Annotated in this window: 85 protein-coding genes; 72 read left to right on the top strand and 13 right to left on the bottom strand. The window is 53.4% G+C overall.

Translation table 11 applies throughout. The features are described from left to right. The first annotated feature begins 338 nt into the window (after positions 1-338). Positions 339-848 (top strand): Crp/Fnr family transcriptional regulator, encoded by a 510-nt coding sequence (locus LBW89_RS23345; RefSeq protein WP_148451744.1) that lies wholly within the window; start codon positions 339-341, stop codon positions 846-848. A 63-nt stretch (positions 849-911) separates the two neighbouring features. Here the strand turns inward: LBW89_RS23345 and hmpA are convergent, their stop codons facing one another. After that, positions 912-2,129: an NO-inducible flavohemoprotein gene (gene hmpA / locus LBW89_RS23340; protein WP_148451745.1), complete on the bottom strand. Its 1,218-nt coding sequence runs from the start codon at positions 2,127-2,129 to the stop codon at positions 912-914. 446 nt (positions 2,130-2,575) lie between these two features. On the opposite strand from hmpA, the gene LBW89_RS23335 reads away from it, so the two are divergent. Then, positions 2,576-3,238 (top strand): YitT family protein, encoded by a 663-nt coding sequence (locus LBW89_RS23335; RefSeq protein WP_225040564.1) that lies wholly within the window; start codon positions 2,576-2,578, stop codon positions 3,236-3,238. Between the two features lie 49 nt (positions 3,239-3,287). On the opposite strand, the gene LBW89_RS23330 is transcribed toward LBW89_RS23335, so the two are convergent. Both LBW89_RS23330 and LBW89_RS23325 read right to left on the bottom strand, forming a co-directional pair. Next, positions 3,288-3,470, bottom strand: coding sequence for a hypothetical protein (locus LBW89_RS23330; protein ID WP_148451746.1), 183 nt, complete (start codon positions 3,468-3,470; stop codon positions 3,288-3,290). Positions 3,471-3,541: 71 nt separating this feature from the next. Then, a complete protein-coding gene (locus LBW89_RS23325; protein WP_225040562.1) occupies positions 3,542-4,036 on the bottom strand; it encodes a DinB family protein in 495 nt (164 codons plus the stop codon). A 130-nt stretch (positions 4,037-4,166) separates the two neighbouring features. On the opposite strand from LBW89_RS23325, the gene LBW89_RS23320 reads away from it, so the two are divergent. Then, the gene (locus LBW89_RS23320) at positions 4,167-4,718 is read left to right on the top strand and encodes a CGNR zinc finger domain-containing protein (protein WP_225040560.1); all 552 of its coding nucleotides are present in this window, start codon (positions 4,167-4,169) and stop codon (positions 4,716-4,718) included. Between the two features lie 86 nt (positions 4,719-4,804). Here LBW89_RS23320 and LBW89_RS23315 read toward each other — a convergent pair whose 3' ends face one another. The 3 genes from LBW89_RS23315 to LBW89_RS23305 are packed head-to-tail and all read right to left on the bottom strand — an operon-like array spanning position 4,805 to position 7,212. Beyond that, on the bottom strand, positions 4,805-5,536 hold the full coding sequence (locus LBW89_RS23315) for an ABC transporter permease (RefSeq protein WP_225040558.1): 732 nt from the start codon (positions 5,534-5,536) through the stop codon (positions 4,805-4,807). Between the two features lie 12 nt (positions 5,537-5,548). Beyond that, positions 5,549-6,298 (bottom strand): ABC transporter permease, encoded by a 750-nt coding sequence (locus LBW89_RS23310; RefSeq protein WP_225040556.1) that lies wholly within the window; start codon positions 6,296-6,298, stop codon positions 5,549-5,551. Then, positions 6,295-7,212, bottom strand: coding sequence for an ATP-binding cassette domain-containing protein (locus tag LBW89_RS23305; protein WP_148451751.1), 918 nt, complete (start codon positions 7,210-7,212; stop codon positions 6,295-6,297). The genes LBW89_RS23310 and LBW89_RS23305 overlap by 4 nt, the downstream gene beginning before the upstream one ends. A 170-nt stretch (positions 7,213-7,382) precedes the next feature. Here LBW89_RS23305 and LBW89_RS23300 point away from each other — a divergent pair, with 170 nt between their 5' ends. Both LBW89_RS23300 and LBW89_RS23295 read left to right on the top strand, forming a co-directional pair. Continuing rightward, positions 7,383-8,096 carry a response regulator transcription factor gene (locus LBW89_RS23300; protein ID WP_148451752.1) on the top strand — a complete coding sequence of 238 codons (714 nt, stop codon included), beginning with the start codon at positions 7,383-7,385 and terminating at the stop codon, positions 8,094-8,096. 1 nt (position 8,097) lies between these two features. Beyond that, positions 8,098-9,483, top strand: coding sequence for a sensor histidine kinase (locus LBW89_RS23295; RefSeq protein WP_225040554.1), 1,386 nt, complete (start codon positions 8,098-8,100; stop codon positions 9,481-9,483). Positions 9,484-9,591: 108 nt separating this feature from the next. Here LBW89_RS23295 and msrB read toward each other — a convergent pair whose 3' ends face one another. Continuing rightward, positions 9,592-10,578: a peptide-methionine (R)-S-oxide reductase MsrB gene (gene msrB / locus LBW89_RS23290; RefSeq protein ID WP_148451754.1), complete on the bottom strand. Its 987-nt coding sequence runs from the start codon at positions 10,576-10,578 to the stop codon at positions 9,592-9,594. 106 nt (positions 10,579-10,684) lie between these two features. Beyond that, complete coding sequence (locus tag LBW89_RS23285) at positions 10,685-11,290, bottom strand: TVP38/TMEM64 family protein (protein WP_213504702.1); 606 nt, start codon at positions 11,288-11,290, stop codon at positions 10,685-10,687. A 344-nt stretch (positions 11,291-11,634) separates the two neighbouring features. On the opposite strand from LBW89_RS23285, the gene LBW89_RS23280 reads away from it, so the two are divergent. Continuing rightward, positions 11,635-12,342, top strand: a complete 708-nt coding sequence (locus LBW89_RS23280; protein ID WP_225040552.1) for a TerC family protein — start codon at positions 11,635-11,637, stop codon at positions 12,340-12,342. 70 nt (positions 12,343-12,412) lie between these two features. On the opposite strand, the gene LBW89_RS23275 is transcribed toward LBW89_RS23280, so the two are convergent. Further along, the gene (locus LBW89_RS23275) at positions 12,413-13,243 is read right to left on the bottom strand and encodes an AraC family transcriptional regulator (protein WP_148451757.1); all 831 of its coding nucleotides are present in this window, start codon (positions 13,241-13,243) and stop codon (positions 12,413-12,415) included. Positions 13,244-13,390: 147 nt separating this feature from the next. Between LBW89_RS23275 and LBW89_RS23270 the strand changes: the two genes are divergently transcribed. From LBW89_RS23270 to LBW89_RS23230, 9 genes are all read left to right on the top strand, one after another. After that, the gene (locus LBW89_RS23270; RefSeq protein WP_225040550.1) at positions 13,391-14,464 is read left to right on the top strand and encodes a Gfo/Idh/MocA family protein; all 1,074 of its coding nucleotides are present in this window, start codon (positions 13,391-13,393) and stop codon (positions 14,462-14,464) included. A 53-nt stretch (positions 14,465-14,517) separates the two neighbouring features. Further along, positions 14,518-15,288 (top strand): sugar phosphate isomerase/epimerase family protein, encoded by a 771-nt coding sequence (locus LBW89_RS23265; RefSeq protein ID WP_225040548.1) that lies wholly within the window; start codon positions 14,518-14,520, stop codon positions 15,286-15,288. After that, positions 15,281-16,363, top strand: coding sequence for a Gfo/Idh/MocA family protein (locus LBW89_RS23260; protein ID WP_148451760.1), 1,083 nt, complete (start codon positions 15,281-15,283; stop codon positions 16,361-16,363). The genes LBW89_RS23265 and LBW89_RS23260 overlap by 8 nt, the downstream gene beginning before the upstream one ends. A 45-nt stretch (positions 16,364-16,408) precedes the next feature. Beyond that, the gene (locus LBW89_RS23255; RefSeq protein ID WP_213504698.1) at positions 16,409-17,377 is read left to right on the top strand and encodes a sugar phosphate isomerase/epimerase family protein; all 969 of its coding nucleotides are present in this window, start codon (positions 16,409-16,411) and stop codon (positions 17,375-17,377) included. A 188-nt stretch (positions 17,378-17,565) separates the two neighbouring features. Continuing rightward, positions 17,566-17,883 carry a winged helix-turn-helix transcriptional regulator gene (locus tag LBW89_RS23250; protein WP_148451762.1) on the top strand — a complete coding sequence of 106 codons (318 nt, stop codon included), beginning with the start codon at positions 17,566-17,568 and terminating at the stop codon, positions 17,881-17,883. A 60-nt stretch (positions 17,884-17,943) separates the two neighbouring features. Next, positions 17,944-18,513 carry an NAD(P)/FAD-dependent oxidoreductase gene (locus LBW89_RS23245; protein ID WP_148451763.1) on the top strand — a complete coding sequence of 190 codons (570 nt, stop codon included), beginning with the start codon at positions 17,944-17,946 and terminating at the stop codon, positions 18,511-18,513. 353 nt (positions 18,514-18,866) lie between these two features. Next, positions 18,867-21,302 (top strand): nitrite reductase large subunit NirB, encoded by a 2,436-nt coding sequence (gene nirB, locus LBW89_RS23240; RefSeq protein ID WP_225040546.1) that lies wholly within the window; start codon positions 18,867-18,869, stop codon positions 21,300-21,302. A gap of 32 nt (positions 21,303-21,334) precedes the next feature. After that, complete coding sequence (gene nirD, locus LBW89_RS23235) at positions 21,335-21,673, top strand: nitrite reductase small subunit NirD (protein WP_148451765.1); 339 nt, start codon at positions 21,335-21,337, stop codon at positions 21,671-21,673. A 43-nt stretch (positions 21,674-21,716) separates the two neighbouring features. After that, positions 21,717-22,496 carry a formate/nitrite transporter family protein gene (locus LBW89_RS23230; RefSeq protein ID WP_148451766.1) on the top strand — a complete coding sequence of 260 codons (780 nt, stop codon included), beginning with the start codon at positions 21,717-21,719 and terminating at the stop codon, positions 22,494-22,496. Positions 22,497-22,933: 437 nt separating this feature from the next. Here LBW89_RS23230 and LBW89_RS23225 read toward each other — a convergent pair whose 3' ends face one another. Beyond that, positions 22,934-23,650, bottom strand: a complete 717-nt coding sequence (locus LBW89_RS23225; RefSeq protein WP_148451767.1) for a Crp/Fnr family transcriptional regulator — start codon at positions 23,648-23,650, stop codon at positions 22,934-22,936. A 459-nt stretch (positions 23,651-24,109) separates the two neighbouring features. Here LBW89_RS23225 and adhE point away from each other — a divergent pair, with 459 nt between their 5' ends. From adhE to LBW89_RS23125, 20 genes are all read left to right on the top strand, one after another. Next, positions 24,110-26,725 carry a bifunctional acetaldehyde-CoA/alcohol dehydrogenase gene (gene adhE, locus LBW89_RS23220; protein ID WP_148451768.1) on the top strand — a complete coding sequence of 872 codons (2,616 nt, stop codon included), beginning with the start codon at positions 24,110-24,112 and terminating at the stop codon, positions 26,723-26,725. A gap of 254 nt (positions 26,726-26,979) precedes the next feature. After that, a complete protein-coding gene (pflB, locus tag LBW89_RS23215; RefSeq protein ID WP_148451769.1) occupies positions 26,980-29,250 on the top strand; it encodes a formate C-acetyltransferase in 2,271 nt (756 codons plus the stop codon). A 71-nt stretch (positions 29,251-29,321) separates the two neighbouring features. Then, positions 29,322-30,065: a pyruvate formate-lyase-activating protein gene (gene pflA, locus LBW89_RS23210; protein WP_148451770.1), complete on the top strand. Its 744-nt coding sequence runs from the start codon at positions 29,322-29,324 to the stop codon at positions 30,063-30,065. Positions 30,066-30,271: 206 nt separating this feature from the next. After that, on the top strand, positions 30,272-31,657 hold the full coding sequence (locus tag LBW89_RS23205; protein ID WP_148451771.1) for an ABC transporter substrate-binding protein: 1,386 nt from the start codon (positions 30,272-30,274) through the stop codon (positions 31,655-31,657). A 100-nt stretch (positions 31,658-31,757) separates the two neighbouring features. Continuing rightward, complete coding sequence (locus LBW89_RS23200) at positions 31,758-32,642, top strand: carbohydrate ABC transporter permease (RefSeq protein ID WP_225040544.1); 885 nt, start codon at positions 31,758-31,760, stop codon at positions 32,640-32,642. After that, positions 32,642-33,469: a carbohydrate ABC transporter permease gene (locus LBW89_RS23195; RefSeq protein ID WP_213504695.1), complete on the top strand. Its 828-nt coding sequence runs from the start codon at positions 32,642-32,644 to the stop codon at positions 33,467-33,469. The genes LBW89_RS23200 and LBW89_RS23195 overlap by 1 nt, the downstream gene beginning before the upstream one ends. A gap of 71 nt (positions 33,470-33,540) precedes the next feature. Continuing rightward, positions 33,541-35,382, top strand: coding sequence for a sensor histidine kinase (locus LBW89_RS23190; RefSeq protein ID WP_225040542.1), 1,842 nt, complete (start codon positions 33,541-33,543; stop codon positions 35,380-35,382). Next, positions 35,354-37,018, top strand: coding sequence for a helix-turn-helix domain-containing protein (locus LBW89_RS23185; protein WP_225040540.1), 1,665 nt, complete (start codon positions 35,354-35,356; stop codon positions 37,016-37,018). Before LBW89_RS23190 ends, LBW89_RS23185 begins: the two co-directional genes overlap by 29 nt. A gap of 18 nt (positions 37,019-37,036) precedes the next feature. Continuing rightward, positions 37,037-38,671 carry a beta-N-acetylhexosaminidase gene (gene nagZ / locus LBW89_RS23180; protein ID WP_225040538.1) on the top strand — a complete coding sequence of 545 codons (1,635 nt, stop codon included), beginning with the start codon at positions 37,037-37,039 and terminating at the stop codon, positions 38,669-38,671. 163 nt (positions 38,672-38,834) lie between these two features. Then, positions 38,835-41,123 (top strand): stalk domain-containing protein, encoded by a 2,289-nt coding sequence (locus LBW89_RS23175; RefSeq protein WP_225040536.1) that lies wholly within the window; start codon positions 38,835-38,837, stop codon positions 41,121-41,123. Between the two features lie 140 nt (positions 41,124-41,263). Next, entirely contained in the window at positions 41,264-41,722 is a 459-nt protein-coding gene (locus LBW89_RS23170; RefSeq protein ID WP_225040534.1) for a Fur family transcriptional regulator, read from the top strand. Positions 41,723-41,745: 23 nt separating this feature from the next. Then, positions 41,746-42,012 (top strand): membrane protein insertion efficiency factor YidD, encoded by a 267-nt coding sequence (gene yidD / locus LBW89_RS23165; protein WP_148451779.1) that lies wholly within the window; start codon positions 41,746-41,748, stop codon positions 42,010-42,012. Between the two features lie 378 nt (positions 42,013-42,390). Next, on the top strand, positions 42,391-44,379 hold the full coding sequence (gene metG, locus LBW89_RS23160; protein ID WP_225040532.1) for a methionine--tRNA ligase: 1,989 nt from the start codon (positions 42,391-42,393) through the stop codon (positions 44,377-44,379). 166 nt (positions 44,380-44,545) lie between these two features. After that, entirely contained in the window at positions 44,546-45,571 is a 1,026-nt protein-coding gene (locus LBW89_RS23155; RefSeq protein WP_225040530.1) for a metal ABC transporter substrate-binding protein, read from the top strand. A gap of 37 nt (positions 45,572-45,608) precedes the next feature. Further along, positions 45,609-46,367, top strand: a complete 759-nt coding sequence (locus LBW89_RS23150; protein ID WP_148451782.1) for a metal ABC transporter ATP-binding protein — start codon at positions 45,609-45,611, stop codon at positions 46,365-46,367. Positions 46,368-46,402: 35 nt separating this feature from the next. After that, positions 46,403-47,206 carry a metal ABC transporter permease gene (locus LBW89_RS23145; protein WP_148451783.1) on the top strand — a complete coding sequence of 268 codons (804 nt, stop codon included), beginning with the start codon at positions 46,403-46,405 and terminating at the stop codon, positions 47,204-47,206. A gap of 19 nt (positions 47,207-47,225) precedes the next feature. Next, positions 47,226-47,939 carry a cytochrome c biogenesis CcdA family protein gene (locus LBW89_RS23140; protein WP_148451784.1) on the top strand — a complete coding sequence of 238 codons (714 nt, stop codon included), beginning with the start codon at positions 47,226-47,228 and terminating at the stop codon, positions 47,937-47,939. Positions 47,940-48,081: 142 nt separating this feature from the next. Next, on the top strand, positions 48,082-48,507 hold the full coding sequence (gene mntR / locus LBW89_RS23135; RefSeq protein ID WP_148451785.1) for a transcriptional regulator MntR: 426 nt from the start codon (positions 48,082-48,084) through the stop codon (positions 48,505-48,507). 193 nt (positions 48,508-48,700) lie between these two features. Beyond that, positions 48,701-50,338 carry a family 10 glycosylhydrolase gene (locus tag LBW89_RS23130; RefSeq protein ID WP_225040528.1) on the top strand — a complete coding sequence of 546 codons (1,638 nt, stop codon included), beginning with the start codon at positions 48,701-48,703 and terminating at the stop codon, positions 50,336-50,338. 65 nt (positions 50,339-50,403) lie between these two features. Continuing rightward, positions 50,404-51,375: a patatin-like phospholipase family protein gene (locus tag LBW89_RS23125; protein WP_148451787.1), complete on the top strand. Its 972-nt coding sequence runs from the start codon at positions 50,404-50,406 to the stop codon at positions 51,373-51,375. On the opposite strand, the gene LBW89_RS23120 is transcribed toward LBW89_RS23125, so the two are convergent. Beyond that, complete coding sequence (locus LBW89_RS23120) at positions 51,372-51,692, bottom strand: hypothetical protein (protein WP_148451788.1); 321 nt, start codon at positions 51,690-51,692, stop codon at positions 51,372-51,374. The genes LBW89_RS23125 and LBW89_RS23120 overlap by 4 nt on opposite strands. 7 nt (positions 51,693-51,699) lie before the next feature. Next, complete coding sequence (locus LBW89_RS23115; protein WP_148451789.1) at positions 51,700-52,701, bottom strand: DUF1385 domain-containing protein; 1,002 nt, start codon at positions 52,699-52,701, stop codon at positions 51,700-51,702. Between the two features lie 156 nt (positions 52,702-52,857). Between LBW89_RS23115 and LBW89_RS23110 the strand changes: the two genes are divergently transcribed. From LBW89_RS23110 to LBW89_RS22950, 33 genes are all read left to right on the top strand, one after another. Continuing rightward, on the top strand, positions 52,858-53,352 hold the full coding sequence (locus LBW89_RS23110) for a YqhR family membrane protein (RefSeq protein WP_148451790.1): 495 nt from the start codon (positions 52,858-52,860) through the stop codon (positions 53,350-53,352). Positions 53,353-53,478: 126 nt separating this feature from the next. Continuing rightward, a complete protein-coding gene (aroQ, locus tag LBW89_RS23105; protein WP_225040526.1) occupies positions 53,479-53,922 on the top strand; it encodes a type II 3-dehydroquinate dehydratase in 444 nt (147 codons plus the stop codon). A gap of 64 nt (positions 53,923-53,986) precedes the next feature. Next, the gene (locus LBW89_RS23100) at positions 53,987-55,060 is read left to right on the top strand and encodes a M24 family metallopeptidase (RefSeq protein ID WP_148451792.1); all 1,074 of its coding nucleotides are present in this window, start codon (positions 53,987-53,989) and stop codon (positions 55,058-55,060) included. 78 nt (positions 55,061-55,138) lie between these two features. Continuing rightward, positions 55,139-55,696 carry an elongation factor P gene (efp, locus tag LBW89_RS23095; protein WP_148451793.1) on the top strand — a complete coding sequence of 186 codons (558 nt, stop codon included), beginning with the start codon at positions 55,139-55,141 and terminating at the stop codon, positions 55,694-55,696. 246 nt (positions 55,697-55,942) lie between these two features. Beyond that, entirely contained in the window at positions 55,943-57,196 is a 1,254-nt protein-coding gene (locus LBW89_RS23090) for an aspartate kinase (RefSeq protein ID WP_148451794.1), read from the top strand. A gap of 169 nt (positions 57,197-57,365) precedes the next feature. Then, entirely contained in the window at positions 57,366-57,632 is a 267-nt protein-coding gene (locus LBW89_RS23085; RefSeq protein WP_148451795.1) for a YqhV family protein, read from the top strand. Positions 57,633-57,738: 106 nt separating this feature from the next. Continuing rightward, on the top strand, positions 57,739-58,737 hold the full coding sequence (gene spoIIIAA / locus LBW89_RS23080; RefSeq protein ID WP_148451796.1) for a stage III sporulation protein AA: 999 nt from the start codon (positions 57,739-57,741) through the stop codon (positions 58,735-58,737). After that, on the top strand, positions 58,730-59,248 hold the full coding sequence (gene spoIIIAB, locus LBW89_RS23075) for a stage III sporulation protein SpoIIIAB (RefSeq protein WP_148451797.1): 519 nt from the start codon (positions 58,730-58,732) through the stop codon (positions 59,246-59,248). Before spoIIIAA ends, spoIIIAB begins: the two co-directional genes overlap by 8 nt. Before the next feature lie 60 nt (positions 59,249-59,308). After that, positions 59,309-59,512 carry a stage III sporulation protein AC gene (gene spoIIIAC / locus LBW89_RS23070; RefSeq protein WP_009225775.1) on the top strand — a complete coding sequence of 68 codons (204 nt, stop codon included), beginning with the start codon at positions 59,309-59,311 and terminating at the stop codon, positions 59,510-59,512. 12 nt (positions 59,513-59,524) lie between these two features. Then, positions 59,525-59,914: a stage III sporulation protein AD gene (gene spoIIIAD / locus LBW89_RS23065; protein ID WP_225040524.1), complete on the top strand. Its 390-nt coding sequence runs from the start codon at positions 59,525-59,527 to the stop codon at positions 59,912-59,914. A 17-nt stretch (positions 59,915-59,931) separates the two neighbouring features. Next, positions 59,932-61,131 (top strand): stage III sporulation protein AE, encoded by a 1,200-nt coding sequence (gene spoIIIAE / locus LBW89_RS23060; RefSeq protein ID WP_225040522.1) that lies wholly within the window; start codon positions 59,932-59,934, stop codon positions 61,129-61,131. A 28-nt stretch (positions 61,132-61,159) separates the two neighbouring features. Then, positions 61,160-61,900, top strand: a complete 741-nt coding sequence (spoIIIAF, locus tag LBW89_RS23055) for a stage III sporulation protein AF (protein ID WP_148451800.1) — start codon at positions 61,160-61,162, stop codon at positions 61,898-61,900. Between the two features lie 13 nt (positions 61,901-61,913). Continuing rightward, positions 61,914-62,561 carry a stage III sporulation protein AG gene (gene spoIIIAG / locus LBW89_RS23050; RefSeq protein ID WP_148451801.1) on the top strand — a complete coding sequence of 216 codons (648 nt, stop codon included), beginning with the start codon at positions 61,914-61,916 and terminating at the stop codon, positions 62,559-62,561. A gap of 30 nt (positions 62,562-62,591) precedes the next feature. Next, positions 62,592-63,452 (top strand): SpoIIIAH-like family protein, encoded by an 861-nt coding sequence (locus LBW89_RS23045; RefSeq protein WP_225040520.1) that lies wholly within the window; start codon positions 62,592-62,594, stop codon positions 63,450-63,452. A 200-nt stretch (positions 63,453-63,652) separates the two neighbouring features. Next, positions 63,653-64,129: an acetyl-CoA carboxylase biotin carboxyl carrier protein gene (gene accB / locus LBW89_RS23040; protein ID WP_148451803.1), complete on the top strand. Its 477-nt coding sequence runs from the start codon at positions 63,653-63,655 to the stop codon at positions 64,127-64,129. 55 nt (positions 64,130-64,184) lie between these two features. Then, positions 64,185-65,528: an acetyl-CoA carboxylase biotin carboxylase subunit gene (gene accC / locus LBW89_RS23035; protein WP_148451804.1), complete on the top strand. Its 1,344-nt coding sequence runs from the start codon at positions 64,185-64,187 to the stop codon at positions 65,526-65,528. Positions 65,529-65,635: 107 nt separating this feature from the next. Further along, the gene (locus LBW89_RS23030; RefSeq protein WP_148451805.1) at positions 65,636-66,043 is read left to right on the top strand and encodes an Asp23/Gls24 family envelope stress response protein; all 408 of its coding nucleotides are present in this window, start codon (positions 65,636-65,638) and stop codon (positions 66,041-66,043) included. Between the two features lie 81 nt (positions 66,044-66,124). Continuing rightward, complete coding sequence (gene amaP / locus LBW89_RS23025; RefSeq protein ID WP_148451806.1) at positions 66,125-66,664, top strand: alkaline shock response membrane anchor protein AmaP; 540 nt, start codon at positions 66,125-66,127, stop codon at positions 66,662-66,664. Positions 66,665-66,672: 8 nt separating this feature from the next. After that, positions 66,673-66,909, top strand: a complete 237-nt coding sequence (locus LBW89_RS23020; RefSeq protein WP_263639281.1) for a DUF2273 domain-containing protein — start codon at positions 66,673-66,675, stop codon at positions 66,907-66,909. Between the two features lie 201 nt (positions 66,910-67,110). Further along, positions 67,111-67,560, top strand: a complete 450-nt coding sequence (gene nusB, locus LBW89_RS23015) for a transcription antitermination factor NusB (RefSeq protein WP_148451808.1) — start codon at positions 67,111-67,113, stop codon at positions 67,558-67,560. 67 nt (positions 67,561-67,627) lie between these two features. Continuing rightward, positions 67,628-68,485: a bifunctional methylenetetrahydrofolate dehydrogenase/methenyltetrahydrofolate cyclohydrolase FolD gene (gene folD, locus LBW89_RS23010; RefSeq protein WP_148451809.1), complete on the top strand. Its 858-nt coding sequence runs from the start codon at positions 67,628-67,630 to the stop codon at positions 68,483-68,485. 85 nt (positions 68,486-68,570) lie between these two features. Beyond that, a complete protein-coding gene (xseA, locus tag LBW89_RS23005; protein WP_412067025.1) occupies positions 68,571-69,926 on the top strand; it encodes an exodeoxyribonuclease VII large subunit in 1,356 nt (451 codons plus the stop codon). Further along, positions 69,877-70,158, top strand: coding sequence for an exodeoxyribonuclease VII small subunit (gene xseB, locus LBW89_RS23000; protein WP_213504674.1), 282 nt, complete (start codon positions 69,877-69,879; stop codon positions 70,156-70,158). The genes xseA and xseB overlap by 50 nt, the downstream gene beginning before the upstream one ends. Further along, on the top strand, positions 70,151-71,053 hold the full coding sequence (locus LBW89_RS22995) for a polyprenyl synthetase family protein (protein ID WP_412067024.1): 903 nt from the start codon (positions 70,151-70,153) through the stop codon (positions 71,051-71,053). The genes xseB and LBW89_RS22995 overlap by 8 nt, the downstream gene beginning before the upstream one ends. Positions 71,054-71,193: 140 nt before the next feature. Continuing rightward, on the top strand, positions 71,194-73,092 hold the full coding sequence (gene dxs, locus LBW89_RS22990) for a 1-deoxy-D-xylulose-5-phosphate synthase (RefSeq protein WP_225040516.1): 1,899 nt from the start codon (positions 71,194-71,196) through the stop codon (positions 73,090-73,092). Positions 73,093-73,174: 82 nt separating this feature from the next. Beyond that, positions 73,175-74,023 (top strand): TlyA family RNA methyltransferase, encoded by an 849-nt coding sequence (locus LBW89_RS22985; RefSeq protein WP_213504671.1) that lies wholly within the window; start codon positions 73,175-73,177, stop codon positions 74,021-74,023. A gap of 167 nt (positions 74,024-74,190) precedes the next feature. Then, a complete protein-coding gene (locus LBW89_RS22980; RefSeq protein WP_225040514.1) occupies positions 74,191-74,634 on the top strand; it encodes a hypothetical protein in 444 nt (147 codons plus the stop codon). Positions 74,635-74,669: 35 nt separating this feature from the next. Then, positions 74,670-75,119 (top strand): transcriptional regulator AhrC/ArgR, encoded by a 450-nt coding sequence (ahrC, locus tag LBW89_RS22975; RefSeq protein ID WP_148451816.1) that lies wholly within the window; start codon positions 74,670-74,672, stop codon positions 75,117-75,119. Positions 75,120-75,155: 36 nt separating this feature from the next. After that, entirely contained in the window at positions 75,156-76,880 is a 1,725-nt protein-coding gene (gene recN / locus LBW89_RS22970; protein ID WP_225040512.1) for a DNA repair protein RecN, read from the top strand. Between the two features lie 188 nt (positions 76,881-77,068). Then, on the top strand, positions 77,069-78,391 hold the full coding sequence (gene spoIVB / locus LBW89_RS22965; protein WP_148451818.1) for a SpoIVB peptidase: 1,323 nt from the start codon (positions 77,069-77,071) through the stop codon (positions 78,389-78,391). A 224-nt stretch (positions 78,392-78,615) separates the two neighbouring features. Next, complete coding sequence (gene spo0A / locus LBW89_RS22960; protein ID WP_148451819.1) at positions 78,616-79,416, top strand: sporulation transcription factor Spo0A; 801 nt, start codon at positions 78,616-78,618, stop codon at positions 79,414-79,416. 598 nt (positions 79,417-80,014) lie between these two features. After that, entirely contained in the window at positions 80,015-81,055 is a 1,041-nt protein-coding gene (locus tag LBW89_RS22955; RefSeq protein ID WP_148451820.1) for a Cfr family 23S rRNA (adenine(2503)-C(8))-methyltransferase, read from the top strand. A gap of 152 nt (positions 81,056-81,207) precedes the next feature. Next, positions 81,208-81,429 (top strand): hypothetical protein, encoded by a 222-nt coding sequence (locus LBW89_RS22950; RefSeq protein ID WP_225040510.1) that lies wholly within the window; start codon positions 81,208-81,210, stop codon positions 81,427-81,429. 69 nt (positions 81,430-81,498) lie between these two features. Here the strand turns inward: LBW89_RS22950 and LBW89_RS22945 are convergent, their stop codons facing one another. Next, positions 81,499-81,795: a DUF2627 domain-containing protein gene (locus LBW89_RS22945; protein WP_148451821.1), complete on the bottom strand. Its 297-nt coding sequence runs from the start codon at positions 81,793-81,795 to the stop codon at positions 81,499-81,501. 155 nt (positions 81,796-81,950) lie between these two features. On the opposite strand from LBW89_RS22945, the gene lpdA reads away from it, so the two are divergent. The 4 genes from lpdA to LBW89_RS22925 all read left to right on the top strand — a co-directional run. Continuing rightward, positions 81,951-83,372, top strand: a complete 1,422-nt coding sequence (gene lpdA / locus LBW89_RS22940; protein ID WP_225040508.1) for a dihydrolipoyl dehydrogenase — start codon at positions 81,951-81,953, stop codon at positions 83,370-83,372. 117 nt (positions 83,373-83,489) lie between these two features. Beyond that, positions 83,490-84,512, top strand: coding sequence for a thiamine pyrophosphate-dependent dehydrogenase E1 component subunit alpha (locus LBW89_RS22935; protein ID WP_225040507.1), 1,023 nt, complete (start codon positions 83,490-83,492; stop codon positions 84,510-84,512). A gap of 3 nt (positions 84,513-84,515) precedes the next feature. Continuing rightward, complete coding sequence (locus LBW89_RS22930) at positions 84,516-85,502, top strand: alpha-ketoacid dehydrogenase subunit beta (protein ID WP_148451824.1); 987 nt, start codon at positions 84,516-84,518, stop codon at positions 85,500-85,502. Between the two features lie 21 nt (positions 85,503-85,523). Further along, positions 85,524-86,138, top strand: a 615-nt coding sequence (locus LBW89_RS22925) for a biotin/lipoyl-containing protein (protein ID WP_225040505.1), incomplete at its 3' end; no start/stop codon positions are given.

The following is an 86,138-nucleotide window of genomic DNA, read 5'->3' as shown; positions in this document are numbered from 1 at the left end:
GCTTGCGATAGACCGGTTGAACCGTTCTCTTCGAACGACTGTAAAGACTATCTGATTTTTTAAAATTGACGATTTTGTTTTTGGTGTCATCTTGCCTATGGCGACAATTTAATTATGAAATTAACTTCATATGCAGGAATTCTATGTTATCAAGGTTATCTGAGGGGGGGCTAGTAATAATCGCACCCCTTCAGGGGTAGGCAAAAGCGGCAACGGCCTAGTAGCTTGAACGTAGTAAAAGCTAGCGCCTTTAGACGCGAGCCGGTAATAAGGGCGAAGAGTTTGATATTTTTTGCTATAATGAAAGCAATAGTGTCTATGGGGAATGGAGCGATGGCATGATTTTGCATAAAGGAGAAATTTTATTCCGCCAGGGGGATGAAGGGCTGTTTTTGTACCATATCAAGAGCGGTCTGTTTAAAGTAACCCGGCTGCACGAGAACGGCAATATGGTTCTGTTTAATATTTTATATCCCGGTGAAACGGTTCCCCATCATTCTTTGATTTCGCCAAAAGAGACGCACGGAACGGCTATTGCGCTGATGCGCAGCGAGGTGGAGGCCATTCCGGCGCAGGAGTGGTACCGGGAATTGCAGGAGGATCCGAAGAAGCCGTTGGAAATCGCGCGGCTGCTTCAGGAGAAAGTCCGGTTCATGCAGGAACGGTTGGATCACCTGACCGTCGGTACCCCGGCGGAGCGTTTGGAATTGCTGACCAAATGGCTCGGACAGCACGCCCATGGCGTGCCGCTGACGGAATATTTGACCCAGGAGGAGATCGGCCAATTGATCGGCGTCCGCCGCGAAACCGTGAACCGTCTGCTGCGTCAGCACGCGGCCTCCGAATAAAACAACCCCGGCAAAGACCGTATCTTGCGGATCTTTGCCGGGGTTGTTTTTGCATTTCAAGGCTTAATTCATTTCGTTTTCCAAGCTGTCCGCCGGTCCGAAGAATTCGAAATGAATCCGTTCCTGCGGTACGCCCCATTCCTTGAGCGCACGGTTGATCGCCCGCATAAAGGGAACGGGACCGCAGAAATAGAAGTCCGCTTCGGGGCTCGCGACCGATTGCAGCCAGGGCAAGTCAATGTAGCCGGTTTTGTCGCAGCTTTCGCCCGGGGCCGGCGTTTCATAAATATGATAGGCGGTGAGCCGGTCCGCATGCCGGCTTGCCAGCTGGTCGATATGCTCCTTCATCGCGTGGTGGCTGCCGCAGCGGGCGGCGTGGATGTAAGTTGCTTTGCGGCTGCCGCCTTGCCGGAGCATCGTTTCCAGCATGCTGACCATCGGCGTCAAGCCGACCCCGCCGCTCAGCAGCACAACCGGCAGGGTCTTGCTTTGGTCCAGCATGAAGTCTCCGGCCGGAGCGCTGATCTCCAGCACATCGCCCTCCTGGATCCGGTTGTGCAGATAGGTGGATACAATCCCGGCGGGCTTGTCGCCGATAGCATCTTCGCGCTTGACCGAGATTCTGTAGTATGGTTGCCCGGGAGCGGCCGATAAACTATAGTGGCGGAGATGCGTGAACTCCTGACCCTCTGGTTTGACGCGAACGGTGATGTACTGACCGGGTTCATAGTCGGCGATCTCTTTCCCGTCCTCGGGTTTCAGGTAGAAGGAGGTGATGACGTCGCTCTCCTTGACTTTGCGGTCCACCACAAAGCGGCGCCAGCCCCGCCAGCCGCCTTTTTTCAGCTCGGCTTCCTTGTACATTTCCGCTTCGACGCTGATAAATACATCCGCGATAACGCCGTAGGCTTTGGCCCAGGCAGCGATAATTTCATCCGTCGCGGCGTCGCCGAGCACGGTCTTGATCGCCGCCAGCAGATTTTCGCCGACGATCGGATAATGCTCCGGCTGGATGCCCAATGCGCGGTGTTTTTGGGCGATCCCGCGGACGACCGGAAGAATTTCCTCCAGCCGATCGATATGGGCGGCCGCCGCGTAAACGGCGTTGGCCAAAGCCGTAGGCTGCTTACCCTGACGCTGATTGGCGTGGTTAAAAATATTAAGCAGTTCGGGGTGGTTTTTGAACATCATTTGATAGAATTGTTTGGTAATGGTCTGTCCGTGGACTTCAAGCACCGGAACGGTGGACTTGATTACTTCAATCGTTTTGGTATCTAACACGATCAAACCTTCTTTCTGTTGGCTTATTCCTTTACATAACAAGTATAGACAGCCCGATTGCGGCGGAATTGTGAGTTTGGTCACATCAAAAATTTCTGAAATGTGAATTTGAAGAAAATGCAATGAAAATTATCACACTTCCGGGATAATTTAATGTTTCCCTGGGGCAAGCTGTTTAGTCATCATGAAGACTGTGTTATAATAAGAATAGATAAAAAACAGAAAGGATCAGGATACCATGTGTTCCCGAAGGACGAATTCCCCAAGGACGATTTGGAAACGTTATGATCTCTCTTATACTTAGCTTCTTTCGTGGAGCGTCGGTTTACGGCCAACAACCCTACGAAAGAAGCGTGTGATGATGCGAAGGATGAAGTCCTCAAGGACCTTCTTTGGCGTAGGGGATGGCCGTAAGGTCAACAAATCTACGATAAGAGGGATTCCGAATGAGGAAATGGACAGATTGGAAGATTGACGGCAAGTCATGGATGACGATGATGTTCGGAACGTTTGTATTGGCATTTACGTATTATCATATTAATTTTCAGAACGGCTTGTCCGAAGGCGGTTTTGTCGGCTTGGCTCTGTTGGGCAAGTATTTGCTTGATGTGCCTCCGGCGCTTTCGATGATCCTGATGGACATTCCGATTTTTATTGCGGCGTTCTTTTTGCGAGGCAGAAAGTTTATCGTAAATACGCTGATAGCCTCGATGGCCTTTTCGGTGCTCTATGATCTTTGCGAGCGGTTTTCGCCGCTGCATATCGATCTCGGGGCCAATTTACCGCTGGCGGCTCTTTTGTCGGGCCTGTTGACCGGTTTCGGGGCGGGGCTCGTCATACGAAGCGGCGGCGCCACGGGCGGGGATGATATTTTGTCCCTGTTGATCAGCCAGTGGTCCGGCATCAAGATCGGAACGGTGTTTATTCTGCTCGACGCCGTCGTTCTTACGATTTCGTTGCTGTATTTACCGTTTAGAGAAACGATGTATACTGTGATGGCCGTTTTGATCGCCGGCAAGATGATCACTTGGACCGTTCATTATGGAAGAAGAGAGGTCGCGCCGCGGCCAGTTCCTTATGGCATGAAAAAGAAAACAGCTCGAGCCTAAAGCCCGAGCTGTTTTTTTGCGCATTTTTTTAAGATGACGCTTCTTGATTCTATTTCTCCTCCGCGGGATGGTTCTTGTCCCATTCCTCCGCTTTGGCGGTGCCGATGGCGATGGCGCGCCCTTCCTCATAGCCTTCATCAAGCAGGGCATTGGCGATTTCAACCGCTTTGTTTCGCACCCGGGGGCTGAGATTCTTCATGGACGGCGGATAATCCTGCTTATTCCACGGCATGGCGATCTCCTCCTTCTCCTTGTCTCTTCAGTATCTCATTACCCCTCAGGCGGATGCGGAAAACTTGGGAGTTAAGTTCGCCAGGAGCCCTGCTGCTTGCGGATCAGTACAATCTGGCCGGCATGGTACGCATCGTGGAGCAGCCAGCGTGCGATCTCTTCGCCGAGCGGCACGTGGCTTGCCTTACTGGAGTATGGGGCCTGCAGGTCACTTTCCTGCAGGGCGGCAAGAGCCTCGCGAAGAGCGGCTGCGGTCCGCTCCGTCTCGGTGACGAGGGCGCTCCATCCTTCCGCGCCCGAGGGATGCTCCAAATCGCCGAACGTTTCTTCGTTGGTTTGAACCCCGGGCGCATTGGCGATGTTCCGGAGACGGTTGAGAATTCGTTTGTTGAAATACTGGATATGGTTGAGTGTTTCGCGGATGGAATTGCCGCCGCCCGGCGGCTTCCATTCCGCTTGCTCCGGCGTCAGGCCCCGCAGGGCAACCGACAGCGGAACGACCCATTCCTCGTGGTCCCAGGTATTGTCCTTCTGCAAAACGAGTAAGTCAACAGCATTCGTGCTCATTGTCCCATCTCCTTTTCAATGTAACTGGTGAAGTGGCAATTAAGGGGTTACAATGAGATTGTAGCATACTAAAGATTGGATGTAACTACTTAAATTAATATTAGATAGTTACAGGGAAGGCGGGACTGATTTGGAAACGCTGTGGAGCGATTTTATAAATAGCGAATGGCATGATTGGAAAGGAAGCGGGCGTTCCGAGGACCGGCTGGGGCAAGAAAAATGGCAGCGCTATTTTCTAACGCAATGGCAGTTGCCGGCGCCTGTTCCGGCGGACGAAGATACGGTCGCGGCGATGAGAAGCTTCCGTGAACGGCTTCATGGGATGTCCGTACGGTTAGCCGCGGGGAAGACGCTGGCGGAGGAGGATTTCGCTTACCTTAATTCCATCCTGGATAAGGGGGCGGTTAAGCGGAGGATAGAACCGGAGAGCGGCTCGGTTCGCATGCGTTTGCTCGGGGTCGGCGAGAACTGGGAACAAGTCATGGCCGAGGTGGCCGCGAGCTTCGCCGAGACGTTGATCCGGGGGGAAGGCGCGCGAATCCGGGTTTGCGAGAATCCCGACTGCCGCTGGATTTTCTATGATGATACCCGGAACCGGACCAAGAAGTACTGCGATCATAAAATGTGCGGGAACCTTATGAAGGTCCGCCGGTTCCGCGCCAAGCGGAGGGAAGAAGGGTGAAGTTGACGACCTGCGCATGACGGCAACTTCACCGGGTTCCCGGGAATGATCCGCTTTTCAAACAAAACCGACTTCGGGTAAGGCCATCAGGAGGTGGCGATATCCCGCTTTTTCAAACGTCGGATAGACGCGGAACAAAAAATGAGCATATAGGCCAGATTCACCGTCCAAAACAATAAGTTTTGAGCGTCCGTCAACTCATTTTGATTCAGCGCGCCCATCCCGATCGTGAGGAGGGAAAACGGAAAGAACAGGCCCAGTTTGGCGACATACATCCCCAAACCGAGCATGACCGCGCAAAGACTGATGCCAATGGGCGTAGCGAAGCTGCGGATTCGCAGCGATAACGAAAGCTGCAGTGCCACGACGGATAAGGAAGCGTACCAGCCCCGCAGCATCCAGCCAACCGTTTCCATGGGGAACGGCCCGGGGAGGGAAAAAAGCGTGCCCGCAAGCCAATAGAACCCCATAAACAGCACCTGGGCAAGCAGAACCAATAGGCCGACGACGATCCATTTGGCCAATACCACGCTGGCGATCGAGACGGGAGCGGTTAATGTGACGTTCCAGTTTCGGTTCAGGTGCTCCAGCCTACACACGTAGGAACAGCAAATGGCAATCAGGATAGGCAGGAAGAACTCTCCGTAAAACAGGCCGACCTGCGTCCACAGACTATACCAGCCGTTATTCAGGACGCCTTGGTTGAAATAAAAATTGGCGCATCCGATCAGCAGGCTTAGGATCGGCAGGGCGGCGAGCGCGAAGCCGATCCGGGAATGCCGCAATTTGAGCCATTCAGCGGAAATACTCCTTAACATCAAGTTTCCTCCTTAGATTTCCTGCCGGGTAACGTGAAGATTTCCGGCGGTATAAAGCAGGAGCGCTATTATAAATGCGGCCGCACTCCATCCATAGTCGAGCGGCTGTGACACATAGACGCCCGATGCGTCGGCGTAACGGTAAGTAACGGGGCTGAGATCCAGGTAGTAGGACCATAGCAAAACATGTCTGACCGCGGCGGGAAAAAGCCCGGACGTCATGCCGATCAGCCCGCCCAACATACCGAGAGACAACGCGAAAGTTTGATTTTTGACGGCGAGGGAAATCCACTGCTGCAGCGCCGTAACCGCAAAAGTCGTCAGCGTGGCGCCTGCAAGAAACCGGGCCAGCATACCGACCGGCGGAGCGTCGGACATATTCATGACAAGGCCGAATACGGTCATGAGCAGAGCCTGCCCAAGAAGGCCGAAGAAGAGCAGGCTGTTGGCGCAGATATACTTTGCCGCATAAAGACGGCTGCGGCTCACATTGGTGGCCGCCAGCATTTTCCACGTGTTCCCTTTGTGTTCCATGTCGCAGACGCGGGAGACCACGATGGCCGATAGAATGGGCATAAAGAGCCCGTTCATGGAGGCGATCGTAAAGAGGACGGACTCCCATACGGCATGATCGGGATTGCGGGCGATGGAACGGCTGACGGACATGAAGGTCCACAGCAGCTCCACGGCGAGAAACAGGAGAATCATGATCCCTATTTTTTTGCGGCGAATTTTGAAGTATTCCAATCCCAACAGGTTCACAAGCTTCGCCCCTTTCCCGTCAGCTCCAGGAAAATATCCTCCAAACTTTTGCTCTGCTCCTCGATTCGGATAACGGGAATGTCCTGCGCGACAAGCAGTCTGTTGATTCCCGCCACCTGCGCATCGTCAAGATCGCCAAGCTCAAGACGGCCGTTGTTCTGGACCGGATGGTAGCCTTGGGTAAGCAGCAAGCGTTCCGCGCCGGCGTTGTTTCCCGTTTTGAGCGTGATGGAAGTGCTGCTCTTTCTCCGCAGGCTATCCATAGTGCCCTGAAACAACAAGTTGCCTTCGTTGATAATGCCCACTGTGGTGGCGATTTGTTCGACTTCCGACAGCAGGTGGCTGGAGAGGAGTACCGTCATCCCGTAACGCCCGGGCAAAGACTTGATAAGCTCGCGGATTTCGCCGATGCCGGCGGGGTCCAGGCCGTTCGTCGGTTCGTCGAGAATCAGCAGTTTGGGAAAAGAGAGAAGGGCCATGGCGAGCCCTAGCCTTTGCTTCATGCCGAGCGAGTACTGTTCGGTTTTTTTGTCTTTTTGATTCTCCAGCCGTACGATCCGGAGCGCCTCATCGACGTTGCGGTCGGGCGCGTTTCGCAGGCGTTGGATGATCCTCAAATTTTCCAATCCCGTCAAATGTCCGTAGTAGGAGGGGGATTCGATTAGCGACCCGGTGCGCTTTAGAATAAAAGGGCGCTGTTTGCTCAAGCTTTGCCCAAAGAGCCGCAAACTCCCTTCCGTAGGCTTGATAAGCCCGAGCAACATTTTTAGTGTGGTGGTTTTACCGGCTCCGTTCGGGCCCAAAAAACCATAGATTTCTCCCTCCCCGACCACAAGATCGACTTTATTGACGCGGTGGATGCCCGCATAAGTTTTGGTCAGGCTTTGCGTTTGTACGATAGCCGAAGCGCTCATATGTACCGTCAACTCCATTCCGGTGATATTAGTTTAGGATATCTCCTTAGGTTCACTTTATAGGGCCCGGCTTTCCCGATGCTGAAGAGAACCTTACATCAACCTTAAATGAAGGGCATCGGCTCGGATTGTCCGCATGTTCATGTATAATGAAAGTCGGGTGATACAGGATGGAGAATATGAGAGACAAAAAAATATTAATTGTCGATGACGAACCGGAAATCAGGATGATGATTGAAAGATTTTTGAGAAAAGAGGGCTTTTTTCGCATTTATTCGGCGGCGGATTGCGCTTCGGGCTTATCGGTATGCCGAGCGAACAAACCGGATATCGCGATCCTCGATATCATGCTGCCCGATGGCGACGGATTCTCGCTGCTTTCTTCCATTCGCCAGTTCTCCAGTATGCCGGTCCTCTTTCTATCCGCCCGGGGCGAAGATGAAGACCGGTTGCTGGGGCTGGGGTTGGGGGCCGACGATTACCTCGTGAAGCCGTTTTTGCCGCGCGAGTTGGTTCTGCGGTTGATGGCGATCTTAAAACGGGTATATTCCCCTGCCCGGGAAGAAAGTCTCCCGGTTTTCCGGTTGGGCGGCCTGACCGTCGACTTGGAAGGAGCCGTCATCCTCGGAGGGAGTACGGACATGCCGCTAACCGCCAAGGAACACGGCATCCTTGTCAAGCTGTATGAAAACCGCGATCGGATCGTGACGAACGATGCGCTCTGCCAGGCCGTTTGGGGGGACGACAGCTACGGCTACGAAAATACGCTGATGGTCCATATTCGACGCATCCGCGAGAAAATCGAGCCGGATCCCTCCAGCCCGATATACCTCCTAACCGTAAGAGGACTGGGCTATAAGCTGCTGGTAAAGGAGAAGCATTAAAGTGGAAGCGATTCTTCGGATTTTACGCCGGTTCGTCGCCACGACCATTCTCGTTTCGATCGGTGTGCTTATTTTTAACTTCGTGTTGCTTGGCGTTTTGGTGTTTAAGGAAATCAGTCAAGCTCCCTCTCCCGAAGGCGTAGTCAAAAAAGTCGCCCAAGGCTTGGGCAAGCGGGACGGCGGGTATCGGTTGGACGAGCGCGCGGCCGAACTGCTTACGCAACATCGGGCCTGGGCCATGCTGCTCGGAGAAGAGGGAAAGGTGGAGTGGGACTATCAACTGCCGTCCGATGTGCCGCGGAGCTATAATCTGATCGAGGTAAGCCAATTTTCGCGCTATTATTTAATGGAATACCCGGTCTACATCTGGAAGCACGGTGACGGCCTGGTTGTGGTGGGATACCCGAAGAAAAGCCATTGGAAATATCAATTGGATTTTCTGCCCGAATGGGTTAGATCCTTGCCGCTGCGACTCCTGACGCTGCTACTGCTCAACGTGACGCTTGCTCTGCTGGTCTCTGTTCTGATCGGCACGCGGCTGATCCGGAGGATACGTCCTCTTGTGGAGGGGGTGCTGCGGCTTCCGAGGGAAGAAACGGTCGAGCTCGACTCCAAAGGGATATTCGGGGATTTGGCCCGGAGCATTAATTCCGTATCGGACATGCTTCAGAAAAAGACAGCGTCGTTGAAGGCAAGGGATGAAGCGCGTTCCAACTGGATTGCCGGGATTTCCCATGATATCCGGACGCCGTTGTCGATGATTCTCGGTTACGCGAGCGAGATGGAGGACAGTCCGGACCTGCCGCAGGAGCAGAGGCACCAGGCGGGAATTATCCGGCGTCAGGGCGAAAGGCTGCGCTCGCTTGTAAGCGACCTGAATTTGGTCTCGATGCTCGAATATGAAATGCAGCCCTTGCATATGAAGCCCGTGAGACTGGCGGTGCTGGCGAGACAGGTGGTTGCGGATCTTTTGAACAACGGGCTGGACGAGCGTTACGACATAGAATTGCAACTGGCCGACGAGGCGGTTCAGATCAACGGGGACGAGAAGTTGCTGCTTCGGGCTATTGAAAATCTGGTGCAAAACAGCGTGCGCCACAACCCGCAAGGCTGCAGGATCGTAATACGAAGTTCTCTGTCCGAGGACCGCTCACGGTACCGTCTGATCGTAACGGACGATGGGAAGGGGATCCCGCAGGAGCAGCTGGCTGAAATTACCGAGCTGCCGTATTCCTCAAAAAGGAAGAAGCCCGTTCAGCAAGGCCATGGGTTAGGGGTGCCGATGGTCGCGAGGATCGTGCAGGCGCACCGGGGCGAGCTTACGCTCGAAAGCGGCGGGGAGCGAAGCGGGCTTCAAGCTGTCATGGAGTTTCCTTCACTCCTGTGAAGCCGGACTTCGTCTATTGGGCCTATCGATACGAAAAAAGCGGCAGCCGGCGGGAATGGGTTCTTCCCGCCGGCTGCCGCTTTGTCTTCCTGCGAAGCGATAACTTCGTTATTCGTTCTCGGAAGGAGAGTCGAACAAATAGAGATATTCTCCGTAGCCTTCCTTCTCCAAATCCTCTTTCGGGATAAAGCGGAGAGCCGCGGAATTGATGCAGTACCTCAGTCCCGTCGGTTCGGGTCCGTCTTCGAACACATGTCCCAAATGGGAGTCGCCTTGCCGGCTGCGGACCTCCGTCCGAATCATAAAGTGGCTCGTGTCGGTCTTTTCCTTGATGCTGTACTCGCGCAGTGGCCGCGTAAAGCTCGGCCAGCCGCAGCCCGCATCGTATTTATCGCGCGAGCTGAACAGCGGCTCGCCCGAAACGATATCCACATAGATGCCGTCTTCCGTATGATCCCAATATTCTCCGGTAAACGGACGTTCCGTGGCGTTGTTTTGCGTTACTTCGAACTGAATCGGGGTTAGCCGTTTCTTGAGCTCCTCGGGGTCGGCCGGACCTGACCAATGGCGCTCGATGAAATCCTCGCGTCCCGATCCCTTGCGGTAACGCTTGTAGTGCCCCGGATTCTTCTTGTGGTAATTTTGATGGTATTCCTCGGCCGGGTAGAACGGAGCGGCGGGCAGGATTTGCGTAGCGATCGGTTTGCTGAACCGGCCGCTTGCGGCTAGCTCGCGCTTCGACTGCTCGGCTTCTTCACGCTGCCGTTCATTATGATAAAAAATCGCTGTCCGGTAAGATTCGCCGCGATCATGGAATTGCCCGCCCTCATCGGTGGGGTCGATTTGCTGCCAGTAAAGCTCTAGGAGCTTGCGGTAAGGAAAGATAGCCGGGTCAAATTTGATCTGTACGGCTTCATAGTGACCGGTTTGTTCGGAGCACACTTCTTCATAAGTCGGATTCTCCGTCCTGCCTCCGGTATACCCCGAAATGATGCCATGGATGCCCGGGAGTTCCTCAAAGGGCGAAACCATGCACCAAAAACACCCTCCGGCAAAAGTGGCCAGCTCCAGTTTGGAAGCCTGCGATGGATTCAAGCTGATCCCTCCGTTTCGATTTGGCGATTAGTTAAGGTCATGAGTCGGGGGTGATTCCGGCTTCCATTATAGCGTGTTTTGGCAGAAATCCCAAACCGCCCGGTGGTCAGGTTTTCCATAATTTCCGGTACACCGTTAAAATAGCGAGAACAAACAGCATGTAAACGGCAATGGCTCCGGCGGCAAGCCAGGGGCGATCGAACAGGGAAGCGCCCAAATAAGCATAGAAGAACATGCTGGGCAGTTTGCCGATAACCGATGCGGCGAGATAGACGGAGAACCGGATTCCGTAAGCGCCGGCATAAACATTCACGGCCGTTTGCGGCAGAACCGGGATCAGCTTGCAGACGACGATCGCTGTAAAAGGACGCCGATCGATCGCCGCCGTTATGCGTTCGAGCGGCTTGAACCGGCCGCTCCATCCGCGGGCGGCATGGCCGAAACCGTAGGCGGCTCCCCAGTAATACGCCGCGCCCGCCAAGGTGGAGCCGATCAGCGTGATGAAGCCGCCCCAGAAAGCTCCCGCCGCAAAGCCCGCCGCCGCGATGACCAGCCGATAAGGCATGACGGGAAAGACGGCCAGCAGCGTGGACAGGGCGAGAAGCATCCAAAGCGGCGGCCCCGCGGTCAGCCAGCGGGAGAGCTCATGCCGGCAAGCGAAAGCCAGAACAAAGGCGGCGGCATAAACCGCCAGCGCCATCCAATTTTTCATGAAGACTCCTCTCAACCTCATTCTATCTAAATACTATATCAGTTCATGTATCTCTCAAACTTGTCGACGGAAAAATCTAGCGCTTTTATCATCGCCATGCTATAATAATCTCAATTTAACATGCATGGTTCCCAAAGGGGAGTAGCTGTTACAATAAAGTCGTCATTACGGGTTGTAAGCCCCGGCTTTATTGGCAACCTTTCGTTGTTAGCGAGACCTTTGCCCGGTGCGAGTATTGGGTAAAGGTCTTTTTGATGCGTATATGCGTCGTGCCCAATACAAGCACGGCGTATTTTTTTTGCGCCGGAAGCCAGCGTATGGATAGGACAGAAAGGGGAGAGAGCATGGATTTTTTGAGTGTAGATTTTTGGACCGCCCTATTTTCCATCATCCTGATCGACCTTGTACTGGCCGGTGACAATGCCATTGTAATCGGACTTGCGGCGAGAAACGTTCAGAAGGCGGACCAGAAGAAAGTCATTTTGTGGGGAACCCTCGGTGCGATCATCGTTCGTGTTATCATGACGGTCCTGGTGCTGCAACTGCTCAATATTCCGGGACTTCGTCTTGTCGGGGGGCTTGCGTTGCTATGGATCGCTTACAAGCTGCTGGTAGAAGAGAAGAGCCACGAGATTAACGCCGGCAACCAAATGTGGGCGGCCATCCGCACGATTATCATCGCCGATACGATGATGGGCCTGGACAACGTGTTGGCCGTCGCGGGCGCCGCACACGGCGATTACACGCTCGTCATTGTCGGACTGGCCGTATCGGTGCCGATCATGGTATGGGGCAGTACGATCATCCTCCGGCTGACGGAGCGTTATCCGGTCGTCATTACGATCGGGGCGGCCGTTCTGGCTTGGACAGCCGCGAAAATGCTGGTCGAAGAGCCGTTGATTCATGACTGGTTCGCGATGGCATGGGTCAAGTACGGTTTTGAAGTCATCGCCATCATCCTGGTCGTCGGCATCGGACTCATGATGAAGAAGAAGAAAGAGCGCTTGAACCAAATCGATCAAAAGCTAAAACAGGGCAACCTGCCGACCTAAGGCCGGATAACCCCGCTGAACCTAAACGCCGCCGTCGACTTCCGCCAGGAAGGGACGGCGGCGTTTGCTTTCAGTTCGGTTCGGCGCCGGTATTCCGGGCGGTTTGGCGGTACTGCTTCGGCGACATGCCGAAACGTTTGCGAAACACCTTGTGAAAGTAGTTATAGCTCGGAAATCCAGAGCTTTCGGCCACATGCTCCAAAGTCAGCGGGCTGAAAATGATCCGCTCGCGGGCCATGTTCAGCCGGACCTCGAGCGTGTACTGGATGATGCTCGTGTTGAACGTTTCCTTGAACAGGTGGACGGCACGGGAAACGCTGATTCCCACATGAGCGGCGGCGTCCTCCAACTTGAATGGAATGGCGGCGTTTTCCTCGATATAATTTTTGATCCTGTGGGCAAGGTAGGTCGGATAAGTGGTGGGCAGCGGCTGCTGCAGCAAATTCCGGTCGATATCCATGCACAGAATCTTTAGGTAATATTCGGCGATTTCGGGAGAAGGATTGGAAATCCGCCGCTGCTCCAGCATAATCTGCCGGAAAACCCCGAGAATCCCTTCGGAGAGAGGGACCTTGACTTTTCTCGGGCGGTCCGTTTTAGTCCACCAGGATTCCACCCATTCCCCGGCCAGAAATATATGATAATCCCCGCTGTTTACCACAGGCTCCCCAAGCGCCGTCTCCTCGGCGTCGATCCGCAGCTCATAGGGCTGGCCGGGGGCGACGAGCAGAAGATCCCCCGGTTCCAGCAGCTCCAGGTTGCCGGACAGGCGGGTGCGGCAGCGGCCGGAAGCCTGCAGCCGAATCAGGTAACTTTCTAAACCTTCCGGCTGGAAAATGTGGAAAGGCTTGCTGTGAAGCGAATAACCGGCTAGCAATATCTGCAGGTTTTTGTGATCCATAAATGGCTTTCCCCTGTACTTTTAAAAAAATAATGACCAGATCGTTCATGTTTTAATCATATTATTCATTTTACAATAAGACAATTTGAAATACCATGTAGGTGAGTCTAATGACACCACGATCGCTTCCTGGGAGGAGTGATGAGAATGACAAAAATGAAAGTCGGGATGATCGGCTGCGGGAACATCAGCCCTGCCTATTTAACGTATCTCGCCCGGAGCGAAGTCGTTGAGGTGCATGCCTTGGCCGATCTGCTACCCGAAAAGGCTCATGAGCGGGGAGCCGAGTTCGGCATTGCAAACGTATGCACAGTGGAGGAATTGCTGAATCATCCGGAAATCGAACTGATCCTGAATTTGACGGTCCCTTCGTCGCATGCTTCGGTTAATATGAATGCGCTTCAAAAAGGGAAGCACGTTTATGTGGAGAAGCCTTTATCCGTCTCGCTCGAGGAGGCGAAAGCGACGCTGGAGTTGGCCGAAGCCAAGGGGCTGCGCGTCGGCTGCGCTCCCGATACTTTTCTCGGGGCGGGTATCGAAACGAGCCGGCGAGCCATCCAGGATGGCTTGATCGGCAAGCCTGTAGCGGCCACCGCGTTTATGATGGGCGGCGGTCCGGAAAATTGGCATCCGAATCCGGCGTTTTTCTATGCCGAGGGCGGCGGTCCGATGTTTGACATGGGGCCCTACTATTTGACCGCGCTCGTGCAATTGCTGGGGCCGATTTCGCGCATTAGCGCGATCGTCTCCCCCCCGGGTCCCGAGCGAAGTATTCAAACGGGACCCCGGGCGGGCGAGAGCATCCCGGTACGGACGCCCACGCATTACAGCGGGAGGCTGGGTTTCGCCTCAGGGGCGGTGGGCACCTTGGTGACCAGCTTCGATATCCCCGGCGGAAGCGCGCTTCCTTCCATGGAGATTTACGGTACGAAAGGAACGCTGAGCGTGCCCGATCCGAATTATTTCAACGGCGAGGTCAAGGTGCGGCTTCACGGCGACGAGGAGTGGCGTCCGGTGCCGCCGGCGTTTGAGAGCGGACCGAATGAGCGGGGGCGTGGCCTGGAGGATATGGCGAGGGCGATTGCGTCGGGCGAAGGGCATCGGGCCAGCGGGGCCGCGGCCTACCATGTACTTGAGGCGATGCACGCATATGAGCGTTCATCCCGAGAGGGCCGCCATATCGAGCTGTCCAGCGCATTCATGCTTCAAACCGCCAAATGACGAGCCATAATATGGCCAACCCACCAAAAATCCAATTGTAGAGGTGATTAATTATGGTTAAAGTAGGTTTACAGCTTTATACCGTACGCGAAGCCATGGAGCGCGATTTTGAAGGTACGCTTCGGAAGGTCGCCGGTCTTGGCTACCAGGGTGTGGAATTTGCCGGATTTTACGGGCGGACGCCCGAACAGGTCAAGGCGATTCTGGAGGAGACCGGCCTGGTTGCTTTAGGAGCCCATACATCGTACGGACGGCTTCTTCACGCTTTGGATGAAGAGATCGCGTTTAACAAGGCGATCGGCAACCGCTATCTTATTTTCCCTTATTTGGAGGAGAAAGACCGCGAACGCTGGGAAGAAGTCATTGAAGACATGAAGCGGATCGGTCAAAAATGCGTCGACGCGGGCATGGTGCTCTTCTATCATAACCATGAATTTGAATTGACCGAGGAGTTGGACGGGCAGCCCGTTCTGGACGCCATCTTCGCCAAAATTCCGCCGGAGTTGATTCAGATGGAACTGGATTCCTGCTGGGTCAGCTATGCGGGATTCGATCCGCTGGAGTATATTTCAAGATACAGCGGGCGTCTGCCTTTGCTTCATTTGAAAGACATGGTGATCAAGACGGACGGAACGGCGGAGACCGTGGAACTCGGCCAAGGGGAAGTGGCGATCAAGGATGTTGCCGACGCGGCGATCTCCGCAGGCGTGGAATGGCTTGTCGTAGAGCAGGATCATTGCGCCGGCGACGCGTTGGAGAATATCAAAACGAGTATGGATTGGGTGCGGGATTACGGAAATCAAGGAGGACGAATCAATGTCTAAAATTTTGAAAGTTGCGATTATCGGTTGCGGGGGCATCGCCAACGGCAAACATTTGCCGAGCCTGGCGAAACAGCCGCAGGTTCAAATGACGGCGTTCTGCGATATCGTTGAGGAGCGCGCGGCCAAGGCTGCGCAAGAGTACGGCGCGGAAGGCGCGAAAGTTTATACGGATTACCGCAAACTGCTTGAAGAAACGGATGTGGATGTAGTTCACGTCTGCACGCCGAATGATTCCCACGCGGAAATTACGGTCGCTTCGCTGGAGTCCGGCAGACACGTCATGTGCGAGAAGCCGATGGCCAAAACGGCGGAACAAGCGCGTCAAATGCTGGATGCGGCCAAACGGACCGGGAAAAAGCTGAGCATCGCTTACCAGAACCGCTTCCGCGACGACAGCTTGTTCCTGAAGCAAGTTTGCGAAAACGGCGAACTGGGCGATATCTACTTCGGCAAAGCGCTGGCGCTGCGACGCCGGGCGGTACCGACTTGGGGGGTATTCCTGGACGAAGAGAAACAAGGCGGGGGCCCGCTAATCGATATCGGCACCCATGCATTGGACTTGACGCTGTGGCTGATGGATAACTACGAGCCGAAAAGCGTAACCGGGTCGGTGTTCCATAAGCTGGGCGGCCGTGCGAATGCCGCCAACGCGTTCGGCCCTTGGGATCCGGAACAATTCAAAGTGGAGGATTCCGCCTTTGGCTTCATTACGATGAAGAACGGAGCGACGATCGTACTGGAGTCCAGTTGGGCCCTCAACGTCCTCGACTTCGGGGAAGCGAGAACCTTGCTGTGCGGCACGGAAGGCGGGGCGGATATGAACGACGGGCTGCGTTTGAACGGCGAAAAATTAAGCCGGCTTTACGAAACGAAAGTCGATTTCGGATCCGGCGGGGTGGCGTTCTTCGAGGGTCAGCAGGAAAACGATGCGACCCGCGAAGCCAGATACTGGGTAGAAGCCATCCTTGAGGACAAGGAACCGCTCGTTAAGCCGGAGCAGGCCCTTGTTGTAACGGAAATTCTTGAAGCGATTTACGAGTCGGCGAAAACAGGAAAAACGGTATATTTTGACTAATTTATAACAAGACACTCAAAACATCTTGATATAGGAGGTAGGGACATGAAGTTAGGTGTTTTTATGGTTCTGTTCGGCGGCCGCCCGTTTGAGGAGGCGCTGGATCTTATCGCCGCGCAAGGGTTGAAAGCGGTCGAGATCGGCACGGGCGGACATCCCGGCAATTCGCACTGCAATCCGGACGAACTGCTGGGCGATAAAACGGCCCTCAGCAATTTCAAGAAAGCGGTGGAGTCTCGGGGCTTGACCATCAGCGCGCTAAGCTGCCACGGCAACCCGCTCCATCCGCAAAAGGCGATCGCCCAAGAATTTCACGACGTTTTCGTAAAAACGGTGCAGTTGGCTGAACAATTGGAAGTTCCGGTTGTGAATACCTTCTCGGGCTGCCCGGGCGATCACGAGGACGCCAAGTATCCGAACTGGCCTGTGGCTCCCTGGCCTAACGACTTCCAGGAGATTTTGGACTGGCAATGGAAGAACAAAGTGATTCCTTACTGGACCGAGTGGGGAAAATATGCGGCGGACCACCATGTAAAAATAGGGCTGGAGCTCCATGGAGGATTTTCCGTTCACACGCCGGCCACGCTTCTCCGCTTGCGCGAAGCGGCGGGCGAAGTGATCGGAGCGAACCTGGATCCGAGCCATATGTGGTGGCAGGGCATCGATCCGGTTCAAGCGATTTCGATTCTGGGCCGCGCGGGTGCGATTCACCATTTCCACGCCAAAGATACGACGATCGATCCCGTGAATGTGAATCGCCACGGCATTACGGACATGCAGCCGTACACGGCTATGTTGGACCGCGCATGGCAGTTCCGGACCGTCGGCTTCGGGCATGACATGAAGACCTGGGCGGACATTATCAGCGCACTTCGTCTGCACGGTTACGATTACGTAGTAAGCATCGAACATGAAGATGGCCTGATGTCCACCGAGGAAGGCTTCACCAAGGCCGTGAAGAACCTTCAGCAAGTGCTGATCGAAGATTCGGCGTCAGACATGTGGTGGGTATAACTGGCGGAGAAGGGAATATAATTTAGCAGTAGCGGCTGCCGCCCGGCAGCCGTTTTTTTGAGAGCATCAAATTCGCACCCCTTCCCTTGGTGTTTTTTTGCACAAAAATATGCTATGATGAAATATACTAACTAAATGTAAGCTAACACCGATAAATCCGGTTTTAACAACGATGGGGTGAGAACGTTATGGAAGAAAACCAGCATGCGATGTGTCCGCGTTTTGAGTCGGCCTTCGTCATCCTCGGCAAACGTTGGAACGGTCTGATTATTCATACGCTGATGAGCGGACCGAAACGGTTTAAGGACATATCCAACGGCATTCCGGCCATGAGCGATAAAATGCTCTCCGAACGAATGAAGGACTTGGAGAACGAGGGGATTGTAGTCAGACATGTCTACCCTGAAACCCCCGTACGCATCGAATACGAGCTTACGGAGAAGGGGAAGGCGCTCAGTCCGGTAATGGAGCAGGTCCAGCACTGGGCGGAGGCGTGGATCGAGTAGGACAACGTGCCGTTATCCTGCGGGGAGGCGGCACGAAATATATGGAAAGTGGGTGTACTTGTGGCTGAGGTAATCGTAATCGGAGCGGGACCGGCTGGTTCCAGCGCAGCCTTGTTTCTCGCTAAGGCAGGGAAGGAGACCCTCGTTCTGGACAGCAACGCCAGTATGACGAAGCGGGCTTGGATTGAGAACCATTACGGGGCAAAGGATATTTCCGGTCCGGATTTGCTGACAATCGGTCGGGAGCAGGCCCAGAAATTCGGCGCCAAGTTTATCGAAGAGAAGGTAACGGTAGTCGATACGAACGGCGGCTCCAAGGTGACGGTAAAAACGGAGAGCGGCCGCAGTTACGAAGCGGCTCATGTGATTCTGGCGACAGGCGCGTTGACCGAACTGGCCAACACCATCGGCCTGAATCTGGTGGAAGGCCGCGAGCCGCGAATCAAGACCGTCATCGAAACCGACGGGTTCGGACGCACAAGCAAGCCGCGGGTATGGGCGGCAGGTACGGTTGCCGGTGTAAGCGTTCACACGATAATTACCGCAGGTGACGGAGCGAAGGTGGCCATAGAGCTTATCAGTGAGCTCAATGGCGAACGCTACGTCGATCATGACGTATTAAAGAACTGATCATACAGTCCTATTCCTTGCCAAAAGCCTCCCAGACTTCCTAAGCGGGAGGTTTTTGGCGTAAAATTGACAAAAACAAAGTGACTGCAATCACATAGTTCTATTTTAGTGTATCGTAGTTTAAAGTCAGTACATTTGTGACTATAGAGATCCAAAAACCGGGTTGGGAGGGTGATTTTCTATTTTGCAATAGAGAATTGCAAGAAAGTTTGAATATTTTTGTGATATTTTTCACAATTATTGTGAAATGGATCACACATTAGTTTGAATTTTAAGTATATAATCGAAGCATAGAACGATACCAAGGACGATGCAGTTAGAATCCGCGTCAATTTGAAGGAGGCATTTCCGATATGGGGACAGATAGAGAAAAGCTTGTGGTGATCGGCAATGGGATGGCCGGGATCAGCACCGTTGAACAGATTTTGAAGTTGACAAAGAAATTTGACATTACCGTTTTCGGGAGCGAGCCGCATCCGAACTATAACCGGATTATGCTTTCTTACGTTTTGGAAGGCAGCAAAACGATCGATGATATCGTGCTGAACGATCTGAATTGGTATCGCGAAAACGGGATTACCCTGCATACGGGAACAACCGTAGCGAAAATCGACGAACAGGCCAAAGAAGTGGTGACCGTAGACGGCATGCGCGTACCTTACGATAAGGTGCTGATCGCCACCGGCTCGAATTCGTTCATCCTGCCGATTCCGGGCAGCGATAAAGAAGGGGTAGTCGGTTTCCGCGATATCGCAGACTGCAATCAAATGCTGGAAGCGGCGAAAACTTGCCGTACAGCCGCCGTTATCGGCGGAGGTTTACTGGGGCTCGAAGCGGCCAAGGGGCTTGTGCAGCTAGGGATGGATGTCACCGTCGTTCATTTGATGGAAGATCTGATGGAGCGCCAACTGGACCACCAGGCCGCATCGATGCTCAAGGCGGAGCTTGAGCGTCAGGGCATCAAGTTCAAAATGGGAGCCCAAACGACGGAATTGCTGGGCGATACCCGGGTAAGCGGTCTGCGCTTTGCGGACGGTACGGAGCTTGCGGCCGAATTCGTCGTGATGGCCGTCGGAATCAAGCCGAATGTGGCGGTGGCCAGGGAAAGCGGGATTGAAGTGAACCGGGGGATCGTGGTCAACGACTACCTGCAAACTTCGATGGACGGCGTCTACTCGGTCGGCGAATGTACCGAGCACCGCGGGGTTTGCTACGGCCTTGTCGCCCCTCTTTTCGAACAGGGGATGGTGCTGGCCAAACATATCAGCGGCGTGGAGACGGCCCCTTATGAAGGCTCGGTCGTGTCGACCAAACTTAAAATTTCGGGAGTCGACGTATTCTCGACCGGCGAATTTATCGATGGACCGGAACATACCGTGATCGCCAACAAGGACGACTGGAAGCGGACCTACAAGAAGATTTTGCTGAAAGACGGCGTTATGGTCGGTGCCGTTCTGTTCGGGGACATTACCGATTCGGCGGAACTGCAGAAGCTGATTAAGCAGAAAACGGTGATGACGGATGAGCTGTACGATTCGCTGATGGGAACCGGCTGCTGCGGCGGCGGGGGCAAGAAGACGACCTCGGTCGAAACGATGCCGGATGAAGAAATTGTCTGCGGCTGTAACGGGGTAACGAAAGGAACGATTGTCGACGTTATTACAAACCAGGGGCTGACGACGGTCGATGAGATCAAAGCGTGCACAGGAGCAACCCGCTCGTGTGGCGGCTGCAAACCTGTGGTGGAACAAATTCTGCAGTATGTTCTCGGCGATGGTTTCAAGGAAACGGCAAAACAAGGCATCTGCAGCTGCACGACGCTGAGCCGGGATGAAATCGTGGCGGAAATCAAGGAGAAAGGGCTGCAAACCACCAAAGAGGTCATGAATGTGTTGGGCTGGAGCCAGCCGGAAGGCTGCTCGAAGTGCCGGCCGGCCATCAACTACTACCTGGGCATGCTGTACCCGGATACGCACGAAGATGAGAAGGAATCGCGTTTTGTTAATGAGCGAATGAGCGCGAATATTCAAAAGGACGGAACCTACACCGTCGTTCCGCGGATGTACGGCGGGGTGACGACGCCGGAGGAATTGAAGCGCATCGCCGACGTTTCGGTCAAATACGATGTGAAAGTCGTAAAAGTCACCGGCGGCCAGCGGCTTGACCTGATCGGCGTGAAGAAGGAAGATTTGCCGAAGGTTTGGGAAGAGCTCGATATGCCGTCGGGCTACGCTTACGCCAAATCGCTACGCACGGTTAAAACTTGCGTGGGCTCGCAATTCTGCCGCTTCGGGACACAGGATTCGATGGGCATGGGCGCTACGTTGGAACGCAAATTCGAACGCCTGGACTTCCCGGCGAAATTTAAATTGGCCGTGAACGGATGCCCGCGGAACTGCGCGGAATCGTGCACGAAGGACATCGGCATCGTCGGCAACGACGGCGGCTGGGAAATCTTTGTCGGCGGCAACGGCGGGATTAAGGCGCGGCTTGCGGATTCGCTCTGCAAGGTGAAAACCGACGATGAGCTGATTGAAATTGTCGGGGCCGTCATGCAATACTACCGGGAAACCGGGAACTACCTGGAAAGAACCTCGGAATGGGTGGAGCGCATCGGATTGGATGCGATCAAAGCCGCGGTGGTGGATGATCCCGAGAACCGCAAGGCGTTGATGGAACGGATCGAGTTCGCGCTCAAGCAAGTGGAAGACCCTTGGAAGAAAATGCTTCGCGAAGGCGAGCAAAGCGGCAAGTTGTTCAATCGCCTCGAGGTCAGCAATCAATTATAAGAATCGCGCGAAAGAAAGGAGAGAATGTGAGTATGGAAAAAGAGAAGGAGTTTTACCCTGTCGGAGCGTTGGATGAATTTCTGGTTCAAATCGGCCGCGTCGTAGAGGCCGGGGGACGGCAGATCGCCGTCTTCCGTCTCTCGGACGGACGGGTATTCGCCGCTTTGAACAAGAATCCCCATCCCAAAGGCGGACCGCTTGCGGAAGGCATCGTGTCCGGACACTATTTGTACGACCCGCTGTACGACTGGAAAATCGACTTGACTACGGGGCTTGTCCAGGCTCCGGATACCGGGCGAGCGGAAATGGTACCGGTAAAGGTGGAGGACGGCCAAGTCTGGATTGCGGCAGGGGCGCTCCAACCGCAATAGAGCAGTACATTTTTTGAGGAGAGAGTTTGGGGAGGAAGAGACGATGTTTACGCAAAGTGTCGAGACCATTGTAGAAGCAGCCGTTAAGAAAAAGGAGAAAATGAATGAAAGCCTGCTCCGATATTTTGTATCCACGCTTTTGGCGGGGGCTTACGTAGGCTTGGGGATTATCCTGATATTCAGCGTCGGGGCCCCGTTGGCCGCCGCCAAATCCCCGTTTCAGACGATGGTCATGGGGATGTCCTTCGGGATCGCGCTGACCCTGGTCATCTTCGCCGGTTCCGAACTGTTCACCGGAAACAATATGTTCTTTACGGCAAGTACGTTGGCCAAAAGAACGACGGTAGGGGATACCCTGAAAAACTGGGGGATCGTGTTCCTCGGCAATCTGGTAGGAGCGATCATCCTGTGTTTGCTTATCGTTGGTTCGGGGTTGTTTAAAACCGCGGCGCCGGAGCATCTCCTGTTTGCGTCGGCGGCCAAGAAGATGGGCGCTCCTGTAATGGAACTGTTCTTCCGCGGCATTTTGTGTAACTGGCTCGTCTGCCTCGCTATCTGGATGGCGAACCGGGCGAAGGACGACATTTCCAAGCTGGTGCTGATCTGGTGGTGTCTTTACGCCTTTATCGCCAGCGGGTATGAGCATAGCGTCGCCAACATGACCTTGCTCAGTTTGTCCGTGCTCCTGCCGAACCACCCGGAAACGGTCAGCCTTGCAGGCTGGTTCCACAATATGATCCCGGTCACGCTCGGGAATATTGTCGGAGGCGCCGTGTTTGTCGGTATGGCCTATTGGTTCATCTCGCCGGTTCGGAAGAAATAATTGAAGAAACAGTTGTATTGTTACAGACTGACCGCCTCAACGGGATAATCCGGTGGGGCGTTTTTTTATGTTTTTTATGTTAGGTTAAGGCAACCCTAGCTTGATTTGAAGCGGACATATGGATTGTGTAATTCTCGGAAAGTTCACGATGAGGAAGCGTCATTTCGAAGAAACGGAGAGGCTGAAGTCCGTATAGCCGGCAGGAAAGAATCGGGGAGAAATTACATTTCGATAAGAACATGAATCGGATAAGGGCTATTGTTCTATAGCGGATAACAACGTAGGGGATTTAGAAGAAGCCTTTTCGGGGGATGGCCACGAGGCTGGTTGAATAGATAGGGGGAGTCGAGAGCGATTTTGAACATCATGACCTCATGAACTTCAAAACCGGCAAGCAGCCTGGAGTCCTCATCTTCCAGGCTGCTTAGACAATCGAGTCAGATTCGGCAGATCTCGTTCGGGCACAGTTCGCAATGGCAAATGTCCTGGAGCATGACCAAATCCTTGATCACAATCATCCCGTTCTCGTATTCCAACGCGTCTTTCTTGCGCAGATCGCTTAGCATCCGGTTTACACTCTCGCGTGTGGCGCCGATCATGTTGGACAGGTCGGTGTGCGTGATCTTCTTGTTGATCAGAATGTTGTCACCGTGCTGTTCGCCGTAAGTGTTGCTCAAACGGATCAGAGTCGAGCAGAGGGCGCCGGGTTTGCCGTACATCATCAAGTCGCGGAATTTGGTCTGTGTCAGGCGGTGGTGGATTCCCATCCATTTCATAAAGTCGATGGCGAAATCGCAGTGTTGGCAAATCATGATTTCAAGATCCTTCTGTTCGATAACGCCGATTTCGCTGTCCTCGATGACTTCGGCGGTGAAGCTGTGCTTGGTGCTGAAGAAAGGATCGGCCTGGCCGACCATATCGCCGCGTCCGTACATGTATAGGATCAACTCTTTGCCTTCGTCGGTGGATTTCGTCAATTTGATCCGGCCGCGCTTCACGTAGAACAGTTTATCGGAAAAGTCGCCCTCCCAAAAAAGATGGGTTCCTTCGGGGTACGTCTTGTCTTTCATCGTTACAAGTAGCCGGTTGAAATTTTGCTCTGTAAAGCAGCTAGTATTGCCGCGGGGCTGTGTGGTGCTCACCATTTCACTCATTTTAATTTCCCCTTTGCACTCCTAAGTTATCTGAAAATTTAAATTAATTATATAACGTTTCTTCATGTTTGAGTGGCCTGTAAAGGCTGAAAAAGTGTCGAAATTTTAACATTGTGACTATTTTCACTTTTTGAGGTTGATTTATTTCACTATCCATGTGATTCATGATACAGAAATAACTGCCGGAAATGGAGAGGAACATCATATGAAGAAGGGGCTCTCCTCACTGTTTTATGATAAGGAATGAAAATGAGTTTTGAAAAAACAAACAGATAAAATGAAAGTAAATCAAAATATTTTTAAACTACGTGAAAAATTTCACTATACAAACCGGACCTGATGTGGTATGCTTTAACCATCAAGAGAAGCGCAAGGCTTCATAAGGATAAACCACAAAGTGAAATAATTCACAATTAGATAAAAGGTTTATCCATAACCCCACTTAGGAGGATGAGAGAAATGGCCGTAAAGAATGACGCGACGACAAAAGCAGCTCCGGATGCACAGCAGTACACCCAAACTTTGATTGACAAGGCGAAGAAAGCTTCCGAAGCGTTCATGACCATGGATCAGGAACAAATCGACAAAATCGTGCAGGCGATGGCCCTGGCCGGACTCGACAAACATATGCATCTGGCGAAGATGGCCGTAGAGGAAACCGGGCGCGGCGTTTATGAAGACAAAATCATCAAGAACATGTTTGCGACCGAATACATTTATCACAGCATCAAATACGACAAAACGGTAGGCGTTATTGAAGACAACCAATTCGACAGCTTCCAGAAAATCGCCGAACCGGTCGGTATCATCATGGGGATCACACCGGTAACGAACCCGACATCCACCACCATTTTCAAATCGCTGATCGCGATCAAGACGCGGAACCCGATCATCTTCGGATTTCATCCGTCCGCTCAAAAATGCAGCGCGGAAGCGGCGAAGATCTTGCTCGAAGCCGCCATCAAACACGGGGCTCCGGCCGACTGTATCCAGTGGATCGAGAACCCTTCGATGGATCGGACCAACGCGTTGATGAATCATCCCGACGTGGCCTGCATCCTGGCTACCGGCGGATCGGCGATGGTCAAAGCGGCTTACAGCTGCGGCAAACCGGCCCTCGGCGTAGGCCCCGGCAACGTGCCTTGCTTCATCGAGAAGAGTGCAAACCTGGATCAAGCGGTGAACGACCTGATTCTGTCCAAGACGTTTGACAACGGTATGATCTGCGCATCCGAGCAAGCGGTGATTATTGAAGAACCGATTTTTGATCAAGTGAAGAAAAAAATGATCGCCAACGGCTGCTACTTCGTGAACAAGGACGAAGCCGCCAAATTGACCGCGGGAGCGATTATCGCCGACAAATGTGCGGTTAATCCGAGCATCGTGGGTCAACCGGCCGTCAAGATTGCGGAAATGTGCGGCATTGACGTTCCGGCGGGAACGAAAATTCTCGTAGCCGAAATCGAGGGTGTGGGACCTAAATTCCCGTTGTCCGCCGAGAAGCTGAGCCCGGTGCTTGCCTGCTACAAGGTGAAAACGGCCGAGCAAGGGATCGAACGCGCGTTGGAAGTCGTACAATTCGGCGGCATGGGCCATTCCTCGGTCATTCATTCGAATAATGATGAAATTATCCAAAAATTCTCGGACCGGATGCCGACGTGCCGGATCTTGGTGAACCAGCCATCTTCGCAAGGCGGTATCGGCGACATTTACAATACGAATCTTCCATCGTTGACACTGGGCTGCGGATCTTACGGACGCAACTCGACATCGTCGAACGTAACGGCTGTAAATCTGATCAATGTGAAAAGGGTGAATCACCGTACCGTGAATATGCAATGGTTCAAAGTGCCGAGCAAGATTTATTTCGAGAAAAACTCGACTCAATATCTTGCCAAAATGCCGGATATTTCCCGTGTGCTGATCGTAACCGACCCGATGATGGTAAAACTGGGCTACGTGGAAAGAGTAGAGCACTATCTGCGTCAACGTCAGACACCTGTCGCTATCGAAGTGTTCTCCGACGTGGAGCCGGATCCATCGACAACGACGGTAGAACGCGGTACCGAACTCATGGCGAAATTCCAGCCTGACTGCATTATCGCACTCGGCGGGGGGTCGCCGATGGATGCAGCGAAAGGCATGTGGCTGTTCTATGAGTATCCGGACACGGATTTCCACAACTTGAAGCAAAAATTCATGGATATCCGCAAACGGATTTACAAGTATCCGCGCCTGGGCCAAAAAGCGAAATTCGTGGCGATCCCGACCACTTCGGGTACAGGTTCGGAAGTCACTTCGTTCGCGGTCATCACGGATAAAATCAACGGCAACACGAAATATCCTTTGGCCGATTACGAGCTGACTCCGGATGTGGCGATCATCGATCCGGAATTCGTGTACAGCTTGCCGAAAACCGCGGTGGCCGATACAGGGATGGACGTATTGACGCACGCGATCGAAGCTTATGTATCGGTTATGGCTAACGACTATACGGACGGCCTTGCGATCAAAGCGATTCAATTGGTGTTCCAATACCTTGAGAAGTCGGCTTTGACCGGCGACAAGCTGGCCCGGGAAAAAATGCACAATGCTTCGACACTGGCAGGTATGGCCTTCGCGAACGCGTTCCTGGGGATCAACCACAGCTTGGCGCATAAATGGGGCGGCCAATATCATACCGCTCACGGCCGGACCAATGCGATCCTGATGCCGCACGTCATCCGCTATAATGCCAAGAAGCCGACCAAATTCGCGGCTTGGCCTAAATACACGAACTTCGTTGCCGACGAACGGTATGCCGAGATTGCCCGCATCCTTGGACTACCGGCCCGTACTACGGAAGAAGGCGTGAAGAGCTTGATCAATGCGATTCGCGATCTGAACAGAAAACTGGGCATTCCGGAAACCTTCCAGGAACTCGGCTTCGATCCGAAGGATTTCGAATCGCGGGTTGACTATTTGGCCGACCGCGCTTTTGAAGACCAATGTACGACAGCCAATCCGAAGCTGCCATTGGTATCGGAGCTGGCCGAAGTTTACCGGGACGCCTTCTACGGAAGATTTGAAGAATAAGTGAACAAAAGGCTCGAACAACGTGACAAATATCACCTTGTGTGATATTTGTCACAATCTTTCTAAGGGGATTGTTATATCATATAAATATAAATGATCCCTAGTACGTTGGTAAGTTCAGCGGAGATCATCAACATCAGATCAAGGACTTATCAGTGTCTAAAATGTGAAAATTATCACAAATTTAAGGGATCGTGAGGCGCGGAAAGCATCCTTCAACGCCGCGCACTTCAAATATATATGGAGGGATTAAGATGTCGGTGATCGAGAGAGAAGTACAAAACACGCAAGAAGTTAAGACGGCTTGGAGAGGATTTAAGAAAGGCAAATGGATGAGGGAAGTGAACACACGGGACTTCATCGATACGAACATTAAGCCATATGAAGGAGACGAATCCTTCCTGAAAGGCGCCACAGCCAATACCAAAGCGCTGTGGGACATCATTTCCGATCTGTCCAAGAAGGAGAGAGAAGCGGGCGGCGTTTTGGATGTGGACGTTCATAAACCTTCGACGATTGTTTCCCATAATCCCGGTTACTTGGACAAAGAGAAGGAACAGATCGTAGGCGTGCAAGGGGATGCCCCTTTCCAACGGACGATCCATCCTTTTGGCGGTATTAACATGGTCATTAATTCTTGCAAGGCTTACGGTTTTGACCTGCCGGGCGAGATTGTAGATATGTTCACCAAGATTCGCAAAACACATAACCAGGGCGTGTTCGACGCCTATACTTCCGACATGAGAGCCGCGCGTAAAGCGGGGATCATTACCGGGCTTCCGGATGCTTACGGCCGCGGCCGGATTATCGGGGACTACCGCCGCGTCGCCCTTTACGGCGTGGACTTCCTGATCAAGCAAAAACAAAAAGAGCTGAAGGATCTTGAAGTGGACGTCATTGACGAAGACGTAATTCGCCTTCGTGAAGAATTGTCCGAGCAAATCCGCGCTCTGGATGAGTTGAAGCAACTCGGTCAAATGTACGGGTTCGATATTTCGAGACCGGCGGAGAACGCCAAAGAAGCCTTCCAATGGTTGTACTTCGGATACTTGGCAGCCGTCAAAGAACAGGATGGAGCCGCAATGTCCCTGGGCCGTGTTTCTTCCTTCCTTGATGCTTATATTGAACGCGACCTGGCTGAAGGCACACTTACCGAGGAAAGCGCGCAGGAACTTGTCGACCATTTCGTCATGAAACTGCGGATCGTCAAATTCCTTCGCACTCCGGAATACAATGAGCTGTTCAGCGGCGACCCGACCTGGGTAACCGAATCGATCGGCGGGATGTCCGTACACGGTACGACCAAAGTTACCAAGAACAGCTTCCGTTTCCTGCATACATTGTACAATCTGGGACCAGCGCCGGAACCGAACCTGACGGTTCTGTGGTCGGAGAAATTGCCTGAAGCGTTCAAGAAATACTGCGCCAAGGTTTCCATCGAAACCAGCTCGATTCAATATGAGAACGACGATCTGATGCGTCCGATCTACGGTGACGACTACGGTATCGCCTGCTGCGTGTCCGCGATGGAAATCGGCAAGCAAATGCAGTTCTTCGGTGCCCGCGCCAACCTGGCCAAAGCGCTGCTGTACGCCATTAACGGCGGTAGAGACGAGAAATCCGGTGCGCAAGTCGCTCCTGAATTCCCGGCGATCACTTCCGAATATCTTGACTACAACGAAGTCATGAAACGGTTTAAACCGATGATGGAATGGCTTGCCAAGCTCTATGTAAATACGCTTAACGTTATTCACTATATGCATGACAAATATTGCTACGAACGCATTGAGATGGCGCTGCATGATCGTGACATTCTTCGTACGATGGCTTGCGGTATCGCCGGACTGTCGGTAGCGGCCGACTCGCTGAGCGCGATCAAGTACGCCAAAGTGAAGCCGATCCGCAACGAGCAAGGCATTGCCGTCGACTTCGAAATCGAAGGTGAATATCCTTGCTACGGTAACAATGACGATCGTGTCGACCAAATCGCCGTCGGGCTCGTGGAATCATTCATGAGCATGATCCGCAAACACAAAACTTACCGTAACGCCATGCCGACACAATCGGTATTGACGATCACGTCGAACGTGGTTTACGGCAAGAAAACCGGCTCTACGCCGGACGGACGCAAAGCGGGCGAACCGTTTGCTCCGGGGGCGAACCCGATGCATGGCCGGGATAAGAAGGGGGCGCTCGCCTCGCTCAGCTCGGTTGCCAAACTCCCATACGAGCACAGCTTGGACGGCATTTCCAACACCTTCTCGATCGTGCCTAAGGCGCTCGGCAAGGAAGCTGAAAGCCGCAAATCCAACCTGGTATCGATGATGGACGGTTATTTCGGCAGCAAGGCGCATCACCTGAACGTCAACGTATTTGACCGTGAACAGCTGATGGATGCGATGGAGCATCCGGAGAACTACCCGCAATTGACGATTCGCGTATCGGGTTATGCGGTCAACTTCATCAAGTTGACCCGTGAACAACAACTGGATGTCATCAATCGGACCTTCCACGGCTCGATGTAAGCAGAAAGAATTTTAAAGATAGGTCTATGCTTGGTCCAACGACAGCTTACAAATAAAAGGAGTGACGAAACATGCTTAAAGGTCGCATACATTCATTGGAAACTTTCGGAACGGTGGATGGCCCGGGTATTCGTTTCGTCCTCTTCATGCAGGGCTGTCTGCTGAAATGTCAATATTGTCACAACCCGGATACCTGGAGCCTGACGGACGGGAAAGAGATGACCGTAGACGAGGTGCTGGCCGAAATTGAGCCATACCTTACCTACTACCGTTCCTCGGGCGGCGGGTTGACGGTATCCGGCGGAGAGGCGACGCTGCAAGCTCCGTTTGTCACCGAGCTGTTCCGCGAAGCCAAGAAGCGGTGGAATCTTCACACGACGTTGGACACCAACGGTTACAATGAGGGGGATAAGATTCGCGACCTTCTGGATGTGACGGATTTGGTCCTGTTGGACTTGAAACATATTGACAACGAGAAACACATCAAGCTAACCGGCAAGCCGAATGATCGGATGTTGAAGATGGCGGAATGGTTGTCGGAACATGACCGTAACATGTGGATTCGCCACGTTTTTGTTCCCGGCATCCATGATGATGAGCAGGATTTGTTAAACCTCGGCCGCTTTATCGGTGGTTTGCGGGGAGTGGAGAAGTTCGAAATTCTCCCCTATCACCAGATGGGGATTTACAAGTGGCAAGAGTTGGGCTGGGATTATCCGCTTGATGGGGTCCCTTCGCCAACGCCGGAGGAACTCGAGCGGGCAGGTCGGTTGATTGAAGAGGGACGGCGGCAAGCAGCTGGTGTGAAATCGTAATTGGCGTTAACAAATGTAACATGAAATCTAATTTTTATAAGAGAAACGGTTCAACTTAACTCAAGAAGTTAGGTTGAACCGTTTTCTTTTTGTCATTTAGATGATTTTATCCCTGGAATAGAAAAATGACCTCCTTACCAATATTGAACGCGCTTTCTATAATGAAGGTGTAGCAAAACCAGACAATGAGGAGGGTCCATAAAAAGATGAAAAAAAGCTTCGTCCTTCTGCTGAGTTTATTTCTTTTGAGCTCGATAATGCTGGCAGGCTGCGGAAAAGCCGCTAACGAGGGAGCTCCCGCAACAAACGGAGAACAGCCCGCGACAAACGACAAACCTAGCGAACCCAAAGCCAGCGAGGAGCCGTTTGAGATTACGATCCGTCACACGCAAGTTGGCGAATCCAAAAAGTTCCGCCTTGCCTTGCTAGAGGATGTCGTGAAAAAGACGCAGGAAGCGGTTCCGGGACTCAAAATCAAGCTGGATGCCGTCGATTCCGAAGTAAACCGGAAAGAAAAGCTGAGAGGCGAGATGGCTGCGGGGAAACCGCCGGAAATTTTCGATGTTTTCGGAAGTCCGGACGCCGCCCTATATGCCAAGGAAGGGTTGATGCTGGACTTGACGCCGATTTTGGAGGAGCTCGGCCTCAAAGACAAGTTCACCACCTTGGCCCCGTTCACGCATGACGGAAAGATCTACGGACTGCCGATCGGCGGGTCGATCGAAGGATTTTTCTACAATAAGGCGTATTTTGAGGAGAAAGGGCTGAAAGTGCCTGCCACGCTGGATGAACTGGAGAAGCTGGCCGAAACGATCAAAGCCGACGGCAAAATCCCTTTTGCCCAATCCTCCAAGGATGCCTGGATTCCGCTGATGACAACCAACAACCTGTGGTCTTACTACGGAGGGCCGGAAATTACCTACGGCTTCAAGACGGGCGAAACCAAGTGGACGGATGAAAATATGGTCAAGGCCGTAGCCAAGCACCAGGAATGGGTGCAGAAAGGTTATTACAAGAAAGGCGAGCTCGGATTTGAATATGCGGACATGCGGAATCAAATCATTACGGGCGAAGCGATCATGATGATGGATGGCTCTTGGGCCAATTCGGTGTTCCGGGATCCCGCACAAGCAGGCGATACGGTCGGTAAAATCGGATTCTTCAACATGCCGCCGCTGAAAGCCGGAGACCCGGTGGTGGTCATGCAGGACGCGAACAACGGGTACGGGTTCTCCAGTGCGGTCGCGGAAGATCCGCGGAAGCTGCAGGCTGTCAAAGAATTCATCAAGTTCATGTGGACGGAAGAGATGCAGCTTCGTGGACTGAAAGAAGACGGCGTGCTGCCGGCGATGAAAATGGATCTGGAGCAAATGAAGACGACTTCGGACGATCCGCTGATGCAGGATATTTTCAAAGCGGTCAGCGAGATCGGGACTTCGTTCCCGGCGTTTGACGCCCTGGTTCAAGCGGAAGTCAATACGGCGCTTAGCATGGGGATCCAGCAAATTATCGGCGGGGAAATCGATCCGGTCAAAATGCTGGAGAACGTCCAGGCGGCTCAAGACGCGGCGAACGCGGCTGAGCCGCAATAAGGACCGCCAATAGCGATTGACGATGATGAAGGGCGCCACCCGCCTCCAAAGGGGGCGCTCTTTTTTCACAAAAAATAAGGCATCCGCCATGGAGGTTACTATGAATAAAGCGCTAAGAAATCCGCTGATCTATGGATTGTTTGTGCTTCCGGCATTTGTGTTGTTCCTGGCCTTCTTCGTTTATCCGATTTTGAGCGCCATGAACAACAGCTTTACGAGCTGGAACGGAATTTCCAAAAATATTACGTATATCGGCTTTGACAATTACCTCACCGCTTTTCAAGATGCGGCTTTTTGGAAATCGGTACGGAATAACGTTTACTTCATTCTGTTCTCCTGTTTAATCCAGGTTCCCTTGATCGTCATTTTCTCGCTGCTGATCGCCAATGTGAAGCGGCTGAAAGGCTTGTACAAAACAGCGGTATTTATGCCGTCCATTATGTCGACGGCCGTGATCGGCATTCTGTGGGGCTTCATTTACAATCCCGATTTCGGGTTGGCCAATGAAATATTGGGCGTGTTCGGTTTGCCGCAGGTCTACTGGCTGTCGGATAAAAATTGGGCGATGCTGTCCATTTTGATCACAAACGCCTGGCAGTGGACCGGATTTTATATCGTGATGGTGCTGGCCGCGATTATTTCCATACCCAAAGAATTGGAAGAAGCGGCGGCGATCGACGGCGCCACAGGGTTTCAGCGGGCTACCCGGATTACCATTCCGCTCGTGATGCCGATTATCTCCGTTGTGATCATGCTGTCCATGGCCGGGGCCATGAAGGCGGCCGATATTGTGCTGGTCATGACCAAAGGGGGGCCCGCCGGTTCGACGGATGTGATGGCCACTTATATGATCCGCTACGCGATTACGAGTTTCAGACATGGTTTCGGCAACTCCATCGCCGTGCTGATCTTTGTGTTCACGATCGTCCTCACCGCGCTTTATCAATTTTTTGTGGCAAGACGGACAGAAAGGATTGAATACTGATGAGAGCATTAAAAAAAATCGTCCCGCATATTTTTCTGATGGGTTACCTGCTGATCATCCTGTATCCGTTCCTGTTCGTCCTGTTTTCTTCCGTAAAAACGAACAATCAGGATATCGCGGCGAATCCGTTCGGTTTGCCGGGCTCCATAACCTTCGACAACTACGTTAATGCGTGGGTGAACGCCAAGATTAACACTTATTTTTTTAACAGTTTATATATCGGTGTCGTTTCCGCCTGTTTATCGATTCTGTTCGCGGCGATGCTGGCCTTTGCCGTAACCCGCATGCGTTACAACCGGATCAGCGCCGCCTTGTTTCAATTGATCCTGCTGGGCATGCTTATTCCCAACAACTCGCTGCTGCTGCCGATCTACGGCGTGATGCGAAAATTAAACATCCTTGATACGCATATGGCGTTGATTCTTCCGTACATCGCCAACGCGATCCCGTTCTCGGTCATCATTCTCGCGGCATTCATGCGTTCGCTGCCCGGAGAGATTGAAGAGGCGGCGGTCATCGACGGTTTGGGTTCGGCCGGACTATTCGCCAAAGTTATTATTCCGCTCACGGTTCCCGCGATCGTTACGGTGTTTATTATTAATTTTCTCGGCAATTGGAACGAGTTTTTGCTTGCCAACTATTTCTTGTCGAGCGACGAGCTGCGGACGCTTCCCGTCGGGATGGTCGGATTCCGAGACGCGTACAACACGAATTATGCCCAGATGTCGGCCGGCATTGTATTCAGCGTCCTTCCGGTCATGATCATCTACGCTATTCTTCAGGAAAAGATCATAGAAGGAGTTACGGCCGGCAGTGTCAAAGGATAATAAAAGCGCTTCCGCAAAAGGGAGAACCATTCTCGGCGTCGCGCACTTCAACTTCGGGAGCGAAACGGCCAATGAACTTGCGCATCAAATTGTTTACCGCCTTTCTCGGGCTGGTCATTATTCCGTTGTTCATCCTCGGCATCATTACGTTTATCGTAACGTTCCGGTCGATTGAGATGAAGTACAGCCAGCAGGCCGAGTACTCGCTGAGGGCGATCGGCTACAGTATCCGAAATGTATTTCACGAAATGGATAATGTGACGGATAACGGGATTGCCAAGGGGGTTTTTCAGGAGGCGTTGAATTCGCGAAACCCGGACACCCAGGATTTGACGGCCGCAGACCAGCTGGAGCTGAACGCCAATCAGCGAAATTTCCGCTCGCTGTTGTACAATCATCCGGCTATCGATTACGCATTTTTGTACAATATCCAAAGCAGCCGGGAATCCAAAGTCATTACGATCTTTAATAAGGAAAATTTCGAGACGCTGCCCTATGAGGAATTCAAAGAGCATTCCTTATACCGGGAGGTCGTGAAATTGAATGGGGTACCGCGCTGGATCGCACCGCGGGAGTATCCCGAGTTAACCGGAACGGACAGCGTCTTCACGCAGATCCGGCTGATCAAAGACCTGGAAAGTTTTAAGCGGGTTGGGGTTTTGTTCGTCCAAATCAAAAGCTGGGAGTTCGAAAAAATATTTCAGAGCATGACCCTCGGCAGCAAGCTGCGGGACACGAGATTTTTTCTGGTCAACGATAAAGGGCAGGTGCTGTATGACTATCCCTCCGAGCTAACGGGTCTGGTGCTGGATGACCAAATCCGGCAAAGGCTTGTCGGCACCCGCGACGTGTTCAGTTATCGAGGCAAATTCAACGGAGAAGAGAGCGTGATCTCCATCCATCGGTTACAAGATTATCCATGGACGGTGGTATCCGTGACCTCTTGGCGCTATTTGTCGCAGGAAGTGACGACTTTTGCCAAATGGTTTGTGGCGATCATTCTTGTCTGCGTGCTGACGGCGATGCTGTTCAATGTCTTGTTCGTGAACCGGATTACGGGAACGATCGGCGTGATCGTCCGCTTTATGAGAAAAGTCGAGGCCGGCGACCTGAACGCCAGGGTGGAGGAAAAAGGGGATGACGAGCTGCTGCTGCTGCAGCAGGGCTTTAACAGCCAAATGGATAAGATCAACGAACTGTTCGACCAAGTGAAGAAAGAGCAGCGGCAAAAAGCAAACGCGGAGCTCCGGGTGCTGCAGGCGCAAATTAAGCCGCACTTTCTGTTTAATACGCTGGAATCCATCAATGTGCTCGCGGTGCAGAACGAGGGGCGCAAAGTAAGCGAGATGGTGCTGCGGCTTGCCCGGATATTAAGGATCAGCATCCAGGGGAAAGAGGAGATCCCGCTTCGTGAAGAAATCGAGCATTTGCGAAGCTATCTGGAGATTCAGAAGTTCAGATTTGCGGACCTGTTCGAGTACGAGATCGACGTTCCCCCGGAGCTTATGGATTGCCTGGTATTAAAGCTGACGCTTCAGCCTTTGGTGGAGAACAGTATTCAGCACGGGTTTGAAGGAATAGCGTATGGAGGAATTCTGCGCATATCCGGTCATTCGGAAGGAGACCGTTTAATTCTGCGAATTGAGGATAACGGCATCGGAATAAGCCGGGAACAGTTGTCGCTGATCCACTATGCGGACACCGGAAGTCAGCCGGAGGTCAAGAGCGGGGCCGATCAAGAGGGAAGAGGGCTTGGGCTGCGCAGCGTCTATGACCGTTTGCGGTTTCAATACGGGAGCCGGTACGGCCTGTTTATTTGCTCGCATCCCGGAAGCGGGACGGTCATTCAGTGTGTGATTCCGAAATCCGAATGGGGGAAACGAGATGAAGCTGAAGGTATTGCTCGTGGATGATGAATTGCCGATCCTGAACAATTTGTCGAAAGTGCTGCCCTGGGAGGCCATGAACTTCGAAGTGGTCGGTCTGGCCAGGGAAGGCCGTCAGGCTTTGGAAGCGGCACTTCTGCACCGGCCCGATTTGATTCTGAGCGATATCCGGATGCCGGTCATGGATGGGCTTTCTTTTATCCGCCACGTCCGGGAAAACGGATTGGACAGCGCGATACTGCTGCTGACGGGGTACCAGGAATTTGAGTATGCCCGGACCGGCATAAAATACGGTGTCAGCGATTATATTACGAAACCGATCGATTATTATGCGCTTGAGGAAACGGTGCGGCGGCTTGCGAGTCAAATCGCGGACAGGAAAAAGAAGCAATTCCGGCAGCGGCAGTTAAACCGGATCGCCCACTGGCTGAATGAAAAGCACATCCTTTATTCGCTGCTGGGACAGATCACGGAGGAAGGGACGATTGATGGGACGGAGTTAGAAACGGAGAGTGAACATGCGGACGGGAGCGCGGATTCGAATGGGGACCTTGCTATGAATCCGCAGCCCGGTTGTTACGGCCTGCTTCTGTTGGAGGCGGACGGGTATGCCGCCGGGTCGCTATCCTGGTCTTCCGCCGAACGAAAAAGCTGGAACATGAAGATCAAGCAGCGGTTAAAGGAGTTGTTCCTGCCCTTATTGAACGAGTGCCTGATTATACAGGCGAGGGAAGGGGAATGGTGTGTCGTTTTTTCCACGGACACGGAATATGAGCTCTCTAGCGAGCGGCTGCGGCCCATTTACGAGCGGTTGCAAGCGGCGGTAGGAGAAGAGACGGAAGGCATGGGCGTCCGGATGTGTCTGGAAGCGGGGGGACTGAGAAGGAGCGGCCTAAACTTGGCATACCGGCGCCTGCAGCGGCTGCTGCTGGCGGTGGCGCCACAGGAATGGTTTGTGCGGGCGGACCGCCTTCCGGAACGGGAAACCGGACATTCCCATGCATCGGAGGAGGGCGGACGCTGGGGCTATATCGAAGAGCTCGGCCCCGCCCTTCGACATGGCCATCCGGATGCGTTAAACCGGATCGCCGACGGTCTTTCGCAATATGCGGAGCGCATGGCCGGAGGGCAGCGATCGGGCGAAGCCGAACGAATGCTGAATTATGTGCTGATCCATCTTTTGCGCGAGCTGCGTGAATTACGGGTGTTGACGGAAGAGGAAGAGGCCGCCGTTTGGTCCCGGCTGCGGGAATCCCTCGGACTAAAAGACCTGCTGGCGCTGGTCAAATCGTTGCTGCATCGCGCCGGAGTCTGCCATGCCGGCAGGAAATCCGCGGAGATGTTGATGGCCTCGGCTCAGGGCTATATCCGGGATCATCTGGCCGATGATTTCGGGATCGAGGAGATCGCCGATTTTCTCGGAATCAGCTGCAGTTATTTTTGCCTGCTGTTCAAGAACCACTTTGGCGAAACCTTTGTTGAATATTTAACGAGGCAGCGGATGGAAAGGGCCAAAGATTTGCTGAGCCGCAGCGATAAACCGATCGCGCAAATCTGTGCGGCCGTCGGCTATCAAGAACGCCGTTACTTCTCGAAAGTGTTTCAGAAATACACGGGCATGACGCCTTCGGAATTTCGTATTCAGCAATCGAACGTATCCTAAGAAAACGGGGGAATTAGCATGGATTTGTCGCAATGGTCTTTGGACGAGAAAATCGGCCAGCTCTTCATCTGCGGATTTCACAGCCTGACAGCGGATGAACAAATTCGGACACTGGTGAAGGATTATCATGTCGGAGGAACCGTCTATTTCCGCCGGAACGTGGAATCCGTCTCCCAATTGGCGGCCCTGTCGGCCAATTTGCAGCGGCTGCCGCGCAGCAGGCCGGAAATTCCGCTGTTTATATCCATCGATCAGGAGGGAGGCATGGTATCCCGCCTGGACCATGAAGGGATGAGCCGGATTCCCGGAAACATGACGCTGGGGGCGGCCGGGGACCTGCGGCTGACTCGGCGCGCGGCCGAGTTGGCGGCCAAGGAAATGATCGCCTTGGGCATCAATTTCAACTTCGCCCCCTGCGTCGATGTAAACAACAATCCGGCGAATCCGGTCATCGGGGTCCGTTCCTTCGGGGAGGACCCGGACAAGGTCGGGGAGCATGGAGCGGCGGCGATCCACGGATATCAGCAAAGCGGCGTGATCGCGACGGCGAAGCATTTTCCCGGCCACGGCGATACGACCGTCGATTCCCACCGCGGGCTCGCGGTGGTTCCGCATGATCGGCGGCGGCTGGAGCGGATCGAGCTCGCGCCGTTCGCAAAGGCGATCGCGGCCGGCGTCGATGCGATCATGACGGCGCATGTGGCGTTTCCGGCCTTCGAGCCGGATGAGGGTACGCCAGCAACGCTTTCGAAGCGCGTGCTGACCGATTTGCTTCGCGTAGATCTGGGGTTTGAAGGCGTGATCGTGACCGATTGCCTGGAAATGCATGCGATATCCAAATCCTGCGGTATCGCCGAGGGGGCGGTGCGGGCCATCGAGGCCGGGGCGGATCTCATACTCGTCAGCCACACGTTCGAGGATCAGATCGCCGCGATTCGGGCGGTTCGGGAGGCGGTAGCGTCCGGCCGTCTCAGCGAAGAACGAATAGACCGCTCCTCAGAGCGCGTGCTTGCTTTAAAGAAGAAGCGGATCGGTTGGTTACCCCCGGTTGCGGAAACGGAGTCTTTCGTCCCCGTTCCTTTAACGCCGCCGGAAGAGAGCGATGCCCTCCTGACCGAAATTGCCGAACACAGCGTTACCCTGGTCAAGGATGCCGAAAACCTGCCTCTTGATCCCGCGGAGGCCATCCTGGTCGTGTGGCCCGAGCTCCGTCACCGGACGGAAGTGGATGAGCCGGCGGTTCACCGCTATACGCTGGCCGATGCCCTTGGGCGGTACGGGGAACGGATCACCTTGTCCGTGATCGGCACGCATCCGACGGAGCGGGAGGTGGAGGAGGTGCTAAACCAAAGCCGAAATTTTGCCCAAATCGTGGTCGTCACTTATACGGCGGAAGGTGAACTTCCGACGGGTCAAGCGCAGCTGGTTCAGGGGTTGAATCGGCTTTACGGTTCACGGATCGTCGCGGTTTCAAGCCGCAACCCCTATGACCTGCATGATTTCCCGGAGGTCGGCACTTATCTTTGCCTCTACGAAAACCGATCCTTTGCGCTGGATGCTTTAGCCAAAGTGCTGACCGGCAAAATCGTGCCTCGCGGTACGCTGCCGGTAAGCTTGGACTCCGAATACCGGACCGGGTTCCGGTTACTCTAACTGAAACAAGGCCATAACTCGCGGCAGATCCAACAAAATTAACGGATCATGTCGCTTTTTTTACATTGCTGTAATATTTACAGAAACTTTTTAAGGGAAGGCGCGTTTAATAGTATGTGTGATTTTGAAAGAGTCAAATATGGGAGTAGAGAAGGAGTCTAGCATGAATTTCAAAAGATTGGTTATCACTACAGTTATAGCGCTTTCACAAGTGGCTATGGTTCTTCCCGCGAGTGCGGAAGAAGCTGTTACACCTCCCGCTTCGAACGGGGCGAATGCAACAACGAGTCAAAATCAGAGCAACACCGGCAGTGGAAATACGTCGAACCAAACGACTGATCCCAGCGGGGGCCAGGGGAATGGGCAGACCGGGGATCAGACTTCGGGAGAAAATCAGGGGAACACCGCTCCGGCCGATAACGGCACACAAGGGAAGAGCGGCGACAAAGTGGCTCCGGACGGTACGGTAAATGGTGATCCGGCAGCACAGACACCCGACAATCAAGATCCGGCGAACCAGGTTCCGGGAACCACGGAAGAGCCGCCCGTTGAAATTACGTCGAACGATGCCGCCGGCTCCGGCCAGCTGGTGCTTATGATGAACAGCAAGAAGATGTACCAGAACGGCAAGGAATACCTCGCCGGTTATCCGATGGAGGTCAAGGACAACGTTTCCTACGTTTCGATCCGCGCCATCGTAGAACGCGCCGGATTGCAGATCGCTTACGACGGCAAAACCAAGGAAACCATCATTAAGCGCGGGACCGACGAACTGCGTTTTAAAGTGAACAGCGCCAGCTATAAAGTGAACGGCGTTACGACGGCCATGAAGGGCAAATCCTATTCCGTCCAAAATAACTTCATGGTCCCTTTGACGGCGATCACTAAGGCTTTGAACATCAAGTACGAGGTGGATCTGCAAGGCAAACGCGTCATTCTGAATCTTGAGACGAAACCGAAGGCTTCCTTCTCGATCGGGAACAAGGAAGTGATTGCGGGTGAGACACTCGTTCAGTATGTGACGGAATCCACTTCGCCGATCGGACTTCCGATCGTTAATGAAGAGTGGCAGGGCAAGCAAGATATGTTCGATACGCCGGGGCTTTACGTCGTGACTTACCGGGTACAGGATTCCAGCGGTCAATGGAGTGATCCGTTCTCCCTGACAATCGAAGTCAGAAAACCGCATACGCCGCCGGTGGCGAATTTTACGACCGACAAAGATACTTACAAGATGGGCGAGCTTATTACTTACACGGATCAAAGTACCGACGAAGTCGGCATCAAGAGCCGCGAGTGGCAGAATCGGGAGTACGCTTTCTTTTCGCCGGGTCCCGTAACGATTAAGCTGACGGTAACCAACGAATTCGGACTGACTTCCAGCATCGAGAAGACGATTACGATTACAAATGAAACGCTGTACACCCGGGATGAATTTAATAAGCTGTTTATTCCGGTCGGCGAGAAATACGGTTTCGATGGAACCCAGGTTCCAAGCTGGGAAAGAGTAAACTATCAATTCACTTCGGAACCGACGACGCTGATTCGCAGCAACAGCCCGGAAACGGTATATTCCGAAGGCATATTGTACCAGGAGTCGGTTATGGGGAATACCCGTTTCATGGTTCACCATGTGAACGCGACCGGCAAAAATGTGAAAATGTATATTATCGCTACCAACAACAATGCCGAAACGGTGCGGTTAACCCAGACCAACCTCGGTTTTGCCGGACCGAACCCATCCGCGGTGGGCGTCGGTAAAGCTTCGGTTCAACGGTATTACGAGTCGATGCAAAACGGCAGCCAATACAAAGAAACGTGGATTGCTCCGGGCGAGAAAAAACTGGTGATGACCGAACTGAGTGCGGTAGCCCTGAAACAGGGGGACGTCATTTCCTTGCTGGCCGATCTGTACAGCGATAACACGCTGCAATACGATGTGATTCTGATCGGAGCGGACAAAGATCCGATCGCTACGCTTCCTTGGCTGGGCTTCGTGGAAAAGGATAAGCATAACCGCGGCACGTTCCCTGAAGCGACTCGCCGTATCGATTACGGGGAATTGGTCGGCTCGAAGCAAACCCGCCTTTTGATCGGCGACAATTCCAGCGACCCGTTCCTGGTCGGTTACGATACGCCGAGAAACGGCGAGTATGTGCTCAACGCCGGGAACTTCGGCGTCCTGTATACGATCAAGCTCCATCGCGTCGCACCGAACACGCTGGTTACGTTTAACCCGCGCGGCGGCTTCTATACCGGTTATATTATGATCAACGGAGAGATTGTGCCGGTGGCCAAGGAAAGCGGCGTATATGCCCCTAACGAAAATGTCGTTCTGTTCCGGACGGGGGACAGTGAGCAATCCGTGGAATTCCTGTTTACGGCTGCTCCAGGCAGCAACTTGTCCGTGAACCTGTTGTTCCAACCGCTTCCTCAGAAGAAGCAGCCTTAAGGTTTTAATTGACGAAAGCGAGCCATGGAGGTCACACTCTGCGGCTCGCTTTTTTTGGCAGGGGCTTCATTGACGAGGGGCCCTCTTTTGCGGCATTATAATAGAAGTGACGCATGAAGGAAAGACGGGAGGAATGTCGCATGCTGTCAACGGAAGAGATTATTTCGGTCATGTCGGCGCAGGGTTTGAGAATTACGGATCAGCGAAGAAGCCTTGCGAAACTGTTTGCCGAGACCGACGGTTACCTAACGCCGAAAGATGTTTATGAATATATGAGCAGCAAATACAACGGACTCAGTTTCGATACCGTATACCGTAATTTACGGGTTATGGAGGAGCTGGGAGCGATCGAGCAGATCGTGTTTGAAGACGGTTTGAAATTCCGTGCCAGCTGCAGCAGCGAAGGCCACCATCATCATCACATGATCTGTCTGCAGTGTCAGAAAACATACCCGATTCATTTTTGTCCGATGCCGCTGACGGATGCCCCCGAAGCTTTTCAGGTGGTTAAACATAAATTTGAAGTATTCGGGTACTGCAAAAATTGCCAGCGGGAAAGCGCACCGGGCGAAGAAGCGGCTCGCAAGCCGGCCAAGTAAGGCATAGAAGGAAGAGGATTGCCATGGGGATCACCAGAAAAGCGTTCCAAGGTCCGATCGTTTTCTACCGGAAGTTTATTTCTCCCCTGAAGCCGCCGACTTGCCGGTTCTATCCGACCTGCTCAGCCTATGCGCTCGAGGCCATCGAGGTTCACGGGCCGGTGAAAGGCTCCTGGTTGGCGGCCAAGCGCATCGCAAAATGCCATCCTTTTCATCCGGGCGGTTTGGACCCGGTTCCCCCGCGTAAGAAAGAGCGGCCGGAACTGTCGGATGACTCCGCTTCCGGCTGAGAGGTGATGGAAATGACGGAGCCGCGGCTTGACAGAAAGGCGTTATTTTTCATAAGATAACCTTATAACTGAATTTCCCATTTCGATGAACGGATAAGTACTTGGATTTAGGCCAGCCTCAGAGAGCCGGGGGAGCTGCAAACCGGTCTGGTCTAACCTTGGAAGATGGTCCGGGAGAAACCGCATTCGAGTCGCCGGCGGAAACACCGGGATAAGGATACGGCGCGGCATCCGGCGTTAATGGAGGGTCCGGCAGGACCGACTGAGCCCGTGCGCTGTGAAGCGGCGGGGAAATTGGGTGGTAGCGCGTGAGTTTTCTCTCGTCCCATATTGGGACGGGAGTTTTTTGTTTTTTAACTCTAAAAGGAGCTGAAGGAAATGTCCGAAAAAAAGACGTTTTACATTACGACCCCCATCTATTATCCCAGTGACAAGCTGCATATCGGGCATGCGTACACCACGGTGGCGGGCGACGCGATAGCTCGTTACAAACGGCTGCGCGGCTTCGATGTCCGCTATTTGACGGGGACGGACGAGCATGGTCAAAAAATTGAACGCAAGGCCGGAGAAGCGGGGAAGACCCCGCAGCAATTTGTCGACGACATCGTGGTCGGCATTAAAGAGCTGTGGAAGAAGCTCGACATTTCGAACGACGATTTCATCCGCACGACCGAACCGCGGCATAAGGCGGTCGTCGAGAAGATTTTTGACCGTTTGGTGGAAAAAGGCGATATCTATAAAGGGGAGTATGAGGGCTGGTACTGTACCCCGTGCGAATCCTTCTTTACGGAGCGGCAGCTCGTCGAGGGCAACTGTCCCGACTGCGGACGTCCGGTGGAGTTGGTCAAGGAGGAAAGTTATTTCTTCCGGATGAGCAATTACGTCGACCGGCTGCTGAAGTACTACGAGGAAAATCCCGGCTTTATCCAGCCGGAATCCCGCAAAAACGAAATGATCAACAACTTTATCAAGCCGGGTCTGGAGGATCTGGCGGTATCGCGGACCACGTTTGACTGGGGCGTGAAGGTAAAAGGGGATCCGAAGCACGTCGTATATGTGTGGATCGACGCTCTGTCCAACTATATTACGGCTTTGGGCTACGGAACCGACAACGAGGAGCTGTTTAACCGCTACTGGCCCGCCGACGTTCATCTCGTCGGGAAAGAAATCGTGCGGTTTCATACGATTTACTGGCCGATTATGTTGATGGCGCTGGATTTGCCTTTGCCGAAAAAAGTATTCGGCCACGGCTGGCTTCTGATGAAGGGCGGCAAAATGTCCAAATCCAAAGGAAATGTCATGGATCCCGCCGTGCTGATCGACCGTTACGGGCTGGACGCCACCCGTTATTACTTGCTGCGCGAGGTGCCTTTCGGCGCCGACGGTTCGTTTACACCGGAGAGCTTCGTCCAGCGCGTTAATTCCGATCTGGCTAACGATCTGGGCAATCTGCTGAACCGGACGGTGGCGATGGTCGGCAGATATTTTGACGGCGAAGTCCCGGCTTACCGGCCGAACATTACGCCGTACGATGCCGATCTCTCCAAACTTGCGCTCGAAACGGTCGAGAAGGTGGAAGAGGTCATGGAGAATTTGGAATTTTCCGTGGCGCTGTCCGCTATCGGCGCTTTTATCGGCCGGACCAACAAATACATCGATGAAACCCAGCCTTGGGTGCTCGCCAAAGATGAGGCGAAAAAAGAGGAGCTGGCTTCGGTGATGGTCCATCTCGTCGAATCGCTGCGGATTGCGGCGATCTTGCTGCAGCCGTTCCTGACCCAGGCGCCGGCCAAAATCTGGGCGCAGCTGGGCTTGACGCCGGGCGAACTGACCGCCTGGGACAGTGCCAAGTCCTTCGGCCTCGTACCGGCCGGGACGAAGGTCGGCAAGGGCGAGCCGATCTTCCCGCGGCTCGACGCCGAGCAGGAAATCGAGTACATCGCGAACTCGATGTCCGGGGGGACGGCGTCCGCGGCTGCCGCGCCGGCTGAGGCGGCCGACGCTGGCGCTTCCGCGGAGGCTCCCGCGAAGCCGGAGCTCAAGGACGAAATCGGCATCGACGATTTCGCCAAGGTCGAGCTGCGCGTGGCCGAGGTGCTTGCCTGCGAGCCCGTGCCGAAAGCCGACAAGCTGCTCAAGCTGCAATTGGACCTCGGCTTCGAGCAGCGGCAGGTGGTCTCCGGGATTGCGAAATTCTACAAGCCCGAAGAGCTGGTGGGCCGGAAAGTCATCTGCGTAACGAATCTCAAGCCGGTGAAGCTGCGCGGCGAGCTGTCCCAGGGAATGATCCTGGCGGCTTCGCAAGGGGACCAGCTTACGCTGGCCACGGTGCCGGATTCCATGCCGAACGGCGCCGTCGTCAAATAAAACGACCGATTGTACACTTACCGCCAAGCGCTCTGCCCTTGGCGGTTTTTTTGTGGCTTGCTCTCAAATAATAAGCAAAATGTCAACATGGAGTTGACACTTGTTTTACATTACCTCTATAATCATCTTTGTAATTATTACGATTAAAGCGAGAGGGAGAGAAAATATGCGTTTATACATAAATAAATGCTGGAAGCCGGCGATGATCCTGCTGGCAGGAGTCCTGCTGCTTGCAGGCTGCGGGAAAAGCGGCGGCGGAGGCGAAATTGTCGAGGGGAAGCTGAATGTCGTCACCAGTTTTTATCCGGTTTACGAATTTTCCGTGGCGATCGGCGGCGAGGACGCGAATGTGATCAATCTGCTGCCGACCGGGGTGGAGCCGCATGATTGGACACCGCGGAGCAAGGACATGCTGAACACCTCCAAGGCGGATTTGTTCCTTTATAATGGAGCGGGATTGGAAGGATGGGTTCCCAACTTTCTTAAAGGGCTGAATCAAGACGCAAAAGTGAAGCCGGTGGAACTGAGCAAGGGCATCGAGCTGATTTACGCGGAAGGAGATGACGGCCATAACCATGGCCATGCGGAGGCAGGCGAGAACGGGGCGGAAGAAGAAGGTCATGCCGATGAAGCCCATTCTGAACAGGCACACGAGGATGGGCATGATCATCATATCGATCCGCACACTTGGGTCAGCCCGAAATCCGCGAAAATCATGGCCGAGAATATCAAAAACAGCTTCGTGGAGGCAGATCCCGCCCATAAAGAAGGGTATGAAGCCAGGTTTGCGGAGCTTCGCCAAAAGCTCGACGATCTTGACGCGAAATTTACGGAGGAGCTGGCCAAAACCTCGAAAAAGGAAATCGTCGTTTCCCACCAAGCTTTCGGCTACTTGTGCCGGGATTATGGCCTCACCCAGCATGCGATCATGGGCTTGTCCCCGGAAGCGGAGCCACGAGCCCAGGATTTGGTGACACTCTCCAAAATGGTCAAACAGGAAGGCATCCGGTACATTTTCTTCGAGGAACTGGTTTCCGACAAGCTGGCCAAAACTTTGGCGAGCGAAGCCGGTGTCGAGACACTGGTGTTGAATCCGGTCGAAGGGCTTACCAAGGAGCAGCAGGAGAACGGGGACAATTTCTTTACCCTCATGGAAAAGAATTTGCAAAATCTGATTCTCGCTCTAAAATAAAGAGAGGCATTACAGTAGAACCGGAAGGAAGAGAGCCATGAACTCCGAAAACGCCGCTCCGGCGGCTTACTGCCATGAGAATATCATCGAACTGGATCAGGTTTCCTTCGCTTACGGCGATCAGAAAGTCATTACCGATCTCAGTCTTGTCGTGAAAGAACGTGATTTCGTCGGCGTGATCGGTTCCAACGGAGCCGGCAAAACGACGCTTCTCCGGATGATGGTCGGCTTGCTGAAGCCGTCGCAAGGAGAGATCCGGCTGTTCGGGCAAAGCATCCGGCGGTTTCGGGATTGGGACCGCATCGGCTATGTGCCGCAGAAGAACGCCTTTAATCCGCTGTTTCCCGCAACGGTGCGGGAAGTGGTCATGTCGGGCTTGTACAGCAACAAGAAGCTGTTTAAGCGGGTCGGCAAGGAGGATCTTCAGAAATGCAGCGAAGCCCTGGAAGTCATGCGAATCGCGGACATTGCCGGCAAGCGGATCGGTCAATTGTCGGGAGGTCAGCAGCAGCGGGTGTTCCTCGCCCGGGCGCTGATCAATCAGCCCGATCTGCTCGTGTTGGATGAGCCTACGGTCGGAATCGACGCGCAAACCCAGGCCGATTTTTTTGAATTGATTTTTCATATGCATCGCCACCACCACATGACATTCCTGATGGTGTCCCATGATATGGAAATGATTGAAAGTTACTTGGGTAAAGAACCGCGCGACCGCTGCGGCGGCATTAAATTTTACGTGCGCCATTCGCATGAACAGGACTGCACCATCCCCGGGATGCAGCATTCGTTGGTCTAGTCTGCATGCTCGGGAAGCGATAGGAGATGTGACATTTGGAGATTTTAACTGCGGATTTTTTTCAAAGAGCGCTGACAGGCGGGCTGCTGATCGGGCTGACGGCTCCCCTGATCGGCATTTTTCTTGTTTTACGGCGGCTTTCGATGATCGGGGATACGCTGGCCCATGTGACGATTGCGGGGGTGGCTCTGGGGCTTCTGGTCAATGTCTATCCGATCGGCGTCGGGCTGGCTTTTGCCGTCGCGGCCTCGTTTGCGATCGAGAAGCTGCGCAAGGCCTATAAAGGATATGCCGAGTTGTCCATCGCCGTCATCATGGCGGGGGGCGTGGCGCTGGCTTCCCTGTTCTTCACGCTGGGAATGGGTTACAATACGGATGTAATGAGTTATTTGTTCGGCAGTATATATACGTTGGACACTACCGATCTGTATGTGGTCGGTGCGGTCACCCTCGTTGTCGTCACGGTGGTGTCGATCTTCTTTAAAGAGATGTTCTTGCTGACGTTCGAAGAGGATGCGGCATCGGTCAGCGGGTTGCCCGTCAAGCTGCTGAATATGCTGATTACCGTTATGACGGCACTGGTCATCAGTACCGCGATCAAAATCGTCGGCGCCCTGCTCGTATCGGCGCTGCTCACGATTCCGGCGGCCTGCAGCCTGCTGATTGCCAGAAGCTTTAAGTCCTCGGTGATCTTCTCCGTCGCTATCGCCGAGATCGCCGTGGTCGCCGGCCTGGTTACCGCGGGGGTATGGAACCTGGCCCCCGGCGCTACGATCGTTTTGCTGCTGATCGCCATGCTGATTTTAACATTGATCGGGAAAAAAGGATTTTCCGCATAGACATGGAAGGATGGGTGTTATGGCCGACATGAATCTTTGGGTTGCTTTCGGGGCGGGGGTGGCGTCCTTCATTTCTCCATGCTGCCTTCCGTTATACCCGTCCTATTTGTCGTATATTACCGGTCTGTCGGTGCAGACGCTAAAGACTGAACAGAACAAACGGGAAGTCCGGTTCCGCACCATGACGCATACGCTGGCCTTCATTTTGGGGTTTTCCGCGGTATTTTATACGCTCGGATTCGGCGCGGGACTGTTCGGCGAGGTTTTTAACAACAACCGGGATTTGATCCGCCAATTGTCGGCGATATTAATCATCCTGATGGGACTATTCCTGCTCGGCATCTTCCAGCCCCAGTTTTTGCTGCGCGAGCGGAAGATGAATTTGAAATTCAAGCCGACGGGCTACATTGGCTCCTTTATTTTCGGCATCGGCTTTTCGGCGGGATGGTCCCCCTGCGTCGGTCCGATCCTCGCCGCGATTATCGCGCTTGCGGTAAGCGAGCCGGGGACCTGGCTCGGCCTCATCACCGCTTATTCGGCCGGGTTTGCGCTGCCTTTCTTTGCCCTTGCTTTTTTCGTCGGCTCGACGAAGTGGATTGTCCGTTACTCGGCTGTTCTCATGAAGGTAGGAGGCGGAATTATGCTGCTGATGGGCATTTTGCTGTTTACGAACCGGATGGCGCAAATTACGATTTGGCTGCAGCAGATGACGCCGGAATGGCTGAAATTCTGAGCGAACCGCCTTTCCATGAGTATTAAATTGCATGGTTCGCAGACTTGCCAACAGACAAGTTTTACATGTATCATTAAACAAGTAGCGGGATGTGCATGTGATGTCAGGTCCGCGTGAACTCATGGAAAAGAGGTAATACCAGATGCCAACGCCCAGTATGGAAGATTATTTGGAGCGTATCTACAAATTGATCGACGAGAAAGGATACGCCCGAGTTTCCGATATTGCGGAAGGGTTGGAGGTTCATCCTTCATCCGTCACCAAGATGATCCAGAAGCTGGATAAAGATGAATATTTAATTTATGAAAAGTATCGGGGCTTGGTTTTGACGAACAAGGGGAAGAAAGTAGGAAAACGGCTCGTTGACCGTCATGAGCTGCTTGAAGAATTCCTCGAAATGATCGGTGTCGATCAGGAGAATATATATAAAGATGTGGAAGGGATCGAGCATCATTTAAGTTGGGATTCCATCACCTGCATTGCCGGTCTGGTCGAATATTTTAAGCGGGAGAGCTCCAGGGCCGAGGATTTGCGCAAGGTTCAGCAGGAACTGCTGGGGGAATCTTAAGTCCGTCAAGTACGAATTAAGGATGCTTCGTCAAAAAGCGCGAACGCAGGGGGCGCCCCCTCGCTGTTCGCGCTTTTTGTTTATGACCTGCGCGGTTTCCCGAAAAGTTTACGGGTTGTCCGCAACTCCGGAGGCCTCTGGTGCGTTTACATTAGGTAGAGTTGTTTAGGGATTTCAATAGTGGAGGTTGCAGATGAAATTTTTTCGGGTTTGGTTAGTGGCTTTATTGGTTTTTGTCTTGGTCTGGCCTGTTTCCGGAACGGGACGGGTGCAGGCGGCTTCGGACCGTGACATTCAAATCGTGATGGACGGAGAAGTTCTTCCGAGTGATTCGGCTCCCTATGTGAAGCCGAAACTGAATGTGACGATGGTCCCGCTTCGGGTCATCAGCGAAGAGATGGGGGCCCGGGTCGACTGGTCTCCGTCAGTTCGTACCGCCACGATCGAGAAAGACGGCAACACGCTGGTGTTGACGATGGGCAGCAAGACCGCTGTAGTGAACGGGACAAACGTAGCGCTCGAGGTCTCCGTGGAGAGCAAGAACCTCAGGACGATGGTGCCGCTCCGCTTTGTCGGCGAGCAGCTCGGGCTTTCGGTCGATTGGGATCCGACCTCAAGAATTATTACGCTTACGTCGCCGGGCGGGGGGACCGGACAGCCGCCGGAGGCTACGCCGCCAACCGAGCCGCAGCAGCCGGACATCCCCGCACCCGCAAAGAGCGGTGAAATGCGCGGAGCCTGGATTTCAACCGTCTCGAACCTGGATTGGCCGAGCAAGGCTTCGTACGGGAAGGCCGACGAGCAAAAGGCCGAGTATACGAAGCTGCTTGACGAGCTGCAGGCGATGGGTATCAATGCGGTATTCGTTCAGGTTCGCCCTTCGGCGGATGCGCTCTACCGTTCCGAGCTTGTGCCCTGGTCGGGTTTTCTAACGGGCACGGTGGGGAAAGATCCGGGGTATGATCCGCTGCAGTTCATGATTGAGGAGACGCACCGCCGCGGCATGCAGTTCCATGCCTGGTTCAATCCGTTCCGCGCCAGCACGGGAAGCGATGCCAGCAAGCTGTCGGCCAACCACGTGGCGAAGCAGCATCCGGAATGGATCGTTAAGTTTGACGGCAAACTGTACATCAATCCGGGCATTCCGGAGGCCCGGGCGCATATCGTTGATGCGATCATGGAAGTGGTTGAACGTTACGATATCGACGGCGTTCATCTTGACGACTACTTCTACCCTTCGGGTGAGTCGGCCAAGGCCAAGTTTAACGACGATGCTACTTACAAGAGCTATAACGCCAACAATATCGGCGATAAAGGGGACTGGCGCCGGGACAATGTGAACGATCTTGTCCGGGAGCTTGACCGCCAAATTCACGCGGTCAAACCGGGTGTGTCTTTCGGGATCAGCCCTTTCGGGGTGTGGCGAAATAAGGCGACCGACCCTACGGGATCGGATACTCGCGCCGGTATTACCGCTTATGACAGCACCTATGCCGACGTCCGCACCTGGATCAGGGAAGGGTGGATCGATTATGTGGCGCCGCAAATTTATTGGAGCCTGACCCGCAAAGAAGCCCGCTACGATATTATCGCAAATTGGTGGGCTGCGGAAGTAAGAGGCACTGACGTGAAATTATACATCGGACACGCGCCTTACAAGATCGGTACCCCGGAGATCGGCTGGAATACCGCTCAGGAGATTATCGATCAACTGGATTATAACCGGACGATTCCGGAAGTAAACGGCAGTATTTTCTTCAGTGCCAAGGATTTGCGGAAAAATCCGCTCGGACTTATTCCTTTGCTTCAATCCTATTACGGCAACAAATAAGCATATGGACAACCCTCATCCTCATACATAAGCATAAGACTTGTGTAGGGGATGGGGGTTTTCTTATGCTTATGAACGGCGTTTTCGAGGGTGGAGGAGTTAAGGGCATTTCCCTGGCCGGTGCGGTTAGGGCGGCGGAAGAGCATGGGTGGCGATTTCATCGGGTTGCCGGCACGTCTTCGGGCTCCATCGTCGCTTCGATGTTGGCGGCCGGTTACGATGGGCAGGAGATGCGGGAGATTATTCTGGAAACTTCATTCACCCGGTTTTTGCGTAGAGCTCCGATCTTTAATACCGCGTTGATCGGTCCGGCTCTGCGCGTCCTTTTAAAGAAGGGGCTATATTCCGGAGAGGCGCTGGAGGAATGGATCCGCAAAATACTGTTGGACAAAGGCGTCAAAACCTTTGGCGATCTGGAGGACAATAAATTGAAAATTATCGCTTCGGATATCACCAGCGGAAAAATCATGGTGCTTCCGGACGATTTGGTGAAAATCGGATTTCGTCCCGAGTCGTTTGAGGTGGCCAAGGCCGTAAGGATGAGCTGCAGCATCCCGTACTTTTTTGACCCGGTCCTGCTCCGTCTTCCCCCCAAATTGTCGAAAGGCAAAAGGTTTCCCGACCAGTTCCTCCACATTGTGGACGGAGGGCTGCTCAGCAATTTTCCATTATGGTTATTCGACCAGGTTCCGTCCGCTCCGAAGAAGGACAAGATGATCCCGACGGTGGGATTCCAGATGGTCGGCAAAAACAGCAACCAACCCCATGTGATCCGCGGCCCGTTCTCCATGCTCCAGGCTTTGGTGGAAACGATGCTATCTGCCCACGACGAACGGTACATTGAACAAGAAAACCGCTATCGGACGGTTAAAATCCCCACGCTTGGCATCTCGACCACGCAATTTGATATCGGAAAAGAAGAGAGCCTGCTGCTCTATGAATCCGGGCTTCGGGCCGGAAATCGCTTCTTCGGGGACTGGAATGCCCAGTATTACGAAGAGCAGTTCATAAAGTATCAGCAGGCTCGTGTCAATTAATGATATTTCGGTAAATCGTCGTCGTTTTTTCCCTTTTGGCCTTCTATGACCTGAAACGGGTAAGACTTGCGCTTCCCTCCGGCCTGACGGCGTTCTCCGGCGACCTTGGCCATGGTCCGGGCCGAGGGCTTAACCTTGGGGGTAGATTTCCGGAATTGACGCGGCGGGAATTTATAGAGCAGGAATACGATGCCGACGACAATGAGCGGAATCAACAGACCGCCAAGGTCCAATCTTCCTCTTCCAAACAGTCCATCTAAAATGCTGAAGGCGGCTAAGGCGATAACGATCCAGAATAGAATGGCCTGTTTTTTCATGCTCTCATCATCCTTTCACGGGATCCAAGGAAGAACGGCCGATATCGGGTTCGATCGCCGAGGATTGCTCCAGTCGGGCATCCAGCTCGCGCATCCGGTTAAAGGAAGCGATGGAGACTTCGACCTGATCGTCGGTCGGTTCTTTAGTGGTTAACAATTGAAGCCAGAGTCCGGGATAACCGAGAAACCGGAGTACCGGGATGTCCCGGACCGCATTCGTAAACCGGAGCATTTCGAACGAAATGCCGATGACCAGCGGCAGTAACAGGATGCGAATATATACGCGCTCCCATATGGAATCCCAACTGAAAATCGGAAGGGAGTAAATGATGACGCCGACAATCACCGTCAAGATGATGAAGCTGCTGCCGCAGCGGTAGTGCAGGCGGCTGTATTTCTGCACGTTTTGCGGCGTAAGTTCTTCGCCGGCTTCATAGGCGCTGATCACCTTGTGTTCCGCCCCATGGTATTGAAAAAGGCGCTTGATGACAGGCGTTTGCGAGATGATCCACAGGTACGCCAGAAGGAAGACGATTTTGATGACTCCTTCAATCAGGGTATGCAAAGTCTGATTCTCAAATGCATGCTGAAAAATGAACTGTTCGACTACCGCAGGTACGGCCGTGAAAATCAGCTTTCCGACTATAAAAGAAAGCACGCCTACCACCGCCACCCCCAAAATCATGGACAGGGAGAAGGAGGATTCTTCCTTTTCTTTTTGCTTGGCGCGCTCCTCCTGTGAAAGTTCGTCATCGGCCATCGCCTCGGCCGAATAATTTAAATGCTTGGACCCTTTGGCGCTGGAATCGATGATGCTGACCAGACCGCGGACAAGCGGAATTTTACGCAGTTTTCTCACCCAGGCTTTATCCTGTTTGGGCACTTCCAAAAAGGTGATCTCTCCGTTTTTGCGGCGAACTGCAGTGACATTGACATGTTTTCCGCCGAACATGACGCCTTCCATAACGGCTTGGCCGCCATAGATCGTGGGTGTGGATTGCTGAGGCAACTATTTCACCTTCCTAGAATCGATTTAATAGAAATGAGGGTTTCATAAACACATTGTATCGAACTTCTAATGTAAATTCTAGTTTGATTAGTCTTTTTTGAATTGCGCATACTAATGGCAACCATACAAGGTATCTGGAAAAGGAGAAGTGTGCAAATGATCCAACATATGTTCAGACGAAAGAAGAAGACGAATATCTGGCTTTTTTCCCTACAGCTCGGCTTTTTTGCGGGACTGATCTGGGGCGCGGTCAGAGGCTTGTTTTATTATATGAAGTTTACGGGGATCGTCCCCGGATTTTTAATGGAACCGTTTTTTAAACATGCTTATCTAAAAACGCTGCCGGGGTATTATGCGGGATGGCTGTCTTTTATCCTGTTCTCTCTCGTCGCTTCCGTAATTTATGTGGTGGCGTTCCGGAAATTAAAGGGACCTTGGCCCGGACTGGTCTATGGTGTGGCCTGGTGGCTGGTTTTGTTTTTTGCATTGGGGCCGTTCACAAAAATGACCCGACCGGCCACCGAGTATTCGTTCGATACGCTGTTCAGCGAATTTTGCGTATTTTTGCTGTGGGGCATGTTCATCGGTTACACCACGGCCGAAGAGTATACGAATGAAAGGGTTCGGGAGCCGAAGAAGGTACTGCAATAGGGACAAAATGCTTCTCAATATCCGTTTGTCTATGGTAAAATAACTTTTGGTTATTTTTACAGGGGAGGTTCTGAAATTCGGACACAGCCGTTCTGATGAACCTTGAACCAGGAAGGGTGAAGCCATATGTATCGCATCCTTGTGATAAACGGCCCGAATCTGAATATGCTGGGAATCCGCGAGCCCGGAATATACGGCTCCGAAAGCCTGAAGGATATCGAGGCCAGGTTGAACGAACTGGCGGGGAATGAAGATATCGCGCTTTCTTTTTTTCAATCCAATTATGAAGGCGCATTGATCGATCAAATTCATGAGGCGTACGGTTCCTTCGACGGCATTTTAATTAATCCGGGGGCTCTCACCCATTACAGTTACGCGCTCCGAGACGCGCTGTCCGCGGTTAACCTCCCTGCGGTGGAAGTGCATTTATCCAACATCCATACCCGCGAATCCTTTCGCCATCATTCGGTGATCGCTCCGGTAGCGGTGGGACAAATTGCGGGGTTCGGTTCTTACGGATATGAGTTGGGGCTGGCGGCGCTAAAACGTCACCTGCAGAAGTTTCAATAAATGCGACCTCGTGGCACAGTGAAGCGAAGTTAACAAGGAAGTTAACAAGTAAGGAGAGTTAAATATGGGAAATACACGTGTAGAGGGCTTGCGCAAAGTTATGGAGCGGGAGCAGCTCGAGGCATTATGGATTACGAACGCTGTGAACCGCCGCTATTTGACGGGATTTACGGGCAGCTCGGGATATGTTCTCGTTACCCGGCAGAAGGCCTTCCTGCTGACGGATTTCCGCTATACGACACAGGCGGCCGAGCAGGCGCCCGGGTTTGAAATTGTGCAACATGGCCCTTCCGTTGCGGACAGTCTGAAAGAGCTTCTTTCGGGAGAAGGGATTAAAGAGCTCGGTTTTGAGGAAGCGAGCATGGTATTCTCCACTTACCGTGCGCTGGAACGGGATCTTCACCCGGTGAAGCTTGTACCTGTCGGCGGACTGGTGGAGGAGCTGCGGCTGTACAAGGATGACGGCGAACTGGAATTAATGAAACAGGCCGCCGATTTGGCCGACCGCACCTACCTGCACATGCTGGAAGTGCTTAAGCCGGGAGTAACGGAATGGGACATGGCGTTGGAACTGGAGACGTTCATGCGCAAGCACGGCGCTGCCGGAACTTCTTTTGACACCATCGTCGCGTCCGGCGAGCGCTCCGCGCTGCCGCACGGTGTGGCCAGCAGCCGTGTGATCCAACGAAACGAATTCGTTACTATGGATTTCGGCGCTTATATGAACGGTTATTGCTCGGATATAACCCGCACGGTTTTCATCGGAGAGCCTACGCCGAAACACCGGGAGATTTACGATATCGTTCTGGAGGCTCAGCTGCATACGCTTGAGTTTCTCCGGCCGGGCATGACAGGCCGCGAAGCGGACGCCCTCGCCCGCGATATCATTACCCGGTACGGCTACGGAGAGCAGTTTGGCCACAGTACGGGCCATGGTCTCGGTCTGGAGGTTCATGAGGAGCCTCGCGTCTCCAAACTAAGCGACACCGTTCTGAAACCGGGGATGGTCGTCACGGTCGAGCCGGGAATCTACATCCCTGGTTTCGGCGGGGTGCGGATTGAAGACGACGTGGTCATTACGGAGAACGGGGCCAAGCGTTTGACGGAATCGACCAAAGAATTTATGATGTTAGGGTAATTCGTCGAACGGCGGGTTTTGCACGGGGTAATTTTTAATTAACAATAAATAGTTTAACCCACTTGAGGAGGTTCTTTTGTGATTTCAGTAAACGATTTTAAGACAGGCTTGACCGTCGAAGTGGACGGAGATATTTTTACGGTGCTGGATTTCCAGCATGTTAAACCGGGGAAAGGCGCGGCTTTCGTCCGCTCCAAATTGAAAAACCTCCGCAACGGGAACACGGTGGAGAAGACGTTCCGCGCCGGTGAAACGATCGGCCGGGCGATGATCGAGAACCGCGACGTTCAATATCTGTATGCGAGCGGCCAGGATCACGTGTTTATGGACAATGAAACTTACGATCAATTCAGCTTGTCCGAGGACCAATTGAAATGGGAGCTTAATTTCCTGAAAGAAAATATGAACGTAAAAATCGTCAGCTACCAAGGCGAAATTCTTGGCATTAACCTGCCGAACAGCGTTGAGCTTCGCGTCGTGGAAACCGAGCCGGGGATCAAAGGCAACACGGCAACGGGCGCCACAAAGAACGCCAAGGTCGAAACCGGCCTTAACGTACAAGTCCCCTTGTTTATCAATGAAGACGATATTTTGCTGATCGATACCCGCGAAGGCAAATACATCTCCCGGGCCTAAGACTACAGCGCATTTGGGTTTTAACGATATCCTCCACCCATACACGGGTGGAGGAATTTTTATAAGTAAACATTTTTAAGGGAAGCGCGTCGGCAGATGTTTTTCTTTGAATGTCGGCAAAAGCATTGACTTCCTTCCGGTCTTTCGTATTATACTGGTTTAAAGCGTTAGTGATAGAAAAATGGCAATAGTACTTCCACAGGCAAACTTGTTGGATAGGATTGCGTACATTAGGGAGGGTCCGACTTGGCTTTATATGTAATGAAATTCGGAGGCAGCTCCGTGGGGGATACGGAGCGCATGCAGCGCGTAGCCCGGCGCGTCGTGGAGAAACAGGATGAAGGACACCGGGTTATGGTTGTCGTTTCCGCCATGGGCGATACGACCGACGATCTGATCGATCAGGCGAAGCTGCTGGGCAGCGAACTGCCGGCTCGCGAGATGGATATGCTGATGACGACCGGGGAGCAAATTTCCATCGCCCTGCTATCGATTGCGATACAACAGCTGGGAAGAAAAGCGATTTCCTTCACCGGTTGGCAAGCCGGGTTCCGGACGGAAGCCGTACACGGCAAGGCCCGGATCACGGGGATCCATCCCGAGCGCGTGACACAGGCTCTGGAGGAAGGATATATCGTCGTCGTAGCCGGCTTCCAAGGCATGACGGAGGACGGCGAGATTACCACGTTCGGGCGCGGGGGCTCGGATACGACGGCCGTAGCGCTGGCCGCCGCCACTTCCGCCGATGTCTGCGAAATCTATACGGACGTGGATGGCGTGTATTCGACCGATCCGCGGATCGTCAAGAACGCTCGCAAGCTGGAGGAAATTTCTTATGACGAAATGCTGGAGCTGGCGAATTTGGGAGCGGCCGTATTGCATCCGCGCGCGGTGGAATATGCGAAGCATAATCAGGTTCGCCTCGTCGTCCGGTCCAGCTTTAACCATAATGAAGGCACAGTTGTCAAGGAGGATGTCAAGATGGAGCAAGGTGTAGTAGTCAGCGGAATCGCTTATGACAAAAATGTGGCACGCATCAGTATTTTGGGCGTTTCCCATGTACCGGGCGTACTGGCGAAAGTGTTCGGTTCGCTGGCGGAAGCCAAAATCGACGTAGATATCATCGTTCAGAGCGGCGTTCAGGACGGGAAAGCGGACTTCAGCTTTACGGTCGCTCTTTCCGACCGGGAGAAAGCCCTTGGCGTCCTGGAAGGGATTCGGAGCGAGCTTCCCTACGAGGAGGTGACTTCGGAAGTCGATCTCGTAAAAGTATCGATCGTCGGGGCGGGTATGGTCAGCCATCCGGGCGTCGCCGCCAAAATGTTTGACGTCATCTCCAAAGAAGGCGTGAACATCAAAATGGTCAGCACTTCGGAAATCAAAGTCTCTTGTGTGATCGAAGCGGGCAAGCTGAACGAAGTCGTCAAGGCGCTTCACACCGCTTACGGGCTTGATACGGACAGCCAGGTTTTTGTGGGCGGGCCGAAAGACCGCCGTTAAGCTTTCAAGAAGCAGTGAGGATACTTTTAAGTCAGGGTCGCCCTATTAAAGGCGATCCTCTTTTCGATAGGTTTTGAACCGTCCAGCAATTTGGGCGGTTCTTTTTTTTCTAAAATGACCGGCTTCCGCATATCGATAAATGAGCACATTGGACAAGAAGGAGGACCTTATGCTTGATAAATTTGTTACGGGAATGGCGACGCTGCGGATTATATCCGGTACGATTGAAATTTTGGCGGCGTTGTTGATGCTGAAGCTGGGAAGGGTCGATAAAGCGCTGGCCGTTAACTCGGCGCTCGCCTTTGTGGGGCCGATGATTCTGATCGTCACCACGTCCATCGGGCTGGCCGGCATGGCGGACAAACTCTCCTGGGGAAAAATGCTTTGGATCGGCTGCGGGGTTACGTGTCTCTTAATCGGCATTTTGAAGAAATGATAGATTTCCCGTCATAAAGACGGAGTACAGGCATAAATATGAGATATACCACGAGGGAAAAGACATGCATTACCCATATTAGCAAGAAAGATTTGGGGGTACGCCTATGGATCATAGCCAGAGCTGGCTAAACGTATTTCCCGACCACCTTCGCTCCCTGTTGGCCAAGCTTCCGCCCGCCCTATTCGCGGCGCTTGAAGAGGTGCGGATCCGGGAGGGGCGTCCGCTTGAAGTGAATGCCGGCGGGCACTACTACTTTTTGACTCCCGAAGGAGGGTTGACCCGTCAGCCGGCGGAGGCCTATATCCCCGGAAAGCCGGAGGGGAACCGTCTGCTCGATCTCATCACGAACCACTCGCTTTATACGATGGAGGAGGAGCTGCGCAAAGGCTTTATTACGATCGCCGGCGGACACCGGATCGGACTGGCCGGGAGAACCGTATTGAGCGGAGGAAAGGTGGAGCATCTGCGTGATATCAGCGGCTTTAACGTGCGGATTGCCAGAGAGATTCGCGGAATCGCCGACAGCTTGCTTCCGCATCTGCTGGATTTCAAACAGCACAGCATTCTGCACACGCTGATTTTGTCTCCGCCCCAGCAGGGAAAAACGACGTTGATCCGAGATTTGGCCCGTCAAATCAGCGCGGGTACCTGGAGACACCCGGAAGCGAAATGGCCCGGATTGAAAGTCGCCGTCATTGATGAAAGATCGGAGATCGCGGGCAGCAAGCGCGGAGTGCCCAGCTTCGATATCGGGCCGCGCACGGATGTGATGGACGGGTGCCCGAAAGCGGAAGGCATCATGATGATGATCCGCTCGATGTCTCCGGATGTGCTGATCGTCGACGAGATCGGGAGGCCGGAGGATGCGGAAGCGCTGGCCGAAGCACTTCATGCCGGGGTGCGCGTCATCGCCACGGCGCATGGTTCCGGCGTGGAGGATATGCCTTCCCGCCCGGCGTTGTCCAAGCTCTCGGAAACCTCTTTCTTTCAAGTGTACGCCGTGCTGAACCGGACGGAGAAAGGCACCTCTTTCCGGCTATGGGACGGGAAGCGGAGAAGGGTACAGGAAGCCGGCTGGAAGGGCAGGGACGAGCATGCTTAAGATGCTTGGGGCGGTTCTGATCATCACGGCGGCGACGCTGGCCGGTTGGATTCAGGCCAAGCAGTACGCCAGCCGGCCGAACCAGATTCGCAAGCTGATCCTGGCGCTGAGGCGGCTGCAGACGGAAATCATGTACGGCTTTACGCCGCTCCCGGATGCGCTGGAGCGCATCGGCGGACAGAGCGGGGAGCCGATCCGTTCGATCTTTCGGAGCGCGGCGGAGTCGATGAAGCCGGGCGGCAACCGGACGGCCCAGGAAAGTCTGCATGCGGCCGTGGAATCGGGCTGGAAGCACACCGCCATGAAGGCCGCCGAGAAGGATGTGCTGCTCCAGCTGAGCTATACCCTGGGGACAAGCGACCGGAACGATCAGCTTGGTCACCTCGAGACCGCCGTACGCCAATTGGAGAGCGAGGAAGCCGTGGCGCGGGAGGATCAGGCCCGATATGAAAAAATGTTCAAGAGCCTGGGATTGCTGTGCGGAGCGTTCATCGTCATTTTATTCTATTGAATCCCTTACCCCTCCCTACTCCTGTTTCGCCTGTGAATACGATAGCGAGGTGCCAAGTCAATGAACATAGAAGTGAACGCCATATTTCAAATCGCGGGCATCGGGATCATCATCGCCATGATCCACACGGTGTTGAAGCAGATGGGCAAGGAAGACATGGCCCACTGGGTGACGCTGATCGGCTTCGTCGTCGTGCTGTTTATGGTGATCCGGCTGCTGGACAGTTTGTTTCAGGAAATCAAATCGATTTTTCTCTTCCAGTAGGTGATCCTTAACGTGGAAATCATTCAAGTTGTAGGCCTCGGACTCGTGGCGACGATATTGATCCTGGTCATTAAGGAGCAAAAACCGCTTTTCGCCTTTTTAATCGCCGCAAGTACCGGTATATATATCTTTTTGTTCCTGGTCGGCAAGATCGGCGGGATTATCGAAGTTCTGGAAGATCTGGCCGAATCGTCCGGCGTACAGATGATCTATTTAAAAACGATTTTGAAAATTATCGGGATCGCCTACATCGCCGAATTCGGAGCGCAGATTGTCAGGGACGCGGGGCAGGAAAGCATCGCTTCCAAAATCGAGCTGGCGGGAAAAGTGATGATCATGGTCCTGGCGATCCCGATCATTACGATCATTATCGAGACCGTCATGAAATTGCTGCCGGCATGAGCAAAGGTGGGACAAGAATGAGAGCGCGGCACACCGATTGGCGGCTTAAAACTCTGTTTCTGATTGTTTTCGGGCTGATGCTTCTCAAGGTTCCCCTCCCCGTCCTGGCTGCGGAAGAAGGTCCCGCCGGAGACTGGGTACAGCGGCAGGCGGAAGAGCTGCCGACGGATCAGGTGGAAACCTACTGGCAGAGCTTGATGAAGGAGTACGGCGGCTTTTTTCCGGACGGGCACATGCCCTCTTTCATGGATTTGCTGTTCTCCAAAGATCGGGATTTCTCCTTTAAATCGGCTTTGACGGGACTGCTCAAGTACATGTGGCACGAGGTGCTGTATAACGGCCATATTCTCGTTACGATCGTGCTGCTGGCGGTGTTCAGTATGATTCTGGAAACGCTGCAGACCGCTTTCGAGCGGAATCAGGTGAGCAAGGTGGCCTATTCCATCTGTTACATGGTGATACTCGTGCTCGCCATCAACAGTTTTCATGTGGCTGTCACTTATGCGACGGGGGCCATCAACGGGATGATCGACTTTATGATGGCCATGGTTCCGCTATTGTTTACGCTGCTCGCTTCCATGGGAAACGTCGTCACCGTTTCGGTTACCCATCCGCTGGTCGTGTTCATGGTTCACGCCGTCGGGACGATGGTTCACACGCTCGTCTACCCGCTTCTGTTCTTCTCGGCGGTCCTGCACATCGTCAGCTCCTTGTCGGAGAAATACAAGCTGACCCAACTGGCCAATCTGCTCCGGACCGTAGGCATGGCGATCCTTGGCGTGCTGCTTACCGTGTTTCTGGGCGTCATCTCCGTAAAAGGCGTCACCGGATCGGTCGCCGACGGGGTGACCCTGCGGACGGCCAAGTATCTGACGGGCAATTTCGTACCGGTCGTAGGCAAAGTATTCGCGGACGCTACCGATACGGTGATATCGGCCTCACTGCTCGTTAAAAATTCCATCGGTCTCGTCGGAGTGATCATCCTGCTGTTTCTCTGCGCTTTTCCGGCGATCAAGATTTTGACACTGGCGCTGATCTTCAATTTATCCGCCGCGGTGATGCAGCCGCTTGGGGACTCGCCGATTACCGCCTGTCTGGAAACGATCGGGAAATCTATGCTGTATGTGTTTGCGGCGCTGGCCGCCGTCGGAATGATGTTCTTTCTGGCGATCACAATTATGCTGATGGCCGGGAACGTTACGGTCATGATGCGATAACGAATCGCCGGGTCAAGGGGGAGTTGACATGACGTTTATAGGGGAGTGGCTGAAGGAAATTATCCTGGTCGTTCTGATCGCCGTGTTTATCGAATTGCTCCTGCCGAACCGGGCGATGGAACGCTATGTGAAATTCGTGGTCAGCCTGCTCATCTTGTTGACTCTGCTGTCTCCGCTCATGCGCCTCTTTTCCACCGATGCTTCCGAAAAAATAGAATCAGCCTTCATGGATAATTGGGGCGGTTTGGAGGAGAGGGGAGCTCAAACGGCGACAGACTCCATATTGGCGCAGGGAGAACTGCTCAGGAAGCGGCGGGAAGCGGAAGCGCTGCAGTGGGCGGGCGAGGAAGCGGCCCGGCAGATGAAGCGGCAGATTGAGCAGGAAACCGGCACTTCGGTGGAACGGGTGGTCGTTAACATCCGCGAAGGGAAGCCTTCCTCGGAAGGAAAGCCGGTTGGCGAGGCGGAAGGGCCTGTGATCCAAACCGTACAGGTGGTCATGAGAACGGGAGAAACGCCGGCCGTGGAGGCGGGACAAAAGAAACGGATTGCCGTGGAGCCGGTGGAAAAAGTCCGGGTGGACGACGTGGAGGTTTCCGCGAAGGCCGGTCCCGAGGAAGAGAGCGACGGCCGTGCAAGCGAGGTTATGGCCGATACCGAGGAGGTTAACCCCGACGTAACCAAGCGGATTGAAGCGCTGCTGCTTCGGGAGTGGGGGGTTCCACGCGAATCGGTCACGGTTCGGAAAGGCGAGCAAGTATCTAGTTAGGGAGGTGAGTCGGATGCCGGGATGGTTGAAAAAACTGGAGCAGTGGATCGGCCAAGGGGGTGGAGAAAAAAAGAAAATCCAGACCTTCCGGTTGCTGTTGATCGTCGGTTTGGTGGGGGTGGCGATCATGCTGTTCAATTCTTTTGTCAACGTCAAGCGGGTGGAGCCCGGCGGAGAGGGGAGGGAGCCTCCGGTCATGCAGGGGGTGACGACCTCGGACGATGGCTTGATCTCCGGGGAGAATGACGGCCCCTTTGCCCGGATCGAGCAATCGCTGGAGAACAAAACGAAGGAAATCCTGGAAAAAATCGTGGGTGTAGGTGCGGTGGACGTCCTGGTAACGATCGATTCCACGGAGGAAACCATTGTACAGCGCAACATGAAGGATACGCAGGAACTGACCGAAGAGACCGATGCCGACGGGGGGAAACGGAGTATCACCCAGTATTCGCGCGACGGGCAAATTGTGACTTATGAAGCGTCGGGGAAGGAACAGCCGATCATTACGAAAAAAATCAAGCCGAAGGTCCGCGGCGTGCTGATCGTCGCCAGAGGGGCCGAAAACAAAACCGTCAAGGGTTTGATTGTCGATGCGGTGGAAAAGGGACTGAATGTTCCGGCTTACCGGATTTCGGTGGTGCCGCGGAAGCAATCGCAATAAAAACAATTTAGATTTAGGAGGAATTTAGCAATGAAATCCAAAAGACAAACGGTGTGGCTTGTATCGATGCTCAGTTTGATGGTTGTGTTATCCGCTTATTACTTGTTCACCGAAGATAGCTCAACGCGAAACCAATCCGCTACGGGCGAACAGGTCTCATCCATCAATAACGAAAAGACGCCGGGAACCGCGGCGAACGATGAGATGCTGCAAAACGACGATGTGGTGCTCTCGGAGATCATGGGGGAGGATGGCAAAACAGAGGTGGTAACGGAAGAGAAAGCTGACGGGACGGCCTCTCAGAACAGCGGCGAAGCCGCCGATGCCGGCGGAACCGCGGGCAGTAAGGAAGCGGCCGATGAGGCCAAGGCGGACACCGGGGCGCCGGATGCCTCAGGAGCTGCCGAGGACGCCTCCGGGACAAAAGAAGGAGCATCGGCGTCGAAAGACAACGCCGGTAACAAAGGGGATTCCGCAGGGTCCGCAGCCGCGGGCAAAGACGAGGACGTGTTGAAGCAGTTGGAAAGCCAAGGGAAATCGGCGGCGGATTCGCTGACGGCGTATCAGTTCCAGCGTTCGGAGCAGAATGCCAAGAAACAGGATGAGCTGATGCAAGCCATCAACGACGGAAACAAGTCGCTGGATGAGGCGGCTATGGCGCAACAGGAGCTCAGCGCTTTGGAGGAACGGCAAGAAAAAATTTACGACATCGAAGAAAAATTGCAGCAAACGTACGCGAATGCTGTCGTTACCGAAAGCGAGGACAAATACAAGGTGCTGGTTGTCAGCGAAAAGCTCGAAGCCAAGGAAGCGGTCAATATTATGGATCTCGTCATAAAAGAGCTGGGTGTATCGCAAGATAAAGTAAGCGTCCAATACGTGACCCAATAATGAGGCGGTTTCGCCCCGAGTCGATTGTTGACGAAAGCGGGGAGATCCCCGCAGCTTATGGAAGAGTCCGAGGGAACCTTGGGCTCTTTCCATTTTAGTCGATTATGATATAATACATAAAGTTAAGACGAGGTCACAAAATTTTAATATTTGAGCTGGTCCGGGCTTTGTTTGAAAAAGCTAAAGGAGTGAACCAAAATATGTTCAATTTAAATGAAATTAAAGAGTTAATTGAATTGGTGGACAAGACTTCCGTACAGGAACTGGAGATTGAAAACGACGGGGCTCGCCTGAGCATCCGGAAACCGGGAAAGACCGAGTTTGTGCAAATGCAGCCGACCGTTATCGCCGGCGCTGCCCCGGCTCCCGTCGCGTCGATTCCGGCTCCCGCCGCAGCCGACACCTCCGCGCAGCATCCGGCGGAAACCGCGGCCAACCTACATACGATCGTTTCCCCGATGGTGGGTACGTTTTACCGTGCCGCATCGCCCGAAGCGAATCCGTTTGTAAATATCGGCGACAAGGTCGGAGAGAAAACGACGGTGTGCATCATTGAAGCCATGAAGCTGATGAACGAGCTGGAGGCCGAGATTAAAGGCGAGATCATCGATATTCTCGTGGAAAACGGACAGCTCGTGGAATATGGGCAGCCTCTCTTTTTGGTGAAGCCGGAGTAATCGATCGGCCGTGCCTTTTCAGGTAAGGTTAAGCTTTCCAAGGAGGATGGAACTAGTGAAATTTCATAAAATACTGATAGCGAACCGCGGAGAAATAGCGGTTCGAATTATTCGGGCCTGCCGCGAGATGGGGATCTCCACGGTCGCCGTATATTCCGAAGCGGACAAGGATTCCCTGCATGTCCGGCTGGCTGACGAGGCCTACTGCATCGGTCCGACCCTGGCGAAGGACAGCTATTTGAACTTCACCAATCTGATGAGCATTGCGACGTTGACGGAATGCGACGCGGTCCATCCGGGCTACGGCTTCCTGGCCGAAAACGCCGATTTCGCTGAAATCTGCGGCTCGTGCAATATTACCTTCATCGGTCCTTCGCCGGAAGCCATCACCAAGATGGGCGACAAGGCCGTGGCCAAACAGACGATGAAGGAAGCGAACGTTCCGGTCATTCCGGGGTCCGACGGCCTGATCGAGGACTTGGAGCAAGCCGTTATGGTGGCCCGCGACATCGGTTACCCGGTCATCATCAAGGCGACGGCCGGAGGCGGGGGCAAAGGCATCCGCATCGCCGAGGACGAGGAATCGCTTGTCAAGCAGATTACGACCGCCCAGCAGGAAGCGCAAAAAGCGTTCGGCAACGCCGGCGTTTATTTGGAAAAGTACTTGACCGGCATGAAGCACGTCGAGATTCAGATTATCGCCGACAAGCACGGTAACGCCGTTTATCTCGGCGAGCGCGACTGCTCCGTACAGCGCCGGCGTCAGAAGCTGGTCGAGGAAGCGCCTTGCCCGGTAATCTCGCCGGAGAAACGGCAAGAGATGGGGGAAGCTGCGGTACGGGCCGCGCTGGCGGTGAATTACTCCGGAGCGGGTACATTGGAGTTTTTGCTCGGACCGGACGGACAATTCTATTTTATGGAGATGAACACGCGGATTCAGGTAGAGCACCCGGTCACCGAAATGGTTACCGGCATCGACCTCATTCGGGAAATGATCTCCGTGGCGGAAGGCAGTCCGCTGTCTTTTTCCCAGGAAGACGTCGTCATCAACGGCTGGTCGATCGAATGCCGGATCAACGCGGAGGATCCTGCCCGCAACTTCATGCCTTCTCCGGGGAAAATCGGGTTCTACCTGGCGCCGGGAGGGCCGGGGGTTCGCGTGGACAGCGCCGCATATCCCGGTTACATGATAAGTCCTCATTATGATTCCATGATCGCCAAGCTCATCGTCTGGGGAGCCACCCGCGAGGAGGCCGTGGCCAAAATGAAGCGGGCTTTGGCCGAATTTGCGATCGAGGGGATTCATACGACCATTCCGTTCCATCAGAAACTGTTGGAGCATCCGGTTTTCCTGAAAGGGGATTTTGACATCAAATTCTTGGAAGAATATGAGATTTAATTCCGGGAAGCGGTTTGTCATAATGAACCCGAAATGATATAGTATGTATAATAAGTGCGCGGTCTTAGACAAGAGGGCGTCATACTTATTGAGAGGTGGATGATAGAATGAGTTCTTTGCCTACGGAATTCGAACGGACCGACATCGGTGAGATTCAAATCGCTCCCGAAGTCATTGAGGTTATCGCAGGTCTAGCGACCGTGGAAGTGAAGGGCGTTGCCGGGATGAGCGGCGGCTTCGCCGGCGGCATTGCCGAACTGCTCGGACGGAAGAACCTGTCCAAAGGCGTCAAGGTGGAGGTGGGCCAACGCGAAGCGGCGGTCGATGTCTCCGTGATCGTGGAATACGGCAATCGTCTGCCCGAGGTGGCGACGGAAATTCAGCGCAACGTCAAGAAATCGATTGAGACCATGACCGGCTTGACCGTGGTGGAAGTCAACGTACATATCCACGACGTTATTTTCAAAACAGCAGAACGGACCGAAGAAACCGATTTAAGCCACAGGGTGAAATAAGCCTGGCCCTAAACCCCCGACCATCGCGTCAGGGGTTTGCTATAGTTATAGACCATTCGCTTTATAAGGAGGCTTATTGTCGTGGCCAAAATTTTGGACAGACTCTTGCTGTTTATTTACAGCTTGAGTATCGGAGCTTTATCCGTAATCGCCATCCTCCTGTTGACGGAAGCCATACCTCTGAAGTTGGACGGGAGTGTGGAAAGGCCGGTTTGGATTGCCGGAATTGTGATCGCTGCGGTTTTGTTTTTGCTCAGCCTTCGTTTTTTCTACATTTCCATTCGGCGGGACCGCAGTTCCCTTTCGTCGATCGATCAGCGGACGGAGTACGGAGATATTCAAATTTCCACCGAAACGATCGAAAATCTGGCGTACAAGGCAGCATCGCGCGTTCGCGGGATTCGTGAAGTCAAAACCCGTATCCGCATTACGGAATCGGGATTGGATATCGTCGTGCGGGCGATGGTCGACGGGGATACCCCGATACCGACATTAACGGAAGAAGTGCAGAAGCAGGTTCATGACCATGTCGAGGAGATTACGGGCATTCCGGTGTCTTATGTATCCGTTTATATTGCTAACCTTGTGCAGTCGCCTGTCATCAAAAGCCGGGTTGAATAGGGGGTAGCATGGTGTTCTGGAAGCAATTATGGGAGAGTCACAAAGGGCGATTGCTCGGGCTTGCGGCCGCCGTTTTTCTATGCCCGATCTACCTGTTCTTCGGATTTTGGAATATGCTGTTCTGCGCGCTCTTGCTCTTCATCGGGTATACCTTCGGTAAATACAAGGATTTGGACCAGGGGCCCCTCCTTCCATGGGGGGAACTGAAGAATTGGCTGGCGTCCAGGTGGCGTCCGTTTAAATGATTCCTGTGATATGCTTCCTCCGGAAAAAGAGCATCTTTTTATTTTGCCCGTTTGCGGAGGAAGCATGCTGCAGGTTTTTTTTTGGCCTAGATCAAGGGCTGTGAATACGTTATTGGAATTTATTAAGCGATATTCGTCATGAACGGCGCGTTTTTGGCTCATGATGAAAGTAGCGGGAGATCAAGTTCAAGGAGGCAACCTATGAAACGCAGATTGGCGAGGGAAATTGCGGTACAGTGTTTATATCATATGGAAATGAATGAAGTTCAGGCGGAGGAAGCGGTGACCATGCTGCTCACCGAAGCGGCGGGCGAGAACGAAGGCGAAGTCAAGGTGAAGGACTTGGAGGGCGCCAAGACGTTTGTTCTGGAGCTTGTGGCGGGGACGTGGGACCGCAAGGCAGCGATTGACGGTCTGCTGACCGAGTATTTGAAGGGATGGCAGATCAGCCGGCTGTCGAAGGTGGACCGGCAGATTTTGCGTCTGGCCGCCTATGAAATGATTTTTCGGGAGGATGTTCCCGGCAAGGTGGCCGTCAATGAAGCGATCGAATTGGCGAAGCATTTCGGTACGGCGGAGTCGGGCAAATTCGTGAACGGCGTACTCGGCAAAATGATCCAGGATGTGGATCAATTAAAAGCGAAGCTGTAGCGTCAAATCCGGTGGTCATCGGGATTGAGGGGTAATTATAGAAAATCACAGATAAGGAGAGGATCACATGACAGCACCAATCATTAACGGCAAGCAAGTATCGGAGGAAATTCGGGGAAGCCTGCGCGGCGAAGTCGAGCGTTTGGCGAAGCAGGGCTTTAAACCGGGCCTTGCCGTCGTCCTGGTCGGCGAAGATCCGGCTTCCCAGGTGTATGTCCGCAACAAAGAGAAAGCCTGTCAGGACTTGGGCTATTACTCGGAAGTGCACCGCCTCCCGGCTTCGACTTCCCAAGAGGATCTGCTTGCGCTGGTGGACAAGCTGAACCGCCAGGAGAATATTCATGGGATCCTTGTGCAACTGCCGCTGCCGGGACATATCGACGAGAAGTCCGTCATCGACGCCATCGCGGTCGAGAAGGACGTGGACGGCTTCCATCCCGTGAATGTCGGCAATCTCGTCATCGGCGACGACAGTCTGCTGCCTTGCACACCTGCCGGGGTGATCGAGCTGATTAAACGGACCGGGATCGAAATGGCCGGCAAGCATGCGGTCGTTATCGGCCGCAGCAATATCGTCGGCAAACCGGTATCCCTGCTGCTGCAGCGCGAACATGCGACGGTTACGATGTGTCATTCCAAAACCGCCAATATGAAGGAAATTACGAAACAGGCGGACATCCTGGTCGTCGCGATCGGCCGGGCGAATTTCGTCGACGCTTCTTACGTGAAGCCGGGGGCCGTCGTGATCGACGTGGGCATGAACCGGCTGGACAACGGCAAATTGGCCGGGGACGTGGATTTCGAATCGGTGAAGGAAGTGTCCGGCCCGATCACGCCCGTACCTGGCGGCGTAGGTCCGATGACGATCACGATGCTGATGCAGAACACGCTGCTCGCGGCAAAAAGGTTAAACGGCCTCGCTTGATGATTCGGGTCCGCGTTTGGGGAGAGGAGGGACCCTTTTGGAGCAGCGCGTCTTATCCATCAAGGAACTAAACCGTTATATCCGAATGAAGCTGGAGTCCGACGCCTTGCTGTCCGAGGTGTGGATTCGGGGAGAGATCTCCAATTTCACGCATCATTCCAGCGGGCATATGTACTTTACGCTGAAGGATGCGGACAGCCGGATCAAAAGCATCATGTTCGCTTCGCATAACCAACGGCTTGCGTTTATTCCGAAAGAAGGTACGCGCGTCATCGCGCGCGGAAACGTCTCGGTCTATGAACGGGACGGACAATATCAATTCTACGCGACACATATGCAGCCGGACGGGATCGGCAGCTTGTACCTCGCTTATGAACAGCTGAAAGGCAAGCTTCAGGCGGAGGGGCTGTTCGCGTCCGAACGGAAGAGGAGCCTGCCCCGATTTCCGAAGGTCATCGGGGTCGTCACTTCCCCGACGGGCGCGGCGATCCGCGACATCCTGATCACGTTGCAGCGCAGGTATCCGCAAGCCGCCGTCGTGCTGCACCCGGTGCTGGTTCAGGGCAAAGGGGCGGCGCCGTCGATCGTGAAGGCGATTCGCACCCTGAACGCGATGGGGGAGGCCGACGTGCTCATCGTCGGCCGGGGCGGCGGCTCGCTCGAAGAGCTGTGGGCGTTTAACGAAGAGCCGGTCGCCCGGGCGATCTACGAATCGGAGATCCCTGTCATTTCGGCCGTCGGCCATGAAACGGACTTCACGATCGCCGATTTCGTTGCCGACCTGCGCGCCGCCACGCCCACCGCCGCCGCGGAGCTCGCCGTGCCGCACGCGGCCGAGCTGAGGGCCCAGCTGCGTCAGCGCGAACAGGCGCTGCAGCAGAGCCTGCAGCACCGCCTGGCGCAGGCTCGCGAGCGTCTGCGCCGGCTCCAGGCGTCGCCGGCGCTGCGGCAGCCGCAGCGGTCGCTGCTCCAGCACGCGGAGCGGCTGGACATGCTGAAGGCGCGGCTGCGGCAGGGGATGGCGTCCCGCGCGGAGCTGACTGCCGCCAGGCACGACCGCTTGCATCAGCGCCTGCTGCGGTACCATCCGCAGGAGAGCCTGCTCTTTGCCAAGCGGCGCCGGAGCGAAGGGGAGCGGCAGCTGCGCCAGGCGATGACCGCCATCCTGAAGGATAAAGCCCGTCAACTGTCGTACGGCATCCGTCAGCTTGATGCCTTGAGCCCTTTGAAGGTGATGGGGAGGGGCTACAGTCTTGTCTATAATGAGCCAGGAACCAAATTGATCAAATCGCTGAACGATGTCGAGCCCGGGGATATGGTCAGGGTAAAGGTGACCGACGGGGAGCTGGATTGCCAGGTATGGGGAATGCGGAAAGGAGACGAGAACGAACATGGCGAAGGAAACACAGGAACGGGAACAGGAGCAGGAGCAGGAGCTTAATTTTGAGGAAGCGATGAACCGGTTGGAGGACATCGTCTCCCAGTTGGAGCGGGGAGACGTCCCGCTGGAGCAGGCGATCGAATTGTTCCAGAACGGGATGCGGCTTTCCCAGCTTTGCGGTCAGAAGCTGTCGCAGGTGGAACGAAAAATCGAAATGATCGTGGACCAAGAGGGCGAAATCGGGAAAAAACCGTTCCAACCACAGATAGAGGAGAGCGATGCACTTGGCTAAGCCTTCGATAAACCAATACATCGGTGAGATTTCCGAACTTGTCGGCGGAAGGCTGGAATCCTTCCTGCCGGAAGGCTGGGAAGTGCCGGAAAGCCTGGCGAAATCGATGAAGTATTCGCTGATGGCGGGCGGCAAACGGCTGCGCCCCCTTCTGGTCATTGCCGCGGCGGAGTCGCTGGGGGCGAGCCGGGAGGCCGCGCTGCCCGTCGCCTGCGCCGTGGAAATGGTACATACGTATTCGCTGATCCATGATGATCTGCCGGCGATGGATGACGACGATTTCCGGCGCGGGAAGCCGACCAATCACAAGGTGTTCGGGGAAGCGACGGCGATTTTGGCGGGCGACGGCTTACTGACGCACGCTTTTTACAGTGCGGTTCAAGCGGCGCGGCAGCCGGGCGTAAAGGCGGAAGAGGTGCTGGCGATCGTGGAGGAGCTGGCGGTGTATGCCGGACCTTCGGGCATGGTGGGCGGTCAGGTCGCGGATATGGAAGGGGAGCAGGGGCTTACCGACCTGCAGCGGCTCCGGTTCATTCATGAGCACAAAACCGCCGATTTGATCGTCTTTTCTTTGAAAGCCGGCGGCCGGATCGCTGCGGCGACTTCAGCGCAGCTGTCGGCGCTGGAAACCTATGGGCGGGCCTTGGGGCTTGCTTTCCAGATTCAGGACGATATTTTGGATCTGGTCGGGGACGAGGCGAAACTGGGCAAAAAAACGCAGAGCGACGTGAAGCAGGGAAAGGTAACCTATCCCTACTTTCTGGGGATGGAGGCCTCCCGCGCCGAGGTCGACCGGCTTACCCGCTCGGCCAAAGAAGCGGTTACCGGCGGAAGCATTCCGAATCCGGAACGATTGCTGGACATCGCCGATTATTTGTTGAGCAGGGACCATTGACCCCCGGTATGTTTCTTCCTTAGGGATGGATGTGATATAATAAAGGCTATTATCCCCGAGTTTCGGGGATCAGGTTCATCTTGGAATGACAACGATGCTACATTCTTCAAGAAATCCATTCAGGAAAGCGGGGAATCCAGGTGCTGCTTTCACAGATTAAGGGACCCGGCGATTTAAAGTCATGCTCCATCGAGGAATTGACTCCGCTAGCGGCCGATATTCGCCAATTCTTAATTGAAAAGCTGTCCGTTACGGGCGGCCATTTGGCTCCCAATCTGGGGGTGGTCGAGTTGACAATCGCCCTGCACTACTGTTACAACAGCCCTCGGGATAAATTTATTTTCGACGTAGGGCATCAAGCCTATGTTCATAAAATATTGACCGGACGTATGGACCGATTCGATACGCTTCGGATGAAAGACGGGCTGTGCGGCTTCGTCAAACGCTGCGAAAGCGAGCATGACGTCTGGGAGGCGGGACACAGCAGCACCTCGCTGTCCGCGGCGATGGGGATGGCTCTGGCCCGGGATTTAAAGGGAGAGGACCATAAAGTCATCGCCATCATCGGCGACGGAGCACTGACCGGCGGCATGGCCTTCGAGGCTTTGAACCATATCGGCCACGAGAAGAAAGATCTTATGGTCATTCTGAACGACAACGAGATGTCGATCGCTCCCAATGTCGGGGCGATGCACAATTACTTGACCAAGATCCGCTCCGACCGGAATTACTTGCGGGCCAAGGACGAGGTCGAACAGCTGTTGAAGAGAATTCCCGCGGTCGGAGGAAAGCTCGCCAAGACGGCGGAGAAATTGAAGGACAGCCTGAAGTACATGATGGTGTCCGGGGTGTTGTTCGAAGAGCTGGGATTTAAATATCTCGGGCCCGTGGATGGGCACGACTTGCCGGGGCTGATCGATTCGTTCAAGCAAGCCAACAATGTCAGCGGTCCGGTACTGGTGCACGTCCTGACTACGAAGGGCAAAGGTTACACGCCGGCTGAAGAGGACTCGTTTAAGTGGCACGGGATTTCGACGCCGTACAAAATTGAATCGGGACAGCTGCTGAAGGCGGTCGGCAACCCGACTTATACCGATGTATTCGGAAAGACGCTGATCGAGCTGGCCGAGCAGGACGAGCGGATTGTCGCCGTAACCCCGGCGATGCCCGGCGGGTCGGGTTTGGTGAAGTTCGGGGAAAGGTTCCCGGGTCGAATGATCGACGTCGGAATCGCCGAACAGCATGCGGCGACCATGTGCGCGGCGCTGGCGATGGAAGGACTCAAGCCGGTCTTTGCCGTATACTCGACGTTTATGCAACGGGCGTATGACCAGATCGTTCATGATATCTGCCGTCACAACGCTAATGTGATGTTTGCCATCGACCGGGCCGGTTTTGTGGGCGCTGACGGCGAGACGCACCAAGGTGTGTTTGATATCGCTTTTTTACGTCATATTCCCAATATGGTCCTGATGATGCCGAAGGACGAGAATGAACTCCGGCACATGATGAAAACCGCGCTGGAGTACAATGACGGCCCGATCGGTTTCCGCTATCCGCGCATCAATGTACCGGGGGTCCCGCTCGACGCGGAACTCGTCCCGCTCCCGATCGGAAGCTGGGAAATTCTTCGCGATGGGGACGGACCGATTATTATCGCGGTTGGCCCGATGGTGCAGGTTGCCGAGGCGGCCGCGGATACCCTCAAACGGGAAGGCGTTCAAGCCGCTGTGGTTAACGCCAGATTCCTGAAGCCGTTGGATGAGGAGATGCTCATGGAACTCGCCCGGCGGAATCAGCATATGATCGTGCTTGAGGAAGCCTCCCAGGCGGGCAGTTTGGGCAGTGCGGTGCTGGAGTTTTATGCGCAGCGGGATTTGTCCGGCCTGGACATCTCATTAATGGGGGTACCGGACCGGTTCATCGAGCACGGCAGCATCAACGAACAGTTGGAAGAGGTTGGCTTAACCGCGGAGGATGTGGTCCGGAATGTTCATAAACATCGTGCCGGTCAAAGTCTGCGGTTGGCCAAAGAATAAATAAATCAGTGCGGTGAAAGCTCGCAGGCGGAAGTTCCGTCCGCGAGTTTCTCCTTTCACCGGGAACGTCAGGAGAATGGGAATGTCCGAATCCAAGGAGAGAATTGATGTCCTGCTGGTGGAGCAGGGTTTTTTTGAAAGCAGGGAAAAAGCGAAAGCGGCGATTATGGCCGGACTTGTCTTGAGCGGGTCGGAAAGGATCGAGAAGGCGGGAATGAAAGTTCCCCGCAGTCTTCCCATCACGGTCAAAGGCGCCGTACACCCTTATGTGAGCCGAGGCGGCTTAAAGCTGGAAAAAGCGCTCAAGGAATTCGGCATCGATCTGAACGGAAGAGTCATGCTGGATATCGGATCCTCGACCGGAGGGTTCACCGATTGCGCACTGCAGCACGGAGCCAGTTACGTTTACGCGATCGATGTCGGCTACAATCAGCTCGATTGGTCGCTCCGTAACGATGAGCGTGTCAACGTCAAAGAGCGGACGAATTTTCGCTATATGACTCCCGCCGATCTGGACGGACCCCGTCCGAGTTTCGCCAGCATCGACGTGTCGTTTATCTCGCTGAAAATTATTCTTCCTCCGCTCCTGGAGCTGCTCTCCCGCCCCGCGGATATCGCCGCCCTGATTAAGCCGCAATTCGAGGCCGGGCGGGAGAAAGTAGGAAAATCCGGCGTGGTGCGCGATCCGAAAGTACATCAGGAGGTTCTGGAAACGGTGCTGAATGAGGCGCGGGATCTCGGATTTTCCTTGCATGGGCTTACCTTTTCGCCGATTACCGGCGGGGAAGGGAATATTGAGTTTCTTGCCCATTTTGGACTAGGAAGGGAAGAGGATGGAGCTCTTGTCAAAGAGTCCGGAGATATTAAGGAAATCGCCCGCAAGGTCATTGCGGAGGCAGCGCGTAAGTTTCAGGCAAACCCGTCTTCGTGACGGGTTTTTGCTTGCCTGGGATTGAAATCGGAACAAATGTTCCCTATAATAGAGTTGATTAAATTTCGAACTTCACCCGGGTTTTTCGTAAGAAGTGAACAGGAGCTGGGCCTTCGGCGTCGAATACAACCACTGAGGTGATGGAGATGGGTGGGTTCTCAGACGCGATGCTGATGTTGCTGATTGCCGCCATCGGCCTGTATTTCGGTTACCGAGGATTCCGCTCCTGGGTTCGCAAACCTTATCCTTTAAGATCCGGAATCGGATTTATCATGAACGAGGAGATTATGGAACATCCCGCGGTCGATTTACTTGAAGCCGCCGGATATGAAGTGGTCAGCGACAAACTGAAAGTGCCGCTCGCTTTTAAAGTGGACGGGAGTATTTTGCACAGCAGGCTGTTTATCGACTATATCGCGACCAAAGGCGGGGAATTCTATCTGGTGAGAACCGCCAGGGAACGAATGCCTCTGGAGTGGACGGGCAGCGGCTTGCGTAAGGAACTGCTTTCTTATTTGCTTCTCTATCCCGATTGCGCCGGCGTGATTTATTTGGATGCGGATCAGGGGATGCTGAAAGAGATCACCCTCATCGCCGACGATGAGGAGTAAGGGTAATCAGACCGTTAAGGAAGATGGAGGGCGTTATGAAAGGTCAACGACATATTAAAATACGAGAAATTATTACGAACCGGGAAATCGAAACCCAGGATGAGCTTGTGGATGCGCTTCGGAGCTCGGGGTTCCAGGTCACGCAGGCGACCGTTTCCCGTGACATCAAGGAGCTTATGCTGATCAAGGTGCCGACGGATGACGGGAGGTATAAATACTCCATGCCGACGGCCCAGCGGTACAATCCCGTTCAGAAACTGCAACGCGCTTTGGTCGACAGTTTTGTACATATCGATCATACCGGCAATCTGGTCGTGGTGAAATGTCTTCCCGGGACGGCCAATTCCGTGGCCGTTTTGATCGACAACATGGAATGGCCCGATTTGCTCGGGACGATTTGCGGGGATGATACGATCCTGATGATTTGCCGCAGCGAGGAGTATGCTTTGTTCATTATCGATCAAATTATGAGCTTTATTTCTTAAAATTATGAACTGCTCTCGAAGGGAGTTGCTGTCACGTTGTTAGTCCATTTATCGATTCGGAATTTGGCGGTTGTGGAATCGGTGGATATTACGTTTCATCCCGGGTTCCATGTGTTGACCGGGGAGACGGGCGCCGGTAAATCGATTATTATCGATGCACTTGGGCTGATCGCCGGAGGCCGGGGTTCGGCTGATTTGATCCGTTACGGCTGCGAAAAAGCGGAGATGGAGGCGGCTTTTGATCTCCCCGAAATTCATGGCGTTTGGTCATTGCTTTCCGGATTCGGCATTAGCGCCGAGCGGGCCGAATCGCTGATTATTCGGCGGGAAATCAGCGCTCAAGGGAAAAGTACGGCCAGAATCAACGGACAGCTTGTCAACTTGACCATGCTCCGCGAAGTCGGGGAGAGCCTCATAAATCTGCATGGACAGCATGAACACCAGACCCTGCTTCGCTCCGAACGTCATTTGGAACTGCTCGATGCCTACGGTTACGAGGAGATCGAGCCGGTGAAGAAGGACTACCAGGAGACCTACGCTTCGTTCGTCAAGGTGAACAAGGAATGGAACGAGCTGCGTAACACCAGTCAGCAGGCGCTGCAAATGTTGGATCTGTACCGGTTCCAGCTGGAAGAAATTGCGGCGGCCGCCTTGAAGCCGGGGGAAGATGAATGGCTTACGGAAGAGAAGGTAAGACTATCCCATAGTGAGAAAATGATGGATGCCGTTTCCCAAGCTTACGAATTGCTTTACGGTCAGCAGGGGCTGGAGGCCGTCGCCAAAGCGATTTCGCGTCTTACCGAGGCGGCAACTTACGACGGCAAAGGAATTACTCCGCTGCTTGAACAACTCCAAACGGCTTATTACCAGCTGGAAGATGTGTCCTTCGGTCTGCGCTCCTACCGGGAGAATATTGAGTTCAACCCCGTTAGGCTGGAGGAGGTGGAGGATCGGTTGAACCTGATCTCCTCCATGCGGCGGAAATACGGAGATAGCATCGAAGGAATTGTGGATTATTACAATAAAATCCGTCATGAGAGCGAAACGCTTGAAAATAAGGACGAACTGCTTGAAAAACTTGAAGCAAAACGGGAAAAGCTGCTGGCCTCTCTGTTGGAGAAGGCAGCGAAGCTGAGTGAAGTTCGCCGAAAGAAAGCCGATGAGCTGGCGCTGCAAATCGAGCATGAGCTTAAGGATTTGCAAATGGGCCGGACTTCCTTTCAGGTGAAGTTAAGCCCGGTGGAGGACGTGGGGAGTGGAATCGAGTGGAACGGAAAGAAGGTGCGGCCCGGGAAGCAGGGCATCGACAGCGCCGAATTTTTGATTTCGCCGAATCCGGGGGAACCGCTTCGTCCGCTGGGCAAGATTGCTTCCGGTGGGGAATTGTCGCGGATCATGCTGGCGCTTAAGAGCATTTTTGCCCGCCATGACGAGGTTCCTGTTTTAATTTTTGACGAAGTGGACACCGGTGTCAGCGGACGGGCCGCCCAATCGATCGCCGAGAAGTTATACCGCCTCTCGCAGACTTGCCAGGTTTTCTCCATTACGCATCTTCCGCAAGTGGCGTGCATGGCCGATCAGCAGTATTTGATCGAAAAGGTGGTCGAAGACGGCCGGACCATGACACGTGTGGACGAACTTACCGATAAACAACGTGTCATGGAGTTGGCGCGTATGCTCGGAGGCGTGGAAATTACGGACAAAACCAAGCATCACGCCAAGGAAATGCTTAATTTGGCCAAGGCTCAGAAGCAGAAGTAACGGCTTGGCGTTTCGGATAAGTTCAATGACTCCCTCCAGCGGTCGGAATTGGTTCGATAAGCAATCCCTTTAGGGCTCGGGTCAATCATTGACAGTAATAAAAGACCTGGCCCGGGGTATCTTATAGGTACGCAATTGGCGACCACCTTTTTCGTCAAGCGAAAGAAGCAAAGGGAGCGTGACAGCCATTGAACCCGAACCTCAGGAAAAGACTGCTCGGCCTTTTATTTGCCTTCTTTTTTTGTTTTCTTGGCACCTCCGCCGCCGAGGGGCATTTGCCTGAATTGCCGGATGAACTGCGTCTGTTCCAGGGACAAGGACGACAACTGCATTTGGCATTGCCCGTACATGCCAGCATTAGTGTGGACCGTCCGGACATTGTCAGGTTAAACGGTCAAACCACGCCATCCATGGAAGTGTCTTTAGGGAATCCCCTGGAACTGTCTCCCATGAACAGCGGCGAAGCCAAGCTGCGCATGAAATTATTCGGTAAACTCCCTCTTAAAACCGTGAAAGTCAATGTGATTCCCGATTTGAAAGTGATACCCGGCGGTCAGACGATCGGCGTCAAGGTGAAATCCGCCGGTATTCTTGTGGTGGGCCATCATCAGGTGAGCGACGGAACCAAGAAGATTTCACCGGGTGAGGCCGCCGGCATTCAGGTGGGCGATTTGATTACGCATATGAATCGAACGGAATTAAAGGATATTAAGGATGTCGCCAAGTTAGCGGAACAGGCCGGCGAGTCGGGCAAGCCGCTCAAGGTCACTTATCAGCGAAACGGCAAAACGATGACAACGCAGCTTCACCCGGCTTACGACGGGCACGACAAGGCTTGGAGACTCGGGCTTTATATCCGGGATTCCGCGGCTGGCGTCGGAACACTAACTTTCTATGCACCGAATCAAGGCGTGTATGGAGCGCTTGGGCATGTCATCACGGATATGAATACGCAAACCCCGATCGTGGTGGGAAGCGGACAAATTTTGCAATCGAGCGTTACCTCGATTTCCAAGAGTGAGAGCGGCGAACCGGGCGAGAAAAGAGCGCACTTCATAAAAGAGGGCCGAACGCTCGGAAATATCGAACGGAACACGCATTTCGGCATTTTCGGCCGTATGGATCAAAATCCGGATTACAGCGTGTATCAAAAGCCGATCCCGGTCGCTTTTTCTGAAGAAATTAAGGAGGGACCCGCGGAGATTCTGACCGTTGTCGAAGGACAGAAGGTGGAGAGGTTTAAAGTGGAAATCGTGCATGTTTCCAAACAAAGCGCACCGGAGACCAAAGGCATCGTTCTGCGAATTACCGATCCGCGGCTGATTGAGAAAACCGGCGGTATCGTTCAGGGAATGAGCGGGAGCCCCATCATCCAAAACGGAAAGCTCATCGGTGCGGTAACCCATGTGTTCGTTAACGACCCGCGTTCAGGCTATGGTTGTTTTATTGAATGGATGCTGCAGGATGCCGGCATCTTGCAAGGGACTACACAAAATCTTAAGGCGGGCTAGTTCGCCTTAAGATTTTTTTCTTAGCGGGATGTTTGGAATTGTCGAAAAAAAATGAATTAAGAGATAATATGTAAATAAATGAATTATTATATCTCAACTGAATAAAAAAATAAAGAAAAATAATTTTCGACAGAAGGAATTTACTTTTGTATGTCGAATCCTTATTCTGGAAGAGAAGAAAATAAAAATACTTAATTTTAATTACTTAAGGAGGACAAAGGTCAGTGCAGAAAATTGAAGTGTTGTTGGCGGATGATAATCGAGAATTTACGAATTTGCTCGCGGAATACATTTCGGGGCAGGACGACATGGTCGTCTCGGGAATCGCTTATAACGGGGAAGAAGTACTGGACATGATCGAAAACGCGTCGAAGGTGCCGGACGTACTGATTTTGGATATCATCATGCCGCACCTGGACGGACTGGGTGTCCTCGAGCGTCTGCGCGACATGAACCTGAATCCGCAGCCCAAAATCATTATGCTTACCGCTTTCGGCCAGGAGAACATAACCCAGCGGGCCGTTCAATTAGGGGCTTCTTACTATATCCTTAAGCCGTTCGATATGGAAGTGCTGGCAAACCGTATTCGTCAGCTGGTTGGAGTTCAAACCACCTCAAGCACATCGACGGCAACGTTTACGAAGTCCAATGTGGTGCCTTTGGGAAAAGGAAAAAATCTCGACGCAAATATCACGTCCATCATTCATGAAATCGGTGTACCTGCGCACATTAAGGGATATCAGTATTTGCGCGAAGCGATTACGATGGTCTATAACAATATCGAAATTTTGGGAGCGATCACCAAAACGCTGTACCCCGCGATTGCCGAGAAGTTCAAAACCACTCCATCCCGTGTGGAACGCGCGATTCGTCATGCGATCGAGGTTGCCTGGACGCGGGGGAATATCGACTCCATCAGCCATTTGTTCGGCTACACGATCAACATCAGCAAGTCTAAACCGACTAACAGCGAGTTCATCGCGATGGTCGCTGACAAGCTAAGAATTGAGCATAAGGTGTCGTGAAAGGATAAGGAGTAAAGACACTGCAAGGGATTTCTGGCTTTGGAAACGCAATTCTGCTGGTTCGATTTTGCCGACCTTGGAAGCAGAGCAAGGTGGAAATGTGAAATTGGTTATGCTACAATAATGGCAATTATTTTTAGAAGGAGCTGATGAGAATAATGTAATATTTCTTGCTTACATTACGAACGATAAAACAAAACTTGTTTTATTCTTTGTTAAGCAAGAAAGTTACTTATTCTCTTCACTCAAATACATAACAATATCTAATCCTTTAATGGGTTTGATTTTAGTATTTATTATTTGAGCTACAAGAAAGGTAACTTTCTTGTAGCTCTTTATTGTTTAAGGAAGATTGTTAACTACTTTAGGAGGTTGAAATACATGGTTGAGGTTGTACATGTTCCTGTGAACCGTTCATTGTCCGTTGGCACGGTTCACGATTTTACTAAACGGATGCCGGAGCATTTTCCATCTATTGATAGATGCACGTAGCGACTCTATTACATCTTCGTGGTACAGATTTAGTTGGTTAATGTAGATTTTAAGCACCCGTTAAGGATGCTTAAGGCCTATTCTCCGGCTCAAAAGGAGAAAAAACATGACATCAACTTCGAAATACGAAATGATGCAACACGTACTGACTGAATTGAAACAACCTGCATATCGGTTCCAACAAATTGCGGATGCGATCTTCAAGCAACGAATCGGTGAATACGACAGAATGACTTCACTGCCCAAGGGGATAAGAAAGGAATTAATTAAGCACTTTGGTGAACATGTTTTAAACTTAACGCCTGTCATGCAAAAGACGTCCCGACAAGTGAATAAAGTGCTTTTTTCGATGGCGGGCGGCGACCATATTGAAGCGGTTCAACTAAGCTATAAACGCGGCTGGAAATCATACTGCATTTCCAGTCAGTGCGGATGCGGATACGGCTGCCGCTTCTGCGCTACAGGTACAATCGGGCTGAAACGAAATTTAACCGCTGATGAAATTACGGATCAACTGTTATATTTTCATTTAAATGGTTATGCCTTGGATAGCGTATCGTTTATGGGCATGGGAGAGGCGCTGGCCAATCCACATATTTTCAACGCGCTCAAGATTCTAACGAATCCACGAACCTTTGGCTTGGGGCATCGAAGAATTACGGTCTCCACCATCGGAATTTTGTCGGGTATCGATCGTCTGGCCAAGGAATTTCCGCAGGTTAACCTAACCTTTTCGCTTCACTCTCCGTTTGACGAACAGCGGAGTGAACTGATGCCCATTAACAAACGGTTTCCGCTGAATGATGTGTTAAACGAGTTGGATCAACATATTCGGAATACAGGGAGAAAAGTATATATTGCATATATTTTACTTCGAGGAGAAAACGATTCAAATGAGCATGCCGAAGCCATCGCCGCTTTATTAAAGCACAGAGGATCTTGGGAACATTTATATCACGTTAATTTGATCCCCTACAATTCAACAGACGTAACGCCCGAAAGCTTTCATCAATCCGACAAAGACCGGGTTCAAAAGTTTGCAGGTATCTTGAAGTCACAGGGAATCAAAGTCACTGTACGGACGCAATTTGGAACGGATATTGATGCTGCATGCGGTCAGCTATACGGGTACAATAAGCAAATATAAAAAATTCAAGCCTACATGGGGGATGGTTTCTTTAAATTATTCCCCTGCTTAGGCAATAGAATTTACTGCATTCATAAATTTTTTTGCGGTGCAAGTAGATCCCCATATTAAATGATACAATAGCGGAAGGACTCGGGTAGGAGGAAAAAGGGATGCAGGAATCAAATGAGCAAAAAATGAGCGAGATGTTTCTGAAACGTTTTATGGAACGCCCCGGCTTGGATCAGGAAGAGCGGGAACGGATACGCGAAGCCATTCAAGAGCTTAGCGACCTTCGGGCGGAAAATGAGCGCTTGCGTAAAACCGTCGTGCGGTTGAGATCGGCAAACACGCCGAGAATGTCCAGTAAATTAAAAGATGCGCTTTATGAATGAAGCTGCTCAAAAAATAAAAGATCTTTCCTCTTCCAAGTGAAGGAGAAAGATCTTTTGGCGTTTCCTCGGTTATTTCTGCGAAGGTTGAGCAGCGGCTTGACGGGCTTTTTTACGGGGACCGGCATAATTTCGCTTGCGATCGCGAAAATAAATCCATCCGCCCAGAAAACCGATCCCCAGCACAAACAGCAGAAGTCCCACAATAAAGGTAAGCCAGTCAAAAGAAACATGGGTGAGCGTGTCGTCACCGTGTTGGGACATATATATAAACAAGGCGTCCTTCATTTTCAAAAAGCCGGTCATGGCGGCAATACCGGGAATCACCAAAATGACGATGGCTATAAAACGGGAAAGCATCAGTTTCATGGAGGTAAGCGACTTCCTTTCGCAAAAAGGCTCATTTTCATTTATCATACAATCTTACCGGCGTTCTGTCCATGTGAGCGGCTTGTTTGTAATAGCGAAAAAACAAGGTACAATGATAAAAGTAATTTAATCAATGAAGAATGGTGGGAGTGGAAATGGCGATTACATGCGATGTGGCGGTACTCGGGGGAGGAACCGGCGGATATATCGCCGCGATTCGTGCGGCTCAGTTGGGGAAAGAGGTCGTGATCATCGAAAAGGACAAGCTCGGTGGAACCTGCCTGCACCGCGGATGTATTCCGAGCAAAGCATTGCTTCGGAGTGCGGAATTGTATGCGCAAATGAAGAACAGCGAGAGCTATGGCATTGAAACGGCCGGCGTTTCCCTGGTATTTCCGAAAGTTCAGGAACGAAAGCAGGGAATTGTCGATCAGTTATATAAAGGCGTGCAGTATTTGATGCGCAAAAATAAAATCAAGGTGCTGGAAGGGACCGGCCGGATTATCGGACCTTCGATTTTCTCGCCGAAAAGCGGAGCCGTGGCGGTGGAACTAAGCGATGGAGAGATGGAGACGGTCGTTCCGACCAACCTGATTATCGCCACGGGATCACGTCCACGGACGCTGCCGGGATTGACGCCGGACGGAGTTCATATCCTGAGCAGCGACGAAGCCTTGGCGCTTGAGAAGCTGCCAGAATCGATGATTATTGTCGGCGGCGGCGTGATCGGGGTGGAATGGGCGTCTTTGCTGCATGATTTCGGCGTTAAGGTGACGGTTGTTGAAGCGGCGGAACAGCTGTTGCCGGCCGAAGACGAAGAGGTGGCCCGCGAGCTGCTGAAACAATTGCAGCGACGGGGAATCGAGGTGTTGACCGGGGTCAAGGTACTGACCGACACGTACCGGGTGGAGGAGAACCTCGTGCATATTACGGCGCAAAGCGGTGAAACCGTCGTTGAATTGACGGGGGATCAACTGCTGGTCTCGGTCGGGCGTCAAGCCAACGTGGAAAATATCGGATTGGAAAATACCGATATCGGACTACACCAGGGCTTTATTCGTGTCAACGAACATATGCAAACTACCGAGCCTCATATTTACGCGATCGGCGACTGCATCGGCGGTCTGCAACTGGCTCATGCCGCCAGCCATGAAGGGATTGTGGCGGTAAACCACCTGGCGGGTGAGCCGTCTCACGGCTATAGAACCGAACAGGTTCCGCGCTGCGTTTACACCCGGCCGGAAGTGGCCTCCGTCGGATGGACCGAGGCGGAAGCCAAGCGTCAGGGAAGGAATGTGAAAACGGCAAAGGTCCCTTTTACCGCGATCGGAAAAGCTTTGGTGCAAGGGGAGCCGGAAGGGTTTGTAAAGATGGTCGCCGATGCCGAAACCGAGGATTTGCTCGGGGTACAAATCATCGGAGCCCATGCGACGGAATTGATCGCACAGGCCGCGTTGGCCCAGCTTCTTGACGCGACGCCGTGGGAAATCGGCCAAGCCGTTTACGCCCATCCTTCGCTCTCCGAAATTATCGGGGAAGCCGCGCTGGCTGTCGAAGGACGTTCCCTTTCCCTATAGTGATAACTATTATTTTCTTTTTCCGGCGAAAGGGATTATAATAAGGTTATCCCAAGTCTTAGTACCAGGTTTTAAGATGAGCTAAAGACACGGGTCCAAAAAAAGGAGGTAACTCCCATGAATGCGAAAAGTTCCATAAAAACAGCACCCCAACATGAGCAGCTCGGATTGTCGGATGCCGAAGTGGTGGACATGTACAGATATATGCTGCTCGCGCGGAAATTCGACGAACGGAATTTGTTGCTGCAGCGGGCGGGCAAAATTAATTTTCACGTCTCCGGGATCGGACAGGAAACCGCGCAGGTCGCGGCCGCGTTCGCGCTGGATCGCGAGCGGGATTATTTCCTGCCTTATTACCGGGATTACGGGTTCGTGCTGTCCGTCGGCATGACGTTAAAGGAATTGATGCTCTCCGCGTTTGCCAAGGCGGAAGACCCGAACAGCGGCGGCCGTCAAATGCCGGGGCATTTCGGCAGCAAACGGCTGCGGATCGTGACCGGCTCCAGCCCGGTGACTACGCAGGTTCCGCATGCGGTCGGCTTCGCCCTGGCTGCCAAGATGAAGAAGCAGGACATCGTGTCTTTTGTAACGTTTGGCGAGGGCTCCAGCAACCAAGGCGATTTTCACGAAGGATTGAATTTTGCCGGGGTTCAGAAGCTGCCGGTCATTTTTATGTGCGAGAACAACCAGTATGCCATTTCCGTACCGATCAAGAAACAGCTTGCCGGCAAAGTGTCCGATCGTGCGCTCGGCTACGGCTTCCCGGGCGTCCGCGTCGACGGCAATGACGCGTTGGAAGTGTATCGGGTCGTGAAAGAAGCGCGGGAACGCGCCGTTCGCGGCGAGGGCCCGACCTTGATCGAAGCGATGATGTACCGGCTGTCGCCTCACTCGACTTCGGATAACGATCTGGCTTACCGGACCAAAGAGGAAGTGGATGAGAACTGGAAGAAGGACGGGATTCCCAAGATGAAATCCTATCTTATCCAGCACGGCTTATGGAGCGAAGAGCAGGATGAGGCGCTGCACCGGGAAATTTCGCAGCGGCTCAAGGATGCCATAGAAGCTGCCGAACTGGCGCCGTTCCCGAAGCCGGAAGATACGCTTCTGCACGTGTATGCCAGCGAAGGGGAGGAATAAACCATGCCGGTTATGGAATATATCGATGCGATTCGTCTCGCCATGAAAGAAGAGATGGAGCGGGACGAAAATGTGTTTGTGTTAGGTGAAGACGTCGGGGTCAAGGGCGGGGTTTTCACAACGACCAAAGGTCTTCAGGAGCAATTCGGCGAACTCCGCGTACTGGATACGCCGTTGGCGGAGTCCGCCATCGCCGGAGTGGCGATCGGCGCGGCCATGTACGGCATGAAGCCGATCGCGGAGATGCAGTACTCCGATTTCATGCTCCCCGCCACGAACCAGATCATCAGCGAAGCGGCCAAAATCCGCTACCGCTCCAACAACGATTGGAACTGTCCGGTCGTGGTGCGGGCTCCGATCGGCGGGGGGATTTTCGGCGGATTGTATCATTCCCAATGTCCGGAGTCGATTTTTTTCGGGACGCCGGGATTAAAGATCGTAGCGCCGTATTCTGCTTACGATGCCAAGGGATTGCTCAAGGCCGCCGTTCGGGACCCGGACCCCGTCTTGTTCTTCGAGAACAAAAAATGCTATAAGCTCATTAAAGAGGACGTGCCTGAGGACGACTACATCGTTCCGATCGGCAAAGCGAACGTGCTCCGCGAAGGCACGGATATCACGGTGATCGGATACAGCCTTCCGCTCCATTTTGCGATGCAGGCGGCGGCCGAGCTTGAAGCGGAAGCAGGAATCAGCGCGCACATCCTGGATCTGCGTACCCTTCAGCCGCTGGACCGCGAAGCGATCGTGGAAGCGGCGCGGAAGACGGGGAAGGTGCTGATCGTGCACGAAGACAACAAGACCGGCGGCGTTGGCGCGGAGGTAACCGCGATCATTGCGGAGGAGTGCCTGTTCGAATTGGATGCTCCGATTCAAAGACTGTGCGGGCCCGACGTCCCGGCGATGCCGATCAGCCCGCCGATGGAGAAGTTCTTTATGCTGAGCAAAGATAAAGTTAAAGAAGCGATGCTGCAATTGGCACTTTTTTAAAGCAGGGGAGTGAGAGCGGATATGTCAAACAAACAGCTAACCGATGTCGTTATGCCTCAGCTCGCGGAATCGCTCGTTTCGGCCACGATCGGCAAGTGGCTTAAGCAGCCGGGTGACCGGGTTGAACAATATGAACCGATTTGCGAAGTGATTACGGATAAGGTGAATGCGGAGATTCCGTCGACCCTCGACGGGATCATGGGCGAGCTTCTGGCGAAGGAAGGCGAGGAAGTTTCCGTCGGCACGGTGATTTGCCGAATCGAAACGGAATCGGCGGCTTCGGCCCCGGCAGCTGCCGGAGCAACGCGGTCGGAGGCCCAGGCCCAAGCGGCCGCTCCGGGCGAACCCGGCGAAGGGTCGCAGCGCCATCGCTACTCGCCGGCCGTGCAGACCTTGGCCGCCGAGCATGGCGTAGACCTTCGGTCCGTTCCCGGCACCGGGCTGGGCGGACGCATCACGCGCAAGGATGTGCTCGCGTATATCGCGGGTGGCGGCGGGGGGAACGCCGCACAGGCGCCGACGCAGCCATCGGTACAGGCGCCGACGCAGCCATCGGTACAGGCGCCGACGCAGCCATCGGTACAGGCGCCGACGCAGCCATCGGTACAGGCGCCGACGCAGCCATCGGTACAGGCG

It is taken from the genome of Paenibacillus sp. alder61 (genome assembly GCF_020179875.1).
In the GTDB taxonomy this organism is placed as follows: domain Bacteria; phylum Bacillota; class Bacilli; order Paenibacillales; family Paenibacillaceae; genus Fontibacillus; species Fontibacillus faecis.
Note: the sequence above shows the minus strand (reverse complement) of the source record. Positions and strands in the feature narration are given on the sequence as shown.

Excerpts from the sequence above, each read along its gene's own strand:
- accB (WP_148451803.1), top strand. The coding sequence starts at position 63,653 with ATGTTCAATTTAAATGAAATTAAAGAGTTAATTGAATTGGTGGACAAG.
- spoIIIAC (WP_009225775.1), top strand. The coding sequence starts at position 59,309 with ATGAACATAGAAGTGAACGCCATATTTCAAATCGCGGGCATCGGGATC.
- metG (WP_225040532.1), top strand. The coding sequence starts at position 42,391 with ATGTCCGAAAAAAAGACGTTTTACATTACGACCCCCATCTATTATCCC.
- xseB (WP_213504674.1), top strand. The coding sequence starts at position 69,877 with ATGGCGAAGGAAACACAGGAACGGGAACAGGAGCAGGAGCAGGAGCTT.
- LBW89_RS23205 (WP_148451771.1), top strand. The coding sequence starts at position 30,272 with ATGAAAAAAAGCTTCGTCCTTCTGCTGAGTTTATTTCTTTTGAGCTCG.
- LBW89_RS23300 (WP_148451752.1), top strand. The coding sequence starts at position 7,383 with ATGGAGAATATGAGAGACAAAAAAATATTAATTGTCGATGACGAACCG.
- LBW89_RS23110 (WP_148451790.1), top strand. The coding sequence starts at position 52,858 with ATGATCCAACATATGTTCAGACGAAAGAAGAAGACGAATATCTGGCTT.
- LBW89_RS23305 (WP_148451751.1), bottom strand. The coding sequence starts at position 7,212 with ATGAGCGCTTCGGCTATCGTACAAACGCAAAGCCTGACCAAAACTTAT.
- LBW89_RS23315 (WP_225040558.1), bottom strand. The coding sequence starts at position 5,536 with ATGTTAAGGAGTATTTCCGCTGAATGGCTCAAATTGCGGCATTCCCGG.
- xseA (WP_412067025.1), top strand. The coding sequence starts at position 68,571 with ATGAAGCTGGAGTCCGACGCCTTGCTGTCCGAGGTGTGGATTCGGGGA.
- LBW89_RS23175 (WP_225040536.1), top strand. The coding sequence starts at position 38,835 with ATGAATTTCAAAAGATTGGTTATCACTACAGTTATAGCGCTTTCACAA.
- LBW89_RS23265 (WP_225040548.1), top strand. The coding sequence starts at position 14,518 with ATGGTTAAAGTAGGTTTACAGCTTTATACCGTACGCGAAGCCATGGAG.
- LBW89_RS23200 (WP_225040544.1), top strand. The coding sequence starts at position 31,758 with ATGAATAAAGCGCTAAGAAATCCGCTGATCTATGGATTGTTTGTGCTT.
- LBW89_RS23260 (WP_148451760.1), top strand. The coding sequence starts at position 15,281 with ATGTCTAAAATTTTGAAAGTTGCGATTATCGGTTGCGGGGGCATCGCC.
- nirB (WP_225040546.1), top strand. The coding sequence starts at position 18,867 with ATGGGGACAGATAGAGAAAAGCTTGTGGTGATCGGCAATGGGATGGCC.
- LBW89_RS23140 (WP_148451784.1), top strand. The coding sequence starts at position 47,226 with ATGGCCGACATGAATCTTTGGGTTGCTTTCGGGGCGGGGGTGGCGTCC.
- LBW89_RS23130 (WP_225040528.1), top strand. The coding sequence starts at position 48,701 with ATGAAATTTTTTCGGGTTTGGTTAGTGGCTTTATTGGTTTTTGTCTTG.
- spoIIIAG (WP_148451801.1), top strand. The coding sequence starts at position 61,914 with ATGCCGGGATGGTTGAAAAAACTGGAGCAGTGGATCGGCCAAGGGGGT.
- LBW89_RS23225 (WP_148451767.1), bottom strand. The coding sequence starts at position 23,650 with ATGAGTGAAATGGTGAGCACCACACAGCCCCGCGGCAATACTAGCTGC.
- LBW89_RS23125 (WP_148451787.1), top strand. The coding sequence starts at position 50,404 with ATGCTTATGAACGGCGTTTTCGAGGGTGGAGGAGTTAAGGGCATTTCC.
- mntR (WP_148451785.1), top strand. The coding sequence starts at position 48,082 with ATGCCAACGCCCAGTATGGAAGATTATTTGGAGCGTATCTACAAATTG.
- LBW89_RS22930 (WP_148451824.1), top strand. The coding sequence starts at position 84,516 with ATGCCGGTTATGGAATATATCGATGCGATTCGTCTCGCCATGAAAGAA.
- nirD (WP_148451765.1), top strand. The coding sequence starts at position 21,335 with ATGGAAAAAGAGAAGGAGTTTTACCCTGTCGGAGCGTTGGATGAATTT.
- LBW89_RS23190 (WP_225040542.1), top strand. The coding sequence starts at position 33,541 with ATGAACTTGCGCATCAAATTGTTTACCGCCTTTCTCGGGCTGGTCATT.
- nagZ (WP_225040538.1), top strand. The coding sequence starts at position 37,037 with ATGGATTTGTCGCAATGGTCTTTGGACGAGAAAATCGGCCAGCTCTTC.
- LBW89_RS23155 (WP_225040530.1), top strand. The coding sequence starts at position 44,546 with ATGCGTTTATACATAAATAAATGCTGGAAGCCGGCGATGATCCTGCTG.
- LBW89_RS23345 (WP_148451744.1), top strand. The coding sequence starts at position 339 with ATGATTTTGCATAAAGGAGAAATTTTATTCCGCCAGGGGGATGAAGGG.
- spoIIIAE (WP_225040522.1), top strand. The coding sequence starts at position 59,932 with ATGAGAGCGCGGCACACCGATTGGCGGCTTAAAACTCTGTTTCTGATT.
- LBW89_RS22935 (WP_225040507.1), top strand. The coding sequence starts at position 83,490 with ATGAATGCGAAAAGTTCCATAAAAACAGCACCCCAACATGAGCAGCTC.
- LBW89_RS23195 (WP_213504695.1), top strand. The coding sequence starts at position 32,642 with ATGAGAGCATTAAAAAAAATCGTCCCGCATATTTTTCTGATGGGTTAC.
- LBW89_RS23275 (WP_148451757.1), bottom strand. The coding sequence starts at position 13,243 with ATGGATCACAAAAACCTGCAGATATTGCTAGCCGGTTATTCGCTTCAC.
- folD (WP_148451809.1), top strand. The coding sequence starts at position 67,628 with ATGACAGCACCAATCATTAACGGCAAGCAAGTATCGGAGGAAATTCGG.
- adhE (WP_148451768.1), top strand. The coding sequence starts at position 24,110 with ATGGCCGTAAAGAATGACGCGACGACAAAAGCAGCTCCGGATGCACAG.
- LBW89_RS23255 (WP_213504698.1), top strand. The coding sequence starts at position 16,409 with ATGAAGTTAGGTGTTTTTATGGTTCTGTTCGGCGGCCGCCCGTTTGAG.
- LBW89_RS23335 (WP_225040564.1), top strand. The coding sequence starts at position 2,576 with ATGAGGAAATGGACAGATTGGAAGATTGACGGCAAGTCATGGATGACG.
- LBW89_RS23045 (WP_225040520.1), top strand. The coding sequence starts at position 62,592 with ATGAAATCCAAAAGACAAACGGTGTGGCTTGTATCGATGCTCAGTTTG.
- LBW89_RS22955 (WP_148451820.1), top strand. The coding sequence starts at position 80,015 with ATGACATCAACTTCGAAATACGAAATGATGCAACACGTACTGACTGAA.
- LBW89_RS23085 (WP_148451795.1), top strand. The coding sequence starts at position 57,366 with ATGCTTGATAAATTTGTTACGGGAATGGCGACGCTGCGGATTATATCC.
- LBW89_RS22945 (WP_148451821.1), bottom strand. The coding sequence starts at position 81,795 with ATGAAACTGATGCTTTCCCGTTTTATAGCCATCGTCATTTTGGTGATT.
- aroQ (WP_225040526.1), top strand. The coding sequence starts at position 53,479 with ATGTATCGCATCCTTGTGATAAACGGCCCGAATCTGAATATGCTGGGA.
- LBW89_RS23330 (WP_148451746.1), bottom strand. The coding sequence starts at position 3,470 with ATGCCGTGGAATAAGCAGGATTATCCGCCGTCCATGAAGAATCTCAGC.
- LBW89_RS22985 (WP_213504671.1), top strand. The coding sequence starts at position 73,175 with ATGTCCGAATCCAAGGAGAGAATTGATGTCCTGCTGGTGGAGCAGGGT.
- LBW89_RS23170 (WP_225040534.1), top strand. The coding sequence starts at position 41,264 with ATGCTGTCAACGGAAGAGATTATTTCGGTCATGTCGGCGCAGGGTTTG.
- pflB (WP_148451769.1), top strand. The coding sequence starts at position 26,980 with ATGTCGGTGATCGAGAGAGAAGTACAAAACACGCAAGAAGTTAAGACG.
- spoIIIAF (WP_148451800.1), top strand. The coding sequence starts at position 61,160 with ATGACGTTTATAGGGGAGTGGCTGAAGGAAATTATCCTGGTCGTTCTG.
- yidD (WP_148451779.1), top strand. The coding sequence starts at position 41,746 with ATGGGGATCACCAGAAAAGCGTTCCAAGGTCCGATCGTTTTCTACCGG.
- ahrC (WP_148451816.1), top strand. The coding sequence starts at position 74,670 with ATGAAAGGTCAACGACATATTAAAATACGAGAAATTATTACGAACCGG.
- LBW89_RS22980 (WP_225040514.1), top strand. The coding sequence starts at position 74,191 with ATGCTGATGTTGCTGATTGCCGCCATCGGCCTGTATTTCGGTTACCGA.
- lpdA (WP_225040508.1), top strand. The coding sequence starts at position 81,951 with ATGGCGATTACATGCGATGTGGCGGTACTCGGGGGAGGAACCGGCGGA.
- LBW89_RS23120 (WP_148451788.1), bottom strand. The coding sequence starts at position 51,692 with ATGAAAAAACAGGCCATTCTATTCTGGATCGTTATCGCCTTAGCCGCC.
- nusB (WP_148451808.1), top strand. The coding sequence starts at position 67,111 with ATGAAACGCAGATTGGCGAGGGAAATTGCGGTACAGTGTTTATATCAT.
- LBW89_RS23325 (WP_225040562.1), bottom strand. The coding sequence starts at position 4,036 with ATGAGCACGAATGCTGTTGACTTACTCGTTTTGCAGAAGGACAATACC.
- LBW89_RS23100 (WP_148451792.1), top strand. The coding sequence starts at position 53,987 with ATGGGAAATACACGTGTAGAGGGCTTGCGCAAAGTTATGGAGCGGGAG.
- LBW89_RS23280 (WP_225040552.1), top strand. The coding sequence starts at position 11,635 with ATGGATTTTTTGAGTGTAGATTTTTGGACCGCCCTATTTTCCATCATC.
- spoIIIAA (WP_148451796.1), top strand. The coding sequence starts at position 57,739 with ATGGATCATAGCCAGAGCTGGCTAAACGTATTTCCCGACCACCTTCGC.
- LBW89_RS23285 (WP_213504702.1), bottom strand. The coding sequence starts at position 11,290 with ATGAAAAATTGGATGGCGCTGGCGGTTTATGCCGCCGCCTTTGTTCTG.
- LBW89_RS23030 (WP_148451805.1), top strand. The coding sequence starts at position 65,636 with ATGAGTTCTTTGCCTACGGAATTCGAACGGACCGACATCGGTGAGATT.
- LBW89_RS23270 (WP_225040550.1), top strand. The coding sequence starts at position 13,391 with ATGACAAAAATGAAAGTCGGGATGATCGGCTGCGGGAACATCAGCCCT.
- LBW89_RS23185 (WP_225040540.1), top strand. The coding sequence starts at position 35,354 with ATGAAGCTGAAGGTATTGCTCGTGGATGATGAATTGCCGATCCTGAAC.
- LBW89_RS23020 (WP_263639281.1), top strand. The coding sequence starts at position 66,673 with ATGGTGTTCTGGAAGCAATTATGGGAGAGTCACAAAGGGCGATTGCTC.
- LBW89_RS23250 (WP_148451762.1), top strand. The coding sequence starts at position 17,566 with ATGGAAGAAAACCAGCATGCGATGTGTCCGCGTTTTGAGTCGGCCTTC.
- LBW89_RS23150 (WP_148451782.1), top strand. The coding sequence starts at position 45,609 with ATGAACTCCGAAAACGCCGCTCCGGCGGCTTACTGCCATGAGAATATC.
- pflA (WP_148451770.1), top strand. The coding sequence starts at position 29,322 with ATGCTTAAAGGTCGCATACATTCATTGGAAACTTTCGGAACGGTGGAT.
- LBW89_RS22950 (WP_225040510.1), top strand. The coding sequence starts at position 81,208 with ATGCAGGAATCAAATGAGCAAAAAATGAGCGAGATGTTTCTGAAACGT.
- spoIIIAB (WP_148451797.1), top strand. The coding sequence starts at position 58,730 with ATGCTTAAGATGCTTGGGGCGGTTCTGATCATCACGGCGGCGACGCTG.
- LBW89_RS23230 (WP_148451766.1), top strand. The coding sequence starts at position 21,717 with ATGTTTACGCAAAGTGTCGAGACCATTGTAGAAGCAGCCGTTAAGAAA.